109 protein-coding genes and 1 riboswitch (2 of these 110 only partly in view) are annotated in these 111,380 nt (G+C 65.0%); of the genes, 69 read left to right on the top strand and 40 right to left on the bottom strand.

What is annotated here, in order from left to right:
* The 4 genes from yidD to mnmE all read left to right on the top strand — a co-directional run.
* A protein-coding gene (yidD, locus tag LPW39_RS21680; protein ID WP_084635722.1) for a membrane protein insertion efficiency factor YidD crosses the window boundary here: on the top strand, window positions 1-230 show its 3' portion. It extends 55 nt beyond the left edge of the window; only the last 230 of its 285 coding nucleotides appear in the window; the start codon falls outside the window, past its left edge; the stop codon is at window positions 228-230.
* Window positions 227-1,930 carry a membrane protein insertase YidC gene (gene yidC / locus LPW39_RS21675; protein WP_230780230.1) on the top strand — a complete coding sequence of 568 codons (1,704 nt, stop codon included), beginning with the start codon at window positions 227-229 and terminating at the stop codon, window positions 1,928-1,930. The genes yidD and yidC overlap by 4 nt, the downstream gene beginning before the upstream one ends.
* Before the next feature lie 132 nt (window positions 1,931-2,062).
* Window positions 2,063-3,646 carry an ABC transporter substrate-binding protein gene (locus LPW39_RS21670; protein ID WP_230780227.1) on the top strand — a complete coding sequence of 528 codons (1,584 nt, stop codon included), beginning with the start codon at window positions 2,063-2,065 and terminating at the stop codon, window positions 3,644-3,646.
* 174 nt (window positions 3,647-3,820) lie between these two features.
* Window positions 3,821-5,290, top strand: a complete 1,470-nt coding sequence (gene mnmE, locus LPW39_RS21665; RefSeq protein WP_230780225.1) for a tRNA uridine-5-carboxymethylaminomethyl(34) synthesis GTPase MnmE — start codon at window positions 3,821-3,823, stop codon at window positions 5,288-5,290.
* A 150-nt stretch (window positions 5,291-5,440) separates the two neighbouring features.
* Here mnmE and LPW39_RS21660 read toward each other — a convergent pair whose 3' ends face one another.
* Both LPW39_RS21660 and LPW39_RS21655 read right to left on the bottom strand, forming a co-directional pair.
* Entirely contained in the window at window positions 5,441-6,835 is a 1,395-nt protein-coding gene (locus LPW39_RS21660) for an ATP-binding protein (protein WP_230780222.1), read from the bottom strand.
* Window positions 6,836-6,924: 89 nt separating this feature from the next.
* Complete coding sequence (locus LPW39_RS21655; RefSeq protein ID WP_230780219.1) at window positions 6,925-7,674, bottom strand: response regulator; 750 nt, start codon at window positions 7,672-7,674, stop codon at window positions 6,925-6,927.
* Window positions 7,675-7,924: 250 nt separating this feature from the next.
* Here LPW39_RS21655 and LPW39_RS21650 point away from each other — a divergent pair, with 250 nt between their 5' ends.
* From LPW39_RS21650 to azu, 4 genes are all read left to right on the top strand, one after another.
* Window positions 7,925-9,091, top strand: coding sequence for an ABC transporter substrate-binding protein (locus LPW39_RS21650; protein ID WP_407928896.1), 1,167 nt, complete (start codon window positions 7,925-7,927; stop codon window positions 9,089-9,091).
* Window positions 9,088-10,188 carry a FecCD family ABC transporter permease gene (locus LPW39_RS21645; protein ID WP_230780213.1) on the top strand — a complete coding sequence of 367 codons (1,101 nt, stop codon included), beginning with the start codon at window positions 9,088-9,090 and terminating at the stop codon, window positions 10,186-10,188. Before LPW39_RS21650 ends, LPW39_RS21645 begins: the two co-directional genes overlap by 4 nt.
* Window positions 10,185-10,982 (top strand): ABC transporter ATP-binding protein, encoded by a 798-nt coding sequence (locus tag LPW39_RS21640; RefSeq protein WP_230780210.1) that lies wholly within the window; start codon window positions 10,185-10,187, stop codon window positions 10,980-10,982. The genes LPW39_RS21645 and LPW39_RS21640 overlap by 4 nt, the downstream gene beginning before the upstream one ends.
* Before the next feature lie 63 nt (window positions 10,983-11,045).
* The gene (gene azu, locus LPW39_RS21635; protein WP_230780206.1) at window positions 11,046-11,534 is read left to right on the top strand and encodes an azurin; all 489 of its coding nucleotides are present in this window, start codon (window positions 11,046-11,048) and stop codon (window positions 11,532-11,534) included.
* Between the two features lie 23 nt (window positions 11,535-11,557).
* Here azu and LPW39_RS21630 read toward each other — a convergent pair whose 3' ends face one another.
* On the bottom strand, window positions 11,558-12,484 hold the full coding sequence (locus LPW39_RS21630; protein WP_230780203.1) for a class I SAM-dependent methyltransferase: 927 nt from the start codon (window positions 12,482-12,484) through the stop codon (window positions 11,558-11,560).
* 190 nt (window positions 12,485-12,674) lie between these two features.
* Here LPW39_RS21630 and LPW39_RS21625 point away from each other — a divergent pair, with 190 nt between their 5' ends.
* Together LPW39_RS21625 and LPW39_RS21620 are read left to right on the top strand one after the other, a co-directional pair.
* Entirely contained in the window at window positions 12,675-13,151 is a 477-nt protein-coding gene (locus LPW39_RS21625) for a Crp/Fnr family transcriptional regulator (RefSeq protein ID WP_230780200.1), read from the top strand.
* Between the two features lie 132 nt (window positions 13,152-13,283).
* Window positions 13,284-14,087, top strand: a complete 804-nt coding sequence (locus LPW39_RS21620) for a hypothetical protein (protein ID WP_230780197.1) — start codon at window positions 13,284-13,286, stop codon at window positions 14,085-14,087.
* Between the two features lie 19 nt (window positions 14,088-14,106).
* Here the strand turns inward: LPW39_RS21620 and LPW39_RS21615 are convergent, their stop codons facing one another.
* Window positions 14,107-14,661 carry an adenine phosphoribosyltransferase gene (locus LPW39_RS21615; protein WP_230780192.1) on the bottom strand — a complete coding sequence of 185 codons (555 nt, stop codon included), beginning with the start codon at window positions 14,659-14,661 and terminating at the stop codon, window positions 14,107-14,109.
* A 128-nt stretch (window positions 14,662-14,789) separates the two neighbouring features.
* On the opposite strand from LPW39_RS21615, the gene LPW39_RS21610 reads away from it, so the two are divergent.
* From LPW39_RS21610 to LPW39_RS21595, 4 genes are read left to right on the top strand one after another with little or no spacing between them, the layout of a single operon-like run.
* Window positions 14,790-15,788, top strand: coding sequence for a KpsF/GutQ family sugar-phosphate isomerase (locus tag LPW39_RS21610; RefSeq protein WP_230780189.1), 999 nt, complete (start codon window positions 14,790-14,792; stop codon window positions 15,786-15,788).
* Window positions 15,788-16,360: a KdsC family phosphatase gene (locus tag LPW39_RS21605; RefSeq protein ID WP_230780184.1), complete on the top strand. Its 573-nt coding sequence runs from the start codon at window positions 15,788-15,790 to the stop codon at window positions 16,358-16,360. The genes LPW39_RS21610 and LPW39_RS21605 overlap by 1 nt, the downstream gene beginning before the upstream one ends.
* The gene (gene lptC, locus LPW39_RS21600) at window positions 16,357-16,956 is read left to right on the top strand and encodes an LPS export ABC transporter periplasmic protein LptC (RefSeq protein ID WP_230780181.1); all 600 of its coding nucleotides are present in this window, start codon (window positions 16,357-16,359) and stop codon (window positions 16,954-16,956) included. The genes LPW39_RS21605 and lptC overlap by 4 nt, the downstream gene beginning before the upstream one ends.
* 7 nt (window positions 16,957-16,963) lie before the next feature.
* The gene (locus tag LPW39_RS21595; RefSeq protein WP_230780176.1) at window positions 16,964-17,785 is read left to right on the top strand and encodes an SDR family oxidoreductase; all 822 of its coding nucleotides are present in this window, start codon (window positions 16,964-16,966) and stop codon (window positions 17,783-17,785) included.
* 85 nt (window positions 17,786-17,870) lie between these two features.
* On the opposite strand, the gene LPW39_RS21590 is transcribed toward LPW39_RS21595, so the two are convergent.
* Together LPW39_RS21590 and LPW39_RS21585 are read right to left on the bottom strand one after the other, a co-directional pair.
* Entirely contained in the window at window positions 17,871-18,488 is a 618-nt protein-coding gene (locus LPW39_RS21590) for an RNA recognition motif domain-containing protein (protein ID WP_230780173.1), read from the bottom strand.
* A 255-nt stretch (window positions 18,489-18,743) separates the two neighbouring features.
* The gene (locus tag LPW39_RS21585) at window positions 18,744-19,157 is read right to left on the bottom strand and encodes an RNA recognition motif domain-containing protein (protein WP_230780170.1); all 414 of its coding nucleotides are present in this window, start codon (window positions 19,155-19,157) and stop codon (window positions 18,744-18,746) included.
* Window positions 19,158-19,388: 231 nt separating this feature from the next.
* A riboswitch (yybP-ykoY riboswitch) is annotated at window positions 19,389-19,502 on the top strand.
* A gap of 96 nt (window positions 19,503-19,598) precedes the next feature.
* On the opposite strand from LPW39_RS21585, the gene LPW39_RS21580 reads away from it, so the two are divergent.
* A complete protein-coding gene (locus LPW39_RS21580) occupies window positions 19,599-20,171 on the top strand; it encodes a TMEM165/GDT1 family protein (protein WP_021025439.1) in 573 nt (190 codons plus the stop codon).
* 263 nt (window positions 20,172-20,434) lie between these two features.
* A complete protein-coding gene (gene pobA, locus LPW39_RS21575; protein ID WP_230780167.1) occupies window positions 20,435-21,610 on the top strand; it encodes a 4-hydroxybenzoate 3-monooxygenase in 1,176 nt (391 codons plus the stop codon).
* Window positions 21,611-21,670: 60 nt separating this feature from the next.
* Here the strand turns inward: pobA and putA are convergent, their stop codons facing one another.
* Complete coding sequence (gene putA, locus LPW39_RS21570) at window positions 21,671-25,534, bottom strand: trifunctional transcriptional regulator/proline dehydrogenase/L-glutamate gamma-semialdehyde dehydrogenase (RefSeq protein WP_230780163.1); 3,864 nt, start codon at window positions 25,532-25,534, stop codon at window positions 21,671-21,673.
* 104 nt (window positions 25,535-25,638) lie between these two features.
* On the opposite strand from putA, the gene LPW39_RS21565 reads away from it, so the two are divergent.
* From LPW39_RS21565 to LPW39_RS21530, 8 genes are all read left to right on the top strand, one after another.
* Window positions 25,639-26,130 carry an Lrp/AsnC ligand binding domain-containing protein gene (locus LPW39_RS21565; RefSeq protein WP_230780145.1) on the top strand — a complete coding sequence of 164 codons (492 nt, stop codon included), beginning with the start codon at window positions 25,639-25,641 and terminating at the stop codon, window positions 26,128-26,130.
* Window positions 26,131-26,281: 151 nt separating this feature from the next.
* Window positions 26,282-27,439, top strand: coding sequence for a homoserine O-succinyltransferase MetX (gene metX, locus LPW39_RS21560; RefSeq protein ID WP_230780142.1), 1,158 nt, complete (start codon window positions 26,282-26,284; stop codon window positions 27,437-27,439).
* Entirely contained in the window at window positions 27,436-28,023 is a 588-nt protein-coding gene (gene metW / locus LPW39_RS21555; RefSeq protein WP_230780126.1) for a methionine biosynthesis protein MetW, read from the top strand. The genes metX and metW overlap by 4 nt, the downstream gene beginning before the upstream one ends.
* Before the next feature lie 145 nt (window positions 28,024-28,168).
* Window positions 28,169-29,647 carry a M20 family metallopeptidase gene (locus tag LPW39_RS21550; protein WP_230780123.1) on the top strand — a complete coding sequence of 493 codons (1,479 nt, stop codon included), beginning with the start codon at window positions 28,169-28,171 and terminating at the stop codon, window positions 29,645-29,647.
* 95 nt (window positions 29,648-29,742) lie between these two features.
* Entirely contained in the window at window positions 29,743-30,105 is a 363-nt protein-coding gene (locus tag LPW39_RS21545) for a Rieske (2Fe-2S) protein (protein ID WP_230780120.1), read from the top strand.
* A gap of 116 nt (window positions 30,106-30,221) precedes the next feature.
* The gene (locus LPW39_RS21540; RefSeq protein WP_116925485.1) at window positions 30,222-30,623 is read left to right on the top strand and encodes a YkgJ family cysteine cluster protein; all 402 of its coding nucleotides are present in this window, start codon (window positions 30,222-30,224) and stop codon (window positions 30,621-30,623) included.
* Window positions 30,624-30,792: 169 nt separating this feature from the next.
* Window positions 30,793-32,766: a tetratricopeptide repeat protein gene (locus LPW39_RS21535; RefSeq protein WP_230780103.1), complete on the top strand. Its 1,974-nt coding sequence runs from the start codon at window positions 30,793-30,795 to the stop codon at window positions 32,764-32,766.
* A gap of 1 nt (window position 32,767) precedes the next feature.
* A complete protein-coding gene (locus LPW39_RS21530; RefSeq protein ID WP_230780099.1) occupies window positions 32,768-34,462 on the top strand; it encodes a glycosyltransferase in 1,695 nt (564 codons plus the stop codon).
* Window positions 34,463-34,483: 21 nt separating this feature from the next.
* On the opposite strand, the gene LPW39_RS21525 is transcribed toward LPW39_RS21530, so the two are convergent.
* Together LPW39_RS21525 and LPW39_RS21520 are read right to left on the bottom strand one after the other, a co-directional pair.
* On the bottom strand, window positions 34,484-35,836 hold the full coding sequence (locus tag LPW39_RS21525) for a hypothetical protein (protein WP_230780097.1): 1,353 nt from the start codon (window positions 35,834-35,836) through the stop codon (window positions 34,484-34,486).
* Window positions 35,837-35,858: 22 nt separating this feature from the next.
* Window positions 35,859-36,758 carry a LysR family transcriptional regulator gene (locus tag LPW39_RS21520; protein ID WP_230780096.1) on the bottom strand — a complete coding sequence of 300 codons (900 nt, stop codon included), beginning with the start codon at window positions 36,756-36,758 and terminating at the stop codon, window positions 35,859-35,861.
* 80 nt (window positions 36,759-36,838) lie between these two features.
* On the opposite strand from LPW39_RS21520, the gene LPW39_RS21515 reads away from it, so the two are divergent.
* Genes LPW39_RS21515 through LPW39_RS21505 form a run of 3 tightly spaced genes read left to right on the top strand, consistent with a single transcriptional unit; the run spans window position 36,839 to window position 39,600 of the window.
* On the top strand, window positions 36,839-38,224 hold the full coding sequence (locus tag LPW39_RS21515) for an acyclic terpene utilization AtuA family protein (RefSeq protein WP_230780095.1): 1,386 nt from the start codon (window positions 36,839-36,841) through the stop codon (window positions 38,222-38,224).
* Window positions 38,221-38,607: an AtuA-related protein gene (locus tag LPW39_RS21510; protein ID WP_230780093.1), complete on the top strand. Its 387-nt coding sequence runs from the start codon at window positions 38,221-38,223 to the stop codon at window positions 38,605-38,607. The genes LPW39_RS21515 and LPW39_RS21510 overlap by 4 nt, the downstream gene beginning before the upstream one ends.
* Before the next feature lie 21 nt (window positions 38,608-38,628).
* Entirely contained in the window at window positions 38,629-39,600 is a 972-nt protein-coding gene (locus LPW39_RS21505; protein ID WP_230780091.1) for a Bug family tripartite tricarboxylate transporter substrate binding protein, read from the top strand.
* Window positions 39,601-39,610: 10 nt separating this feature from the next.
* Here LPW39_RS21505 and LPW39_RS21500 read toward each other — a convergent pair whose 3' ends face one another.
* The gene (locus tag LPW39_RS21500; protein WP_230780089.1) at window positions 39,611-40,531 is read right to left on the bottom strand and encodes a LysR substrate-binding domain-containing protein; all 921 of its coding nucleotides are present in this window, start codon (window positions 40,529-40,531) and stop codon (window positions 39,611-39,613) included.
* A 219-nt stretch (window positions 40,532-40,750) separates the two neighbouring features.
* Here LPW39_RS21500 and LPW39_RS21495 point away from each other — a divergent pair, with 219 nt between their 5' ends.
* From LPW39_RS21495 to LPW39_RS21455, 9 genes are all read left to right on the top strand, one after another.
* Window positions 40,751-41,785, top strand: coding sequence for an ABC transporter substrate-binding protein (locus LPW39_RS21495; protein ID WP_230780087.1), 1,035 nt, complete (start codon window positions 40,751-40,753; stop codon window positions 41,783-41,785).
* Between the two features lie 66 nt (window positions 41,786-41,851).
* Entirely contained in the window at window positions 41,852-42,904 is a 1,053-nt protein-coding gene (locus LPW39_RS21490; protein ID WP_230780085.1) for an ABC transporter ATP-binding protein, read from the top strand.
* A gap of 25 nt (window positions 42,905-42,929) precedes the next feature.
* Window positions 42,930-43,760, top strand: a complete 831-nt coding sequence (locus LPW39_RS21485) for an ABC transporter permease (protein ID WP_230780316.1) — start codon at window positions 42,930-42,932, stop codon at window positions 43,758-43,760.
* Window positions 43,761-43,763: 3 nt separating this feature from the next.
* Window positions 43,764-44,558: an ABC transporter permease gene (locus LPW39_RS21480; RefSeq protein ID WP_230780082.1), complete on the top strand. Its 795-nt coding sequence runs from the start codon at window positions 43,764-43,766 to the stop codon at window positions 44,556-44,558.
* Between the two features lie 9 nt (window positions 44,559-44,567).
* On the top strand, window positions 44,568-45,710 hold the full coding sequence (locus tag LPW39_RS21475) for an NAD(P)/FAD-dependent oxidoreductase (RefSeq protein WP_230780079.1): 1,143 nt from the start codon (window positions 44,568-44,570) through the stop codon (window positions 45,708-45,710).
* Entirely contained in the window at window positions 45,700-46,041 is a 342-nt protein-coding gene (locus LPW39_RS21470) for a (2Fe-2S)-binding protein (protein WP_230780076.1), read from the top strand. Before LPW39_RS21475 ends, LPW39_RS21470 begins: the two co-directional genes overlap by 11 nt.
* Window positions 46,034-47,431: an FAD/NAD(P)-dependent oxidoreductase gene (locus tag LPW39_RS21465; protein ID WP_230780074.1), complete on the top strand. Its 1,398-nt coding sequence runs from the start codon at window positions 46,034-46,036 to the stop codon at window positions 47,429-47,431. The genes LPW39_RS21470 and LPW39_RS21465 overlap by 8 nt, the downstream gene beginning before the upstream one ends.
* 1 nt (window position 47,432) lies before the next feature.
* Entirely contained in the window at window positions 47,433-48,572 is a 1,140-nt protein-coding gene (locus tag LPW39_RS21460) for an NAD(P)/FAD-dependent oxidoreductase (protein WP_230780071.1), read from the top strand.
* Between the two features lie 36 nt (window positions 48,573-48,608).
* The gene (locus LPW39_RS21455; protein ID WP_230780068.1) at window positions 48,609-48,965 is read left to right on the top strand and encodes a RidA family protein; all 357 of its coding nucleotides are present in this window, start codon (window positions 48,609-48,611) and stop codon (window positions 48,963-48,965) included.
* 64 nt (window positions 48,966-49,029) lie between these two features.
* Here LPW39_RS21455 and LPW39_RS21450 read toward each other — a convergent pair whose 3' ends face one another.
* Window positions 49,030-49,725 carry a glutathione S-transferase N-terminal domain-containing protein gene (locus tag LPW39_RS21450; protein WP_230780064.1) on the bottom strand — a complete coding sequence of 232 codons (696 nt, stop codon included), beginning with the start codon at window positions 49,723-49,725 and terminating at the stop codon, window positions 49,030-49,032.
* A gap of 86 nt (window positions 49,726-49,811) precedes the next feature.
* Complete coding sequence (locus LPW39_RS21445; RefSeq protein WP_230780062.1) at window positions 49,812-50,372, bottom strand: DUF1439 domain-containing protein; 561 nt, start codon at window positions 50,370-50,372, stop codon at window positions 49,812-49,814.
* Between the two features lie 349 nt (window positions 50,373-50,721).
* Here LPW39_RS21445 and LPW39_RS21440 point away from each other — a divergent pair, with 349 nt between their 5' ends.
* The 8 genes from LPW39_RS21440 (at window position 50,722) to LPW39_RS21405 (ending at window position 60,250) form a co-directional block, all read left to right on the top strand.
* Window positions 50,722-52,338, top strand: coding sequence for an ABC transporter substrate-binding protein (locus LPW39_RS21440; protein WP_230780059.1), 1,617 nt, complete (start codon window positions 50,722-50,724; stop codon window positions 52,336-52,338).
* A 141-nt stretch (window positions 52,339-52,479) separates the two neighbouring features.
* Window positions 52,480-54,096 carry an ABC transporter substrate-binding protein gene (locus tag LPW39_RS21435; protein ID WP_230780313.1) on the top strand — a complete coding sequence of 539 codons (1,617 nt, stop codon included), beginning with the start codon at window positions 52,480-52,482 and terminating at the stop codon, window positions 54,094-54,096.
* A gap of 179 nt (window positions 54,097-54,275) precedes the next feature.
* A complete protein-coding gene (locus LPW39_RS21430; protein ID WP_230780056.1) occupies window positions 54,276-55,250 on the top strand; it encodes an ABC transporter permease in 975 nt (324 codons plus the stop codon).
* Window positions 55,250-56,176, top strand: coding sequence for an ABC transporter permease (locus tag LPW39_RS21425; protein ID WP_021028175.1), 927 nt, complete (start codon window positions 55,250-55,252; stop codon window positions 56,174-56,176). The genes LPW39_RS21430 and LPW39_RS21425 overlap by 1 nt, the downstream gene beginning before the upstream one ends.
* The gene (locus tag LPW39_RS21420; protein WP_230780053.1) at window positions 56,176-57,153 is read left to right on the top strand and encodes an ABC transporter ATP-binding protein; all 978 of its coding nucleotides are present in this window, start codon (window positions 56,176-56,178) and stop codon (window positions 57,151-57,153) included. The genes LPW39_RS21425 and LPW39_RS21420 overlap by 1 nt, the downstream gene beginning before the upstream one ends.
* Window positions 57,150-58,154 carry an ABC transporter ATP-binding protein gene (locus LPW39_RS21415; RefSeq protein ID WP_230780050.1) on the top strand — a complete coding sequence of 335 codons (1,005 nt, stop codon included), beginning with the start codon at window positions 57,150-57,152 and terminating at the stop codon, window positions 58,152-58,154. The genes LPW39_RS21420 and LPW39_RS21415 overlap by 4 nt, the downstream gene beginning before the upstream one ends.
* A 31-nt stretch (window positions 58,155-58,185) precedes the next feature.
* Window positions 58,186-59,064, top strand: a complete 879-nt coding sequence (locus LPW39_RS21410) for an alpha/beta hydrolase (protein ID WP_230780038.1) — start codon at window positions 58,186-58,188, stop codon at window positions 59,062-59,064.
* Between the two features lie 40 nt (window positions 59,065-59,104).
* Window positions 59,105-60,250 carry a M20 family metallopeptidase gene (locus LPW39_RS21405; protein WP_230780035.1) on the top strand — a complete coding sequence of 382 codons (1,146 nt, stop codon included), beginning with the start codon at window positions 59,105-59,107 and terminating at the stop codon, window positions 60,248-60,250.
* Window positions 60,251-60,283: 33 nt separating this feature from the next.
* Here the strand turns inward: LPW39_RS21405 and LPW39_RS21400 are convergent, their stop codons facing one another.
* Window positions 60,284-60,757: an RDD family protein gene (locus LPW39_RS21400; protein ID WP_230780032.1), complete on the bottom strand. Its 474-nt coding sequence runs from the start codon at window positions 60,755-60,757 to the stop codon at window positions 60,284-60,286.
* 129 nt (window positions 60,758-60,886) lie between these two features.
* On the opposite strand from LPW39_RS21400, the gene LPW39_RS21395 reads away from it, so the two are divergent.
* Entirely contained in the window at window positions 60,887-61,723 is an 837-nt protein-coding gene (locus tag LPW39_RS21395; RefSeq protein ID WP_230780028.1) for a DUF4261 domain-containing protein, read from the top strand.
* A gap of 3 nt (window positions 61,724-61,726) precedes the next feature.
* Here the strand turns inward: LPW39_RS21395 and map are convergent, their stop codons facing one another.
* Window positions 61,727-62,521 carry a type I methionyl aminopeptidase gene (map, locus tag LPW39_RS21390; protein WP_230780025.1) on the bottom strand — a complete coding sequence of 265 codons (795 nt, stop codon included), beginning with the start codon at window positions 62,519-62,521 and terminating at the stop codon, window positions 61,727-61,729.
* Complete coding sequence (locus LPW39_RS21385; protein ID WP_230780023.1) at window positions 62,518-62,748, bottom strand: ParD-like family protein; 231 nt, start codon at window positions 62,746-62,748, stop codon at window positions 62,518-62,520. Before LPW39_RS21385 ends, map begins: the two co-directional genes overlap by 4 nt.
* Before the next feature lie 173 nt (window positions 62,749-62,921).
* Here LPW39_RS21385 and LPW39_RS21380 point away from each other — a divergent pair, with 173 nt between their 5' ends.
* A complete protein-coding gene (locus LPW39_RS21380; protein ID WP_230780022.1) occupies window positions 62,922-63,569 on the top strand; it encodes a PadR family transcriptional regulator in 648 nt (215 codons plus the stop codon).
* A 125-nt stretch (window positions 63,570-63,694) separates the two neighbouring features.
* The gene (gene bla / locus LPW39_RS21375; RefSeq protein ID WP_230780020.1) at window positions 63,695-64,603 is read left to right on the top strand and encodes a class A beta-lactamase; all 909 of its coding nucleotides are present in this window, start codon (window positions 63,695-63,697) and stop codon (window positions 64,601-64,603) included.
* 9 nt (window positions 64,604-64,612) lie between these two features.
* Here bla and LPW39_RS21370 read toward each other — a convergent pair whose 3' ends face one another.
* Both LPW39_RS21370 and LPW39_RS21365 read right to left on the bottom strand, forming a co-directional pair.
* Window positions 64,613-65,587: a hypothetical protein gene (locus LPW39_RS21370; RefSeq protein ID WP_230780017.1), complete on the bottom strand. Its 975-nt coding sequence runs from the start codon at window positions 65,585-65,587 to the stop codon at window positions 64,613-64,615.
* A gap of 45 nt (window positions 65,588-65,632) precedes the next feature.
* Window positions 65,633-66,430: a tyrosine-protein phosphatase gene (locus LPW39_RS21365; RefSeq protein ID WP_230780015.1), complete on the bottom strand. Its 798-nt coding sequence runs from the start codon at window positions 66,428-66,430 to the stop codon at window positions 65,633-65,635.
* A 156-nt stretch (window positions 66,431-66,586) separates the two neighbouring features.
* Between LPW39_RS21365 and LPW39_RS21360 the strand changes: the two genes are divergently transcribed.
* Both LPW39_RS21360 and LPW39_RS21355 read left to right on the top strand, forming a co-directional pair.
* Window positions 66,587-67,819, top strand: a complete 1,233-nt coding sequence (locus LPW39_RS21360) for an acyl-CoA dehydrogenase family protein (protein ID WP_230780012.1) — start codon at window positions 66,587-66,589, stop codon at window positions 67,817-67,819.
* A complete protein-coding gene (locus tag LPW39_RS21355) occupies window positions 67,816-68,853 on the top strand; it encodes a phosphotransferase family protein (protein ID WP_407928892.1) in 1,038 nt (345 codons plus the stop codon). The genes LPW39_RS21360 and LPW39_RS21355 overlap by 4 nt, the downstream gene beginning before the upstream one ends.
* Window positions 68,854-68,960: 107 nt before the next feature.
* Here LPW39_RS21355 and LPW39_RS21350 read toward each other — a convergent pair whose 3' ends face one another.
* The 4 genes from LPW39_RS21350 to LPW39_RS21335 form a co-directional block, all read right to left on the bottom strand.
* A complete protein-coding gene (locus tag LPW39_RS21350; protein WP_230780009.1) occupies window positions 68,961-70,604 on the bottom strand; it encodes an MFS transporter in 1,644 nt (547 codons plus the stop codon).
* 46 nt (window positions 70,605-70,650) lie between these two features.
* Entirely contained in the window at window positions 70,651-72,549 is a 1,899-nt protein-coding gene (locus LPW39_RS21345; RefSeq protein WP_230780006.1) for an amidohydrolase, read from the bottom strand.
* A gap of 63 nt (window positions 72,550-72,612) precedes the next feature.
* The gene (locus tag LPW39_RS21340; RefSeq protein ID WP_230780003.1) at window positions 72,613-73,308 is read right to left on the bottom strand and encodes a hydrolase; all 696 of its coding nucleotides are present in this window, start codon (window positions 73,306-73,308) and stop codon (window positions 72,613-72,615) included.
* A gap of 65 nt (window positions 73,309-73,373) precedes the next feature.
* Window positions 73,374-74,084, bottom strand: a complete 711-nt coding sequence (locus tag LPW39_RS21335) for a pirin family protein (protein ID WP_133856256.1) — start codon at window positions 74,082-74,084, stop codon at window positions 73,374-73,376.
* Between the two features lie 122 nt (window positions 74,085-74,206).
* Here LPW39_RS21335 and LPW39_RS21330 point away from each other — a divergent pair, with 122 nt between their 5' ends.
* Window positions 74,207-75,154, top strand: a complete 948-nt coding sequence (locus LPW39_RS21330) for a LysR family transcriptional regulator (protein WP_230780000.1) — start codon at window positions 74,207-74,209, stop codon at window positions 75,152-75,154.
* 14 nt (window positions 75,155-75,168) lie between these two features.
* On the opposite strand, the gene LPW39_RS21325 is transcribed toward LPW39_RS21330, so the two are convergent.
* Complete coding sequence (locus LPW39_RS21325) at window positions 75,169-76,125, bottom strand: DMT family transporter (protein WP_230779996.1); 957 nt, start codon at window positions 76,123-76,125, stop codon at window positions 75,169-75,171.
* Between the two features lie 294 nt (window positions 76,126-76,419).
* Between LPW39_RS21325 and LPW39_RS21320 the strand changes: the two genes are divergently transcribed.
* The gene (locus LPW39_RS21320) at window positions 76,420-76,803 is read left to right on the top strand and encodes a VOC family protein (RefSeq protein WP_230779993.1); all 384 of its coding nucleotides are present in this window, start codon (window positions 76,420-76,422) and stop codon (window positions 76,801-76,803) included.
* 53 nt (window positions 76,804-76,856) lie between these two features.
* Here LPW39_RS21320 and LPW39_RS21315 read toward each other — a convergent pair whose 3' ends face one another.
* Both LPW39_RS21315 and LPW39_RS21310 read right to left on the bottom strand, forming a co-directional pair.
* Entirely contained in the window at window positions 76,857-78,053 is a 1,197-nt protein-coding gene (locus LPW39_RS21315; protein WP_230779991.1) for a multidrug effflux MFS transporter, read from the bottom strand.
* A gap of 206 nt (window positions 78,054-78,259) precedes the next feature.
* Window positions 78,260-80,287: an acetoacetate--CoA ligase gene (locus tag LPW39_RS21310; RefSeq protein ID WP_230779988.1), complete on the bottom strand. Its 2,028-nt coding sequence runs from the start codon at window positions 80,285-80,287 to the stop codon at window positions 78,260-78,262.
* Window positions 80,288-81,031: 744 nt separating this feature from the next.
* On the opposite strand from LPW39_RS21310, the gene LPW39_RS21305 reads away from it, so the two are divergent.
* The 4 genes from LPW39_RS21305 (at window position 81,032) to LPW39_RS21290 (ending at window position 83,787) form a co-directional block, all read left to right on the top strand.
* The gene (locus LPW39_RS21305; protein WP_230779985.1) at window positions 81,032-82,087 is read left to right on the top strand and encodes an acyltransferase family protein; all 1,056 of its coding nucleotides are present in this window, start codon (window positions 81,032-81,034) and stop codon (window positions 82,085-82,087) included.
* A 102-nt stretch (window positions 82,088-82,189) separates the two neighbouring features.
* Window positions 82,190-82,828: a DUF924 family protein gene (locus LPW39_RS21300; protein ID WP_230779982.1), complete on the top strand. Its 639-nt coding sequence runs from the start codon at window positions 82,190-82,192 to the stop codon at window positions 82,826-82,828.
* Window positions 82,829-82,938: 110 nt separating this feature from the next.
* Window positions 82,939-83,481 (top strand): ferritin-like domain-containing protein, encoded by a 543-nt coding sequence (locus LPW39_RS21295; RefSeq protein ID WP_230779979.1) that lies wholly within the window; start codon window positions 82,939-82,941, stop codon window positions 83,479-83,481.
* Window positions 83,482-83,544: 63 nt separating this feature from the next.
* Entirely contained in the window at window positions 83,545-83,787 is a 243-nt protein-coding gene (locus LPW39_RS21290) for a hypothetical protein (RefSeq protein WP_230779978.1), read from the top strand.
* A gap of 67 nt (window positions 83,788-83,854) precedes the next feature.
* On the opposite strand, the gene LPW39_RS21285 is transcribed toward LPW39_RS21290, so the two are convergent.
* The 8 genes from LPW39_RS21285 to LPW39_RS21250 all read right to left on the bottom strand — a co-directional run bounded on the left by LPW39_RS21285 (window position 83,855) and on the right by LPW39_RS21250 (window position 92,027).
* Window positions 83,855-84,205, bottom strand: coding sequence for a DUF4148 domain-containing protein (locus LPW39_RS21285; RefSeq protein ID WP_230779975.1), 351 nt, complete (start codon window positions 84,203-84,205; stop codon window positions 83,855-83,857).
* A 1,179-nt stretch (window positions 84,206-85,384) separates the two neighbouring features.
* Entirely contained in the window at window positions 85,385-85,711 is a 327-nt protein-coding gene (locus tag LPW39_RS21280) for a DUF4148 domain-containing protein (protein ID WP_230779972.1), read from the bottom strand.
* 147 nt (window positions 85,712-85,858) lie between these two features.
* Window positions 85,859-86,176 carry a DUF4148 domain-containing protein gene (locus LPW39_RS21275; RefSeq protein WP_230779969.1) on the bottom strand — a complete coding sequence of 106 codons (318 nt, stop codon included), beginning with the start codon at window positions 86,174-86,176 and terminating at the stop codon, window positions 85,859-85,861.
* 371 nt (window positions 86,177-86,547) lie between these two features.
* Window positions 86,548-87,342 carry a tRNA-uridine aminocarboxypropyltransferase gene (locus LPW39_RS21270; RefSeq protein WP_230779966.1) on the bottom strand — a complete coding sequence of 265 codons (795 nt, stop codon included), beginning with the start codon at window positions 87,340-87,342 and terminating at the stop codon, window positions 86,548-86,550.
* A 67-nt stretch (window positions 87,343-87,409) separates the two neighbouring features.
* Window positions 87,410-88,021 carry a class I SAM-dependent methyltransferase gene (locus LPW39_RS21265; protein WP_230779963.1) on the bottom strand — a complete coding sequence of 204 codons (612 nt, stop codon included), beginning with the start codon at window positions 88,019-88,021 and terminating at the stop codon, window positions 87,410-87,412.
* A gap of 105 nt (window positions 88,022-88,126) precedes the next feature.
* Window positions 88,127-88,471, bottom strand: coding sequence for a hypothetical protein (locus LPW39_RS21260; protein WP_230779959.1), 345 nt, complete (start codon window positions 88,469-88,471; stop codon window positions 88,127-88,129).
* Window positions 88,472-88,510: 39 nt separating this feature from the next.
* Complete coding sequence (locus tag LPW39_RS21255) at window positions 88,511-89,044, bottom strand: hypothetical protein (RefSeq protein WP_230779955.1); 534 nt, start codon at window positions 89,042-89,044, stop codon at window positions 88,511-88,513.
* A gap of 46 nt (window positions 89,045-89,090) precedes the next feature.
* Window positions 89,091-92,027 carry a DNA topoisomerase III gene (locus tag LPW39_RS21250; RefSeq protein ID WP_230779952.1) on the bottom strand — a complete coding sequence of 979 codons (2,937 nt, stop codon included), beginning with the start codon at window positions 92,025-92,027 and terminating at the stop codon, window positions 89,091-89,093.
* 162 nt (window positions 92,028-92,189) lie between these two features.
* On the opposite strand from LPW39_RS21250, the gene LPW39_RS21245 reads away from it, so the two are divergent.
* From LPW39_RS21245 to LPW39_RS21235, 3 genes are read left to right on the top strand one after another with little or no spacing between them, the layout of a single operon-like run.
* Entirely contained in the window at window positions 92,190-92,906 is a 717-nt protein-coding gene (locus LPW39_RS21245) for an SET domain-containing protein (RefSeq protein ID WP_230779949.1), read from the top strand.
* Window positions 92,903-93,754, top strand: a complete 852-nt coding sequence (locus LPW39_RS21240) for a biotin--[acetyl-CoA-carboxylase] ligase (protein ID WP_230779929.1) — start codon at window positions 92,903-92,905, stop codon at window positions 93,752-93,754. The genes LPW39_RS21245 and LPW39_RS21240 overlap by 4 nt, the downstream gene beginning before the upstream one ends.
* A gap of 40 nt (window positions 93,755-93,794) precedes the next feature.
* The gene (locus LPW39_RS21235) at window positions 93,795-94,613 is read left to right on the top strand and encodes an SPOR domain-containing protein (protein ID WP_230779926.1); all 819 of its coding nucleotides are present in this window, start codon (window positions 93,795-93,797) and stop codon (window positions 94,611-94,613) included.
* Window positions 94,614-94,637: 24 nt separating this feature from the next.
* On the opposite strand, the gene LPW39_RS21230 is transcribed toward LPW39_RS21235, so the two are convergent.
* Together LPW39_RS21230 and LPW39_RS21225 are read right to left on the bottom strand one after the other, a co-directional pair.
* The gene (locus LPW39_RS21230) at window positions 94,638-96,092 is read right to left on the bottom strand and encodes a sensor histidine kinase (protein ID WP_230779911.1); all 1,455 of its coding nucleotides are present in this window, start codon (window positions 96,090-96,092) and stop codon (window positions 94,638-94,640) included.
* Between the two features lie 63 nt (window positions 96,093-96,155).
* Complete coding sequence (locus LPW39_RS21225; protein ID WP_133856277.1) at window positions 96,156-96,842, bottom strand: response regulator; 687 nt, start codon at window positions 96,840-96,842, stop codon at window positions 96,156-96,158.
* A 278-nt stretch (window positions 96,843-97,120) separates the two neighbouring features.
* Between LPW39_RS21225 and LPW39_RS21220 the strand changes: the two genes are divergently transcribed.
* On the top strand, window positions 97,121-98,062 hold the full coding sequence (locus LPW39_RS21220) for an SdiA-regulated domain-containing protein (RefSeq protein WP_230779908.1): 942 nt from the start codon (window positions 97,121-97,123) through the stop codon (window positions 98,060-98,062).
* A gap of 28 nt (window positions 98,063-98,090) precedes the next feature.
* Here LPW39_RS21220 and LPW39_RS21215 read toward each other — a convergent pair whose 3' ends face one another.
* Window positions 98,091-98,579, bottom strand: a complete 489-nt coding sequence (locus LPW39_RS21215) for a MarR family winged helix-turn-helix transcriptional regulator (protein ID WP_230779905.1) — start codon at window positions 98,577-98,579, stop codon at window positions 98,091-98,093.
* A gap of 190 nt (window positions 98,580-98,769) precedes the next feature.
* On the opposite strand from LPW39_RS21215, the gene recA reads away from it, so the two are divergent.
* The 5 genes from recA to LPW39_RS21190 all read left to right on the top strand — a co-directional run bounded on the left by recA (window position 98,770) and on the right by LPW39_RS21190 (window position 102,363).
* Window positions 98,770-99,846, top strand: coding sequence for a recombinase RecA (gene recA / locus LPW39_RS21210; protein ID WP_230779902.1), 1,077 nt, complete (start codon window positions 98,770-98,772; stop codon window positions 99,844-99,846).
* A gap of 87 nt (window positions 99,847-99,933) precedes the next feature.
* The gene (recX, locus tag LPW39_RS21205; RefSeq protein WP_230779899.1) at window positions 99,934-100,383 is read left to right on the top strand and encodes a recombination regulator RecX; all 450 of its coding nucleotides are present in this window, start codon (window positions 99,934-99,936) and stop codon (window positions 100,381-100,383) included.
* A 98-nt stretch (window positions 100,384-100,481) separates the two neighbouring features.
* Window positions 100,482-101,459: a Bug family tripartite tricarboxylate transporter substrate binding protein gene (locus LPW39_RS21200; protein ID WP_230779896.1), complete on the top strand. Its 978-nt coding sequence runs from the start codon at window positions 100,482-100,484 to the stop codon at window positions 101,457-101,459.
* A gap of 66 nt (window positions 101,460-101,525) precedes the next feature.
* Complete coding sequence (locus tag LPW39_RS21195) at window positions 101,526-101,768, top strand: VF530 family protein (RefSeq protein WP_407928891.1); 243 nt, start codon at window positions 101,526-101,528, stop codon at window positions 101,766-101,768.
* A gap of 115 nt (window positions 101,769-101,883) precedes the next feature.
* Entirely contained in the window at window positions 101,884-102,363 is a 480-nt protein-coding gene (locus LPW39_RS21190; protein ID WP_230779891.1) for a VOC family protein, read from the top strand.
* Between the two features lie 20 nt (window positions 102,364-102,383).
* Here the strand turns inward: LPW39_RS21190 and yddG (LPW39_RS21185) are convergent, their stop codons facing one another.
* The 5 genes from yddG (LPW39_RS21185) to LPW39_RS21165 all read right to left on the bottom strand — a co-directional run bounded on the left by yddG (LPW39_RS21185) (window position 102,384) and on the right by LPW39_RS21165 (window position 106,695).
* A complete protein-coding gene (yddG, locus tag LPW39_RS21185; RefSeq protein ID WP_230779887.1) occupies window positions 102,384-103,304 on the bottom strand; it encodes an aromatic amino acid DMT transporter YddG in 921 nt (306 codons plus the stop codon).
* Between the two features lie 155 nt (window positions 103,305-103,459).
* Window positions 103,460-103,609: a hypothetical protein gene (locus LPW39_RS21180; protein ID WP_230779879.1), complete on the bottom strand. Its 150-nt coding sequence runs from the start codon at window positions 103,607-103,609 to the stop codon at window positions 103,460-103,462.
* Window positions 103,610-103,737: 128 nt separating this feature from the next.
* On the bottom strand, window positions 103,738-104,676 hold the full coding sequence (yddG, locus tag LPW39_RS21175) for an aromatic amino acid DMT transporter YddG (protein ID WP_230779876.1): 939 nt from the start codon (window positions 104,674-104,676) through the stop codon (window positions 103,738-103,740).
* 166 nt (window positions 104,677-104,842) lie between these two features.
* Complete coding sequence (locus tag LPW39_RS21170; protein WP_230779858.1) at window positions 104,843-105,799, bottom strand: 2-hydroxyacid dehydrogenase; 957 nt, start codon at window positions 105,797-105,799, stop codon at window positions 104,843-104,845.
* 50 nt (window positions 105,800-105,849) lie between these two features.
* Window positions 105,850-106,695, bottom strand: a complete 846-nt coding sequence (locus LPW39_RS21165) for an IclR family transcriptional regulator (protein WP_230779855.1) — start codon at window positions 106,693-106,695, stop codon at window positions 105,850-105,852.
* Window positions 106,696-106,895: 200 nt separating this feature from the next.
* Here LPW39_RS21165 and LPW39_RS21160 point away from each other — a divergent pair, with 200 nt between their 5' ends.
* The 5 genes in view from LPW39_RS21160 to LPW39_RS21140 are tightly spaced (at most 17 nt apart) and all read left to right on the top strand, a layout consistent with a single transcriptional unit that may run on beyond the window.
* On the top strand, window positions 106,896-107,969 hold the full coding sequence (locus LPW39_RS21160) for an ABC transporter ATP-binding protein (RefSeq protein WP_230779852.1): 1,074 nt from the start codon (window positions 106,896-106,898) through the stop codon (window positions 107,967-107,969).
* Complete coding sequence (locus LPW39_RS21155) at window positions 107,966-108,823, top strand: ABC transporter permease (protein WP_230779848.1); 858 nt, start codon at window positions 107,966-107,968, stop codon at window positions 108,821-108,823. Before LPW39_RS21160 ends, LPW39_RS21155 begins: the two co-directional genes overlap by 4 nt.
* A 17-nt stretch (window positions 108,824-108,840) precedes the next feature.
* A complete protein-coding gene (locus tag LPW39_RS21150; RefSeq protein WP_021026624.1) occupies window positions 108,841-109,635 on the top strand; it encodes an ABC transporter permease in 795 nt (264 codons plus the stop codon).
* On the top strand, window positions 109,635-109,988 hold the full coding sequence (locus LPW39_RS21145) for a (2Fe-2S)-binding protein (protein ID WP_230779845.1): 354 nt from the start codon (window positions 109,635-109,637) through the stop codon (window positions 109,986-109,988). The genes LPW39_RS21150 and LPW39_RS21145 overlap by 1 nt, the downstream gene beginning before the upstream one ends.
* Window positions 109,985-111,380, top strand: the 5' portion of a protein-coding gene (locus tag LPW39_RS21140) for an FAD/NAD(P)-dependent oxidoreductase (protein ID WP_230779842.1). Its footprint extends 38 nt past the window's final position; the window shows 1,396 of its 1,434 coding nt (coding positions 1-1,396); it begins with the start codon at window positions 109,985-109,987; the stop codon falls past the right edge of the window. The genes LPW39_RS21145 and LPW39_RS21140 overlap by 4 nt, the downstream gene beginning before the upstream one ends.

The raw sequence follows: 111,380 nt of genomic DNA, 5'->3' as shown, positions 1-111,380 counted from the left end.
CTTGGCTAGGTTCTGCCTGCCGGTTCGAGCCCACGTGCTCTGCCTATTCATTGCAGGCGCTGGAACAGCACGGTGCTGCCATGGGCAGCTATTTGACGGTGCGCCGCCTGGTGCGCTGCCATCCCTGGTGCGAGGGCGGCCATGACCCGGTCCCCGCGCATCCGCGCTGGTTCAGTCGTCTGGTGACTCCCGCCGATTCATCCTCTTCCCCCTCTGAGAAGTCTTCATGAACGATATTCGCCGCACCATCTTGTGGGTGATATTTGGTTTCTCCCTGGTCCTGCTCTGGGACAAGTGGCAAATCCACAATGGTCGCAAACCCACATTCTTCCCCACACCTGAGGTGACGGCCCAGGCGCCTGCAGATGCAGTCAGCACCGACAACGGTCTGCCCACTGCCAGCGCCGCCAGCCCTGCGGCCCCTGCAAACGCCAGCAACGTGCCCGGCACGGCAGGCGCTGATGCTGCAGCCCCCGCTGCTGCACGCGAGAAGCTGACTGTGGCCTCCGACCTGCTGCGCCTGACCTTCGACAGCGAAGGCGCATCGCTGGTGGGTGCCGAGCTGCTCAAGTACGCCGACCAGGACGACAAGACCAAGCCCGTGAAGCTGCTTGACGAGAGCGCCAACCGCGTTTACGTGGCACAGACCGGTCTGATCGGTGGCAACTTCCCGACCCACAAGACGGCGATGACCCTCAAGCCCGGTCCGCGCGAGCTGGCCGAAGGCCAGAACGAGCTGAGCGTGGTGTTCGAGTCGCCGGATCTGGGCGGCGTCAAGCTGGTCAAGACCTGGACCCTCAAGCGCGGCGACTACGCGATTGGCCTGAAGCAAGAGGTGGTGAACACCGGCTCTGCCGCAGTCAACCCCCAGCTGTACCTGCAGCTGACGCGTGACGGCAACAAGCCGCCAGGCGAATCCTCGTTCTACTCCACTTTCACCGGCCCAGCCGTCTACACCGAAGCCAAGAAGTACCACAAGGTCGACTTCAAGGACATCGAAAACGGCAAGACCGACAGTGTGGACAAGGCAGCCGACAACGGCTACGTGGCCATGGTGCAGCACTACTTTGCCAGCGCCTGGCTGCTGCCCCAGGGCACGCAGCGCGACATCTATGTGCGCAAGGCCGGCACCAACCTGTACTCGGTGGGCGAGATCACCCACCTGGGCGAGATTGCTCCCGGCCAGAGCAAGTCCATCGATGCGCGCCTGTTCGTGGGCCCGCAGATCGAAAAGACCCTGGAAGCCATCGCTCCCGGTCTGGAACTGGTCAAGGACTACGGCTGGGTGACGATTCTGGCCAAGCCGCTGTACTGGCTGCTTGACAAGCTGCACGGCTTCATCGGCAACTGGGGCTGGTCGATTGTGGCGCTGGTGCTGCTGCTGAAGATTGCGTTCTACTGGCTCAATGCCAAGGCCTATTCGTCGATGGCCAAGATGAAGGCGATCAACCCCCGCATCATGGAGATGCGTGAGCGCCTCAAGGACAAGCCCCAGCAAATGCAGCAGGAGATGATGCGCATCTACCGCGAAGAGAAGGTCAACCCCATGGGCGGTTGCTTCCCGATCGTGATCCAGATCCCCGTGTTCATCGCGCTGTACTGGGTGCTGCTGTCGTCGGTGGAAATCCGCAATGCGCCTTGGATCGGCTGGATCCATGACCTGTCGGTGCCCGATCCGTTCTTCATCCTGCCGGTGCTGATGACCCTGTCGTCGCTGCTGCAGACGGCGCTGAACCCCGCACCACCCGATCCGATGCAAGCCAAGATGATGTGGATCATGCCGCTGATGTTCAGCGTGATGTTCTTCTTCTTCCCGGCCGGTCTGGTGCTGTACTGGCTGACCAACAACTTGCTGTCGATTGCCCAGCAGTGGATCATCAATACCCGCATGGGTGTGCCACCGCAGTTCAATCTGCCAAAGTTCAAGTAGCCGGCATTTGTCAATGCAGGGATTGCCTAGGCGGGCATTCCCGGATACTCCTCCCAAACGGTCGCATTAGCGACCGTTTTTTCGTTAGCATGACTTGTTTGAAAATGTGTTCAACAAACTAGGGGTTGAGGTATGGCGAAAGTATCGGTTTTTCGGCCTGGCGCGCTGGCGCTGGCAGTGTTGATCTGTGCAGGCGCAGCCCAGGCGGCTACTTTGCGCTGGGCAGGTGCCAACGACATCCTGACCCTGGATCCCCACGCACAGAACCACCAGACCACCCATGCTTTCCTGCAGCAGGTCTATGAGCCCCTGGTGCGCTATGGCAAGGACTTTCAGCTGGAACCAGCACTGGCCACCAAGTGGACCGAAGTGAGCCCCACCCAGTGGCGCTTCGAGCTGCGCAAAGGCGTCAAATTCCACGACGGCGCACCCTTCACCGCCGATGATGTGGTCTTCTCGCTGACCCGCATCATGACCCCGCCATCGAACATGATGAGCGCCACGCAGAGCATCAAGGAAGTCAAGAAGGTCGATGACTTCACCGTGGATCTGATCCTCAAAGGCCCCAACCCCATCCTGCTGCGCGAGCTGACCGAAGCACGCATCATGAACAAGGCCTGGGCCGAGAAGAACAATGCCGTCAAGACCCAGGACTATGCCGGCAAGGAAGAAAGCTACTCCAGCCGCAACACCAACGGCACGGGCTCCTTCATCGCCGTCAGCTGGCAGCCCGATGTGAAGCTGACCCTGAAGAAGAACGCTGCCTGGTGGGACAAGCCCACCGGCAATGTGGACGAGATCGTCTTCACCCCCATCAAGTCGGCCGCCACCCGCACCGCTGCGCTGATCTCCAACCAGGTCGACTTCATGGTCGACCCACCACCGCAAGACCAGGAGCGCATCAAAAAGACCGCCGAGCTGAAGCTGCTCGAAGGCACCGAGAACCGCACCATCTACCTGGGCTTGGACGTGTTCCGCGACGAGCTGCCAGGTGCTGGCACCCCGGGCAAGAACCCGATGAAGGATGTGCGCGTGCGCAAGGCCATGTACATGGCCATCGACACCGAAGGCCTGCACAAGCGCACGATGCGCGGTATGTCGATCACTGCGGGCACCATGGTCGCGCCGATGGTGCACGGCTGGAGCAAGGAGCTCGAAGAGCGTGCTGCCAAGTATGACGTCGAAGGCGCCAAGAAGCTGCTGGCCGAAGCGGGCTACCCCAGCGGCTTCAACCTCAAGCTCGAATGCCCGAACGACCGCTATGTGAATGACGAGGCCATCTGCCAGGCCGTCACCGCCATGTGGACCCGCATCGGCATCAAGACCAGCCTGCAGGCCACGCCAATGGCCCAGTTTGTGACCCGCGTGATGAACTCCGACCCGAACGCCTACCTGTTCGGCTGGGGCGTGGCGACCTTTGATGCGCTCTACTCGCTGGACGCGCTGATCCACAGCAAGGGCGCAGCGGGCGGCGGCGTCTACAACGGCGGCCGCATTGCCGACAAGGAGCTGGATGCCAAGATCGACGCGCTGAAGACCGAGACCGACACGGCCAAGCGCGATGCCTTGATGAATGACGCGTTGAAGATGGCCAAGGACAACTTCTACACGATCCCCGTGCACCACCAGATCTTCCCCTGGGCCATGCGCAAGGGCATCGAGACCGTCTACCGCGCCGATGCACGCCCCATCCCCGCCTGGACCACGGTCAAGTAAGCAGCCGCTGCTGGATCCCACTACCCCAAAGCCTGCGCCAGCAGGCTTTTTTCCATGGGCGTTTCAGGGGGCACCTGGGCGGGCACCGGGCCGTCCAATAGCCTGCGGTGCAGGCGGCTGGCGCAGCCGCCCGATAATGTGGGCCTTGCCCCCACTAGCGCCAGAGACCTGCCCATGCTTGCCCGCCACCACGATCCGATTGTTGCCATTGCCACTGCCCCCGGGCGCGGAGCGGTGGGCATTGTGCGCGTGTCGGGCAAGGCGATTGCGCCGCTGGTCGAACGCCTTTGCGGCAAGGCATTGAAGCCGCGCGAGGCCAGCTACCTGCCGTTCAAGGCGGCAGACGGCCAGGCCATCGACCAGGGGCTGGCCTTGTACTTCCCCGCGCCGCACAGCTACACCGGTGAGGACGTGCTCGAGCTGCAGGCCCACGGCGGCCCCGTGGTGCTGCAGCTGCTGCTGGCCCGCTGCCTGGAGGCCGCACAGGCAGAGGCCGACAGCGGCAAGCCGCTGCTGCCCGGCCTGCGCCTGGCCGAGCCGGGGGAGTTCACCGAGCGCGCTTTTCTGAACGACAAGATCGACCTGGCCCAGGCCGAGGCGATTGCCGACCTGATCGATGCCAGCACCGAGGCGGCGGCACGCAGCGCCAGCCGCTCGCTAACGGGCGCCTTCTCGCAAGAGGTGCACCGCCTGCGCGATGCGCTGGTGCACCTGCGCATGCTGGTCGAGGCCACGCTGGATTTCCCTGAAGAGGAAATCGACTTTCTGCAAAAGGCCGATGCCTATGGCCAGCTGGACCAGCTGCGCGCCACCGTGCAGGCCGTCATGCAGCGCACCCGCCAGGGCGCCTTGCTGCGCGAGGGCATCAAGGTGGTCATTGCCGGGCAGCCCAATGCCGGCAAAAGCTCGTTGCTCAACGCGCTGGCTGGCGCCGAGCTGGCCATCGTCACCCCCATTGCCGGCACCACACGCGACAAGGTCGCGCAGACCATCCAGATCGAAGGCGTGCCCCTGCATGTGATCGATACCGCCGGCCTGCGTGAGAGCAGCGACGAGGTCGAGCGCATCGGCATTGCCCGCGCCTGGGAAGAAATCGCCGCCGCCGATGCCGTGCTGTTTCTGCACGACCTGACCCGCATGGCCGAGCCCGACTATGCCGAGGCCGACTGCCAGATCGCCGCCACCTTGCAGCAGCAACTGCCTGCCACCGTGCCGGTGCTGCAGGTCTGGAACAAGGCCGATGCCCTGACCCCCGACGAGGCCCGCCGCCAAAGCGCTGAATCCGCCAAGCAGTTCAGTACCGCTGCGGCCGCTGGCCCGGCGGGCGAGCAGGCCCCGCTGGTGCTGTCGGCCAAAACGGGCGATGGCCTCGACACCCTGCGCCAACAACTGCTGGCCATGGCCGGCTGGCAGCCCGCCGCCGAAGGCACCTACATCGCCCGCGCCCGCCATGTGCAGGCGCTGCAACAGGTCGAAGAGCACCTGGACATCGCCCATGCCCAGCTGCATGTCGACAGCCCCGCGCTCGACCTGCTGGCTGAGGAGCTGCGCCTGGCCCAGCAGTCGTTGAATGCGATCACCGGTGAGTTCACATCGGATGATTTGCTGGGGGTGATTTTTTCGAGTTTTTGTATTGGGAAGTGATGCGAGACTCTGGCGCGTGCGCAGCGGCAGTGCGCATCTAGGTAATCTCTACGCCCGTTCGGAGTTATCCGGAAATTCCGGATAACTCGGCATGCGCGGCCATGCCCAACGTATTGGGTTCTGCTGAGCTTTCGGCAGACGGTCACCGGGCTACGTGTAAGAACGGCTGTCGTTCGTAGCGGCAGCCTCCCCCCGAGGCAACACCAGCACCGCCTCCAACCCACCCCCATCCGCCGCGCGCAACAGCAGCTCCCCACCATGGGCCTGTGCCACCGTCTGCGCAATCGACAGCCCCAGCCCGACCCCGCCGGAGTCGGCATTGCGGGAGTGTTCCATGCGGTAGAAGGGCTCCAGCACCCGTTCCATCTGCGCGGCGGGGATGCCCGGGCCGTGGTCGCGCACGTGGATGCGCAGTTGTTGGTCATCGTCGTCGATGTGCAGCTGCGCATCGCCGGCATAGCGCAGCGCGTTTTCCACCAGGTTCTGCAGGCCCCGGCGCAGGCTTTGGGCGTAGCCGGTGTAGGGTTGCAGCGCCTGCCCACTGACGGGGACCGGCAGGCCGCTGGATTCGTGCATGTCTTGTGCCACGCCATGCACCAGCGCATGGATGTCCATGGTCTGGCGCGGGCCGCTGGCGTGGGCACCGGTGAGCATGTCGAGGGTGGAGGCGACCATGTGCTCCATCTCTTCCAGGTCCTTGCGGAACTTGGCGCGCAGCGCATCGGGCTCCAGCATTTCAGCGCGCAGGCGCAGCCGGGTGATGGGGGAGCGCAGGTCATGCGATACGGCGGCCAGGAAGCGGGTGCGCTCGGCCAGACCTTCGTTGATTTTTTGCTGCATGGCGTTGAAGGCCTGAGCCGCCTGCTGCACTTCGCGCGGGCCCCGCGCATCCATCGGTGGGCTATGCAGGTTGCGGCCCAGTGCCTCGGCGGCGGCGGCCAGGCGCTGCAGGGGGCGCATGGCCAGGCGCACGGCCACCAGGGCCACGGCCACAATCACCAGGCTGCGCAGCAGGTAGACGCGCAGCACATAGTCGGCCAGCGCCTGCAAGGGCTGCACCGGCTGGCCGATTTCCCCTTCCTGCGCATCGATCTGGAGCCAGGGGCCGTCCTGCAGTTGCAGCAGCAGGCGTACATGGGCTTCGGGTTTGGCGGCCAGCAGCACGGGGCTGCGGGGGCCGTCGGTGCTGCGCTCGCCCAGCAGCGCCAACTGCTGCAATTGCAGCGGCACGGGCTGGCCCAGGCGCTCGCGCACCACCTCGGCCATCAAGGCCTGGGCTTCGGGATAGGGCGAGGTCTGCGTGGCATCGGGTGCATCGACCAACCGCAACTGGTAGCGGCTGCCTTGCCACTGCGCCAGCAGCGCGGCACGCTGCTCGGGCGGGCTGGCTTGCAGCAGGGCCAGCGTATCGGCGCTGCGTGCCGCCACCAGGCGCAAGGGCACATCCAGCAGCTGGCTGCGGCGCATTTCCCACCAGATGGTGCCGGTCATTGCCTGGGCGGCCAGCATGCCGATGACCAGGATGGCAGCGATGCGGCCAGACAATGTTTGTGGCCATAGCCGCGCCAACCACCACAACCAACTGGGAAGCCAGCGGCCGGTGCGATGCGTGGCGGGGGTGTCGGGGGCGGTGCTCACGCCAGCGTCTCGACCTCGCAGGCAAGTACATAGCCGGCATTGCGCACGGTGCGCAGCAGCTGGGCCTGGCGTGGCTGGGGCTCCAGGTGCTGGCGCAGGCGGCTGATGCAGACATCGACGGCGCGGTCCAGCGCCTGGCGCTCGCGGCCAAATGTGTATTCGGCCAGGTAGTCGCGGCTCAGGGTGCGCTGCGGGTTTTGCGCCAGCGCGCAGAGCACGCGGTAGTCCGATTGGGCCAGGCTGATCAGCAGGCCGTTGGGGTCATGCAGGCTGCGGCTTTGCATGTTCAAGGTCCAGCCGGCAAAGCGCAAGGTGGCCAGGTGCTCGGGCTCGTGCATCGATGCCGGCACCTGGCGCGTGCGCCGCAGCACGCCGGTGATGCGGGCCAGCAGTTCGCGCGGGTCAAAGGGCTTGGGCAGGTAGTCGTCGGCCCCCATCTCCAGCCCCAGGATGCGGTCCATCAGCGCGCCACGTGCCGTCAGCATCACCACGGCGATGGGGGTGCGCTCGCGCAGGCTGCGGCACAGCGCCAAGCCATCGACGCCGGGCAGCATCAGGTCCAGCACCACCAGGTCGGCACTGTGGCGGGCCAGCCAGTCCCACATGCCCTGGCCATCGGGCACGGCAGCCGCCTGCATGCCCTGGGCACGCAGGTAGTCGCAGAGCAGCTCGCGGATCTCGGGGTCGTCATCGACCACCAGGATGCGGGCCTTGCCGGGCAGGCTGGCGGGGGGCGGCGAGGTCACGGTTTTCTCCGGATAAGTAATGGATTGTGTTGGAGGGCGGGGCGAAAACATGGCATTGCAAATCAGGCGGGCGGTGGCGGCTGGGCCGCTGCGGCGCTGATTAGAGTGGCGGCTCACTGATCAATAAGAACGATTTTCATTCTAGTTTGTTGTGACCATGACCGCATTGAAGCTCTCCCCGGCACTGCAAGCTGCAGGCACATCCCTGGTCCGCATGCCGGCCCTTTTTCGCACTGCTGCACAAGCGGGCATGCGCTTGCGCGCGCTGGGTGTGGCGCTGGGGCTGGGCCTGGCCACGGGTCTGACCATGGCTGCTCCGGCGCAAGCTGCAGCGGAGGCCCCAGCCGCGCAGGGCAGCACGGTGGTGGATATCGTCGGCCGCACCGTGCAGATCCCCGCCCAGGTGGAGCATATTCTGCTGGGCGAAGGCCGCTTTTTGTATGCGCTGGCGCTGATGGAGGGCGCTGAGCCCTTGAAGCGCATCGTGGGCTGGCAAGGCGAGCTGGCGTTTGCCGATCCCAATGGCTGGGCGGCCTACCAGCAGCGCTTTCCGCAGATCACGCAGATTCCGCTGATTGGCCGTACCTCGGAAGACAGCGTCAGCTACGAGAAATCGGTGTCCACCCAGCCCGATATCGCCATCTTCGGCCTGGGCGGCCATGGCCCGGGCCGCCAAAGCAGCCTGGTGCAGGCGCTGGAGAAGTCCGGCGTGCCGGTGGTGTTCATCGACTTCCGCGCCCAACCGGTGCGCAACACTGCGAAGAGCATCCGCATCCTGGGCCAGGCGGTGCACCGCGAGGCGCAGGCCAATGCCTATGCCGATTTCTACGAGACGCATCTGCAGCGGGTGCAGTCCCGGGTCAAGGACATCCCTGCGCAGCAGCGCCCGCTGGTGTTTGCCGAGCTGCTGGCCGGTGTCTGGGATGGCTGCTGCCACACGGCCGGCAAGGGCAACGTCGGTGAGTTCATTGACGCCGCTGGCGGCATCAACATCGCGGCAGGCAAGATCCCCGGCGCGATCGGCGACCTGAACCAGGAGGCGCTGATCGCCCAGGACCCGGCCATCTACATCGCCACCGGCAGCCGGCCCCAGGGAAGCCGCCCCATGGTGCGGGCCGGCGAAGGAGTGAGCGCCGCGCAACTGGGCAGCAGCCTGCGCGAACTGGCCCAGCGCCCCGGTTTTGAGATGCTGAGCGCCGTGCGCTCGGGCCGCGCCCATGGCCTGTGGCACAACTTCTACGATGCGCCCACCAATATTTTGGCGATCGAGGCCATGGCCAAGTGGTTCTACCCCGAGCGCTTTGCCGATGTGGACCCGCAGGCGACGATGGCCGAGATCAACCAGCGCTTCCTGCAGGCGCTGCCGATGCAAGGCGCGTACTGGGGCGATATCGCCCCCTTGAAGGCCAAGCCATGAGCGTGTCCCTGCCGCCGCTGGCAGCCACTTCGGCTGCGCTGGGCGTAGATGCAGGGCAGGCTGGCCAGCACGCCAAGGCCTACCGTCGCTTGACGGGCTGGCGCCTGCTGGTGCTGGCGCTGCTGGGCGGCGCGATTGTCGCGGCCCTGCTGTTTGACTTCACCACCGGCCCATCGGGCCTGGCGCTGCCGCAACTGCTGCAGACCTTGTACACGCCCGATGCCGCGCCGCCGGCGCTGCATGTCATTGTCTGGGACATCCGCCTGCCCTATGCCTTGATGGCAGTGGCCGTCGGCCTGGCGCTGGGCCTGGCGGGCGCCGAGATGCAGACCGTGCTGGCCAACCCGCTGGCCAGCCCTTTTACCTTGGGGCTGTCGTCGGCCGCCGCCTTTGGCGCAGCGCTGGCGATTGTGCTGGACTGGAGCCTCCCGGGCATACCCTCCTCCTGGGCGGTGCCGGCCAATGCCTTTGTGTTTGCCATGGCCTCGGCCTTGCTGCTCGATCTGGTGGCCCGCTGGGGTGGCATGAGCGCCACCGGCGTGGTGCTGTTTGGCATTGCGCTGGTGTTCAGCTTCAATGCGCTGGTGTCCCTGCTGCAGTTTGTGGCCACGGCCGAGGCCTTGCAAGGCCTGGTGTTCTGGACCATGGGCAGCCTCTCACGGGCGACCTGGCCCAAGCTGGGTGCGCTGGCCTTGGCCTTGGCGGTGGTGCTGCCGCTGTCCATGCGCAATGCCTGGCGGCTGACCGCGCTGCGCCTGGGTGAGGACCGCGCGGCCAGCTTTGGTGTGGATGTGCGGCGCCTGCGCCTGGGTGCGCTGCTGCGTATCAGCCTGCTGGCGGCCCTGTCGGTGGCCTTTGTCGGCAGCATCGGCTTTATTGGCCTGGTCGCACCGCATATTGCGCGCCGGCTGGTGGGCGATGACCACCGCTTTTACCTGCCGGCCTCGGCCTTGACTGGCGCGCTGGTGCTGTCGCTGGCCTCGGTGGCATCCAAGGCGCTGGTGCCGGGCGTCATCGTGCCGGTGGGCATTGTCACCTCGCTGGTGGGCATTCCCTTCTTTCTGGCCATCGTGCTGCGCACCCGGGGGCGGGCATGAGCGGCGGCGGTTTGCAGATCAGCGGACTGCATGTGGCCTATGGCCGGCGCGTCGTCATTCCTTCGTTGTCGGTGGCCGATCTGCAGCCGGGCACGGTCACCGTGGTGCTGGGCCCCAATGGCAGTGGCAAATCGACCTTTTTGCGGGCGCTGGCGGGGCTGACCCGTGCCAGCGGCCAGGTGCGCTTGCAAGGGCAGCCGCTGGACCAGGCCAGCCTGGCTGAGCGCGCCCGGCGCGTGGTCTACCAGCCCCAGGCCTTGCCGGCGGCGGTGCATTTGCGCGTGATCGAATCGCTGATGGCGGCGCGCAAGGCCTCGCCCCACAGCCTGCATGCAGGCGCCGAGCCGGCCCAGGATGCGGTCATGCAATGCGCTGCTGTGCTGCAGCAACTGGGCATCGACCACCTGGCGATGCGCCACCTCGATGAGCTATCGGGCGGCCAGGCGCAGCTGGCCGGCCTGGCGCAGGCGCTGATCCGCCAGCCCCAGGTGCTGATGCTCGATGAGCCGCTGTCGGCGCTGGACCTGAACCACCAGTTCCATGTGATGGCGCTGGTGGGTGAGCAGACCCGGCGCAGCGGCATGGTCACCCTGGTGGTGCTGCATGACCTGGGCCTGGCGCTGCGCCATGCCGACCGCGTGCTGGTGCTGCAGAACGGCGAGCTGCAGGCCGATGGCCTGCCCAGCGATGCGATCAACCCCGCGCTGCTGGCCCGTGTCTATGGCGTGCAGGCCCGTGTCGAGCCCTGCTCGCGCGGCATTCCGCAGGTGATGGTGGATGGCCTGCTGGCCTGAAGGGCTAGGCATGCACCGCCCCAGCGCCGATTCCCTCTTTATCAACGACCCAAGCGACCAACCATGAAGATCTCTCTGCACCACCTCGCCCTTTGCGCCGCCACCCTGGGCGCCAGCAGCACCGCCTTCGCGCAGCCCGCTGCGCCCGAATCGGCGCCGGCACTGGTCTGTGAGGCCCATGTACAAGGCCAGCCCGGCAAAAAGTTTGACCTGACCGAGCTGCGTGTGAGCAAGCGCTGCGTGCAGTTCACCGTGCATCTGCTGCACACCGGCAAAAAGCCTTGGCAGGAAGCGGGCCACAACTGGGTGTTGACGCGCAGCCAGGACACCGAGGCGGTGATCCGCGAAGGCCAGCGCTCCGGCCCCGAGCGCGCCTGGCTCAGCCGGGGCGATGCCCGCGTGCTGGCTGCCACCCAGATGCTGTCGGGTGGCGAGCATGCCTCGGTGAGCTTCCCGGTCGAGCGCCTGAGCCAGGGCGAGGACTACACCTACTTCTGCTCCTTTCCCACCCATGCCGAGCCTATGCGCGGCAAGCTGGTCGTCATCGACTGAACCGCTGAAACAGCGGCCCAGCCTCAGCTGGGCATGCGGTAGGCCAGCACCTTGAGCGCCCGGTCGGGCGAGACATCGGCAAAGATCGCGGGGTTGGCCACCTGTTCGATGAACTCCAGCTCCGGCGCCAGCTCGGCCATCTGGTCTTGCAAGAAGGCCAGCGGGAGCTCAGGGGCGTTCAGGCAGAGCAGCGCAAAGCCGCCGGGCGCCAGCAGATCGGGCAAGCGCTTGATCAGGCGCGCGTAATCCTTGGTGGCGACAAAGCTGCCCTTTTGGTAGCTGGGCGGGTCCATGATCACCAGCTGGTAAGGCCCGGTGCGGGTGATCTTGCCCCAGCTGCTGAAAATGTCATGGCCCCAGAACTGGCCGCCCGCCAGCTGGTTAAGCCGGTGGTTTTGCTGGCCGCTGGCCAGCGCGGCCTTGCTCATATCAATATTGACCACCTGGCCGGCGCCCGCTTGCAATGCCGCCACCGAGAACGCGCAGGTGTAGGCAAACATATTGAGCACGGTGCAACGCTCCGGATCCGGCTGGCGCGCAATGAACTGGCGCACCCAGCGCCGGCCTTCGGCCATGTCCAGAAACAGGCCGTGGTTCTGCCCGCGCAGCACATGCACCTGGTAGCGGGCATCGTCTTCCTGCACGGTATGGGGCTCGGGCAGGCTCCCCTGGACCAGGCGGGTCTCGGCTGCACCCAGCGCCCGGCACTGGTAGACCCAGGTCAGCGGCTCGCCCGGGTACAACTGCTGCCAGCGCTGCTGCAGCGCATCCCCCACGCTTTGCAGCGCCTCATCGGCCAGCGGCGCAAAGCTGGTCAGCACCACTGCGGGTGGGTACAGGTCCAGCGACAGGTGTTCGCAGCCCGGAAACAGGCCGCCTCGGCCATGGAAGAGGCGTTGCGCCTGCTGGCTCGCGGGCATGGTGGCGATGGCCTCTAGTAATGCTTGCATGGAATCAAAATACGTCTGGGAGAGAAGGAGGGGCGGCTTGCTTGGTCAGGAATTGTGGGCTGGACGATACTGCTTACAAATTTTTGTCCTGCCGCTCAGCCATTGTGCAGCCGCTAGGGTAGATTTCTTGGATTACGAATTTCGAAAGATCACTGGTGGATCCACCGCCAGGATTGCGGAGGAGGATTTCATGTTCAGTAGCGCCAATGACATCAAGCCCCTGGTGACAGCCATCCACAATTGCCAGGATGAGGAAAGCATGATCAACCCGCTGACGGCAGCGCAGTGGGAGATCCTGGCCCCTTATCTGACGCAGACCCAGCTGGCGGCATCGCAGGTGCTGTTTCAGCAGGGCACGCAGGAGCGCACCCTGTTTTTCGTCGAAAGCGGCAGCCTCAGCGTGCATTTCGAGGACGAAAAGCAGCGCATTCGCCTGGCCATCGTCGGCGCGGGCTCCATTGTCGGCGAAGGCGCGTTCTTCTCGCACCAGCCGCGCAATGCCACCGTGCAGGCGGTGGCCGGTTGCCGCCTCTGGGGGCTGTCGAGTATCCGCTTTACCGAATTGTGTAACCGCCAGCCCACCGTGGCCGTGGCACTGGCGATGGCGGCCGGATCGGTGCTGGCCAAGCGCCTGGGCAACCGAAAACGCCGCGTTGCCACAACATAAAAGCTTGGTATGTGTCAAACGGCACGCGCTTTTCTGACAAGTGTATGCAATACTCCGTCCCTACAATTACAAATGCCTGTTGCATGGTGAAACGGGTGACCGTTTTGCATTCTGATCAGGGTAGGGAGTGGCATGTCTATATTTGCCAAATGGTTCAGTCGACCAGAAAAAAAATCGGCCTTTGCGCCCTTGGGGCCGCAGACCATGTTTGCCGAGCCGCTGGGCATGGGTCAGCACGATATGCTGTCCGCCCAGAGCCCCTTGGTGTCCGCCAGGCCCATGGCGGCCGCACCCCAGCACGACAGTGCCGCGCCGCGCCCCGGTGAGCGCTCGGCCCGCCGCGAGATGGTGTATTCGGCCGTGCGCGAATCCATGGTGCGCTCGGGCATTCTGTCGGCAGGTTATAAATTCAAGGTGCTGGCACTGGACAAGCGCGCCACGCAGTTCATTGTGATGGTGGATCTGGCCCAGGAGCACTGCGCCTCGCCCGACAAGCTCACCCAGATCGAGGCGCTGATCGCCTATTCGGCCAAGACCCGCTTCGAGATCGTCATCACCTCGGTGTACTGGCGCCTCAATGCCCAGCTGGGTGTGGTCAGCAGCAAAGCCGCCAGTGGCGTTGCCGCGCCCCAGCCGGCGGTGGTGCCCGTGCCGCTGGGCATGGACCCGGTCGATGAAGCCGAAATTGCCGCTTTCAAGAAAGCCTTGCTGCAAGCGGCGATGAACCCGGTACCAGCCTTGGATGGGGCATCGCCCGCCCGCCGCGCTGCCACCAGTGCAGCGCCTCGGCCCGCGCCCATTGTGCCGCCCGCCCGCAGCGCCGCGCACAATGCCCAGATCGCCCGTGAAGCCGCGCAACGCGGTGGTGCACCCGCACCCACGGCTGACACCAGCTTTGGCGGCCTGAGCAATACCCAGTACGGCGATCTGCACTGAGCAGCTGTTGGCCCTGGGCTTAGTGCCCCGCGAAATCCACCAAGGTAAACAGCGGCAGACCGGCGTCGGTCAGCCGCTTGGAGCCGCCCAGCTCGGGCAGGTCGACAATCGCGGCGCCTTCCATCACATGGGCGCCCAGCTTCTCCAGCAGGTTCTTGCCGGCCATCATCGTGCCGCCAGTGGCAATCAGGTCGTCAACCAGCAGCACCTTGTCGCCAGGCTTGACGGCGTCGGCATGCAGCTCCACGGTGGCGCTGCCGTATTCGAGCTCATAGGTCTCCTCTACCGTGGTGAAGGGCAGCTTGCCCTTTTTGCGGATCGGCACAAAGCCCACCTTGAGCTGGTAGGCGATGACGGCGCCGAGGATGAAGCCGCGCGCATCGAGCCCGGCCACCACATCGGGGCGCATGTCGCGCGACATGTAGCGGTGCACAAAGGCGTCGATCAGCACATGAAAGACCTGCGGGTTCTGCAGCAGCGGGGTGATGTCCCGGAACTGCACGCCCGGCGCTGGCCAGTCGGGAACGGTGCGGATGTGGTGACGCAAAAAGGCGTTGACGTCAGGAGCGTGCATGGTGGGGGTCGCAGAGGGGAAGACCCGCCATGGTAGTGCAAGTGGCCAGGCTGTGGCCGTAGGGGCTGGCCTTGTTAACAATGACCTGTAGCCGACCGGGCGCGGGCGCTCCGATAAAATCAGCCTCCATGAGCACCCTACAGCCCAAGCGCCCCGTTGAAGCGGCGCAGATTCTGCGCCTGGCGGCGTCTACCTTTGCGATTGAGGCCGAGGCCATTGCGGCACTGACGCAGCGGCTGGACGACAACTTTGTCCAGGTCGTGCAGCGCATGCTGGACATCCCCGGGCGCGTGGTGGTCACCGGCATGGGCAAGAGCGGGCATGTGGGGCGCAAGATTGCCGCCACCCTGGCATCGACCGGCACGCCGGCCTTTTTTGTGCATCCGGGCGAGGCCAGCCATGGCGATCTGGGCATGGTGACGGGCCAGGACCTGGTGCTGGCCATCTCCAACAGCGGTGAGAGTGGCGAGATTTCCGTGCTGCTGCCAGTGCTCAAGCGCCTGGGCGTGCCCGTGGTGGCGATGACGGGCAACCTGCAGTCCTCGATGGCCCGCCATGCCGACTGGGTGCTCAACACCCAGGTCGACAAGGAAGCCTGCCCGCTGAACCTGGCCCCCACGGCCAGCACCACCGCGCAAATGGCGATGGGCGATGCCCTGGCCGTGGCGCTGCTCGATGCGCGCGGCTTCAAGGCCGAGGATTTTGCCCGCTCCCACCCCGGTGGCGCGCTGGGCCGGCGCCTGCTCACACATGTGGCCGACGTGATGCGCAGCGGCGCTGAACTGCCGACGGTGTTGCCGAGCGCCAGCTTCAGCGACCTGATGCGTGAGATGAGCGCCAAGGGCATGGGGGCCGCTGCCATCGTCGATGCGAATGGCCTGCTGCAAGGCGTGTTCACCGATGGCGATCTGCGCCGCCGCATTGAGGCCGGTGCCGAACTGCGTGGCCTGACCGCTGCCGAGGTGATGCATGCCACGCCGCGCCAGATATCGCCCGACGCACTGGCTGCCGATGCCGCCGCGATGATGGAGGCCCACCGCATCACCAGCGTGCTGGTGACCGATGCCGACCAGCACCTGGTGGGCATCGTGCATGTGGGTGATCTGATGCGGGCCAAGGTGATCTGATGGCCAGCACCCTGACCTTGCCCCCCATCCGCCCCGCCCAGCAGTGGCCTGCCGAGCTGCTGCTGCGCGCCCAGGGCATCAAGATTGTGTTTTTCGATGTGGATGGCGTCCTCACCGATGGCGGCCTCTACATCAGCGAGCAGGGCGAGACGCTCAAGCGCTTCCACACGCTCGACGGCCATGGCCTCAAGATGCTGCGTGAGGCGGGCATTGTGCCGGCCGTCATCACCGGGCGCGATTCGGCACCGCTGCGCCACCGCCTGGCGGCGCTGGGCATCGCGCATGTGCGCTATGGCACCGAGGACAAGCTGCCCGCCGCCCAGGCCATGCTGCAGGCCCTGGGCCTGGACTGGCACCAGGCGGCGGCCATTGGCGATGACTGGCCGGATCTGCCAGTGCTGCGCCGCTGCCAGCTGGCCTGCGCCCCCGCCAACGCCCACCCCGAAGTGCTGGGCGTGGCACACTGGGTGACGAGCCGCCAAGGCGGTGCCGGTGCGGCGCGCGAACTGTGCGATGCCGTGCTGGCCGCCTGCGGCGCCTATGTGAACCTGCTAGATCGGTACGGACAATGAAATCTCGCGTGCGACGCTTTATGGACCTGTCGTCCATCTACCTGCCGGTGATCCTGATGGGCCTGCTGGCGCTGGGCACCTGGTGGCTGGTGCGCAATGCCCCCAAACCCCAGAGCGTGCGCGAGGCGGTGGTGCCCGGCCACGAGGTGGATTACTACATGAACGACTTTTCGGTGCGCAGCTTCGATGGCACCGGCGTGCTGACCAGCGAGATCCAGGGCAAGAAGATGCGCCACTTCATGGACACCGACACCCTGGAGATCGACGCCGCCACGATGCGCGCCATACGCCTGGATGGCTCGGTCACCGTGGCCACCGCCAACCGCGCGCTGTCCAATGCCGATGGCTCGGAAGTGCAACTGTTCGGCAATGCCAAGGTGGTGCGCACCAGCAACAAGCCCGACGCGCCGCAGATGGAGTTCCGGGGCGAGTTTCTGCATGCTTTCGTCAATGAAGAGCGGGTGAGCTCCAACAAGCCGGTCGAGATCATCCGGGGCCAGGACCGCTTCACGGCCGATTCCATGGTCTTCAACAACATCACCCAGGTGGCAGAGCTCAAGGGCCGGGTCAAGGGCGTGCTCCAGCCCGCACGCTGAGCGCCAGATGTCCAGCCCTCTGAGCAACGCACCGCTGGTGCTGATCACCGGCGCCTCCAGCGGTATCGGCCAGGCACTGGCCTGGCGCTATTACCAGGCCGGTTACCGCCTGGCCATGGTGGCGCGCCGCAGCACCGTGATGCATGCCTGGGCGCAGGCCCAAGGCATGGATGACAACCGCTACGCCATCTATGTCGCCGATGTGGCCGACCAGGACCAGATCATCGCCGCTTGCGCACAGTGCCTGCAGCAGCAGGGCCTGCCCGATGTGGTGGTGGCCAATGCCGGGGTGAGCTACGGCATCGACACGGCCGAGCGCGAGGACCTGGATGTCATGGCCCAGACCTATGCCACCAATGTGATCGGCATGGCTGCGACCTTCCATGCCTTTGTGCGGCCCATGCAGGCGCGCGGCAGCGGCAAGCTGGTCGGTATTGCCAGCGTGGCCGGCATACGCGGTCTGCCTGGCCACGGCGCCTATTGCGCCAGCAAGGCGGCGGTCATCAGCTACTGCGAGAGCCTGCGGGTGGAACTCCAGCGCAGCGGCGTGCAGGTGGTCACCATCTGCCCGGGCTTTGTGGCCACGCCGCTCACCAGCCACAACCGCTACGGCATGCCCTTCCTGATGCAGCCCGAGGCCTTTGCCGACAAGGCCTTTGGGGTGATTGCCAAGGCGCGCAGCTATGCCGTCATCCCCTGGCAGATGGGCTGGGTGGCCAGGCTGTTACGCTGCCTGCCCAATGCGCTGTATGACCGCGCGTTGGCCAACCGCCCGCGCAAGCACCGCCATCGCGAACAGGTGCATGAGCTGCCACCCGGCCAGGACTGAATTAAGTCTGGGCCAGGCATGAAAAAAGCCCCTGGCGGGGCTTTGTCGTTGCTAGAGGCACACCGCTGGTGTGCGCCTGCAGATATCAATAGTCGTCGTTGTTGTCGTAGCCTTGGTTGCCGCCACGGTTGCGCGAACCATTGCCGTAGGGGCTGCGGAAGCCGCCATCGCGGTCACCGCCACGATCACCACCACCAAAGCCACGGTCATTGCCGCCACGGCCGCCGCCGCCATCGCGACCGCCACGGTCGCCATAACCACCGCCGCCACCGCCGTAGCCGCCGCGATCTCCGCCGCCGCCACCGCCGTAACCACCACCGCCGCCGCCGTAGCCACCGCCACCACCGTAGCCTCCACCACCGCCGCCAAAGCCGCCACGGTTACCGCCGCCGCCGCCAAAGCCACCACCGCGTGGGCCGCCAAAACCACCACCGCCGCTGCGGGGAGGACGTGGCTCCATGGGGCGTGCTTCGTTCACGACCAGATTGCGACCACCCAGGGGCTGACCATTCAGACCGTTGACTGCAGCTTGGGCTTCTTCATCGCTGCCCATTTCCACAAAACCGAAACCCTTGGAGCGACCCGTGTCGCGTTCCATCATCACCTTGGCGCTGGTTACGCTGCCAAACTGACCAAAGGCCTGTTCCAGATCGTTGTCGCGAACCTGGTATGGCAAATTACCGACGTAAAGCTTGTTGCCCATTTGAGGGACTCCTGATAACTCTTAAATAATGCGATGGAGTCCCGAAAAACACCGGTCATTCATCGCAGTAGCCCAATGGAGGAAGACTCCATCCTTTATTTTCTGGCATAAAAACCGAAAATGGCACAGTTCTGCCCCTCAGTTGTGGCGCAGAAGCTGCAACCAGATGCAAAAAAGGCCTCAAAGAGGCCTTTTTTCCGGGAAAACCCGTCATCTAACCGTCAAAACCCTTTAGAGGTTTTGGCGCTGATGTGCTTAGTAGCTGCCGCCACCGTAGCCACCACGGCCACCGCCGCCGAAGCCACCGCGATCGCCGCCGCCGAAGCCGCCACGGTCACCGCCGCCAAAGCCACCGCGGTCACCGCCGCCGAAGCCGCCACGGTTGCCACCACCGAAACCACCGCTGCGTGGAGGACGGGCTTCCATGGGGCGTGCTTCGTTCACGACCAGGTTACGGCCGCCGAAACCTTGGCCGTTCACGCCTTCGATAGCTGCTTGTGCTTCAGCGTCCGAACCCATTTCCACAAAGCCGAAGCCCTTGGAACGGCCGGTGTCACGTTCCATCATGACCTTGGCGCTGGAGACGGTACCGAACTGGCTGAAAGTGCTTTCCAGATCGCTGTCACGGAAAGAGTAAGGCAGGTTGCCCACGTAAAGTTTGTTGCCCATTTGAGGACTCCGAAAAAAGTAAAAAAAGCGATGGAGCCTGATGCAATCAACAAACCTGTGACAACTTCCAAGACGGATCACCGCGCGCTGTAGTGTACCCGGGGGCACATTGAGCTTCACCATTATGGGTGAATCGCCTTACGCTGTGTTGACAGTTCCCGCAAGCGGGGCTTGGTATTTTCCCTGGCGGGCGTGGGTGTTGCGGCGCAGCATCGCTTTTGGGCGTATGATGCGCCAGTCTTTGGGGAGTAGCCTGCCGGGCGTGCAATGCGCCGCGGAGTGTGCGTCAACAAACTTGGGCCTTTGCGGCCTATGGCGTACACGGCACCTTGTGATGAGGATGCTGGGCGAGACCATTGACCACGTTGCGATCCAATGCCGGAGTCGCGATGCGGTCAATGCTGTCTTGCTATATCCGGCTGCAATAACGATCCCCACTCCATGGAAGCCTTTCTCCTTTCAACCGCTGTCGTTGCCCTTGCCGAAATGGGCGACAAGACCCAGCTGCTCTCGCTCGTCCTCGCTGCCAAATACCGCAAACCCTGGCCCATTGTGCTGGGCATCTTTGTCTCGACCCTCGTCAACCATGCGCTCGCCGGCGCCGTCGGGGCCTGGATCACCACGATGCTGGGCCCTGATGTGCTGCGCTGGATTCTGGGCGTGTCCTTCATCCTGATGGCCGGCTGGATGCTGATCCCCGACAAGATCGACGAAGACGAAGCGGGCAAGAGCAGCGGCCGCTGGGGCGTGTTCGGCACCACGGTGCTGCTGTTCTTCCTGGCCGAGATGGGCGACAAGACCCAACTGGCCACCGTGGGCTTGGCGGCCAAGTACCCCGCTTCCTATTACTGGGTGGTCGCAGGCACCACGATCGGCATGATGCTGGCCAATGCGCCCGTGGTCTGGTTTGGCGACAAGATCACCAAGAAGCTGCCGATCCGCTGGATCCACCGCGTCTGCGCAGTGATCTTTCTGGTGCTGGGGGTGGCTGCGCTGTTCACGACGATGGATTGATCACGGGGCCCTCTGGCGGCCGACCCATGCCCGATTGCTTTAGCAGCTATTCGGGCACCGCCATTGGCACGGGGTGCTGCGCTGACCACAATGTCTTCTATAAGAGAGACGAGGAGGCAAGCCGTATGCGCCGTAATGACACCCGGACCGTTCGCCAACGCGCGGCTCCGGCCACCTTCCAAACCTGGGGCCACAGAATGGCCAACCCCCGTGACTGCGAGGCTGCAGGCAAAGGCCGCAGCCGGCACTGTTAGGCCATGCGCATGCGTACCCATGTTGCCATCATCGGCGCAGGCCCGGCAGGCCTGCTGCTGGGCCAGTTGCTCTACCAGGCTGGCATCGACAACACCCTTATCGAACACCGCAGTGCAGACTATGTGCTCGGCCGCATCCGTGCCGGCGTGCTGGAGCAGACCACGGTGGAGCTATTGGAGCGGGCTGGCGCTGCGGGCCGGCTGCACAAGCAGGGCCTGCTGCACCAAGGCTTCGAGTTGCTGTTTGCAGGCCAGCGCCACCGTATCGATCTGCATGGTCTGACGGGCGGCAAAGGGGTCGTTGTCTATGGCCAGAGCGAGCTGACGCGCGACTTGATGGCGGCGCGTGCTGCCGCTGGCCTGCCTACCATTTACGAGGCTGCCCAGGTGCAGCCGCTGGATTTTGACAGCAGCAGACCGCGCGTGCGCTACCAGCAAGATGGCCAGATGCGAGAGATCGCTTGCGACTTCATCGCTGGCTGCGACGGCTTTCATGGTGTGTGCCGCGCCAGCGTGCCGGCGGCCAGCATGCGTTGTTTTGAGAAGGTCTACCCCTTTGGCTGGCTGGGCTTGCTGGCGGATACACCGCCCGTTGGTGAAGAGTTGGTTTACGCCCATACCGAGCGGGGCTTTGCGCTGTGCAGCCAGCGCAGCACCACGCGCAGCCGCTACTACCTGCAGGTACCCCTCAGTGACAAGGCCGAGGCCTGGAGCGATGCCGCCTTTTGGCAGGAGTTGCGCCTGCGCCTGGATCCCGAGACGCGAGAGCGCCTGGTCACCGGCCCTGCGCTGGAGAAAAGCATTGCCCCGCTGCGCAGCTTTGTCACCGAGCCTATGCGCTTTGGGCGGCTGTTCCTTGCCGGGGATGCCGCCCACATCGTGCCGCCAACCGGTGCCAAGGGGCTGAACCTGGCCGCCAGCGACGTAGGCTTTCTGGCCCAGGCGCTGGCACAGCACTATGCAGAAGGTTCCCAGCAGGGGCTGGATGGCTACTCGGCACGCAGCCTGGCGCGCACCTGGAAGGCACAGCGCTTTTCGTGGTGGCTGACCTCGCTGCTGCACAGCGCGCCCGATGCCAGCCTGTTCGACGCTCGCATGCAGCGGGCCGAGCTGGAGGCTATCGTCCACTCCCGCGCAGCGGCCAGGGTTCTGGCAGAGAACTACGTGGGCCTGCCGCTGCAGTAGGGCAGCGGGTGCAGGCCCGGCAGTGCTATGGCGCCGCAGTGCTGCAGCACGGCCTGAGGTTCAGTCCAAGGTCATCAGGCTGGCATTGCCGCCGGCTGCTGCCGTATTGATGCTGATGGCATGCTCGGCCAGCAGGCGGAACAGCGGCACGCTGCCATCGGCCGCCTGGGCGGTGATCGGCACGATAGCGCCGGGGCGGCCCGCCAGGCTGCTGCCGCTGGGCAGCCAGCCGCTGGCAGCATCGGCGATCAGCGCATCAAAGGCTTCGGACTGCAGGAAGGCCTGCTCGCTGTGCGCCGACAGTTGCACCGAGGCGCGCACCGATGCGGGCAGCTGGGCCAGCAGGCTGGCATGGTTGCTGTTGGCGGGCCACACGGCGGTGGAGCCAGCCGCCAGTACGGCGGCGAGCTGGGCCAACAGCAGGCTTGTGGTGCTGGCCACGCAGCCCACGCGCTCGCGGCCGCTCAGCACATACAGATTGCGCTCACCGGTGGGGCCGGGCAGCTCGGCCGCAAAGCCATTGCCGGTATGGGCGGCATAGCGCTGGCACAGCGCCGCCAGCTCGCCCTGGCCTTGCTGGCTGGCCCAGCTTTGCAGCGCATCCAGCGCAGCGGCCGGGGCGGCATCGGCCTGCTCCATGCCATGGGCATTGCCGCGCTGGCCCGTCGCGGGCGCTGGCGCCTCATTGCCCGCCATGCGAGGCAGGTGGGCCAGTGCATCAACCGTGGCCGTGGCCGGCATGCGGCTGAGCAGGCGCAGCATGTACAGCGGGCCGCCCGCCTTGGGGCCCGTGCCCGACAGGCCTTCGCCGCCAAAGGGCTGCACACCGACGACGGCGCCAACGATGTTGCGGTTCACATAGATATTGCCGGCATGCGCGGCATTGACCACCTGGCTGATGGTCTCGTCGATGCGGGTGTGCAGGCCCAGGGTGAGGGCGTAGCCGGTGGCATTGATGTCGGCCAGCAGCTGGGGCAGGTTCTCGCGGCGGTAGCGCAGCACATGCAGCACCGGGCCGAAGACCTCGCGCTTCAACTCGGACAGCTGGCGGATGGCGATCACCGTGGGCGGCACAAAGGTGCCTTGCGCGCTGGCGCCGCCGTTTTGCCAGACCTGGTGGCCGGCAGCCTGCATGCGGGCAATGTGCTGGTCGATGACGCCCTTGGCCTCGGCATCGATGACGGGGCCCACATCGGTCTTGAGCTGGCAGGGGTTGCCGACCTGGAGCTCCTGCATCGCGCCGCGCAGCATGTGCAGCAGGCGGTCGGCGGCTTCTTCCTGCACGCAGAGCACGCGCAGTGCCGAGCAGCGCTGGCCGGCCGAGTCAAAGGCCGAGGACAGCACATCGACCACCACCTGTTCGGCGAGCGCAGACGAGTCCACGATCATCGCGTTCTGGCCGCCGGTCTCGGCCACCAGGGTGACGGGCTGGCCTTGGGCATCGAGGCGCTGGGCCAGGGTCTTTTGCAGAATGCGGGCCACTTCGGTCGAGCCGGTGAACATGACGGCCTGCACGCGGCTGTCGCCCACCAGGCGGGCACCCACGGTCTCGCCGGTGCCGGGCAGCAGCTGCAGCACATCGCGCGGCACGCCGGCCTGCCACAGCGCCTGAACGGCGGCTGCGGCGATCAGCGGGGTTTGCTCAGCCGGTTTGGCCAGCACGGTGTTGCCAGCGGCCAGCGCGGCGGCAATCTGGCCGCTGAAGATGGCCAGCGGGAAGTTCCAGGGGCTGATGCAGACCACCGGGCCCAGGGCCTGGTAATCCGCCTGGCCCCAGCTGCGCACCTGGGCGGCGTAGAAGCGCAGAAAGTCCACCGCCTCGCGCACTTCGGCAATCGCGTTGGAGCAGGTCTTGCCCGCCTCGCGCACCAGCACGCCCATCAGGGTCGGCATATGGGCTTCAAGCAGGTCACCTGCCTTGGCCAGGCAGTCGGCGCGCTGGGCAGCCGGGGTGGCCTGCCAGCGGGCGGCGGCGGCCTGGGCAGCAGCCAGCGCAAACTCCACCTGATCGGTCGATGCCTGTGTGACGGTGCCGACCTGGTCGCTGTGGTCGGCCGGGTTCAGTACGGGCTCGCTCGGCTGGGTGGATGCGGGGGCGCCATCGGCCAGCAGGGGCTGGGCATGCCAGGCCATCTCTGCGCTGGCCTGCAGGTCTTGCTGCAGCGCGCGCAGGCGGTTGTCGTTGGACAGGTCCAGACCGGCCGAGTTGCTGCGGCTTGCGCCATACAGCGCGCGTGGCTGGGCGATGTGCGGGTTGGGCAGGCCCAGCTGGCCTTCGCTCTGCGCCCATTGCTGGGCGGTGGTCACGGGGTTCTCTACCAGCTTGGCCAGGGGGATGTCCTGGTCGGCGATGCGGTTCACAAAGCTGGTGTTGGCGCCGTTTTCTAGCAGGCGGCGCACCAGGTAGGCCAGCAGGGTTTCATGCGTGCCCACGGGGGCATAGATGCGGCAGGGGCGGCCCAGGTTCTCGCTGGCATTGCGGCCCACGACTTGCTCGTACAGCGGCTCGCCCATGCCGTGCAGGCACTGGAACTCGTACTGGCCGGGCTGGTAGCGGGCCGGGTCGGCCAGGTGGTAGATGGTGGCCAGCGTGTGGGCGTTGTGCGTGGCGAACTGGGGGTAGACCGCATCGGGCGCGGCCAGCAGCTGGCGCGCGCAGGCCAGGTAGGACACATCGGTATAGGCCTTGCGGGTGTAGACCGGGTAGCCTTCCAGGCCGTCGATCTGGGCGCGCTTGATCTCGCTGTCCCAGTAGGCGCCCTTGACCAGGCGCACCATCAGGCGGTGCTGGCTGCGGCGTGCCAGGTCGATGATGAAGTCCAGCACATAGGGGCAGCGCTTTTGGTAGGCCTGCACGACAAAGCCGATGCCGGCAAAGCCGGCCAGCTCGGGCGCGAAGCAGAGCTTTTCCAGCAGGTCCAGCGACAGCTCCAGGCGGTCGGCCTCTTCGGCGTCGATATTGAGGCCGATGTTGTAGCTTTTGGCGAGCACGGCCAGCTGCAGCACCACCGGGTAGAGCTCGGCCATCACGCGGTCGTACTGGGCGCGGCTGTAGCGCGGGTGCAGGGCCGACAGCTTGATCGAGATGCCCGGGCCTTCGTAGACGCCCCGGCCATTGCTGGCCTTGCCAATCGCATGGATCGCGTTTTCGTAATCACGCAGGTAGCGCTTGGCGTCATCGCTGGTCATCGCCGCTTCGCCCAGCATGTCGTAGGAGTAGCGGAAGCCCTTGGCCTCCAGGCGCTCGGCGTTCTTCAGCGCTTCGCCAATCGTCTCGCCGGTGACGAACTGCTCGCCCATCATGCGCATGGCCATGTCCACGCCCTTGCGGATCAGCGGCTCGCCGCCCCGGCCGATCAGGCGGGTGAGCGACTGGCCCAATGAGCCCTCGCTGTGCGTGGCCACCAGCTTGCCGGTCAGCACCAGGCCCCAGGCAGCGGCATTGACGAACATCGACGGGCTCTTGCCCACGTGGGCCTTCCACTGGCCGTGGGCGATCTTGTCGCGGATCAGCACATCGCGCGTGGCCGTATCGGGGATGCGCAGCAGCGCCTCGGCCAGGCACATCAGCGCAATGCCTTCTTGCGACGACAGTGCAAACTCCTGCAGCAGGCCTTGCACCAGGCCGGAGCGGCCGCTGTCGGCCTTGCGTTCGCGCAGGGTGCGGGCCAGCTGCAGCGCCAGCGCATCGCCCGCCTTGGCGATGGCGGCAGGCGGCGTGGCCTGGGGCAGCAGTGCCTCCAGCGCTTCGGTCTCGGGCTTGCGGTAGGCGGCAGTGATGGCCGCGCGCAGCGCCGAGGCGGGCTGCAAGGCCGATACCAGCTCATTAAAAACAGGAGCGCTTGCGCCAGATGGGCTGCTGCTTGCAGCCGTAAATGGCGAGGTGGTGGAAGGCTGGTTGTCAACAACGGCGTTGGCAGTCATGGCGGGCTCGTGTTCAGAGTAGATAGTGAATGCCGCCAGTGTGATCGTTTGTGGTTTGAATTTCTCTCCATAATGTGGCCCATTCTTAGTGAAAAATTCTGCCCATGACCGCCATCATCGACCCGCCGGACGACCTCGACCGCATCGATCTGCGCATTCTGGCCGTGCTGCAGCGGGACGGCCGCATCTCCAACCTGAAGCTGGCCGAGGCGGTGTCGCTGTCGGCCACGGCCGTGCTGGCCCGCGTGCAGCGCCTCACCAAGGAGGGCTACATCACCGGTTACGAGGCGCGGCTGAACCCGCAGAAGCTGGGCGCGGCGATGCTGGTCTTCATCGAGGTGCTGCTGGACCGCACCACGCCCAATGTGTTTGACGAGTTCAAGGCCGCGGTGCAGGTGCGGCCCGAGATCATGGAGTGCCATATGGTGGCCGGTGGCTTTGACTACCTGGTCAAGATCCGCGTGGCCGACATGAACCACTACCGCCACTTTGCCGGTGAGGTCTTGTGGCAGCTGCCCGGCGTGCGCGAGACCCGCACCTACGCGGTGATGGAAGAGGTCAAAAGCTCCAACCGGCTCTACCTGGGCGGCAGCTGATGCAGCACATCTGCGGCCGATTTGCAGTACACTCAAATCTCACGGCGCCGATTTGCTTCAGCTTGCGGGCGCTTTATAAATCCAGCTAAAGACTCGGTAGGCGACTGCATTCCATCGACCCGGCCTCGTTTTTAGCGTTGCCGGGTTTTTTATGTCATTCGTTGCGACACCCCAATCAATGCATTTCCCGGAGGCGCTCCCTCTCCAAAGTGGCGCTTCCATCCGCGACTACCATCTGGCCTACGAGACCTACGGCCAGCTCAATGCCGACCGCTCCAACGCCATCCTGGTCTGCCATGCGCTCAATGCCTCGCACCATGTAGCCGGCCACTACGAGGGCCAGGCCAAGAGCGAGGGCTGGTGGGACAACATGATCGGCCCGGGCAAGCCAGTCGATACCAACCATTTCTTTGTCATCGGGGTCAACAACCTGGGCTCCTGCTTTGGCTCGACCGGGCCCATGCACCTGAATCCGGATACGGGCGCGGTCTACGGCGCCGATTTCCCGGTCGTGACGGTGGAAGACTGGGTCAACGCCCAGGCGCTGCTGCTGGACCGGCTGGGCATCACGCAACTGGCGGCCGTGCTGGGCGGCAGCCTGGGTGGCATGCAGGCGCTATCTTGGACCTTGCAGTACCCCGACCGCATGCGCCATGCGGTGGTGGTGGCCAGCGCGCCCTGTCTGTCGGCTGAGAACATTGCGTTCAACGAGGTGGCGCGCCGCGCCATCGTGACCGACCCGGACTTCCATGGCGGCCACTTCTACAGAGAAGGCGTGGTTCCCAAGCGCGGCCTGCGCATTGCGCGCATGATCGGCCACATCACCTACCTGAGCGATGACGTGATGAACCAGAAGTTCGGCCGCCAGCTGCGCGAAGGCCTGGACCTGAAATACAGCACCCAGGATGTGGAGTTCCAGATCGAGAGCTATCTGCGCTACCAGGGCGACAAGTTCAGCGACTACTTCGATGCCAATACCTATTTGCTGATCACCCGCGCGCTCGATTACTTCGACCCGGCCAAGCCGTTTGGCGGCGACCTGACCCAGGCGCTGGCCGGCGCCAAGGCGCGCTTCATGCTGGTGAGCTTCAGCACCGACTGGCGCTTTTCGCCAGCGCGCAGCCGCGAGATCGTCAAGGCCTTGCTCGACAACCGCCGCACCGTCAGCTACGCCGAGATCGATGCGCCCCATGGTCACGATGCCTTCTTGCTCGACGATGCCCGCTACATGGGCGTGATGCGCTCCTATTTTGAAAACATGGCCCGCGAACTGAGCGCCGGCCAGCCCCGCACCCAGGAGGCAGCATGACCGAGTCTTCTTCCACCTTCCAGGCCATTGCCAACCTGGTACCCAGGGGCGCCCGCGTGCTGGACCTGGGCTGCGGCGACGGCAGCCTGCTGGCCTACCTGCAGCGCGAGCGCGAATGCAGCGGCTATGGCATCGAGTTTGACGACGCCAATGTGCTGGCCTGCGTGCGCCGGGGCGTGAACGTGCTGCAGCTGAACCTGGAAGACGGCCTGGCCATCTTCGAGGACAACAGCTTTGATGTAGTGCTGCAGATCGACACCTTGCAGCATTTGCGCAATGCCGAGGTGATGCTGCGCGAGACCGCGCGCATCGGCAAACAGGGCGTGGTGGCCTTCCCCAACTTTGCCCACTGGCCCAACCGCCTGTCGATCCTGCAAGGCCGCATGCCGGTGACCAAGCGCCTGCCCTACCAGTGGTACGACACGCCCAACATCCGCGTCGGCACCTTCAAGGATTTCGAGGTGCTGGCGCTCAAGAACAAGCTGCACATTCTGGACAGCTTTGGCCTGCAGAACGGCGAGGTGCGGCGCTGGCTGCCCAATGCCCGCGCCGGTACGGCGGTGTTCCACTTCGAGCACCTCTGATCCCCGCAGCCGCCTTGCCCGGCGGCCCCTGCGCTGTACAACGGCAGCAGGGCTTTGCCGCAGGCGATAGCCGAGGGGCGCCTGCGCTGGTACGCTTATGCCTGCGGCTGCCCCTTTTGTGGCAGCACCACCAGGAGATTCGCCCATGAACGCCCGCCTCGACGCCGCCCAGCTGCAAGCCGATGCTGCCCTCAGCCATATCAGCCAGCAGTGGGACCGCGATATTCTTCGCCAGCTGACCGACTACATCGCCATCCCCGCCAAGTCGCCGGGCTTTGACGGCAACTGGGAGCAGCATGGTTTCATCGACACGGTGGTGCGCAATGCCGCTAGCTGGATCGAGGCGCAGAAGGTCGAAGGGCTGACCCTGGAAGTGGTGCGTGTGCCGGGCCGCACGCCGGTGCTGGTCTTTGAAGTGCCTGCCACCCAGGCGCAGAGCACGCAGACCGTGCTGATGTACGGCCACCTGGACAAGCAACCCGAGTTCTCCGGCTGGCGCAATGACCTGGGCCCCTGGACCCCCAAATACGAAGACGGCAAGCTCTATGGCCGGGGCGGCGCCGATGACGGCTATGCCACCTACGCCAGCGTGGCCGCCATCCAGGAACTCAAGCGCCAGAATGTGCCGCACCCGCGCATCGTCGGCCTGATCGAGACCTGCGAAGAAAGCGGCTCGGGCGATTTGCCGGTCTATATCGACATGCTCAAGCCCCGCCTGGGCGATGTGGGCCTGGTCATCTGCCTGGACAGCGGTGCCGGCAACTACGACCAGCTGTGGCTGACCACCAGCCTGCGCGGCATGGTCGCAGGGACCTTGAAGGTCGAGATCCTCACCGAGGGCGTGCACTCGGGCGATGCCTCGGGCGTCGTGCCTTCGTCCTTCCGCATCATGCGCCAGGTGCTGGACCGCCTGGAAGACAGCAAGACCGGCCGCCTGTTGCCCGAGAGCTTTCACTGCGCGGTGCCGGCGGAGCGCCTGGCCCAGGCGCAGGCCACGGCCGGCATTCTGGGCGACGAGCTGTACAAGCGCTTCCCCTGGGCGCATTTTGATTGCAATGGCTCCAGCCTTTTTGCGCTGCCCACCACCACCGATCCCACGCAGGCGCTGCTCAAGCGCACCTGGGAGCCGACCCTGTCCGTCACCGGTGCCGAAGGCCTGCCCGCGCTGCAGGATGCCGGCAATGTGCTGCGCCCCTACACCGCCTTCAAGCTGAGCCTGCGCCTGCCCCCGCTGGTCGATGCCACGCAGTGCATGCAAGAGCTCAAGACCTTGCTGGAAGACAACGCGCCCTACCAGGCCAAGGTCACCTGGGAAGGCGCCAGCGGCGCCAACGGCTGGAATGCCCCCAACACCAGCGACTGGTTCCTGAACGCGCTCAACCAATCGAGCCGCGCGCACTTTGGTGCGGACTGCGGCTTTATCGGCCAGGGTGGCTCGATCCCGCTGATGGGCATGCTCAGCGCCGGTTTCCCCAAGGCGCAGATGATGGTCTGCGGCGTGCTGGGCCCCAAGAGCAATGCGCACGGACCCAATGAGTTCCTGCATGTGCCTTATGCCAAGAAGCTGACCGCCGCTGTGGCGCAGGTGATTGCCAGCATGCCGACCACGGCAGCCAGCGTATAAGTACAGCCAGCCCACCGGGCAGCCGCCGCGTGCAATGCGCATGAGGCGGCTGCCTTTTCTTTTTGACGACAACCACAACGACAGCGCGCGCCCCCATGACCGAGCCCAGCACCCCCACGATCTTGTTTGACGGCACCGAACCCCTGGGTGCCAGCGCCGACCTGCAGGACAACGGCAAGCCCTTTTTCTTTCAACTGCCCAATGGCCAGAAGGCCTTTGTGATCCGCTGGCAGGGCCAGCTGCACGGCTGGATCAACGAATGCCAGCACGCCAGCGTGCCCATGGATTTTGATGGCGACATTCTGGAAGGTGGCCGGCAGTTCATCCTCTGCCCCTACCACGGTGCCATCTACCAGCCCGATACCGGCAAATGCGTGGGCGGCCCCTGCCGGGGCTCCAGCCTGGATGCGGTGGCAGTCGAAGAGCGCGATGGCGCGGTGTGGCTGAAGCAGGGCTGAGCGCCTGCCGGTTCAGCATGCCCAAGCGCCGGCCCAAGAATTCGCTTTGGCGCGATACTGGCGGGCTTGAAAAATAAGCGGCCACTTCTGCCAGGCCGCTTGCGCAGTGCCCCGCCATGAAATCCCCGATCCGAATTGTTGATGTTGACCGCCTGGAGACCTGGACCAAGTACAAGGCCGGGCTCTGCGACAGCTGCGCGGCCAATTGCTGCACGATGCCGCTGGAGGTGCAACTGCCTGACCTGGTGCGGCTGGGCCTGGTCGATGCCTTCGAGGTCGACAATATTGCGCACAAGCTGATCGCCAAGCGCCTGCTCAAGGCCCGGCTGATCGACCATTACAACCCCAAGCACAATATCTTCACGATGGCGCGCCGCGCCAGCGGTGATTGCCAGTTTCTCGATCCGGTCGCGCGGCGCTGCACCGTGTATGACAAACGGCCCGAAACCTGCCGTCTGCATCCCAAAAAAGGGCCCAAACCGGGGTTTTGTGCCTATGGGCACAAAGATTTGCAATAAATCCCGCTTCCTAGATTATCTAGCGGTGTTCTCAACGAACTGTTGGCTCAGCGCTCAGCCAGGCTTATACGGGGTGTAAATACTCCTCTAGAATGGCTCGCGCACCTGCCGCAGGTGTTGCCCGGGCCCTGCAAACGCATGGCAAAGGCATTTCTCAGCCAACTAGCCGATGCAAAAATCAAAAATTTACTGGTCTTTGGGCGTGCTGGCGCTCCTGGCCGCCGTCCTCACGATTTATGGCTTGGGCCTGCACAACGGCCTGGTATTCGACGATGGCCGCCTGTCGGACGGCACCATCTTTGGCCACTATGGCAGCCTGATCGAGCCCAAGGTGCGCATGCTGTCCTATGGCAGCTTTGTCTGGATTCAGTCGCTGTTCGGTGAAAGTACCGCCGTGCAGCGGGGCTTCAATATCGCGCTGCACCTGGCCACCTGCTATGCCATTTGGCTCCTGGTGACGGCGCTGTTCAAGCACACCGAGTTTTCTGACGAAGCGCGGGCAGAGCCGGGTTTTGATACCCATATCCGCATGGCCATTTTTGCAGCCGTCGCGCTGTTTGCGGTGCATCCGGTCGGGGTGTACGCGGTGGGTTATCTGATCCAGCGCAGCATGGTGATGATGACCTTGTTTTCCGCGCTGGCCTGCTGGGCATATATCCGCGCTTTGTCGGGTGCGGGGCTGCAGTGGGCGGCGCTGTCCGTGGTCTTCCTGCTGTGCGCATTGATGAGCAAAGAGCATGCAGTGGTACTGCCGGCGCTGGCCTTGCCTCTGTATGTGTTTGTCAAACGGCCTTCCTGGAAAAAACTGCTGGCAATTGCTGCAGCGATTGTGCTGCTCATCGGCGTGTTCACCGCGCTGCTGTGGACGCAGCTGGGCGCCTTTGTCGGCGCTGTTGCCACTGATGACACCTCCTGGGCCTATGTGCGCCAGCTCGAGCAGCTCTACCCTGGCATCACTGCTTCGATCTATCCGCTGAGCCTGCTCAACCAGGGCAAGCTGTTCTTCGAATACGGCCTGCTGTGGTTCCTGCCCAATGTGCAATGGATGGCGCTGGATCTGCGCCCGGTCTTCCCGCTGGGCTTTGGCAGCCTGCCCCATCTGCTGGGTGGCTTGGGCTACGTGGCGCTGGTGATTGGCAGCGCGGTGCTGCTGCTGCGCAAGCGCGATGGCTGGGGCCTGGTCGGCCTGGTGCTGCTGTGCACGGCGCTGCTGTTCAGCACCGAGTTTGTCACCAGCTGGCTGCAAGACCCCTTTGTGCTCTACCGCAGCTATATCTGGGCCATGCTGCTGCCCGCCTTGCTGGCGCTGGTGCTGCTGCTCTTCCCCCGCAAGCTGATGGTGGCCATCGCCTGCGCGGCCGGCCTGGTGCTGACGGCGCTGGCGGCTGAGCGCAGCCTGAGCCTCAAGACCGAATACAGTGCCTGGAGCGATGCCGCCCAGAAGGTGGACGAGCAAGCTCCGTTCAATGCCTTTGGCCGCTGGCGCCCGTTCATCAACCGTGGTGCATCGCTGCTGGAAAACCTGAGCTACGAACAAGCACTGCAAGACTTCGAAAAAGCCGTTGCGCTGCAGGAGCCGCTGGGCTCGGCCCAGTTCAACCGGGGCATGGCGCTGGAGCTGCTCAAGCGCTACCCAGAGGCCATCACTGCATTCGACAGCGCCCAGAAGCAGGGCTTTGACAATGCAGCGCTGGCCTACCACCAAGCGACAGCCTACAAGATGACGCAGCAGATGGAGCCCGCGTTCCAGGCTTACGCCAAGGCGCTGAGCATGCAGCCCGAAGCGGTGTTGCTGCCCAAGATCCTGCTGGAGCAGGCCGAGGTGGCCATCCCCTCGGGCCACTACGACGTGGCCATTGCCAACTACCAGCGCCTGCTGCAGATGTCGCCGGGCAACACCCGCCTGGAAGTGGGTCTGGGCATTGCACTCATCGGCAAGCGCGACTTTGCGCAGGCCTTGCAGATCTTTGATGCATCGCTGGCACGCCAGCCCAACCCACCGGCTTACTACGGCAAGGCCCTGGTCTACCGCGAGCAGGGCGACCGGGCGCAGGCCATTGCCAATCTGCAGCGCGCCAGCGCCATGGACCCGGCCAACCCGGTCTACCAGCGTCTGCTGCAGCAATTGCAGCGCGGCCAATAACATGTTGCGCAATTGGTGGGGCCAGCCCAGCGCCGAGCCCTTGGATGGACCGTCCAGCCAGAGACCGCAGCGGGTGCTGCACGTGGGCAAGTTCTACCCGCCTTACCGGGGCGGCATGGAATCGTTTCTGGCCGATCTGATCGAGCAGCAGCGCGCCAACGGCATCGATGCCCGCGCGGTGGTGCATGGCGATCCACTGCCCGATGACCCGCCCTGGCTCATCCGCGTGCCGGTGCAGATCACCTTGGTGTTCGCGCCGATTGCGCTGGGTTTTCCGCTGGCGCTGCACCGGGCCATACGCGCCTTCAAGCCCGATGTTCTGCATCTGCACATGCCCAACAATGCGGCATTCTGGGCGCTCATCATGCCCGCCGCCCGCCGCATTGCCTGGGTCACGCACTGGCACTCGGATGTGCTGATCTCCCAATGGGACCGCGTGCTGCAGCTGTGCTACCAGATCTACCGGCCGTTCGAGACCAAGCTGCTGCGGCAAAGTGCGGCCATCCTGGCCACCTCTCCCCCCTACATGGCGGCCAGCGTGCCGCTGCAGCGCTGGTTGTTCAAGACCTTGGCGATCCCGCTGGGTTTGAAGCCTTTGGACCAAGAGGTGCTGGAGCAGGCCCAGGCCGAGTCGCCGCAACTGCAGCTCTGGGGCAATGCCCGGCTGCGCGTGTTATCGGTGGGCCGTTTGACCTACTACAAGGGCTTTGACACCTTGATCTCGGCGGTGGCCGGCTTTGCCGATGTGCAGCTGATCATTGCCGGTGAAGGCGAGCAGCGCAAGGAGCTCGAAGCGCTGATTGCGCGCGAGCGCGACCAGCAGGGCTGCGCCAACGTCCTGCTGCTCGGCCAGGTGAGCGAGGCGCAAAAGCATGCGCTGTTCAACAGCTGCGATATCTTCGCGCTCGCGTCGCGCGAGCGCACCGAGGCCTTTGGCCTGGTGCTGATCGAAGCCATGCAGCATGGCAAGCCCTGCATTGCCTCTGATCTGGATGGCTCGGGCATGTCCTGGGTGGTGGGGCAGTCGGGCAGCGGGCAGTGCTATGCCCCCGACCAGGTGCAGGCCTGGAAGGAGGCGATACGCCAGGCGCTCGCCGCCAAGGCACAGCTGGCCGAGCGGGGCATCGCTGCCCAGCAGGCGGCCGATGCCTATTTCACCATCGGCCAGTGCGAGCGTCGCATTGCCGAGGTCTATGACAGCATCCTGCCCGCCCCCGAGCGGCTACCTGCCCAGCCACAGGCTGCCGCACAGGGCAGGCCCCTGCAGATCGCCGTAGTGCAGCAGGCAGCGCAATGGCCGTTGCTGCGGCAGTGGCAGGCCAGCCACCCCGAGAGCCTGCTGCTCTGCGTTGATGCCAGCGGCCCACGCAGCCCTGATCCGCAGGTGCTGGCGGGTCTGGCACATGTATCGCTGGCGGAGCTGGGCTGGTCCGATGTGGTCGCACTGGTCCAGCGGCTGGCCGGCGAGCAGGCGCTCAGTGCGCTGTCCATCCGGGCGGCTGCCGATCTGCTGGGCGAGACGGGCAGTGAGCCGCCCCAGGCAGCACCAGCGGGCATCTGGCAGCGCTGGCTGGCGCGGCGCGGTATCCGCCACCTGCAGTTGGGGCGCACGGCCTTGCAGTTGCGCGGTGAGGAAGTGGCTGCCTGGGCCAGCGCACGCCATGCCTTGGTAGGCCGGCATTTGTTTGTGCGATAGCTTGGCGCTGTGGCTGCTGGCTCAGCAGCCCAGCAGCATCGGAGGGCGCACTACGGCCAGCACGCTGGCGGCCATGCCCGCACCCAGCAGCAGGCCCCGCCGCCAGCGCGGCCAGTGGCGGGTGAATTCCTCCATGCCCAGCGCCGCCGGCACAGCGGCAAAGAAGATGCCGTAGTTCAGCACGCGCAGCATCCAGTTGGTATCGAGCAGCCACCACGAGGCGGCAACGGCCAGCAGGCCCAGCAGCGCAATGCCGACCAGCACACAGACCAGAAAGCGGGCCATGCCTGGATCGATGCGGTGGTGGTGAAAGCCGCCCAGCCAGCGTCCTGCGCCAACCACCAGAAAGCCGGCGAACAGCAGATTGCCGGCCTGGAACAGAACAAAGCGTAGCCAGGAGCCTTCATAAGGGGCCCAGGCCGCTGGCGGCAGCAGATAGGCCTGCATGCTTACCATCACAAGGGCTGCCAGGCACAAGGCCCACCCGGCCGCGCGCTGGTGGCGCAGCAGCCGGGCTGCAGCTGCAGCGGGCCACTGGGGGCGCCACTGCCAACAGTGGTGAATAGCCCACAACAGCAAGGCCGCCAGAGACAGTATTCCCACAGAGGTGGGCAGGCCAAAAGGCCAATGGCGAAAGTGCGCCTGGCGCAAATCGCGCAGCATGTCTGTATAGGGCCCGCCGGGCCAGGCATAGACAACAAAACTGGCAACGCCCAGCAAGGCCACCATGAGATGCCGGCGGCTCCACTGGCGATGCACCGTGCCGTGTGCTACCACCAGCACCAGACAGAGAAACACCAGCACTGCATGGCTCAGGATATGGGTGAAGGCGACGCCCGGCAGTGCCAGGAAGAAGGCCAGGCCACCCCGGTGCTGCAGCCAGCGCCAGGCCGAGATGGTGCCCAGAAACACCGCCAGCTGCCCCCATTGCTGCGGGCGTGCCTCCATCAGGGGCGCCCAGAAATAGCTCGACAGCGCCAACGTGGCAAACACCGGCACCAGGCTCTTGAGTCCCAGGCGGTAGTAGCCCCAGCTCAGGCCGCCGACAACGATAAATACGCCGCAGACCCCCATCCAGGGCATCACTTGCGCATGGCTGGAGTTGGTTACCCAAGCCGCTTGGCGCAGCGTATTCACAAACGCGGGCCCGGAGACCGGCCAGGCAACGCCCTGGTCGAGCTGCTGGGCGATGCCAATCCAGTTGCGCTCGTCGTTGACGCACATGGGATAGTTCAGCAGCATGCGCATGGCGCAGGCGAGCAGCGCAAACAGCGCCGCCCAGGCCAGCAGCGACCAGACCCGGGTGCGCAGCGCCAGATAGGGCAGTGGGGGGGCGCCGGCAGGCGGTGTGAGGGGCGGGCTGATCCAGGGCATCAGCGCTGCAGTGTAGAGCGCGTCAGGCAATATGGGAGAAATCTGGGCGTTTTTGTTGCATTAATTGGTACAGCGCGTGGGCCACCAGCGACAGGCTGGGCTCGCGCCTGCGCACCATGTAGATCTGGCGCTCCATGCCGGGCAGATCCAACGGGCGGGTGACCAGGCCGGGCTGCGCAAAATGAAACAAGCTCAGGGCCGGTACCACACTGATGCCCAGCCCGGCCTTGACCAGGCCCATCACGGTGGCCAGCTGCTCCACCTCCACCAGGGTCTGCATGGTCTGGGGAAAGAAGGCGGCATCGAGGTACTGGCGCACGCTGCTGTGCCGGGCCAGGTGCACAAAGGGCCAGGCGGCCAGGTCGGCCAGCTGCACCTCGTCCAGCGCAGCCAACGGGTGGTCCACCGGGCAGACCAGGTGAAAGCGGTCGCTGCAAAACGGCTCGGCGCGCAGATCGGGCGTGTCGGCACGGATGGCGGCCAGCGCAAAGTCGGCATCGCCATTGGCCACCGCCGCAATGCAGGGCTCGGACAGCACATCAAAGACCTGCAGCTGCACTCCTGGGTGCTGGCCGGCAAAGCTGCGCAGCACCCCGGGCAGCCAGCCGGCCGCCAGCGACGGCAGCAAGGCCACGGCGACCTTGCCCTGGCTGAGCTGGGCCGTATCGCGCATGGCTTTTTCGCAGGCGGCAAATTCCGCCGCAATGCGCTGGGCCGACAGCAGAAACTGCTCGCCTTCGGGCGTCAGCAGCACATGCCGGGTGCTGCGCTCGAACAGGCGCAGGCCCACCGTGGCCTCCAGCGTGCGGATCAGCGCGCTGAAAGCCGGTTGGGACAGATGGCACAGGCTGGCCGCCCGGGTGAAGTTTTTCTGGCTGGCCAGCGCCAGAAAGGCCTGGATGTCGCGGTGGGAGAGATTCATTTGCATTGCAGATTAATCAATCTCAATTATCGATTTCACAACATAGAGCCTATTTTCTATAGTGGCCTGCAGGAGATGCTATGCAGACAGACAAGACAGCGCCCGCCCCCATGCTGATAGGCTGCGCGGCTGGTTTTTCAGGCGATCGGGTGGATGCGGCAGCGCCGGTGGTGCAGGCGCTGATCGCGCTGCAGCAGCCCGCGTTTCTGATTTTTGAAACCCTGGCCGAGCGCACCTTGGCGCTGGCCCAGCTCGCCCGGCGCGACGACCCCGATGCCGGCTACGAGCCCCTGCTGCTGGAGCTGCTGCGCCCGGTGCTGGCCGACTGTCTGGCGCACCGTATCCGCATCGTCAGCAATTTTGGCGCTGCCAACCCGCAAGGCGCCGCCCGCGCCATTGCCGCCCTGGCCCGCAGCCTGGGCCTGCGCGCCCCCCGTATTGCCGTGGTGCAGGGCGATGACCTGAGCGGCCCGGCTCAGCGGCCCATGCTGGCCCAGGCCCTGGGTGCGCAGATGCCCGAGCAGCCACTGGTCAGCGCCAATGCCTATATTGGTGCGCGGCCGATTGCCGAGGCCTTGCAGGCAGGCGCCGATATCGTGGTCTGCGGCCGCGTCGCTGATCCTTCGCTGGTGCTGGGCCCGGCGATGGCGCATTTTGGCTGGGCCTGGGACGACTGGGACCGCCTGGCCCGCGCGACGATGGCCGGCCACCTGCTGGAATGCGGCACCCAGGTCAGCGGCGGCTATTTTGCCGACCCCGGCTACAAGGACGTCCCCGGCATGGACCAGCTGGGCTACCCGATCGCCGAAATCGACGACAGCGGCCACTGCAGCATCTTCAAGCCCGAGGGCACCGGCGGCTGCATCACCACCGCCACCGTCAAGGAGCAGCTGCTCTACGAGATCCACGACCCCCGTTGCTACCTGACCCCCGATGTGGTGGCCGACATCAGCCAGGCCCAGGTGCGGGCCGAGGGTGAGAACCGCGTGCGGCTGGAGGGCGTCGTCGGCCATCCGCGCCCGGAGGCGCTCAAGGTCAACGCCTGCTATGCCTCGGGCTGGTTTGCCGAGGCCGAGATTTCCTACGCCGGGCCGCGTGCGGCCGAGCGTGCGCGGCTGGCGGCGCAGACTGTCGCCCAGCGCCTGCGGGGCATTGCGCCGCTGCGCAGCGACCTGATCGGTGTCACCAGCGTCTGGGGCAATGATGCCAGCGACTGGCTGGCCGGCGCTGATCTGTCGGCCGCATCGCCCGATGTGCGCCTGCGCATGGCCTGGCAGCATGCCGACAAGGCCACCGCTGCCCGCCTGCCGCGCGAGATCAATGCGCTGTACTGCTGCGGGCCCGCCGGTGGCGGCGGCGTGCGCAGCCATATGCGCCAGCGCCTGGGCATGGTCTCCTGCTTGGTGCCCCAGGCACTGATTGCCACGGGCTTTGTCTGGGCTGCGCAAGAGGAGGCCGCCCCATGAACGACCACATCACCGTCCCGCTCTACCGCCTGGCCCATGGGCGCACCGGCGACAAGGGCAACCGCTCCAACATCAGCGTGATCGCCTGGCATCCCGCGCTCTGGGATGCCATCTGCGCACAAGTCACCGAAGCGGCGGTTGCCGCGCTGTTTGCCGACCGGCAGCCCCGCCAGGTGCAGCGCTATCTGCTGCCCCAGCTGCAGGCGATGAACCTGGTGCTCGACGAGGTGCTGGACGGCGGCGTCAACGACGCGCTGAACCTCGACAGCCATGGCAAGGCTCTGTGCTTTCGCGTGCTGCAAATGCCCATCGTGCTGCCGCTGCATTTGCAGGCCCATCTGGTAGGGCCCGCCGATGCGGCCCTGCCAGCCACCACGGGATAAGAAACCAACCGGAGACAAAAGATGAAATTTTCCACCCGCCGCCACCTGCTGGCCTGTGCCACGGCCCTGGCCCTCAGCCCGCTGGCCTTTGCGCAAGCGAGCTTCCCGTCCAAACCCATCACCTTTGTCGTGCCCTTTGCGGCCGGCAGCGCCACCGACCAACTGGCGCGGGCGCTGGGCCAGGCGGTGACCGAGCAGACCCACCAGCCGGTGATCGTCGAGAACAAGGCCGGTGCCAGCGGCATGATTGCCGCGCAGGCGGTGGCCAAGGCCCCGGCCGATGGCTACACGGTGCTGATCACCACCAACACCACGCATGCGGCCAATATCCATCTCTACCGCAAGCTGTCCTATGACCCGGTCAAGGACTTCACGCCGATCACCGGCCTGGGCAAGGGCGGCCAGGTGCTCGTGGTGCCGGCCAATGCGCCTTACCAGTCGGTGGGCGAGCTGCTGGCCTATGCCAAGGCCAACCCGGGCAAGCTCAGCTTTGGCAGCGGCAGCTCGTCCAGCCGGGTCGCTGGCGAGATGCTCAAGCAGCTGGCCGATGTGGACATCCTGCATGTGCCCTACAAGAGCAACCCGCTGGCCATCACCGACCTGCTGGGCGGCCAGATCAACCTGATGATCACCGACGTATCCACCGGCGTGCCGCAGATCAAGGCCGGCAAGCTGCGCGCGCTGGGCTACTCGACGCAAAAGCGCAGCGCCCAGCTGCCCGATGTGCCGACGATTGCCGAGGCCGGTGTGAAGGGCTATGACATGGGCTACTGGTTTGCCGCCTATGCGCCTGCCAACGTGCCCGCTGCCGTCAGCGCCAGGCTCAACCAGCTGCTGGGCCAAGCGGTTGGCAGTGCCGCTGCCAAGTCCTTCTTCGAGATGTCGGGCTCCGACCCCTGGACCACCAGCCAGACCGAGCTGGCGCAGTTCCAGGCCACCGAGACCACCAAATGGGGGCAGGTGATCAAGGCGGCGGGTATCACGCCGGAATAAACCGCGCTTCTCAAAGAATCCAGCGTTTGGGCAGCATGCGCTTGATCTCCGCCTTGGCCAGGTCGATAAAGGGCTTGAGCACCAGGGTGGAGGCATGGCGGTTGGAGACCACCATTGAGTACTCGCAGGGGACGGCGGGCTCGAACAGCACAAACTTCACATCGGGCCCGTGGTAGCTGCAGGCGGTCAGCGGGTCGATGATGGCCAGGCCGGCGCCGGCCTCGACCAGCTTGATGGCGGCATACGAGATCTGGGTCTCGATGTTCACACGGCGCTGCACGCGGTTGACCAGGAACAGGCTGTCGAGCTTGGTGCGCGTCTCCATCATCGTCGGCAGCGACACCAGGGGCTCGTCGACAAAGTCGACCGGTGACAGGCTGTTTCTGCGCGCCAGCTTGTGGCCGGCGGGCACGGCCACCACCAGCTTGCCGATCACCAGGGTCTCCAGTCCCTTGAAGCGGGTGTGGTCGGGCGAGAGCATCACAAAGCCGATGTCGCAGCGCTCGGCCTGCACCATGTCCAGCGCGGCCGGCGAGGCCTGCATGTGCAAGGTGACCAGGGTCTCGGGGAACTGGGCGCTGAACTTGGCAATGGCGCTGGGCAGGAACGAGGTCGCCATGGCGGGGGCGGCCGTCACCTCCAACCGCTGCAGACGCCGAAAGCGCACGTTCTCGGAGATGTTGCGGATGCGCTCGATGCCCATCAAGGCCTGGTGCACGTCTTCCAGCAATAAGGTCGCGGCCGAGGTCGGCTGCAGCCGGCTCTTGACCCGCTCGAACAGCGGCATGCCGATGCGCGCCTCGAATTCGGCAATCAGCCGTGTCACCACCGGCTGGGTCACCTCCAGCGACTGCGCTGCTGCCGTGACCGAGCGGCGCAGCATCAGCGCGCGAAACGCCTCCAGATGGCGCAGTGTGATCTTCTTATCCATGTTGTAAAGACATGAGTTAATGGCCTAATGCAATCGAATAGTCTACAAAATTACTAATTTTGTCGTTATTTCAATGGCTTATCGATTGAGAAATTTCCATCCCATTAAGGCATTGAAGCAGGAATCCACCGATTCAATTTTGCCTGCAGATGCCTATCATTGGCTACCAGACAGATTGAATTCCACTTGGTTCCTATCCACTTTCCGGAGGTAATTTCGATGACCGCATCCCGTCTGGCTCTCTCCCTGGCCGCAGCCTTTGCTGCCACCGCTGGCATTGCCCATGCTGAAGACATTTATGTCGGTGGCTATGGCGGCTCGACCGAGACCGCCTTCAAGCAAAAGATCATTCCGGCCTATGAGAAGCTGACCGGCAACAAGGTCATCTATGTGCCCGGCAACTCCACCGACACCTTGGCCAAGCTCCAGGCCGAAAAGAACAACCCCCAGTACGACGTGGCGCTGATGGACGACGGCCCAATGGAGCAGGCGGTGCAGTTCGGCTTCTGCGGCGACATCGAGGCTGCACCGGTCTACAACGACCTCTACCCGATGGCCAAGACGGCGGGCAACAAGTCGCTGAACCTGGGCGTCATCGCCACCGGCCTGTTCTACAACGAAGAAGCCTTCAAGAAGGCCGGCTGGGCCGCTCCCAGCTCGTGGAACGACCTCAAGGACAAGAAGTTCAAGAGCAAGACGGTGATCCCGCCGATCAACAACGGCTACGGTTTGCAGACCCTGCTGATGTTTGCCGAAATGAACGGTGGCGGCGCCAACAACATCGACCCCGGCTTCCAGGCGCTGATCAAGGAGGTGGGCCCGAATGTGCTGGCCTGGGAACCGTCGCCGGGCAAGATGACCGAGCTGTTCCAGAACGGCGATGCCGTCATCGGCGTCTGGGGCAGCGGCCGTGTCAAGGCGCTGGCCGATACCGGCTTTCCGGTGAAGTTCGTCTACCCCAAGGAAGGCGCATTTGCGCTGTTCACCTCCGTCTGCCCTGTGGCCAAGAAGCAGCCCAAGGCGGGCGCGCAGAAGTTCGTGCAGTTCCTCTACACCCCGGAGGCGCAAACCGCGCTGGCCGAGACCCAGGCCTGGGGCCCCATGAACAGCAAGGTCAAGCTCGACGAGAAGGTCGCCAAGCAAGTGCCTTATGGCCCGGAACAGATCGCCCAGTTGAAGACCGTGGACTACAAGATCGTCAACGTCAAGCGCTCCGAGTGGACTAACCGCTGGAACCGCACGGTAGAACGTTAACCCGCCAGCAGCCCTACACAGGCCTGCCGCGCCGCCCCACGCGGGCCGCAGGCCCCGGAGTTTCACATGAGTTTTCTACGTATCGAGGGCCTCGCCAAGAGGTTCGGGGATTTTGTTGCCGTCAAGGACTTCCACCTGGACGTCCATCGTGGTGAGTTCGTATCGCTGCTCGGCCCTTCGGGCTGCGGCAAGACAACCACCTTGCAGATGATTGCCGGCTTTCTGGATCCCAGCCAGGGCCGCATCGTGCTCGACTGCAAGGACATCACCCAGCTGCGTCCCGAGCAGCGCGGTATGGGCGTGGTGTTCCAGAGCTATGCGCTCTTCCCCCACATGACGGTGGAGCAGAACATCTCCTTCGGTCTGGAGATGCGCAAGCTCAGCCGCGACGTGATGCAAAAGCGCATCCAGGACGCGCTGGCGCTGGTGCGCCTGTATGGCCTCGGTGCCCGGTACCCGCGTGAACTCTCCGGCGGCCAGCGCCAGCGTGTGGCCATTGCCCGCGCCCTGGCGATCCAGCCCGAAGTGCTGCTGCTGGACGAACCCATGTCCAACCTGGACGCCAAGCTGCGCCAGGAAATGCACGTCGAGATGCGCGCCATTCAGCGCCAGCTGGGCATCACCACCATCCTGGTGACGCACGACCAGGTCGAGGCGATGACCATGAGCGACCGCATTGCGGTGATGCACAACGGCCAGATCGCCCAGGTCGATTCGCCCCAGCAGATCTACGACAAGCCGACCTGCGACTTTGCCTCGGTGTTCCTGGGCAAGACCAACCGCTTCGAAGGCCAGGCCCAAAGCCGCGAGACCGTGAAGATCGGCGACATGGTGCTGGGCGCGCCCAGCCCGGTGGACAGCGGCCCGGTCGTGGTCTACCTGCGGCCCGAGCGCATCGAGGTGGCCCCGGCCGGCCAGGGCGGCCTGCCCGGCACGATCAAGACCTTGCTGTTCCTGGGCAGCCAGTGGGTGGTCAATGTCAGCACCGGCTTGGGCGACATCCACATCAGCCTGCCCAATGCACGCCGCGCCGCGCTGCATGAGGGCGATGAGGTGAGCCTGAACTGGTCGCTCGAGGATGTGCGCGTGCTGACCCAGCAGGAGGCCAGCCGTGGATAGCAAGAACCGCTGGAAACCCTGGGCCATGTCCGGGCCCGGCCTGCTGGTCTTTGTGACCATGCTGCTGGCGCCGCTGGCATTGACGGCCATTCTGTCGCTGAATGTCTTCAATGGCATGGAAGGCATCCAGAACGTCTATTCGCTGAAGAACTACCTGGAGATCTTCAGCGACAGCTACTACCTGGAGATCTTTGGCCGCACGGCGCTGATGTCGGCCATCGTCACCGTGCTCTGCGTGGTGCTGGGCGTGCCCGAGACCATCATCATCTCCCGCATGCGCGGCCGCTGGCGCGGTGTGTTTCTGCTGATCATCCTGGCGCCGCTGCTGATCTCGGTGGTGGTGCGTACCCTGGGCTGGTCCATCCTGATGGGCAACAACGGCCTCATCAACAAGGGGCTGATGCTGTTCCACATCATCGATGAGCCGCTGCGCCTGGCCTTTACGATGACTGGCGTGACCATCGCCATGGTGCATGTGATGGTGCCCTTCATGGTGATCTCCGTCTGGGCCTCGCTGCAAAAGCTCGACCCCCAGGTCGAGAACGCCGGCCTGTCGCTGGGTGCCAGCCAGCGCACCGTGTTCCGCCGTGTGGTGCTGCCCCAGCTGCTGCCGGGCATCCTCTCGGGCAGCATCATCGTCTTCGCGCTGTCGGCATCGGCCTTTGCCACGCCGGCACTGCTGGGCGGGCGCCGCCTGAAGGTGGTGGCCACGGCCGCCTACGACGAGTTCCTCAACACCTTGAACTGGCCGCTGGGCGCTGCCATTGCCGTGGTGCTGCTGGTCGCCAATATCGTCATCATCGTGGGCTGCAATCGCTGGATCGAGCGCCGCTTCAAAGCTGTTTTCGAGGGTTGAGCCATGCAAAAAAACAGTCCTCTGGCGCTGGTCTACCACGCGCTGTTCATCACCTTCATTCTGGCGCCGCTGGCTGTCGTGGTGGCGGTGGCCTTTACCGACAAGGGCTTCATCTCTTTCCCCACCGATGGCCTGTCCTTGCGCTGGTTCCGCGCCATCCTCGACGCGACCGAGATCAAGTCGGCCTTCTGGTTCTCGGCCAAGCTGGGCCTGGCATCGGCATCGATCGCCATCGCGCTGGCGGTGCCCGCTGCGCTGGCCATCACCCGCTACCGCTTTGCCGGCCGCGAGGTGCTGATGGCCTTCTTCATGTCGCCGCTGATGATCCCCCACGTCGTGCTGGGCGCGGCCTTTCTGCGCTTTTTCAACATCGCCGGGCTGTCGGGTTCGTTCTTCTGGCTCATGTTCACCCATGTGATCTGCATCATGCCCTATGCCTTGCGCATGGTGCTGGCTGCGGCCACGGGCATGAACCGCGAGATCGAGCATGCCGGCCTGTCGCTGGGTGCATCGCGCAGCACCGTCTTCATGCGCATCACCGTGCCCATGCTGATGGCCGGTATCGCCGGCGGCTGGATGCTCTCCTTCATCCAGAGCTTTGACGAGCTGACGATGACGGTGTTTGTGGCCACCCCCGGCACGATGACCTTGCCGGTCGCCATGTACAACCACATCGCCCAGACCATCGACCCGCTGGTGACTTCGGTCTCCACCGTGCTGATCGTCGGCACCCTGGTGCTGATGGTCATCCTGGACAAGCTGGTCGGCCTGGAGAAGGTCCTGATTGGCAAAGGTTGAGAGACAACAATGAACAACAACACACATAGCAGCGATGTCATTGTGATCGGCGGTGGCCTGGTGGGCAGTTCCGTGGCTTACGGGCTGCTGCGCCAGGGTCTGTCGGTCACGATCATCGACGGCGCGGACGACACGATTCGCCCTTCACGAGGAAACTTTGGCCTGGTCTGGGTGCAGGGCAAGGGCCACGGCATGGCGGACTACGCCCGCTGGAGCTTTGGCTCGGCCCGCCAGTGGCCGGCGCTGCGCGATGAGCTGCAGGCACAGACCGGCATCGACGTCGAGCTGATGCAGCCCGGCGGCCTGCACATTTGCCTGAGCGAGGAAGAAATGGCCCAGCGCGTGGCCAAGCTCCAGTGGCTGGAGTCCGAGGTGGGCGACCCCGCCTACCGCACCACGGTGCTGAGCCGTGACGAAGCCGCCCAGCAGCTGCCGGGCCTGGGTCCCGAGGTCGCGGGCGCCACCTACTCGGCGATGGACGGCCACTGCAATCCCTTGAAGCTGCTGCGGGCGCTCTACAGCGCCAACATCGCCAAGGGCGCGCGCATCCACAACCGCATGCAGGTCGATGCGATCCGCAAGGAAGGCGGCATCTTCCACGTCAGCGCAGGCGCGCATGCCTGGCAGGCGCCGCGCATCGTGATTGCCGCCGGCCATGCGACGCAACAGCTGTCGGCGATGGTGGGCATGTTTGTGCCGGTGCGGCCCAACAAGGGCCAGGTCTTCATCACCGAGCGGGTGCAGCCCTTTTTGCCACACCCCACCAACTATGTGCGCCAGACCGATGAGGGCACGGTGCAGATCGGTGACTCGATGGAGGAGCTGGGCTTTGACGACATGGTGCGCGTGCCGGTGAACGCCAGGATTGCGGCGCGCGCGGTCAAGTGCTTCCCGGCGCTGGCCAACGCCCGCGTGGTGCGTACCTGGGCCGCGCTGCGGGTGATGTCGCCCGATGGCTTCCCCATGTACCAGGAGTCCGAGAGCCACCCGGGCGCGTTTGCCGTGACCTGCCACAGCGGCGTCACCCTGGCGGCCCAACACGTCTTTTGCATCGCCCCCTGGGTGGCCACGGGCCTGCGGCCGGCCGCCATCGAGGCATTCTCGGCAACCCGATTTACGCCGGAAACGGAAGTGAAACCCTATGGCATCTAAAGCCCTTTTCAAATACCTCCCTGGCCACCAGGCCGGGGCCGCTGGCACGGTGTCGGTGCTGGTCAACGGCACCGTGGTGCGCATGTCGCCGGCCGCCAGCCTGGCCGCTGGCCTGTTGGCGGCTGGCGTTACCGCGGTGCGCGTCTCGCCGGTGGGCCAGGGCGCCCGCGCACCCTACTGCATGATGGGTGTGTGCTTTGAGTGCATGGTCGACGTCAATGGCCGGCCCAACCAGCAGGCCTGCCTGATCACCCCGGCAGACGGCATGGAAGTGACCACCATGCAAGCAGCGCCCAGCCTGCTGGACGCGCAGGAGGCCAAGCATGTCTAACCCCGTTATCCCTTTGAACAACGCGCCCAGCCAGGTGCGCGACCTGGTCGTGATCGGCGCCGGCCCGGCCGGCATGGCAGCGGCCCTGGCGGCCAAGCGGCGCGGCCTGGATGTGCTGCTGCTGGACGAGCAACCCCAGGTGGGCGGCCAGATCTACCGCAGCATCACCGAGACCGATGCCCAGCGCGAGCGCATCCTCGGCTCCGACTATGTCTACGGCAAATCGCTGGCCGAGCAGATCCGAGCCAGCGGCCTGACCCACTGGGCGGGCGCCTCGGTCTGGCAGATCGACCCCGACAAGACCGTGCATGTGCTGCGCAATGACCGCACCACCCGCATCGAGACCAAGTCGCTGGTGATTGCTACCGGCGCGATGGAGCGGCCTTTCCCCGTGCCGGGCTGGACCCTGCCCGGTGTGATGACCGCCGGCGCCGGCCAGATCCTGCTGAAGAACGCCGCCGTGGTGCCCCAGGTGCCGGTGGTGCTGGCGGGCTGCGGCCCCTTGCTCTATTTGTTGGCAGCGCAGTACCTGCGCGCCGGTGTGGAAATCCGCGCGGTGCTCGACACCTCGGCGGGCACCGACTGGCGCTTGGCGATCAGCCATGCCTCGTCGCTGCTGGCCGGCTGGGGCTATGTGCGCAAGGGCCTGGGCCTGCTGCGCGAGATCAAGTCGGCCGGCATCCCCTTCTTCAAGGATGTGGGCGGCCTGCGCATCGAGGGGGATGACGCGGTGCGGCAGGTGAGCTTCAGCAGCGCGGGCCGTGCCCAGCAGATCGATTGCGAGCTGGTGCTGCTGCACCAGGGCGTCGTGCCCAACACCCAGGTGTCCTGGTCCTTGCGGGCCGAGCACCATTGGGACGATGAACAGCTGTGCTGGGTGCCCGTGCTCGATAGCTGGGGCCAGACCAGCCTGCCCGGCATCTATATCGCCGGTGACGGCGCCGGCATTGGCGGCGCGCTGGTGGCCGAGATGCAGGGTGCCTTGGCCGGCATCGCCGTGGCCAACAGCCTGGGCTTTGGCACGAGCGAGGACGGTGCGCAGCAGCGCGCCCAGATCGCGCAGCATCTGCGCATCCGCCCCTTCCTGAACCAGCAGTACCGGCCCAAGGACGAGTTCCGCATTCCGGCCGACGAGGTCGTGGTCTGCCGCTGCGAAGAGGTGACTGCCGGCTCGATCCGCGAGCAGGTGCAGCTGGGCTGTGTGGGCCCGAACCAGACCAAGTCCTTCAGCCGCTGCGGCATGGGCCCCTGCCAGGGCCGCCAATGCGGTTTGACGGTGACCGAGATCATCGCCAAGGAGGCCAAGCTGTCGCCGCAGGACGTGGGCTACTACCGCATCCGTCCGCCGCTCAAGTCGCTGTCGCTGGCCCAGCTGGCCGCAGGCCTGTGACATGGCCGGCATAGCCAGCCCGGCATCGGGCAGCAGCGATGTGCTGGTGATCGGGGGCGGCCTGCAAGGCCTCTCCAGCGCCTTCCAGCTGGCCAAGGCAGGCCTCCGCGTGCGCCTGCTGGAGGCCGAGTACTGCGGTCGCCATGCCTCCGGCGTCAATGCCGGTGGCGTGCGCACCCTGGGCCGCCATGTGGCCGAGATTCCGCTGGCCTTGGCCGCGCGTGAGCAGCTCTGGCATGGCCTGGCCGACATCATCGGCAGCGATGGTGGCTTTGTGCCCTCGGGCCAGCTGCAGGTGGCCGAGAACGAGGCCGATGCTATCAAGGCCAAGGCACGCGTGGCCATGCTCAACGGCCTGGGCTTTTTCCACGAGCAATGGGTGGACCAGCAGCAGGTGCGCGAGCTGGTGCCCACCATCTCGCCCCATGTGGTGGGCGGCATCTGGGCCGACCGCGATGGCTATGCGCTGCCTTACAAGGTGGCCACGGCCTACCGCCTGGCGGCAGAAAAGCTGGGCGTGCAGATCGTCGAGCAGGCGCCTGTGCTGCGCGTGGACCAGCAAAGCGGCATGTGGCAGGCCAGCACCGCGCAGGGCGCGTTCCATGCGCCCTGGCTGGTCAACACGGCAGGCGCCTGGGCGGCCGATTTTGCCGCGCAGGTGGGCGACCCGGTGCCGATGGTGGCCGGCGGCCTGATGCTGATGGTGACCCAGCGCGTGGCGCCGTTTGTCAAACCCGTGCTGGGCGCGATGGGCCGGCCGCTGTCGTTCAAGCAGTTCGACAATGGCACGGTGGTGATTGGGGGCGGCCTGCGCTGCGAGGCCGATGCCAGCCAGCGCCATGCGATGGTCGACCTCAACCGCATGCCCAAGAGCGCGCAGACCGTCATCGACCTGTTCCCGCATCTGCGCGATGTGAGCATTGCACGGGCCTGGACCGGTATCGAGGGCTTCATGCCCGATGAGATTCCTGTCATCGGCCCGAGTGCCGGGGCTGATAACCTCGTGCATGCCTTTGGCTTCTCTGCCCATGGCTTTGAGCTCAGTCCGATTACCGGCTGCATTGTGGCCGAGCTGGTGACCCAGGGCACCAGTACCTTGCCGATTTCGGCGTTTCGTGTAGACCGCTTTGCTAGTGCCTAGCTGCAGCGGTCGTATTTTTATCTCAGGGAGTAAATGATGAGCAACGACATCCAACGTATCGACAGCAATGAACGCCTTAGCCGCATCGTTGTGCACGGCGGCGTGGTCTATGTGGCGGGCGTAACCGCTGGCGATATCTCGGGCGACATTGGCGCCCAGACCCGCGACGTGCTGGCCAAGATCGACGGCTACCTGCAGCAAGCCGGCACCAGCAAGTCGCGCCTGCTGACCGTGCAGATCTGGCTCAAGGACATCGACAAGGACTTCGCCGGCATGAACCAGGTCTGGGGCGAATGGGCCGACAAGGCCAATATGCCGACCCGCGCGACCTGCGAAGCCAAGCTGGCCCGCCCAGAGTTGCTGGTCGAAATTATCGTGAGCGCAGCCGTCTAAGCAACTGCCTGCAAAGCAAAATGCCAGCCCTCGGGCTGGCATTTTTTGCTAAGAGCAAAGCAGATCAGGGGATCAGCAAACCGCGCTGCACGGCTGGCCGCTGGAGCCAGTGGCTGAGCACGCGGCTGACTTCGGGGTACTGGCCCCAGCCGATCAGAGCCTCGGCGTTGTAGCGCACGATCATGTTGCGGATCCAGGGGAAGATGGCCATATCGGCAATCGTGTAGGTATCGCCGGCCACCCATTCCTTGCCCGCCAGGTGCTTGTTCAGCACGGTCAGCAGGCGCTTGGATTCGTCCACATAGCGGGTCAGCGGGCGCTTGTCCTCAAAATCCTTGCCGGCAAAGATGTTGAAGAAACCGACCTGGCCAAACATCGGGCCGATGCCGCCCATCTGGAACATCAGCCACTGCAGGGTCTCGTAGCGCTTGACGGGATCCTGCGGCAGGAACATGCCGGTCTTCTCGGCCAGGTAGACCATGATGGCGCCGGACTCGAACAGTGCAATCGCCTGGCCGCCCGGGCCATTGGGGTCGATGATGGCCGGTATCTTGTTGTTCGGGAAGGTGCCGACAAACTCGGGCGAGGTCTGGTCATTGCTCTCGAAGCTGATCTTGTGCACTTCATAGGGCATGCCCAGCTCTTCGAGCAGGATGGAGACCTTGACGCCATTGGGCGTGGGCAGCGAATACAGCTGCAGCAGATCAGGCCGGGTGGCCGGCCATTTGCGGGTGATACTGAAATCGGCAAGGGTGCGCATGAGGGATCTCTCCAAACAATAGGCAGGCGGCTTGCAGTGTGCGCCTTGCCAGCAGCATAAAGCAGATTGGGCGCAGGCCTGTCGGCCTACTTCTCGTCCTTGGGCTTCACAAATTCGATGCGCAGGCCCTCGGCGGTGACCTTGAAGGTGGCCGGTAGCTCGGCGGCCTTGTCCAGGCGGTCCAGGTCCTCCTGGCGCAGGGTGTGCACAACCACATCCTCCATCGCATGCTCGGCCGCGCGCGGCGCATAGGCATGCAGCATCACCTCCATCGCCTCGGGCAGGCCGTTCATCTGCAGCGACTTCACCTGCACCTGGGTGGCGCGCAGGCTGTGGTCGGCGGGCGAGTAGCGCAGTGCAAAGTCCAGCACCATGGTGCCGTCCAGGCGGTGGGGCAGCACCTTGCCGGACATGTCGGCGCGCATCGTCGCCTGGATGCGGTTGCTCTCGGGCAGCAGTTGCAGGCTGGGGGCCTGCACATCAAGCTGGAGCAGACCCAGCAAGGGATAGGAGCGGGGGAAGGACTTGGCCACAATGGCCTGCATATCGGCAGCAGACAAGGTGTAGCTGGGAGGGGAGAGCAAGGAGCAGGCGGCCAGCATGCTGGCGGCGATCAGGCTGGAGGCCAATAAAAGGCGGCGGCGCATAGGGATTGGATGGCGTAAAAGCGGAAGGCAGATGGAGGCAAATCGTAGCCATCGGTGGTGGGTACGAGCGCTGAATTTTCCCACGTGCAGGGACCGCATTGTTGCGCAGCTTGCATAACATTGTGTGCTGCGCGAACAATAAGCTCTGAATAATTCCCATCTCCTTGTTTTATTGGGGTAAATGCCCACTTTTCGCGGGCCGCGTGAGCGTGAGCCGATGTAATTTTCGTGTGAGAATTCGCAGGCTTTCCGGCTGCGGACGATGGCGCGCGCTGGTGCACCAACGTCCTGCCTTCCGGTTCGAAAGCGCTGCATTCGTGCAGTGCCAGCCAAGATCCCAAGGACAGACATGAATTTCGCATTGAACAAGCGCGCCCTGGCGCTGGTGGGTGCCTCGCTCATTGGCGCCGCCCACGCCCAACACCTGACCATTGCCCTGGCCTCCGAGCCGACAGCGGCCGATCCCCACTACCACAAGATGACGACGAACGACTCGTTCTCGGCGCATGTCTATGACTCGCTGGTGGGCCGTACCGCCAACATGGATCTGGTGCCCTCGCTGGCCACCTCGTGGAAGAACCTGGACGACCTGACCTGGGAGTTCAAGCTGCGCAAGGATGTGAAGTTCTCCAACGGCGCGCCCTTCACCTCGCAGGACGTGCTGTTCACCATCTGCCGCACGTTGAACAACGAGACCAATGTCTCGCAGTCGTACATGGATACGACCAAGCTGATCACCGATGTGCAGACCCCCGATGACTTGACGGTGATCGTCAAGACCGCCGAGCCCGTGCCGCTGATCCCGGCCGAGTTTGCGCGCAACCTGCCCATCATCTCCAGCAGCATCATCAAGCACGACAAGCTCAAGTTCGCACCCAAGGAAGGCTGCGGCTACAAGGGCCCCTGGCCCACGGTGGCCGACTTCAACAGCGGCAAGATGGCCATCGGCACCGGCCCGTTCAAGCTCAAGTCCTATGTGAAGGGCAATGCCATCACCCTGGAACGCAATGACGGCTACTGGGGCGCCAAGCCTGCCTGGCAGACCGTCAAGATGGTGGCCGTGCCCAATGCCGGCCCACGCCTGACCGGCCTGATGTCCGGTGACTACGACCTGATCGAGAACCCAGCCGCCCGTGACCTGGCCCGCATCAAGGAAGACAAGAAGCTGGCCTTTGTTGCCACGCCTTCCACCCGCCTGGTGTTCTTCCAGCCCGATATTGGCCGCGACAAGTCGCCCTTTGTGACCGCCCCCGATGGCAAGAACCCGCTGCAGGACCTGCGCGTGCGCAAGGCCATCAACATGGCCATCGACCGCAAGGCCATCGTGCAGCGCCTGATGGACGGCATGGCCACCCCCGCCTACCAGTACATGCCCGATGGCATGTTTGGCGGCCTGGCCAAGGCCCCCGAGATCAAGTTCGACCCCGAAGGCGCCAAGAAGCTGCTGGCCGAAGCCGGCTATCCCAATGGCTTCGAGATGACCCTGTCGTCGACGAACGACCGCTACATGAACGATGCGCAGATTGCGCAAGCGGTCGCGCAGTACCTGACCCGCATCGGCATCAAGACCAAGGTCGATGCGATGACCGCGTCGATCTACTTCCCCAAGCGCGCCAAGCGTGAGTTCAGCTTCCCCATCGGCGGCTGGCCTTCGGAGAACGGCGAGGCCTCGGGCCTGTTCCAGCTGTGGGTGGCCAGCACCGATTCGCCCAAGGGCCTGGGCACCAGCAACTACGGTGCGTTCAGCAATGCCGAGTTCGACAAGGTCTACATTCCGGCTGCCAAGACGGTGGACCCGGTCAAGCGCAAGGCCATGCTGGAGCAGGCCACGCAGATCGCGCTGGACAACGTGCCGCTGATCCCGCTGCACTTTGAAAGCAGCATCTGGGCCTTCAAGAAAGAGCTGAGCTACGAAGGCCGCCGCGACCAGTACACGCTGGCAACGTCGGTCAAGCCCGCCAAGTAAGCAAGGCGCTTGCGGCAGCCGGGGTTTTAGAACAGGTTCTTGCACCCCGGCGTGGGCAATGAGGAATACGTAGTGGCACGGCACTTGCATTGCCCTACGAGGCTTTTAACCAAGGAGGAACGACCTGTGTCTACCAAGAAGATCTCGCGCCGCACACCCTTGTCGCTGGCCAGCCTGGCTGCGTTGGCCCTGCCTGCGGGCATGGCTGCCGCCCAGTCGCTGACCATCGGCCTCGCCTCCGAGCCCACCGCCGCTGACCCGCATTACCACAAGGTCACCACCAACGACGCGTTCTCGGCCCATGTCTTCGAGTCGCTGATCAACCGCAATGCGCAGATGGAGCTGATCCCGGGGCTGGCCCAGTCCTGGCGCGCCGTCGATGACAACACCTGGGAGCTGAAACTGCGCCAGGGTGTGAAGTTCTCCAATGGCGAGCCCTTCACCTCCAAGGATGTGCTGTTTACGCTGTGCCGCGTGCTGAACAACGAGACCAATGTTTCGCGCTCCTACATGGAGCCGGCCCAGAGCTTCAGCGATGTGCAGACGCCCGATGACTACACCGTCATCATCAAGAGCGAGCGGCCCATTCCGACGATGCCCAATGAGCTGGCGCGTTCACTGCCCATCATCTGGAGCGGCATCGCCAAGTTCGACAAGCTGCGCTTTGCGCCCAAGGAGGGCTGCGGCGTCACCTCGCCCTGGCCCACGGTGGCCGATTTCAACACCGGCAAGCTGTCCATCGGCACGGGCCCTTACAAGCTCAAGTCCTATGTCAAGGGCACCGGCATCGAGATGGAGCGCAACGAAGGTTACTGGGGAACCAAGCCGCACTGGAAGACCGTCAAGATGGTGCCCGTGCCCAATGCCGGCCCGCGCCTGACGGGCCTGATGTCCGGGGACTACGACATCATCGAAAGCCCCGCTGCGCGCGACCTGCCGCGCATCAAGGACAACAGCAAGCTCGACTTTGTCGCCACGCCATCCACCCGGCTGATCTTCTTCCAGCCGGATGCCGGCCGCGCACAAAGCCCGTTTGCCAAGGCCGCCGATGGCAAGAACCCGCTGCAGGATTTGCGCGTGCGCCAGGCCATCAACATGGCCATTGACCGCAAGGCGATCGTGCAGCGGCTGATGGATGGCATGGCCACCGTCGCCAACCAGTACATGCCCACCGGCATGTTTGGCAGCCTCGACAAGCCCACCGAGATCAAGTTCGATCCCGAAGGGGCCAAGAAACTGCTGGCCGAGGCCGGCTACCCGCAAGGCTTTGAGCTGACCCTGACCACCACCAATGACCGCTACATCAACGACGGCCAGATCGCGCAGGCGGTGGCCCAGTACCTGACGCGGATCGGCATCAAGACCACGGTGGATGCGCAGGCGGCAGCCATCTATTTCCCCAAGCGCGCCAAACGCGAGTTCAGCTTTGCGATGGGCGGCTGGCCATCGGAGAACGGTGAGGCCTCGGGCCTGTTCCAGTACTGGGTGGCCACCACCGACAAGGACAAGGGCCTGGGCACCAGCAACTACGGCGGCTTTAGCCTGCCCGCGTTTGACCAGGTGTTTGTGCCGGCGATGTCGCAAATGGACGCGAACGCGCGCAAGGCCGCCTACCAGCAGGCCACGCAGATTGCGCTGGCCAACGTTCCGCTGATTCCGCTGCATTTCGAGAGCAGCATCTGGGCATTCAAGAAAGGGTTGAGCTACGAAGGCCGACGCGACCAGTACACGCTGGCCATGTCGGTCAAACCGAAATAGCAAGCTGATGCCACACTGGGCGCAACGCAAGGCCCGGTCCCTGGCATGGCCCGCATCCAGCTCCAGTGGTGGGGCCATGCGGGCTTTGTGATTTTGTACGCCCCACGATGAAAAGACTCCACAGAGGGCGACAACCATGCAGGTGACAGCGCATGGCATTCTAATTTTGAGGACGTAATGTGATCGTCTATATCCTGCGCCGCATGGTGCAAAGTTTTCTGGTGCTGCTGGCGGTCTCGCTGGTGGTGTTCATGGCGGTCTACGCGGTGGGCGACCCCATCGAGCTGCTGGTGAGCGCCGAGGCCAGCGATGCAGACCGCCTGGCGATGATCAAGCGCCTGGGGCTGGACCTGCCGGTCTGGCTGCAGTACTGGAGTTTTCTGACCCGCGCCTTCCAGGGTGATCTGGGCACCTCCTTTGTGCATGGCATCCCCGCGATCGAGCTGATCGTGCAGCGCTTTCCCGCGACCTTCGAGCTGGTCGTGGTCGCCATTGGGCTGACCTGCCTGATCGGCATTCCGCTGGGCCTGGTGGCCGGCCTCTTCAACGACAAGCCACTGGGCCGCAGCCTGATGGGCGGCTCGGTGCTGGGCTTTTCGCTGCCCAACTTCTGGCAGGGCATGATGCTGATATTGATGTTCGCCGTCTGGCTGCAATGGCTGCCGTCGTCGGGCCGGGGTGACACGGTGAATGTGCTGGGCGTGCCGCTGTCGCTGTTCACCGCCGATGGCTGGAGCCATGTGATGCTGCCGGCCATCAACTTGGCGCTGGGCAATATCGCGCTGGTGCTGCGGCTTACCGCCACCGGCGTGATGGAGGCCAAGACCCAGGAGTATGTGAAGTTCGCGCGCGCCAAGGGCATCAGCGAGCGCCGCATCCTGACCCGCCACATCCTGCGCAACATCCTCATCCCCGTGGTCACCGTGATTGGCATGGAGTTCGGCACCCTGATCGCCTACTCGACCATCACCGAGACCGTGTTCGCCTGGCCCGGCATGGGCAAGCTTTTGATTGACAGCATCTACAAGCTCGACCGCCCGGTCGTGGTGGCCTATGTGATGCTGGTCACCTTCATCTTCGTGATGATCAACCTCTTGGTGGACCTGGCCTATGCCGTGCTGGATCCGCGCGTACAGCTGCAGGAGGCCCAATGATGCAGCCCGATAAATCCCTGATGACCATCGATCCCAGCAAGCGGGCCCAGCCCCTGCAAGACACGCCCCAGCGGCGTGCCATCCTGAAGAAACTGCGCAGCAAGCCCTCCGTCAAGGGTGCGGTGATCGCCCTCGTGCTGCTGCTGGCCGTGGTGCTGCTGGCGCCGTTTCTGTCGCCGCAAAACCCCTATGACCTGGGCGCGCTCGACCTGATGGACGGCCGCCTCAAGCCCATGTCCGAAGCCGCTTCGGGCATGACCTACTGGCTGGGCACCGACGACCAGGGCCGCGACATGCTCTCGGCCATTCTGCATGGCCTGCGCATCAGCCTGATGGTGGGCCTGAGCGCCGTGGTGCTCGCCACCATCATCGGCAGCCTGGTGGGCCTGGTTGCGGCCTATTTTGGCGGCTGGGTCGATACCGTGCTGATGCGCATCGTCGACTTCATCCTTGGCTTTCCGACCATCCTGGTGGCGCTGGTGCTGCTGGCCATTCTGGGCCGGGGCGTGGACAAGGTGGTGATCGCCATCGTGCTGGTGCAGTGGGCGCATTACGCGCGCATCATGCGCGGCCGAGCCTTGCAGGAGCGCAAGAAGGAATACATTGAGGCGGCCAAGAACCTGGGCTTCCCCGGCTGGCGCATCATGACGCGCCACCTGCTGCCCAACTGCATGGGCCCGGTGATGGTGTTTGCCACCATCCAGATTGCCAATGCCATCGTGCTCGAAGCCACCCTGTCCTTCCTGGGCGTGGGGGTGCCGATCACCGAGCCCTCGCTGGGTCTGCTGATTGCCAACGGCTTTCAGTACCTGATGTCGGGTGACTACTGGATCAGCATGTTCCCCGGCCTGGCGCTGCTGGCCCTGATCCTGTCGATCAACCTGATCGGCGACCGCCTGCGTGAAGCTCTGGACCCGAGGAAGTAATGACTATCCCTTTGCTTGAAGTACAAGATCTGCAGACGGTGTTCCACACCGAAGAGGGCGCATGGCCCGCCGTCAGCGACATCGATATCCGCCTGGAGGCGGGTGAAATCCTGGGCCTGGTCGGTGAATCCGGCTCGGGCAAATCGGTCACCGGCTTCTCCATCTTCGGCATGATCGATGCTCCCGGTGAAGTCACCCAGGGCAAGGTGCTGTTCAAGGGCCAGGATCTGCGCAAGCTGTCGGCCGAGTCCATGCGCAAGCTGCGTGGCGACCGCATCGCGATGATCTTCCAGGATCCGCTGATGACGCTCAACCCGGTGCTGCGCATCGAAGAGCAGATGCTCGAAGCCATCGACGCGCACCAGAAGCTGCCCAAGGCGCAGGCGCTGCAGCGCTGCGTGGAGGCGCTGGCCATGGTCGGCATTCCCGCACCGGAGAAGCGCCTGCGCAGCTACCCGCATGAGTTCTCAGGCGGCATGCGCCAGCGCGTGGCGATTGCGATTGCGATGCTCAACCGCCCCGACCTGATCATCTGCGATGAGCCCACGACGGCGCTGGATGTCACCATCCAGGGCCAGATCCTCTACCGCATGCAGCAGATCTGCCAGGCCCAGGGCACGGCACTGATCTGGATCACCCACGACCTGGGCGTGATTGCCGAGCTGGCCGACCGGGTGGCGGTGATGTATGGCGGCCGCATTGTCGAGACCGGCACCGTCGCCGAGGTGCTGGATGCCCCGCGCCACCCCTACACCCAGGGCCTGCTCAACTCGCTGCCCGCCCAGGCCACGCCGGGCGAGCGGCTCACGCAGATCAATGGCATGGCGCCCAGCCTGTCGGGCCGCGTGCCCGGCTGCGCCTTTGCGCCGCGCTGCGGCCGCGCCACCCCGCGTTGCGTTGATGAGCAGCCCCCCGTCACTACCATTCCCGGCCGCGCATTCCGCTGCTTTGTACCGCTGGAGGCACCTGCCGCATGACCGCGATGACTACCCCTGTGATTGAACTGCGCGATGTGCACAAGCGCTTTGTCAGCGCTCCCGATCTGCTGCAGAAAATCGTCGGCGCCGTCGCCCGGCAGCCCGCGCAGACGCGCACCGTGCATGCCGTCAACGGCGTCAACCTGCAGATCGCCAAGGGCGAGGTGCTGGGCCTGGTGGGCGAATCCGGTTGCGGCAAGTCCACCCTGGGCCGCGTTGTGGCCGGCCTGCACCCTGCGACCGAAGGCCAGCTGCTTTACCAGGGCCAGGATGTGAGCCAGCTGGGCGGCCAGGACAAGCTGGCCTACACCCTGGGCGTGCAAATGGTGTTCCAGGACCCGCAGGCTTCGCTCAACCCGCGCCAGAAGCTGCACCAGATCCTGGGCGAGGCACTGCATGTGCACAAGCTGGCACCTGCGACCGAGGTGCCTGGCAAGGTCGATGCGGCGCTGGCCGAAGTGGGCCTGGCCAGCGAGTACCGCACCCGCCTGCCGCACCAGATATCCGGTGGCCAGCGCCAGCGCATCGGCATTGCCCGCGCGCTGATGGTGACGCCGGAGTTCCTGGTCTGCGACGAGCCGGTGGCGGCACTCGATGTGTCCATCCAGGCGCAGGTGATCAACCTGTTCATGGACCTGCGCGCCCAGCGCGGCCTGACCTACCTGTTCATCAGCCATGACCTGGGCGTGGTGCGCCACATCTCCGACAAGGTGGCCATCATGTACCTGGGCAAGATCGTCGAGATGGCGCCCACCGCCGAGATCTTTGGCCAGGCCCAGCACCCCTACACCCAGGCGCTGCTGGCCGAGGTGCCCGATGTGGGCCGGCGCAAGCGCGTGTTCACTCCTATCAAGGGCGAGATCTCCTCGCCGCTGAACCCACCTTCGGGCTGCACCTTCCACCCGCGCTGCCCGCATGCGATGGAGCGCTGCAAGCAGGAGGTGCCACGCCTGCGCGAGACGGCAGCCGGCCATGTGACCGCCTGCCATTTGTTGGACTGATCGCCTGGACGGCTACAAGGAACACCACCGCATGGACTGGCAACGTTTTACCCGGCAGCACGGCCGTTTTGCCATCGACTGGCAAGCCGGTGACGGCGCGCTCTACCTGCCGATCACCCTGAACTGCTACCGCCCCGAAGGCGTGGCCGCCGATGCGCCGGTGGTGCTGGTGCAGCACGGCGTGCTGCGCAATGGCGACGACTACCGCGACTTCTGGATGCCCGCTGCGGACCGCTATGGCCTGCAGATCATCGCGCCGACCTTTGGCAACGCGCACTGGCCGGGGGTGGAGAGCTACAACAACGGCAGCGTCTGGAGCGAAGAGGGCGACCTGCAGCCGCGTGACTACTGGGCCTACCAGGCGGTGATGAACCTGGCCCGGCAGCTGCGCGATGCCGGGGTGGTGCAGCAGCAGCCGCTCTACCTGTTTGGCCATTCGGCCGGCGGCCAGTTTGTGCACCGCCTGGTCAGCACCCTGGGCGCCGACGGTTTTGCCGGCGTGGCGGCGGGCAACCCGGGCTGGTACACCTTGCCCGATGCCCAGCAGGACTTTCCGCAAGGCCTGGCCGGCATTGGCTTGGCCGATGGGGCGCTGTCCCGGCTGCTGCGCACCCCGCTGGTTATTTTGGCGGGCGACCGCGACACCGATACCCAGGACCCCAACCTGCCGGCCGAGCCCGCCGCGCTGCGCCAGGGCCCGCACCGCTTTGCCCGTGCCCGCCACTACTACGCAGCCGGCCTGCAGGCAGCGGCCCGGCTGGGCATGCCGCTGGCCTGGCAGCTGCATGAGGTCGCAGGCATCGGCCACGATGGCGAGGCCATGAGCCATGTCTGCGCCCACCTATGGTTTGAGGGGCGCATGCCCGATGCCGATTGGCTGGCCCCCTGGGCCGGCCGCGTCACCGCCTGACCAAGCTCTATCACTTTTCGACAAGACCCAAGGAACAAGCATGCAAGCAACAACGCAACAACTGGTGGACGGCATCTCGGAATGGATGCGCTGCGAATCGCCATCGAACAACCCCGCGTCGATCGCCCGCATGGTCGAGATGATGCGCGCCCAGGCCGCAGCCGCTGGCCTGCGCGCCACGGTGATCGAGACCCAGGCCGAAGGCAAGCATGCGCCCGGCCCGGTGCTGCCGGTGCTGCACATCACGAACCGCGCCGAGGGTGATACCCGCGAAGGCCTGCTGATCCTGGGCCACGCGGATACCGTGCACCCCATCGGCATGCTGGCCGACAACCCGATCCGCATCGAAGGCGACCGCCTCTACGGACCCGGCGGCTACGACATGAAGGCCGGCATCTACCTGGCGCTGACCGCCATGAGCGCCGTGGCCACGCCAGGCAGCACCCCGCTGCCGGTGGACCTGCTGATCGTGCCCGACGAGGAAACCGGCAGCCACGCATCGCGCAAGCACATCGAGGCCTTTGCCCGCAATGCCCGCTACTGCCTGGTGGCCGAGCCTGCCCGCGCCAATGGCGGCCGCTGCGTGACCGCACGCAAGGGCACCGGCATGCTGCGCTTGGGCGTCAAGGGCCTGGCATCGCATGCCGGCGTCGCCCATGACAAGGGCCGCAGCGCGATCCGCGAAATGGCGCACCAGATCCTGGCGCTGGAAGCGATGACCGACTACCAGCGTGGCGTGACCGTGAGCGTGGGCACCATCGAAGGCGGCACTACCACCAACACCGTGCCGGCCTTCTGCAAATGCGTGGTCGATTTCCGCCTGCCCGATCTGCAGGCCGCCGATGAGCTGGTGGGCAAGATGCGCGCACTGCGCCCTGTGGGTGAAGGCATGGCGCTGGATATCGATGTGGAAGTGAACCGTCCACCGATGGTCAAGGACGCACGCGCCGAAGCGCTGCTGGCCAAGGCCCAGCAATCGGCCCGCGAAGCCGGCTTTGCACTGGAAGAAGCGCCCCCCACCGGCGGCGGCAGCGATGCCAACTTCACCTCGGCCATGGGCGTGCCATCGCTGGACGGCCTGGGCGCCGACGGCGACGGCGCCCACACGGTGTACGAGCACATCCTCGTGTCGACCCTGGAGATGCGGGCGCGCTTCTGGCTGCACCTGCTGACCCACCTGGACTAAGGCGCCCAGGCTGGCACTGAGGAGGTGCCAGTCTTATTCGGGCTGCTGCCCTTTGAAGGCTACCTGTGCGGTGCGTCCGCCCTTGCGGCGCACCACCACCGTGCCGGCAATTTTGTCGTGCCAGCCCTGCTTGCGCGGGTCAAAGGCCACCCAGAAGATACCCAGGCACAGTGGAATGGTTGACACGAAGTAGCCCAAGTAACGGATGATCGCTTGCTTGAGGCTTATGGTTTCGCCAGTAGTAGCGTCCACCACCTCGGCACCCACCAGCATCTTGCCTGGCGTGGCCCGCAGCTTGACCCACAGCCAGATGCAGGCCACCGCTGGCAGCACCCAGCTGATCAGTACATCGGCCGGGCCCTTTATCAGCGCCTCATCCAGAAAATACTCCCAGCCGTACACGAGGTAGATCGCCGGTATCAAGAGCACCAGAAGCACTAACGAGTCGATCAGCGCTGCCCCTACGCGCGGCCAAAAGCCGACATACTCCAAATCGTTGCTATCCATTTTGATTCCTCCTAGTTTGGTTTCTCTCATTGTGAATGCCTATCATAGGCTTGGAGGCAAAAGCCCAGGTGCTATAGGCGTCGTGTTGGCATGGCAAAATGCGACCCTTTTCACTGCCCAGGCACGCCAATGGAACAACCCCATCCCGAGCCCCGCATGGCCCCCGATATGTGGGCCTTTGAAGCGTTGTACGCCCAGCCCGCAATGCTGGATGGCGAAACCCTGTGCGCCGCACTGGCCGAGCGCCTGGGCGCGGTGGATCTGGTCGCAGATGGTGACACCATCTTGCTGGCGCTGCGCGACTACTGCGTGGACTACAGCGACAAAAAAGGGGTGCCCAGCGAGATCGCAATCATCCGCGCAGGCGAGCCGATGGACCCCTCGGACTACGCCAGCGCGCTGGAGCAGACCTGGGACTGGCCCGAGAAGGAGAGTGCGCTGGCCCAGTGCCAGCACTGCGTGCTGGTGAGCGAGTTCATGGGCCGGGGCCTGCCGGTGCCTGAGCGGCTGGAGATTCTGCAGGCCGTCATGCATGTGCTGATCGAGAACGGGGGCGTCACGGCGATCAGCCAGACCAATGCCGGCTGCCTGCTGAACCCGCAGCGCTACCTGCAGGCCCATGCCGACGGCTTTATCTACTACGGCGTCGTGAATGTGCGCTTTTTCAACATCAGCAACCGCCCCGGCGAGATGCTGATGGACAGCCTGGGCGGCGCCACCTTTGGCGTGCCCGATGTGCAGCTGCTGTTCTCCGAGCTGGACCCTGCTGAAGTCTCGCGCTTTGTGTTCAATACCAGCGCCTACCTGGTCGAGCACGGCGATGTGATCGCCGACGGCCACACGGTGGCCGGCATCGATGGCCACAGCAAATGGGCCTGCAAGCACCTGGATGCGCTGGTGGAGCCGGAGCGGCTGGTGGTGGATATTGATCCACGGCCCACTGCTGAGGCCGACCAAGCGAACTGAGGCTTAGACCGGCGCGTAGCTGCCGGTGCCATTCGGCCAGGTGGTCAGCACCTCATGGCCATCGGGCGTCACCGCCACCATGTGCTCCCACTGCGCCGACAGCGAATGGTCCTGGGTCACGACGGTCCAGCCATCGGCCAAGGTCTTGACCTGGCGCTTGCCGGCATTGAGCATGGGCTCGATCGTGAACAGCATGCCGGCCTCCAGCACCAGGCCCTCGCCCGGGTTGCCGTAGTGCAGCACATTCGGGGCATCGTGGTAGGTCTGGCCAATGCCATGGCCGCAGAACTCGCGCACCACACCAAAGCCCGCGCGCTTGGCCACCGTCTCGATGGCATGGCCGATATCGCCTAAGGTGGCGCCCGGCCGCACCTGGGCAATCCCCGCGCGCAGCGCCTCATAGGTGGTCTCGACCAGGCGCTTGGCCAGAATGCTGGGCGTGCCGACAAAGTACATGCGGCTGGTGTCACCAAACCAGCCATCCTTGATGACGGCCACATCGATGTTGACGATGTCGCCCTTTTTCAGAATCTGGTCCTCGGACGGAATGCCGTGGCAGACGACATGGTTCACCGAGGTGAGGATGGTCTTGGGGTAGTCCTGGTAACCCAGATTGGCCGGCACCGCCTTTTGCACATTCACGATGTAGTCGTGGCAAATGGCATCCAGCGCCGCGGTGCTGACCCCCGGCACCACATGGGGCGCAATCATCTCCAGCACCTCGGCCGCCAGCTGTGCGGCCTGGCGCGCACTGGCCAGCTCGCTAGCGGTATGCACAGGCGTGATGTGCTGCTTCATGCCGCCATCCTTGCATTGGCCACCAGCGAATGGATATCCAGGCCGCCGTCCAGCTCCGCCTGCACCAGCACCTGGCAGATCGCCCGGTGGTCCAGATCGGGGTACATCTCGGCAAGCATGCCCACCCGCATCCAGTGCTCGGCCTGTGCATTGATAGAGCGGCTCAGCGCCGCGCCCGCGACCCGCAGGTTCTCATGCATCGGGTCGGAAATTTTGACGATACCCATGGCTATCCTCTATAAAACATATGCGAATTGTATATGTCTTATATATTCTTCGTTGATGCACGGTCTGTGTGGCGCTGTCGGTAACGGCGACAAAGATATATCTTTACAAAAAACCGGCTTGAAATCTTCGATTGAAAGATATATCTTAGATGCATCTTAGTAAAGGAACACAGATGCCACATCCCCATCACCACTTTCAGCAGCACCATCACCTGCACAGCCCCCGTGGACGCCATATGGGCGAAGAGGGCGGGCCCGGCCGGGGCCCACGCCACCATGGCGATGGCCCGGGCCACGGCCCGCACGGCCATGGCCACGGGCCGGACGCTGCGCGCCACCTGGCGCACAAGCGTGAGCGCATGTTCGAGGCTGGCGGCCTCAAGCTGCTGGCGCTGCATTTGATTGGCCAGCAACCCAGCCATGGCTACGACGTGATCCGCGCCGTGGGCGAGCTGGTCGGCGGCGACTACCAGCCCAGCCCCGGCACCATCTACCCGACCTTGAGCTACCTGGTGGACATGGGCCATGCAACGGCCAGCGAATCCGAAGGCGGCCGCAAGCGCTACACCATCACCGCCGAAGGCGAGCAGGCCCTGGCCGAGCAAGCCGATGCACTGCAGCTGCTGCTGACGCGCCTGGCCCGAGGCAAGGACCGCGATGCCCGCCAGCGCCCGCCGCAGCTGGTGCGCGCGATCGAGAACTTCAAGATGGCCCTGCGCCTGAAGATGGCCGGCGACGGCGAGACGGCACTGTCGGCCGAGCAGATCGACAAAATTGCCGCTTTGCTCGACGAGGTCGCTCTGAAGATCGAAAAGGCCTGAGCGCGCTCCGGGCCTGTTGCCCGGGCGCCGCAAAGCTTGCGCCATATCGTGTCGCCAGGCGCTGGGCCGGGGTATGCTCGGTAGCTATCCATCCTCCGGGATGACAACTTCTACCGAGCAAGACCATGCAACGACGCCACTTTGTAGCCGCCACCCTGGTAATGGGCAGCGGCTCCGTTTTTGGCCTGGCCGGATGCGCATCCCGCCAGTCTGCCCATCCCCGTGCCGACCGTGCGCTGCACAAGGCGCTGACCCTGATTGAAGCCCAGAGCGGTGGCCGCCTGGGCGTTTATGCGTTTGATGCCGAGACCGGCGGCGAGGCCGGCTACCGCAGCGATGAGCGCTTTCCGATGTGCAGCACCTTCAAGACCTTGCTGGCTGCCCATGTGCTGTACCTGGGGCAAACCGGTGCGCTGGACCTGGGCCAGCAGGTGCTGGTGACCTCGGCCGACATGGTGCCCTATGCGCCGGTGACGGAAAAGTACAAGGACCAGCCCGGTGGCATCAGCCTGCTGGAGCTGAGCGAGGCGATTGTGGTGCTGAGCGACAACGTCGCCGCCAACCTGCTGCTGCGCGCCAGCGGCGGGCCCGCAGCCTTGACGGCCTGGCTGCGCACCCTGGGCGACAAGGCCACGCGCCTGGACCGCATCGAGCCGCTGCTCAACACGGCAGAGCCCGGCGACCCGCGCGACACCACCACGCCGCGTGCGATGCAGGCCACCCTGCAGGCACTGCTGCTGGGCGATGTGCTCAAGGGCTATGGCCGCGCGATGCTGCAGCAATGGCTGAGCGACAGCCGCACCGGCGACAAGCGTGTGCGCGCGGGCCTGCCATCGGAGTGGCGCGTGGGCGGCAAGACCGGTGCTGGTGCCCACAGTACTGCCAACGATTGCCTGATCGCCTGGCCCAATGCGGCGTCGGAAGGCCTGATCATCACCGCCTACCTGACCGGTGGCGAGCGCACGACCGCGCAAAGCGACGAGGTGATGGCCAAGGTGGGCGCAGCGATTGCGCAATGGCACGCTGCGCTGTAAACAACGCGGCTATTTGGTAGCTGGCTGGCGTGGCCCGGCCAGCAAGCCCTTGCACAGCTGCAGCAGCGCCCAGACCAGCACCAGCGGTATCACCAGGGTCTGCAGCGCAAACACCACCATCAAGGTCACGAGCCGTTCCACCTGCTGATCGAGCTGCTGCTGCAGCTCGCTGAGCTTGTCGCGCAGCGCATCACCCGGGTTGCGCACAAGATCCTGCACCCCCGATGCCGCCTGGCTGGCCGATTGCTGGGCCTGCTGCCCCCATTGCTTGAAGCGCTCCCACAGGCTGGATGACGGCGCCACGGCGGGGCTGGTTGGCGGTGTCGGCGTTGCCGCGTCCGCAGTGGGCGCCTTGGCCGGGGCGCGCACATCAAACTGCTGCAGCTGGCCCACCGCGCCTTCGGTGGCGATCTGGTTTTCCTGGTAGGTCTGTGCGATGAAGTGCTGGAACAGCGCCTCGCTGCCGATGATGGTGACGGGCATCACCAGCCGGGTGAACAGCAGCACCACCAGCAAGCGGCTGAGCCAGGTCGGCACCGCCTGCTGGCGCCAGCGCAGCAGCAGCCAGGCCAGCGCGATGAGGCTGAGCAGCCCCGTCACACCATAGCTGCCACCCATGGACAGCAGCAGCTTTTGCAGGCCAAAGGCGATGCTGGCCCAGAGCATCCAGTCGGCAAACTGCGCCACCAGATCGCTGATGGGGGCCAGCACCTGGCCCAGGGTCAAGGTCAGGCCCACGCCCATGGGCTGCACGGCCAGTTCGGTGCCCTGCAGCACCGAGACGACGCTGTGCAGCGCACGGGCGGTGGCAAAACTGAGCAGGGAGCGTTGCAGGCCGTCATCCACATAGCGGTCGGCCATGGTCTGAAAAGCCGGCAGCCAGCACAGCAGCACCGCCAGCACCAGCAGGCTGGCCAAGGCGATCTGGCGGGGTGTCCAAGGGATGGCGCCCGGCGGGCGCGGGGAGGAGGGAAGATTGTTCATCGGCGGGCGGCCAGCGGGATGGCCGTGGGTCGAAGGAACAACCGATTATTCCAGATACATCTGCGCGAGCTTTTGCTGTGCCTTTGCATCCACGCCCAGCACCTTTTCCATATAGTTGGGGATACTGCCGTAGTCCTGCAGCACGGGCTGGATCGCGGCGGTCAGGAAGGGCTCCTGCACGCGCCACAGCACCTGCAGCACTTCCTCGGGGATGTGGGCGGCAGCGGCCACGGCTTCGGCCGGGCGGTGGTAGTAGTCGTTGGTCAGCAGGTAGTCCTGCAGCACGACATCCTGGGGCACGCCCAGGGTGGTCAGCAGCAAGGTGGCGGCCCAGCCGGTGCGGTCCTTGCCGGCGGTACAGTGGAAGACGATGGGCGCATCGCTGTCCAGCAGCATCTCGAAGAACTGCGCAAACGGCGCGGCATGGTCGTGGATGAAGCTGCGGTAGGTGTCCTGCATCAGCTCCACCGTGTGGGCGGGGGTCAGACGCTGGCCTTGCTGCATCAGGCTGAAGGCGCGCTGCACCAGGGTCGGCTCGATGGCCAGCGAGTGGTGCTGCAGGCCGTCGATCGCATAGTGGTCCACCGTCTGCTCGCGCTGGCCGCGAAAATCGGCCGAGCGGGCCACGCCCAGCTCGCGCAGCAGCTGCAGTTGGGATGCGGGGCTGAGCAAGGCCAGGTGGTCGGAGCGGAACAGCTTGCGCCAGCGCACCGTGCGGCCGTCCAGGCCCTGGTAGCCGCCCAGATCGCGGAAATTGGTGGTGCCCGCCAGTGGCAGGTGGCGGGTATAGGCCTCAGCGGTGGCCTCGGGGGTAAGCGCTGCAGATTCGGCTTGGATGGGCATCCTTTGTTTATAGCCCATCTGCAAGACCGGGGTACGACACCAGGGTGTCATCGGCAGGCCCGGCGCTACGGCAGCGGACCGCTCTGTCTCAACTGTGACCGCCTGGCACGCGGCGCATGGCACCATTTGCAGGCCCCCTTACCCGAAGACCGCACCATGGATTTTTCCCTGTCCCCCGAGCTGCTGGCGCTGCGCGACAAGACCCGCGCCTTTATCGCCGAGCAGGTGATCCCGCTGGAGAACGATGCCCGGCAAAGCCGCCATGGCCCCGATGAGGCCCTGCGCCGCGAGCTGGTGGAGCGCGCCCGCGCGGCCGGCCTGCTTACGCCCCATGCCTCGCGCGAACTGGGTGGGCTGGGGCTGACGCACGTCGAGAAGGCGGTGGTGTTTGAAGAGGCCGGCTACTCCTGGCTGGGCCCGACGGCGCTCAACATCCATGCGCCCGATGAAGGCAATATCCACCTGATGGAGGCGGTAGCCACCCCGGCCCAGCAGGCGCGCTGGCTGCGTCCGCAGGTCGCGGGCCAGCTGCGTTCCTGCTTTGCGATGACCGAGCCCGCGCCGGGTGCCGGCTCCGACCCGGCGGCGCTGGCTACGGTGGCGGTGCGCGATGGCGATGACTACCTGATCAGCGGGCAGAAATGGTTCATCACCGGTGCCGAAGGGGCGGACTACGCCATCATCATGGCCCGCACCGAAGACGGCGGCGCCACGATGTTCCTGAGCGATATGGACCAGCCCGGCATCACGCTGGAGCGCTCGATGGATGCGATGGATGCGTGCTTTACCGGCGGCCACGGCGTGCTGCGTTTTGACCAGCTGCGCGTGCCGGCCAGCGACATCCTCGGCGAGGTCGGCAAGGGCTTTCGCTATGCCCAGGTGCGCCTGGCGCCCGCGCGGCTGACGCATTGCATGCGCTGGCTGGGCCAGGCCCGGCGTGCGCAGGATGTGGCGCTGGCCTATGCCCGCCGCCGCACGGCCTTTGGCAAGCCGCTGTCCTCGCATGAGGGCGTGGGCTTCATGCTGGCCGACAACGACATGGACTTGCACACCGCGCGCCTGCATATCTGGCACACCGCCTGGCTGCTGGACCAGGGCGAGCAGGGCAGCTATGAATCGAGCCGGGCCAAGGTGGTCTGCTCCGAGGCCGAGTGGCGCGTGGTGGACCGCTGCGTGCAGATCCTGGGCGGCCAGGGCGTGACCATGGAGACCCCGGTGATGCGCATCTTCATGGACATGCGCGCCTTCCGCATCTACGACGGCCCCAGCGAAGTGCACCGCTTCAGCATGGCGCGCAAGCTGGTGCAGGCGGCCGAGAAGGATGCACAGGCCGAGCGCGGCGTGCCCGCGATCATCCAGGCGGTGCCCGCAGCACCGCGCCCGCTGTGAACGCCGCCAGCCACAGCCCGCAGGCGTTGGCGCAGCGGCTGCAGCCCTATCTGCACGGCCTGGGCCTGTCGAAGGGTGAGCCGGTTGCCGTCAGCGTGCTGGCGGGCGGCCAGTCCAACCCCACCTACAAGCTGCAGCTGGGCGGGCGGCAGATGGTGCTGCGCAAGCAGCCCGCGGGCAGCCTGGTGGCCGGTGCCCACGCGATTGACCGCGAGCACCAGGTGATGCAGGCCCTGGCCGGCACGGCGGTGCCTGTGCCGCGCATGCTGGCCTATTGCGACGATGCCGAGCTGCTGGGTACGCCGTTTTACCTGATGGATTTTCTGGACGGCCGGGTGCTGGTGGACCCGGCCTTGCCCGGCATGGAACCTGCCGAGCGCGCCGCGTTGTATGGCGAGATGAACCGCGTGATTGCCGCGCTGCACCAGCTGGACCCGGCCGCGCTGGGCCTGGGCAGCTATGGCCGCCCGGGCGGCTATGTGGCGCGCCAGACCAGGCGCTGGAGCCAGCAGACCCAGCAGTTGCGCGTGCCCATCCACCCTGCGATGCAGCAGCTGATGGACTGGCTGCCCCAGCACCTGCCTAAGGCTGAAGAGACCACCCTGGTGCATGGTGACTACCGGCTGGACAACCTCGTCTGGCACCGCAGCGAGCCGCAGATCATTGGCGTGCTGGACTGGGAGCTGTCCACCCTGGGCGATCCGCTGGCCGACCTGGCCTACCACGGCATGGCCTGGCGCGTGCCGCCTGCGCTGTGGCGCGGCATGGGCGGCTGCGACCTGGCGGCGCTGGGCATCCCTGACGAGCGCGCCTACCTGGCGTTGTATGCCGAGCGCACGGGCCGCGACCCGGGCCCGTTGTGGGAGTACTACCTGGCCTTCAACCTGTTCCGCATGGCCGCCATCCTCTACGGCATTGCGCAGCGCGCTGCCGATGGCACGGCCGCGGCCGCCGATGCGGTGGCCACCGGCGCCAAGGCCGGCCCGCTGGCAGCGCTGGGCTGGCAATGTGCACAGGCTTTTGAGCGCGGCTGATCGGCTTTGAGGCGGCTGCACGCCCGGCGGCAGCGGCGGCGTGCAGGCCCGTTTCAACCGCATCACCCAGGCGGCCGGTGGGCCGCCTGGGTGGCTGGATTCAATGCTCAGGCATGGCCTTGGGCGGGGTCGTTCACCGACAGGAAATGCTGGACCACCGGGGGTTCGCTGCCTTGGTGGTACTGCGCCACTTCGCTTTGCACATCGGCATCGCTATGGGTGACCCGCTTGTGCTGGCGCAGGTGCTCGGCCCAGGATTCCACCTGGAACCACTCCATGAAGTGGTCCTCGGAGGCGGTGTCCTGCACGATGCCCCAGGCATAGGCGCCATCGCGGCGGCGGGCGGCTGACAGGCGGGCGAGGGCCTTGAGGAAGGGTGCGTGGTTCTCCTTGGCCACCTGGTAGCGGATCTGGATCATCACCGGGCCCCGGTCCTTGTCGACCGGGTGGGCGGTCAGCGGCTCGGGCCAGTGGTTGGATGGCACCAGGTCGGCCTCGCCTTCGGGCAGTTTGATGCGGTGGGCAATCAGGCCCATCACAACCAGGCCGGCAGCACCCGCCAGCAAGGTGCTGGGCACCCCCAGGGCCTTGGCGGTAAAGCCCCAGCTCAGGCTGCCGAAGGTCATCGCGCCGTTGAACACGGTCAGGTAGACGGCCAGCGCACGGCCCCGCACCCAGTTGGGCAGAATGGCCTGGGCCACACCGTTGAGCGTGGTGAGCGCGGTGATCCAGGACTGGCCCAGCAGCAGCAGTGCCAGCACGGCAGCCCATTGGGGTGGCGACACCGCCAGGAAGGCCATCACGGCCGCCGACACCAGGGCCGACATCAGCAGCAGGCCATCGGACGACAGACGGGCACGCAGCTTGGGCAGCAGGAAGGCACCGCCAATGGCACCGACACCGACGGCGCCCAGCAGCACACCGTAGAAGCCGGCACCACCGCCCAGCAGCTGGCGGGCCACCAGGGGCAGCAGCGCCCAGACCGAGCTGGCCAGTGCAAAGAACAGGAAGGCACGCAGCAGCACCACATGCAGCTCACGGCTGGAGCGGGCATAGCGCAGGCCGGCACGGAAGGCGCCTGCAAAGCGTTCGCTCAGGTCGTCCTGCTCGGCCTTGGGCCGGGGCCACCACAGCAGTGCGGCAATCACAAAGGCGTAGCTGATCACATCCACCCCGTAGGTGACCGAGGCACCCAGGCCGGCCAGCACCACACCACCCAAAGCCGGGCCAATGGCGCGGGCAATATTGATGCCCAGCGAGTTGAGCGCCACCGCTGATTTGAGGTCACGCTTGGCGACCAGCTCGGGCACGATGGCCTGCCAGGTCGGGCCCATCAGCGCGGCGCCAATGCCACCCAGAAAGGTCAGTGCCACCAGCGAGCCCACCGTCTGCATGCCCATCGCCGACAGGGTCATCAAGGTAATGCTGACGCAGGCCAGCAGCACCTGGATGGCGATCAGGAACTTGCGGCGGTCCAGGATGTCGGACAGCACGCCTGCCGGTATCGCCAGCAAAAAGGCCGGGGCCGAGGCTGCCGCCTGCACTAGCGCGACTGCCGTTGGCGAGGGCGAGAGGTCGGTCATCAGCCAGGCGCTGGCCACATCGCGCACAAAGCTGCCGGTGTTGCCGACGACGGTGGCAATCCACAGCACGGCAAACAGCTTTTGCTGCAAGGGGGCAAAGCCGCCGCCGGAAGGCTGGGCCGGGGCAGCGGGCTGCGCCGGGGGATGGTCGGGATGGGGGTGGTTCATGGCAGGTCTCGGATCAGCAGAATTTAAAAACGGGTGGGCAGACCGCTCAGGACATCCAGCAGGAGCAGCCCAGCGCGCCAAAGAAGCCTTGCATGTCAGAGGCCGGCACCTTGGAGGCCCAGGCATCGGCATGCTGGTGGCCGTGCATGCCGCAGTGGCTGCCGCAACCGCAGCCAGCAGCCAGGCTGCGGTAGCGGGCGGGGTTCAGCGAGTGTTTGCCGGCACCTTCGGGCTCGCCCCAGGCGCCATAGCCACCAAAGCGGCGCACGGGCGACCAGTCGGGCATCGCGGGGGGCAGGGGGTTGTCGTCATGGCGGGCAAAGCTGCCTGCGCCATACACCACCCGGCCACCGACCACGGTCAGGTCCGAGGTAAGGAAGGAGATTTCATCCTCGGGCACCTGGAAATAGTCCTTGCTCGGCACGATCAGGTCGGCAAACTGGCCCACCTGGATGCGGCCACGCGCACCTTCCTCGTTGGAGAACCAGGCCACGTTCTCGGTCCACATGCGCAGCGCGGTTTCGCGGTCGAGCAGGTTGCGCTCGGGGTACATCTGCATGCCGCCGACGGTCTTGCCGGTCACCATCCAGGACAGCGACACCCAGGGGTTGTACGAGGCCACGCGGGTGGCATCGGTACCTGCGGAGACCTTGACGCCTTTTTCCAGAATCTTCTTCACGGGCGGCGTGGCTTCCATCGCCTTGTGGCCATAGCGCTCGGCAAAGTACTCGCCCTGGTAGGCCATGCGGTGCTGCACGGCAATGCCGCCGCCGAGCGCGGCGATGCGGTCGATCGAGCGGTCGGAGATGGTTTCGGCATGGTCAAAGAACCAGTTCAGGCCGTCGATGGGGGTTTCCTGGTGCACCTTTTCGAAGACATCGAGCGCGCGGCTGATGGTCTCGTCATAGGTGGCATGCAGGCGCCAGGGCCATTGGTTTTGGACCAGCACGCGCACCACATCTTCCAGCTCGGTCTCCATCTGCGGGGGCATGTCGGGGCGGGGCTGGCGAAAGTCTTCAAAGTCGGCCGCCGAGTACACCAGCATCTCGCCGGCGCCGTTGTGGCGGAAGTAGTCGTTGCCCTGCTTGTACTTGACCGACTGCGTCCACTGCAGAAAGTCGTCCTTCTCTTCCTTGGGCTTTTGCGTGAACAGGTTGTAGGCCAGGCGCACGGTGATCTGGCCTTGCTGGTTGAGCTCTTCGATGACCTGGTAGTCATCGGGATAGTTCTGCGAGCCACCACCGGCGTCGATGACACCGGTCACGCCCAGGCGGTTGAGCTCGCGCATGAAGTGGCGCGTGGAGTTGACTTGGTACTCGAAGGGCAGCTTGGGGCCCTTGGCCAGGGTGGAATAGAGGATGGTGGCATTGGGCTTGGCCAGCAGCAGGCCCTGCGGGTTGCCCTGGCTGTCGCGCACAATCTCGCCGCCCGGTGGCTGGGGCGTGTCGCGGTGGTAGCCCACGGCGCGCAGCGCAGCGGCGTTGAGCAGCGCGCGGTCATACAGGTGCAGCAGGAACACGGGGGTGTCCAGCGCAATCGCATTGATCTCGGCCAGGGTCGGCAGGCGCTTTTCGACAAACTGGTGCTCGGTAAAACCGCCCACCACGCGCACCCACTGCGGCGCTGGCGTGATTGCCACCTGCTGGCGCAGCATCTCCAGCGCATCGGCGAGCGACCGCACCCCATCCCAGCGCAGCTCCATGTTGAAGTTCAGGCCGCCGCGAATCACATGGGTATGGTTGTCGAACAGACCCGGCAGCGCGCTGCGGCCTTGCAGGTCAACCTTGCGGGTGCCGCTGCCGGCCAGCGCCAGCACCTCGGCATCACTGCCCACCGCGACAAACTTGCCATCGCGGATGGCCACGGCACTGGCCGTGGGTTGGGCCTTGTTCAAGGTGGTGAAGCGGCCGTTGTGAAAAATGGTGTCGGGGCTGGAGGTGGTCATGGCGGTGGCGTGCGTGGTGGATGGTGAGGGGCGGCAGGCGGGGGCGCTGCCCCCTAAAAGCAATTAAACAGCGGGCTTGGGGCCGATGGTGTTGCCGTGCTGTGCACGCTCTGGCGCCTTGTGCACCATCGTGTAGGCATAGTCCACGCCCATGCCGTAGGCACCGGAGTGTTCGCGCACGATGTCCATCACCGCGTCATAGGTCTCGCGCTTGGCCCAGTCACGCTGCCATTCCAGCAGCACCTGTTGCCAGGTGACGGGCACCACACCGGCCTGCACCATGCGCTGCATGGCCTGGTTGTGCGCTTCGAGCGAGGTGCCGCCCGAGGCATCGGCCACCATGTAGATCTCGTAGCCGGCTTCATGCATGGCGCTCAGGGCAAAGGTGGTGTTGCAGACCTCGGTCCACAGGCCGGAGACGATGATCTTCTTGTGGCCCTTGGCGACGTTGGCGGCCAGCGCATCACGCACATTCTGGTCGTCCCAGGAGTTCATCGAAGTGCGCTCCAGGATGGGGTTGCCGGGGAACACATTCAGCAGCTCTGGGTAGGTGTGGCCCGAGAAGCTGTGGGTCTCCACCGTGGTGAGGGTGGTCGGCACGCCAAACACCTTGGCCGCCTTGGCCAGGCCCACCACGTTGTTCTTCAGGGTCTGGCGGTCGATGGACTGCACGCCAAAAGCCATCTGTGGCTGCTGGTCGATGAAGATCATCTGGCTGTTGGCGGGGGTCAGGACTTCGAGGAATGGCTTGTTGGTCATGGTGCGTGCTCTTGGAAAAGTGAAAAAACGGGGAAGGCGTGTGTTTAAAAGGAATCTGGGCTGACTTAGTTCAGGGCCGGTGCATCCACCAGCACGATTTCGGTGTCTTCCGTGGCAGTGATGCGGATCGTGGTTTCGCCATGGATGGCGGCACCATCGCGGTTGGACAGCGCCACACCGTTGACCGAGGCACTGCCCTTGGCAAGGACCAGGTAGCCATAGCGGTCGGCATGTTCGAAACCGTAGTCCAGGCTCTCACCCGCCTTGATCGTGGCACCCAGCACCCGGGCATTGGCACGGATCGGCAGCGCATCGCCATCACCGTCCATGCCGCTGGCCAGGGTCACAAACTTGCCGCTGCGGTCGCCCTTGGGGAAGGGCTTGGCACCCCAGCTGGGCTTGTCGCCTTGGCGGTCGGGGAGGATCCAGATCTGGAAGATGCGGGTCGTCGTGGACTCCAGGTTGTATTCCGAGTGGCGCACGCCGCTGCCGGCGCTCATCACTTGCACATCACCGGCTTCGGTGCGGCCCCGGTTGCCCAGGCTGTCTTCGTGGGTGATGGCACCTTCACGGACATAGGTGATGATTTCCATGTCGGCATGGCCGTGTGGTGGGAAGCCGGTTTGGGGGGCGATGGTGTCATCGTTCCAGACCCGCAGAGCGCCCCAGTTCACGCGCTGGGCGTCACGGTAGTCTGCAAAAGAGAAGTGGTGCTTGGCATCGAGCCATCCGTGGTTGGCACCGCCCAGGCTGTCAAAGCTGCGTCGTTCAATCATGTCTTTCTCCAGGTGTTTTGTCGTCGATGAAGAAAGTGTAGGTCGCCTTGAATATGATTAAAATAGAAAATATAGAAAAGCATTCATTCCATATTTGATGTGATAGAGAAAGCGATGAAGCGATGAGCAAGCTGCCTGACCTGGAGGCCTGGGCGATTTTTGCGAAGGTGGCCGAGACCGGATCGTTCGCGCGCACCGCTGCCGAGCTGGCGCTGTCGCAGGCAACGGTGTCCAAGGCCATCACGCGGCTGGAGGGCCGCATGAAGACCAGCCTGTTCCACCGCACCTCGCGCCGCATGGCACTGACGGACGCCGGCAGCAGCGCGCTGGAGCGGGCCACGCGCATCCTGCAGGAGGGCGAGGCGGTGGAGGCCGACATCACCGACCGATCCACCAGCCTGCGCGGCCAGATCCGCATTGCCGCGCCGATGTCGTTCGGCATTGCGCGGCTGTCGCCGATCCTGCCCCGGTTCATGGCGATGCACCCGGATGTGGAGCTGAACCTGCACTTTGCCGACGAGCAGGTGGACCTGATCCGCGACCGTTTCGACCTGGCGCTGCGCATTGCCAACCTGAGCGATTCGAGCCTGATTGCGCGCACCCTGTGCAAGGTGCGCATCTTGCTGGTGGGGTCGCCGGCCTACTTCGAGCGCTATGGCCGCCCGGTGCACCCGCGCGATCTGGCCAAGCACAAGGGCCTGCAGTACAGCCTGGCGCGCTATGGCACCAGCTGGCGCTTTCGCCATGCGCGGCATGGCGAGTACACGCAGGTAATGCCGATACAGATGCAGGTGAACAATGCTGAGGCGCTGCAACCGGCGCTGCTGGCTGGCATGGGCCTGGCCTTGCAGCCCTCGTTTCTGGTGTGGCAGGAGCTACGCGATGGCAGCCTGCAGACCGCCATGCCGGGCTGGGAGGCCGATGTGCTGTCGCTGAACATCGTCACCCCGCCGGGCCGCAGCCGGCCCGCGCGCGTGCAGGCCTTCATGGACTACGCGGCCCAGCAGTTCATCCACGAGCCCTGGGCGGAGCTGCCGCCGCAGCTGAACGAGGACCCACTGGCGGTCTGAGGAGAGATAGGCCTTTAGCGCGCTGCCGCTGCAGCCGCCACCGCACGCGGTGTGCGCCGGCCCCAGTTCATCACCACGGTGCCAGCGATGGCCATCGCACCGCCGGCCAGCATCGATGCATCGATCTGCTCGCCCAGCCACAGGGCCGAGCAGGCCACGCCAATCACCGGCACCAGGGTGATGTAGCCGGATGCGGCACCGGCGCCCAGCGCCTTGACGCCATCAAAGTACCAGGCGTAAGCCAGCGCCGTGGAACCCCAGGCCAGGAACAGCAGCGCGCCCCAGGCGGGCAGGCCGGCATTGAAGGCCTGGGCCATGCCCTGCGGCCCTTCGGCGACCAGGCTTGCGGCCAGCAGCATGACCGCGCCGATGGTTGCGGTGACCGCAGTGGTGGACAGCGCATCGACCCCGGCCAAAATCGCCCGGCCCAGCAAGGTGTAGCTGACCCAGCAGGCCACGCAGCCCAGGATCAGCAGCTCGCCTTGGCCCAGGCCGCCGGCCAGCAGCTGGGCCGGATCGCCGTGCGAGATGACCAGCACGGCCCCCAGCGCTGCCAGCGCCATGCCCAGCGCGATGGTGCGGTTGATGCGCTCACGAAAGATCCAGGCGGCCAGCAGCAAGGTGAGCACCGGGTTGAGCGTGATGACGAGCGCCGCCTTGCTGGCGGGCAGGTACTGCAGGCCGCTCAAAAAGCAGGCGGCGTAGCCAAACACGCCGGTGGCTGCAGCGGCCACCATGCCGAGCCAGCGCTTGGGCGGCCATTGCCTGAGCCCGCCCATGCCGCCTGCGGCATAGAGCCAGACCAGCAGCACCACGGCGGCCAGCACAAAACGCAGGCCTGACGCTGCCAGTGGCGGCATGTGCTGGGCGACGATGCGGCCACTGGGCCAGGAGGCGCCCCAGAGCAAGGCCATGCCGATCAAACGCAGGTGCGAGGCGGCCTGCGGGCCGAAGGTATTTTGTAAATTCATGTGTGGATTGCCCGGCCGAACCGGGCACGCGCAACGCACCCCAGCAGGCCCGGGGGCGACTATAGCGACTGTGCGTGCTTTGTGGTTGGCAGGCGGGCGACACATGACCAGGGCCAGGGGCTAAACAGCAGCCGCTGCGCAGCCAGGCACTGTTGTGTGCTGGCTGCAAACCGGCAGCGATGATGGTGGATACTGCGCGACAAGCGTGCGTTTTCAGCCGCCTGGCAGCGCCGCTATAGTGGCGGCTGCCCGATCTTTCCCCACCGTTTTTTCCCACCCTGCAAGGAGACACCCATGTTCAGCCACATCATGCTCGGCACCAGCGATCTGGAGAAATCACGCCAGTTCTACGACGCCTTCCTCGCCGAGCTGGGCGTGCCCCCGGGTGCCGCCAACAAGAACCGCTATTTCTGGCGCGCCAATGGCGGCACCTTCAGCGTCAGCACCCCCATCAATGGCGAGGCAGCCAGCATCGGCAATGGCAGCACCACCGGCTTTGCCGCCAGCAGCACCGAGCAGGTCGACAAGGCCCATGCCGTGGGTGTGGCCCATGGCGGCGTGGCCTGTGAAGACCCACCCGGCTGGCGCGGCGAAGGCCCTGCGGCCCTGTACCTGGCCTACCTGCGCGACCCGGACGGCAACAAGCTCTGCCTGGCCTACCGCCAGCCCAAGGTCTAATCCGCCCCCGTAAAAACGCCCCGCAGCTGCGGGGCGTTTTTCGTTGGCGGGTGTCAGACCTTTGCGCCGCGTTGGCCGCCCAAGGTGATCCAGGTCAGCAGCACGCCGCACAGTGCGCCGGTGGCCATGCCCACCACCATCGGCAGCGGCTTGCCGCTGGAGAACACGCCCACAATCTGCATGGCGATCGCACCGGTCAGCATCTGCAGGGTGCCCAGCAAGGCCGATGCGGTGCCGGCGATCTGGCCATGCGCCTCCAGCGCCAGCACCGAGGTCGTCGGGATCACCAGGCCCATCAAGCCGCTGGCAACAAAGTACAGGCCAATCAACACGGCGAGCTGGTCGCCGCCCATCAAGTAATAGGCCAGCAGGCAGCACATCACCACGCCGCTGGCGCTGGCGGCCAGTTTAACAACGGGCACCAGGCCAAAGCGTTTGCCCAGCATGCCGGTGAACTGCGCCGCACCAATGAACGCAATCGCATTGAACGCAAAGGCCATGCTGTACTGCGTGGTGCTGAGGCCATAGTGGTTGATCAGCACAAAGGGCGAACCCGCCAGGTAGACGAAGAAGCCGGCCATCGCGCAGGCGCCGATGAACACCAGCCCCAGGTAGTGCCAGTCACGCAGCAGCAGGCCATAGGCCTTGAGCACGCCGCCCAGGCTGCTGTCCACCCCATGGCTTGCCGCGCGGGTCTCGGGCAGGCCACGCGCCATCGCGGCCATGCCGATGAGGGCGGCAGCGGCCACCACCCAGAACACCATGCGCCAGCCGCCGACCGCAATCACCCCGCTGCCGGCCAGCGGCGCGAGGATGGGCGAGACACTGAAGACCAGCATCAGCAGCGACATCATGCGCGCGGCCTCGTGGCCGGTGTGCAGATCGCGCACCACCGCACGCGGAATCGCCATGCCCGCAGCCGCACCCAGGCCCTGGATAAAGCGCAGCACCACCAGGGTGTGAATATCTTGCGCCAGCGCGCAGCCGACACTGGCCAGCACAAAAATGGCCAGGCCCAGGTAGAGCGGCTTCTTGCGGCCCCACATATCCGCCAGGGTGCCAAACAGCGGTTGGCCCACGCCCAGCGCCAGGAAGAAGGCCGTTAGGCTGGCTTGCACGGCACCGACGGGCGCTTGCAGGCTGGCGCCAATCTGCGGCAGCGCCGGCAGGTACATGTCGATGGCAAAAGGGCCAATGGCCGATAGCAGGCCCAGGATGAAAACCAGGCGCAGGGAGATGGCTGAAGACATACGCGTTACAGACACGCAGGCCATGGGCCTGCGGTCGTTCATAGGGTTCGGTGTCGGAAAAGGCCTGTGGGTGCGGAACGCGAGGGTTCAGGCACCCAGGCCGGATGCAGCGTGTGCATCGAGATGGATTGGCATTATTGCACCAGGCCGCCGCCATCGTCCGTTGCAAGGCTGCTTGGCAGCACCTGCCTCTGCCCCCGTGCCGGCTAGGGGGTGGCGGTCTGCGCGCTGTGCTGTGCCAGATGCCGGGCGGCATAGGCCTCGTACCAGGGCAGGCAGCCGGGGTTGGCCATGGTCTGGGGGTTCAGCACCTTGCCAGCAGGCTGGCCCAGGAGCAACTTCTTGATCGGCAGCTCCAGCTTTTTGCCGGTGAGGGTGCGCGGCACTTCGGCCACCTGCACGATGGTGTCGGGGACAAAGCGGGGCGACAGCGCGGTGCGTATCGCCTGCGCGATGCGGTCCTGAAGGGCGGCATCCAGCACCAGTCCCCCGCGCAGCACCACAAACAGCGGCATATAGCTGTCGCGGCCCAGGTACTCCAGGTCGATGACCATCGAATCCTGCACCTCGGGCAGCGCCTCGATCGCGTTGTAGATTTCGCTGGTGCCCATGCGCAGGCCCTGGCGGTTGATGGTGGCATCGCTGCGGCCATAGATCACGCAGCTGCCGTCGCTGTTGATCTGAATCCAGTCGCCGTGGCGCCAGATGCCGGGCCAGTGGTCGAAATAGCTGTCCAGGTAGCGCTGCTTGCCCGGGTCGTTCCAAAAGTACAGCGGCATCGACGGAATGGGCTTGGTGCAGACCAGCTCGCCGACCTCGTCGCGCACGGGCTGGCCCTGCTCGTTCCAGGCCTCGACCGCATGGCCCAGCCAGCGGCACTGCATGCGGCCGGGTGCCTGGGGCAGGCTGCGGTTGCCGCCGATGAAGGCGCCGCAGAAATCGGTACCGCCCGAGATATTGCACCAGAACACCTCACCGGCCCCTGCAGCCTGCAGCTGGGCACTGCCCCAGCGTTGCACCTCGGGTGCCAGCGGCGATCCGGTGCTGCCCAAGGTGCGCACCTGCTGCAGGCCCGGGATGGCGCCTACGTCGAGGCCGGCTTTCATGCAGTTGCTGTAATAGGCGGCCCCTGCGCCAAAGATGGTGGTGCGGTGCCGGGCCGCAAAACGCCACAGCACCCCCCAGTCGGGCTGGCTGCTGCTGCCTGCCGGATGCCCGTCGAAGATGGTGATCGTGGTGCCAAACAGCAGGCCGCTGACCTGGATGTTCCACATCACCCAGCCGGTGGAGCTGTACCAGAGAAAGCGCTCGCCGGCATGGCTGTCGCTGTAGCTGGCGCCCAGGTCGTTGTGCAACCCCGCCACATGCAAGGCCAGCAGGATGCCGCCGGTGCCGTGCACGATGGGTTTGGGCAGGCCGGTGGTGCCGCTGGAGTAGACGATCCAGATTGGGTGGTCAAACGGCAGCCATTCGGGCTCGAAGAGGGCCACGGCCTGCGCATCCTGGCCGGTGGTGGCCCAGTCCCAGTGGCGGCTGCCCAGCGGGGCGGCGGCATAAGGGGTCTGCACGGTCAGGCAGTACTGCACCGTGGGCAGCTCGGCCAGCAAGGACTGCACCACAGCACTGCGGTCCAGCGGCTTGCCGCCGTAGTACACGCCATCAACGGCGATCAAGGCCTTGGGCTCGATCTGCTTGAAGCGGTCCACCACGGCAGCCACGCCCATGTCGGGGGCGCAGACGCTCCAGACCGCGCCGAGGCTGACGCAGGCCAGCATGGCGACCACCGTCTCGGGAATATTGGGCATATAGGCGGCCACGCGGTCGCCCCGGCCAATGCCCAGGCTGCGCAGCGCCACTGCCACTGAAGCCACCTGGCGCTGCAGCTCGGGCCAGGCCATCTCGCGCACTTGGCCCAGCTCGTTGTCGCTGACGATGGCCGGCACGCCGGCTTGCTCGGCCGCTGCCGTGTGGCGCAGCAGCTGGCGCGGCAGGCTGACCTGGGCGCCGCTGAACCAGCGCGCATCGGGCATCGGATCGGCGCTCAGCACCTCGGTGATGGGCGTAGGCGATTCAAGCTGGTAGTAGTCCCAGATGCTGTGCCAGAAATCGGCCAGATGCGCCACCGACCAGGCGTGCAGGGCCTCGTAGTCATCAAAGCGCAGGCCGTGCTGCTGGGCGAGCCATTGCTCGTAGTGCTGGATCTGGGGCAGGGGGGAGGCGGCAGAGGTGGTCATGGCAGATGAGAGAGCTTTTGCCGAGCGTACGCAAAGCAGGGCCCGCTTGCACGAGGGGAAGCACGCAAGCTGTCACCCTGGCAGCAGGGAATGCTTTTCACAGGGATGGCCCCGCCGCTGCTGCTATGCAATGTTATTTTTTGTCAGCCTGCTCAAGCCCTTTGCCGGCGCAGCGATTGGCTTGCTGGCACAATTCGCGCCCTGGTACTGACGGGCGCCTTTCGTCTATTCCTACACAGCGCTGACCTGCCTGCAAGCGATCATCACCACGCAGGTGCTGCATGTCGTGCAGCGCAGGCAGAGGCCCCGGGCGCAGACCCAGGAGCCAGGCAAGGCAGAGGGGATGGACGGCGAGGAGCCCGCGTGCTGCGTCCAAAGGACGCAGCGCTGCAAGGTGACTACAAGATGCATGCAATTGCACTGCATTGGTCACAAAATAAAGCATCCACGCCGGAACTTAGTCGATAGGCTCGGGTTCCCAATCGTCGCTCCCTGGCGCTCGGTTGTCATCCCCTTTTTTGCCCTGTAGAACAGCGGCAATGCGGGGGCCGCAAAGCCCGATGGGTCAGCTTTCGTGCCGCCTGGCGCGTTAAGCACTGATGTTAATTCCCAGCAAGCGCTGGTTTGGCAGCCTCCGGGCCCGCACCAAAGCAGCGCAATAAATGACACCAAGTCTGGGAGCGCAGCAAGGTCTTAGGCCCCGCTGCGGTTAGATGGAGATCATTGGTTTTGTCTGGATTCCGTATGAAATACAACCCTGCGCTGGACGGTATGCGCGCGGTGGCAATCGTCCTGGTGTTCCTGTCCCACGCCCATGCGCCGATGTTTGATGGCGCGTTCTTTGGCGTGGACCTGTTCTTTGTGCTCAGCGGGTTTTTGATTACCTCGCTGCTGCTGAAAGAACACCAGCAATCGGGCCGCTTGGACTTCTGGCGCTTTTACAAGCGCCGCTTTTTGCGCCTGGGCCCGGCCTTGCTGCTGTTTCTGGCCGCCTATTGGCTGTTTGCACCGCTGATCTGGCCCGGCCTGGATGATGTGAACCAGGACGTGGTGGTCTCTGCGCTGTATCTGGCCGACTACGGTATTGCCTTCTTTGACAGCCCGGACACCTTGCTGCACATGTGGTCGCTGTCGGTCGAAGAGCACTTCTACCTGATCTGGCCACCGCTGCTGGTGCTGCTGCTGGCGCATACCGCGCGCAAGCAGCTGTGGCGCCCGGTGCTGCTGCTGGTGGTGCTGATGTTTGTCTGGCGCGCCTACTGGGTGGCCCAGGGCCAGCACTTCTATGAAATCTTCTTCCGCTTCGACACCCGTGCCACCGGCATGCTGCTGGGCAGTGCGCTGGCCGCTGTCGCCGTGCACCGCCCCGAGTGGATGGACGCGCTGCATGCCCGCCAGAAATACCTGCTGTGGCTGTTGCCGGTGCTGCCCTTTGCCGTGATTGGCTATGGGTGGGACGACGCCGGTGCGCTGCTCTGGGGCTTTGCGCTGGTGGAGCTGGTCGCCGCTGCCATCATCGTTGCGGTGAGCAAGCAAAAGGGTGTCCTGTTCGATATGCTCAGTCTGCCGGCGCTGGTCTGGGTGGGCAAGATGTCCTACGGCATCTACCTCTGGCACTATCCTGTTGTGCGCCTGCTGCGCGCCCATACCGACTGGCAGTGGGTGGTGATCCTGGGCCTGCCGATCTCGGCCGCGTTTGCCGCGCTGTCCTTCTACACCATCGAGCGCTGGGCGCTGGGCCTGCGCGATCGCTCCAGCAGCAAGCCAGTGCAGCAACCTGCGGGTTCGCGCACCGCATAAGCGGCGGTCACCCACAACAAAGCCGGGCCTTGCCCGGCTTTGTTGTTTCTGCTGCTGCGGCAGCATGGTAAAAAACGGGCTTTGATTGATACAGGCCTTGCCATGACCTCCGCTTCCGCTTCCGCACCCGTGCCCATCGCCTCTGCCGACGAGGTACTGCAATTCTGGTTGGGTAGCGCTCGCCCCAGCAACAGCGAGGCCTTGCAGCACAAGCAGCAATGGTTCAGCAAGTCCGATGCTTTCGATGCGCGCATTCGTGCGCAATTTGGCGCGACGGTGCAGGCGGCGCTCAACGCCGACTTGCCTGGCTGGACGGACAGTGTTTGGGACACGCTGGCCCGCATCATCGTGCTTGACCAGTTCACGCGCAATATCTACCGGGGCACGCCGGAGTCCTTTGCCGGCGACCCACACGCTCTGCAACTGGCGCTGGGCTTGTGCGACAGCGGCCGGGACCAGGAGCTGCCCGCAGCTGTGCGGGTGTTTGTCTATCTGCCACTGGAGCATGCCGAAGATGCGGCCCTGCAGCAGCGCAGCGTCGATCTGTTCACCCAACTGCGCGACAGCCATCCAGCGCCTGCCGAGCTGCAGACCTACCTGCAGGGCACCTGGGATTACGCGCTGCGCCACCAGGCCGTCATCACCCGCTTTGGGCGTTTTCCGCACCGCAATGCGATCTTGGGCCGCCGCAGCACCGCCGAAGAGCTGGACTACCTGGCCCAGCCCGGCTCCGGTTTCTGAACTTTCTGCGCAAGCACAGTAGCCCTTGTCTCACAGACGCGGGGCTGCGGCGGGTTTACCTTGGAGGGGTACTGTTAACAAAACAACCTCCCACAAAAAAGGAAGCCACGATGCCAGATAAATCCCGCACCCCGCTGGCGCTTGATACCAAGCGTCTCGACGCCGCCAAGAAAAGCCTGGAAGAAGGCGCTGTGCTGCCCGATGACTCTCCATACCGTGAGGACATCATCCGCCTGCTCAACGACTCTCTGGCCACCGAGCTGGTGTGCATCCTGCGCTACAAGCGCCACCACTTCACGGCTACCGGCTTGGAGTCGCCTGCGATTGCAGAAGAATTTTTGGTGCATGCACAAGAAGAGCAGGCCCATGCCGACCGTATTGCGACCCGCATCGTCCAGCTGGGCGGCGAGCCCGACTTCAATCCCGACAGTCTCACGGGCCGCAGCCATGCCGACTACAACGACGACATGGACCTGCACTCTATGATCCGCTCCAACCTGGTGGCCGAGCGCGTCGCCATCGAGGCCTACACCCAGATGGTCGATCTGATCGGCGACAAGGACCACACGACACGCCGCCTGATCGAGCAGATCCTGGAGCAGGAGCAAGAGCATGCCGATGAGCTGTCCGATTGGATGAAAAAGGCCCAATAAGGGCCGTGCTACCTGAACCGCAACCGAGTTGCGGTTTTTTTATGCCGCTGGAGAACGATACAGATGACCGATACCGAAGCAACACGCAAGAATGCCAAGCACCTGCTCTACCTGATGGTGAATGAGGAGTTGCTGCGCGCGGGCGATGGTCTGGATGCCGAGGCGCTTGGCAATGTACTGGAGCGCCATGGCGTCAGCACCACAGAGCAGCAAGCTGCACTGAACTATGCCTGTGAGCAAGGCTGGTTGCAGAAGGGCGAGAATGGCCAGCTGCAGATGACCGAAACCGGTTTTGCGTTGGATTGAGACGGAAAATGAACACTGCCGGCAGACCGGCAGTGGCTATTAAACGCGGAACAAGGGCGTGGTACCTCTACCCACCGAGAGACTCGCCTTGAGGCAGGGTGCCTGCCATCATGGCCTCATGGGCCTGCTGCTGAACTTTGGTGCGCGTCAGGCGGGAGGGCCGGCTTTCTTCGCCATGGGTATTGACGTGGTTGCCGATCACGGCCATCGCGCCGTTGCGTCTGGCTTCAACCATCTCGGCGTGCACTTCAGAGCGGGTCCGTGTGCTATCCCATTTTGGATAGGCAGGGTAAGACGAGCCATCACCGACGGGTTCGGTGGTCGAGTCCCCGACCGAGGCAGCCAGCGCCAGTTCAGCAGAGCCAGCAAACACCAATCCTGCGGCGATCGTCAAGGTAGACATACTGCGAGCAAACATGGTTTTCTCCTTAGACGCTCCGCGTTGATCGCCATGCATTGATGAGCAAACGGCGTGCGGTGGCATCTAGCAAACAGGTGGAAAGAAGGGAACGTGGCTGAGAGTTGTCAGGGGCGCACTCTCGGCGCTTTGCCCGGGAAATTCGCCGAAGCGGTTGCCTTTGGGCAATGGGGCCAACGGTGCTGGCGATAGGGCTGGCTGCTACCCCCTCGGGGGTGGTAGGTGGCTGGTCACTTATCAAATGCTTTGCATTGCAGCGGATCGCTGGTAACAGGCGTGGCACTTTTGCGCTGGTGGCCCACAGCGGGGCGGTGCCCTGAGCGCAGCTAAATCGGTGATTGTGAGAAACATCGGTTCATTTCAAACTCCTTTAGAACTTCAGCAACCCGACATAAGTTGCTGGTATCGCTCAACGGCTGGTGTTGGTCACTCTTCATAGACGGTTGCTGATCGATGAATTCATTCTATTGAAATTCATAAAATAATTAATGTATTAAATCAGGATAGATTGTTCTGAAAAATAATCTAATCTTTTAAAGATCTTGGGATCGTGCTTTTATCGGCAGATATACCAGCTATGCTGCATAAAGCTTGGCTTATAAGAGAAATTAGTCCAATAAATGCGACGGAGTTTTGCTGCTGAGCCTTGGTTAACCCTGTCCGGGTTTGCCGGTAAATCGCGCACAGTCTGCGCCGAATTAGGCTTGTTTACATGACAGTAACAGTACCGCTACAGGGCGTTTACACGTGCTGGTGGTCTGGGGTCGCAAGCGGTTGTCAGTGTCTGGGCTGCGCGCAGGTTGCCCGCGGGGTCCGGACTAGGGTGGCGACCTGAACCATGAAAATGGCGTCATCGCGGAGCGAGCGCTGCAGCCGGTAGGGCCAGGTCTGCCCGGGCCGCGACTGAGCACCAGCAAGCAAACAGGCAGCAGTAATGCACCCAGAGCGGGTTTGCATTGGATGGGGATGTAAAAAGACCACTGCCGGCGAACCGGCAGTGGCTACCAAGAGCACGGCCCAGACGCAATGGGACAAGGTCTGGCCGGGCTACGCACTAGATGCGTTTTAGTTATGTGGCGGGCAATGCCCGCTTTCATGCTGTCTCAGACCCTGCCCAATGGCGGAGGCCTGAAAATCTCACCGCTCTGCCAGCATCTGCCTGGCAGAGCGTTTTTTTACTTATTCGCCGAAGGATTCGCCTTCAGGCAAGGTGCCGGCAACCAGGGCGTCATGGGCTTGCTGTTGCACTTGGGCGCGGCTCAGGGTCGAGGGGGCGCTTTCCGCACGGAAAGTGTTCATGCGGTCACCGATCACGGCCATCGAGCCATTGCGCTGGGCTTCGGTCACCTTGGCCTGCACTTCGGCGCGGGTCAAGGTGCTGTGGGCGGCAGGGTAGGCGGGGTAGTCGGAGCCATTGCCGACCGGGGCCGTCGTGGCGGCGCTGGCAGCACCGGCAAACACCAGACCGGCGGACATCATCAAAGCGGACATATTGCGTGCAAACATGGTTACTCTCCAAGGACCCGCGCTGCTGGCAAATCATTGATTTGCGCTGTGGGAGCGGCGGCGTCCAAAAAATAGGTTGTTGATTCGGAATCGGGGGGGTGGATGCGAGAGCGGCCTGCGGCCCACTCTCAGCGCGGTTGCCTGGGCTTATTCGCCGAAGCTTTCGCCTTCGGGCAAGGTGCCGGCAACGCGGGCGTCGTGGGCGGCTTTCACTACTTCGGCGCGGGACAGGGTGCTGCCGCCCTTTTCAAAGGCATTGGCTTGCAACTGGTCGCCCTTGAACAGCAGGGTGCCGTTCTTTTGGGCTTCGACGAATTGCGCTTGCACATCGGCGCGGCTCACGGCGCTGGTGGTGGCAACGGGGGGAGCAATCGAGCGGTCGCCTTCAAAGGGGTTGGCCTGGGCAACACCGGCACCCAACATCAGAGCAGCTACACCGGCGATCGAGAAAATACGTGCGTTCATTTTTAACTCCTGGAGAACTCCAGCGACTCACCATGAGGGGCTGGTTCGCTCAACGGGTGGTGCGGTGCACCTTGTGTGGTTCTCGTTGATCGATGTAGTTAGTGTATGCACTGGCCCGTCTCCGATAAATAGCCTAAATCGGAATAGATTGTTCTGAAAAACAATCTAATTTTTTTGACGGTATGCAATCGTCCAGAGGTGCTCAGAGGCATGCACTTCTCTCCAGAGAGGCGCATGCGTAGGAGAATTCCGGCAAACAGGGGATGTAGCTGGGCCGGAGGACCCGCCGGCTAACCCTGTCAGGGTTGACCCGAGATGGTGGCTGCTATGGCAACCAGATTAGCTTGCTTTATACGACAGTGACAGTGCTGTCACGGGGCGTTCTGCAGGCGCTGGAGCTGCTGGTGGTCAGCGCTGCGCCAGTCGGGCGGCAGCTGGTGCTTGGCCTGCAGGTAGTGGTGGGTGTAGATGTCCAGGTAGGTTTCCAGGGTCTGGGCTGCGCGCTGGGCGCCGGCAAGATCCAGGCACAGCGCAGCGACCTCGGCGGTGCAGAAATGGTCGTCACGGCGCGAGCGCCGCAGCTGGTAGCGCGAGATCTGCTCCGGGTGCAGGCTGAGCACCGGAAAGCGGTCCAGGTAGGGACTCTTGCGGAACATCTTGCGTGCCTCGGGCCAGGTGGCATCGAGCAGGATGAACAGCGGCCTGCGCGCTCCTTCCTGCTGCGCTGGCGGTGGCAGCTGCTGCACGGCGCGGCCGGGCTCGTGCACAAACTCCTGGGGGAAGACCACATAGGGCTGCCATTGCGCATCGGCCAGCAGTGCCTCCAAGCCCGCATCCATCTCCGTTCGCGACCAGCCAAAGGCAAAGGTCTCCGCCACCACATCGGCAATCAGCCAGCCGGTGTTGCTGGGCTTGAGCGGCTCGGCATCGTGCATCAGCAGGCACATGCCTGCCCTTGTGGCCTGCGTGGGCCGCAGCGCGCAGAGGCAGTGGCTGGGGCGCAGGCGGCAGCCCTCGCAGCGCTCCCCCTTGGGGCCGCCCCGGGCCAGAAAAGGGCGGGTGCTGCGCTGCAGCCGCTCGGCGCGCAGGCGCGAGACGGCATGGGGGACAAGGGCGCCAACAGTGCTGGGAGCGCTGGCAGTGGGAGAGGATGGGTGAGAAGACACGGGCGCTATTGTCGTCGCCCAGTCCAACCCAGCAGCGCAGCGGGTTTAGCGCCGCGCGATGTGCTGTTCAGTTCTGCACCGCTTCCAGCGCAAACAGTGGCACATCGGCGCGCCGGCTCAGCCACACCCCACCGCCCAGCTCGGTAAAGCCCTGGGCCAGGCCGCGGCGGTAGAGCTCGGCGCGGTGGCGGTACAGGCGCGGGTCGGTCAGCGCATCGTCGATGATGTCGCGCTCATAGTCTTCGCGCGCGACGGCTTCCACATAGAGCGCGCCCCGGCTCAGCCGCGCCAGGTTGGCCAGCGCCAGCTTCAGGTCGGCGGGGCTCAGATACGGCAGCACGCCTTGGCAGATCACCAGGTCAAAGGGCTGGCCATCGGCCGGCGCATAGTCCACGACCGAGCCTCGCTCCCAGCCGTAGCGCTGGCACAGGTACTCGCTGTATTCCACCCCGAGGTAGCTGGCCTGCGGAAAATGCTGCGCAATCGCATCGCGCCACAGGCCGATGCCGCAGCCGACATCCAGCACCCGCTGCACCGGCACACGCACATACTGCAGATAGCTGCAGACAAAGGCACCCAGGCGCGCGGCATGGGCGGGGTCGACCACGCTGGTTTTCTTGTCGAAATAAAAGCGCTGGTAGTACGCCTCGTCAAACCATTGCCTGTCCGCTGATTGCACGCATATCCTTTGTCAATGCAATGCAGCACCGCTGTGCATTGCGCAGGCAGTATCGCGCAGATGGCGCATGCGGGTGGGGCGCTGCGGTATTGCGGCGGGGCGGTTTCAGCGCGGGATGACGGACAGGTTCTCGGGCACGATCTGCTCCTGGCTGCCTGCCGGGCAGGGGCCGTCGGTATAGATGGTCTGGCCGTTCAGCTGGCATTTGCGCGGCACGGCTGCGGGCCGTGCCTGGCCGCTGCCGCCGTCTGGCGCCGCGCGCCGCGCCTGGCTGCGTTGCACTTCTTCGGCACTGGGTGGGGGAGGGGACGAGGCCTTGCGCCACAACCCGCTGGCGGCCTGTTCGGCATCGCCCATGAGCGCTGGGCCACGCCAGGCGAACAGGACGGCAGCGCAGGCTGCCACCAGGGCCAGCCAGATCAGCCGGCGGTAGGCAGGGCGCAGGTACATGGCAGTGGCAATGGGGGTTGGGGCATGGCAGGCACTGTATCAGCCCCCTTGGTAGAAGCGCACATCCAGGTACAGCAGCAGAAAGGCCAGCAGGCTGATGCCCCAGTTCAAGCGCCGGGCCAGGGGCAGGTAGGCTGCGCTGAAATACCACTGCCGGTGCGACGGCAGGTGGCGCAGGATGTAGAGCAGCCCCATCTCCTGCATATTGCTGAAGTGCGGATGGCTGTCCTTCTTGAGCTTCTGGATGATGGAGGCATCGCAGAGCATCACCACCGACAGCACGGTGGCGATGATGGCAGCGCCCAGCAGCCACTGCTGCCAGTCTGGCCCATGCACGCCCAGGCTGAACCAGTGGCTCAGCATCAGCACGGCCAGCACGGCAAACAAGCGGTAGAAGATGGCACGCCAGTGTGCAGGGCTGGGCTCGGTGATTTGGCCTTGGCGGCGCGCCGCGCGGTCAATGATGCGGGCGAGCAGCCAGGCCATGCCATGAAAGCTGGCCTCCAGCAGCAGGTAGATGCCCAAGGCCAGCGCCAGCAACTGCAGCGGCTCGCCCTTGGCCATGCTCAGCACGTCTGGCAGGCCCAGCGGGCGGTGCGGTGGTGCTGCATCCCGGCGCTCAGCTCACATGCTTGCCAACAATGCCGGCAATCTCGAACATGCTGATCTGGTCCTTGCCAAACAGCGGCTGCAGCTTGGCGTCGGCGTTGATCGCGCGCTTGTCCTTGGCATCCTGCAGGCCGTTGGCCTTGATGTAGTCCCACAGCTTTTTGATGACCTCGGGGCGCGAGGTGGCCTCGCTGCCGATCACGGCCGCCAGTGCGGGGCTGGGGGTCAGCGTCGCGGCAACCTTGCGGGGCGTTTTGGCGGCGGTCTTGGTGGCCGACTTGGTAGCGGTTTTGGCCGCCGTCTTCGTGGCCTTGGCAGCGGTCTTGCTTGCGGTCTTCGTGGCGGTCTTGGCCGCCGTCTTGGCGGCCGCGCCCTTGCGGGGCGGGAACTTGCTGTCGCGCGGCTCGAACTCGAAGTTCACCTTGCCGGCCTCCTTGTCCCAGGCCAGGAAGGCCTTGAAGCTGCGGCGCGTGCGGTTGGAGACGAACTTGTCGAGCAGGTCGGTCTTGCCGGTTGCCAGCAGCTTGGCCATCTGGTCGCGCTCGATCGGCTGCTGCAGGATGATCTGGCCGCTCTTGAAGTCGCAGCTGGGCGTGGGCTGCTGGGCCGTGGGCACGGCCTTGCTGCAGACATAGTTGGCGCCATGCTCGAACACTGGCGCGCCGCATTTGGGGCAGGCGCCCAAGGCGTTCTGGCTGCCAAAATCCACCAGCTCGCCCGATTCTTCATCGGACTTGTTGTCTTCGAACAGGAACTCGAACTTGAAGTTGTTGTTGTCCTCGTCGCGCACGATGGCCACTTCGGCAGCAAAGGGCCAGCCGGCCTTGGAGCGGAAGCCGTCGAGCGGGCCCAGCTTGCGGTCGCGCAGCAGCTGGTCGGCCTCGGCGGTCTCGAAGGTGCGGCCTGCAGGCGATTTGGTGAACGAGAAGCCGCAGCCCTCGCCATTGCCGCCCACGCCGGTGCAGGCATAGCGGCGGTAGTTTTCCTTGACCACGCCGCCGCAGTTGGGGCAGGGCGCAGACAGCGTGGCGTAGTCACCGGGGATGGTGTCGCGGTCGTATTCCTTGGCCTTTTTCACCAGGCGCTCGGTCATGGACTGGATCTCTGCCATGAAGGCTTCACGCGAGAGCTGGCCCTTTTCCATTTGCGCGAGCTTGTATTCCCACTCGCCGGTCAGGTCGGCGCGCGAGAGCTCTTCCACCTGCAGGCCGCGCAGCAAGGTCATCAGCTGGAAGGCCTTGGCCGTGGGGATCAGCTCGCGGCCTTCGCGCAGCATGTATTTCTCGGTCAGCAGGCCTTCAATGATGGCTGCGCGCGTCGCAGGCGTGCCCAGGCCTTTTTCCTGCATGGCTTCGCGCAGTTCGTCGTCGTCGATCTGCTTGCCGGCGCTCTCCATCGCGCCCAGCAGGGTCGCTTCCGAGTAGCGGGCGGGCGGCTTGGTCTTGAGGCCCTTGGGGTCGACCGGGTCGGCCACCGGCTTCTCGCCAGGCTGCACCGGCACCAGGTTCTGGCCCTTGTCGCCTTCCTTGGCGTCTTCCACTTCGTGGGCCGCTTCCTTGCCGTAGATGGCCAGCCAACCGGGCTTGACCAGCACCTTGCCTTCGGTCTTGAAGTGGTGCTCTTCCACCTGGCTGATACGGGTGGTGACCTGGTACTCGGCGCTGGGGAAGAACACTGCCATGAAGCGCCGCACCACCAAGGTGTAGAGCTTGTGCTCGGCCTCGCTCAGCGCGCCAGGCGCCTGCGTGGTCGGGATGATGGCAAAGTGATCCGACACCTTGCTGTTGTCAAAGATGCGCTTGTTGGCGCGGATGTAGTTGGCGCCAATGGCCTGCTGCGCAAACGGCGCGAGCTGCTGCATATTGCTGTGGGCCAGCATCTCAAAGGTCTGGCGGGCGACCGGCAGGTAGTCTTCGGGCAGCGCGCGCGAATCGGTACGCGGGTAGGTCAGCGCCTTGTGGCGCTCGTACAGCGCCTGGGCCAGTGCCAAGGTGGTCTTGGCCGAGAAGCCGAACTTGCTGTTGGCCTCACGCTGCAGGCTGGTCAGGTCAAACAGCAGCGGCGATGCCTGCGTGGTGGGCTTGGACTCTTCAGTCACCGTGGCGGGCTTGCGGCGCACGGCATCGGCAATGGCTTGGGCCTCTTGCTGGGTCCAGACGCGGTCGGCCTTGGCCTCCGCGTCGTCGCTTTTCTTCCAGCCCGGGTTGAACCACTTGGCCGGGTAGGCGCCCGCCTGGGCGTTGAACTCGGCGTGGATTTCCCAGTAGTTGCGGCTGACGAACTTGCGGATTTTTTCTTCGCGCTCGACCACCAGCGACAACGTGGGCGTCTGCACGCGGCCCACGGTGGTCAGGAAGAAGCCGCCGTCGCGCGAGTTGAACGCGGTCATCGCCCGCGTGCCGTTGATGCCCACCAGCCAGTCGGCTTCGGAGCGGCTGCGGGCGGCATCGGCCAGGCCCAGCATCTGGTTGTCCGAACGCAGCTTGTTGAAGCCGTCGCGGATGGCTTGCGGCGTCATCGACTGCAGCCACAGGCGCTGGATCGGCTTGCCCAGGCCGCCCTTGGCGCCACCGGCATATTGCTCGATCAGGCGGAAGATCAGCTCACCCTCGCGGCCCGCGTCACAGGCGTTGATCAGCGCGGTGACATCCTTGCGCTTGGCCAGCTTGACGACGGCGTTCAGGCGCGTCTTGGTCTTGTCGACGGGCTTGAGTTCAAAGTAAGGCGGGATGACCGGCAGATGGGCAAAGCTCCATTTGCCGCGTTTGACATCAAATTCTTCGGGGGCCTGGATCTCCACAAGGTGACCCACCGCGCTCGTCACGATGAAGTTCTCGGCTTCAAAGTAGTCGTCGTGTTTGGCAAATTGGCCTGCCACCGGCGTCAGTGCACGAACAATGTCCTGTGCAACGGACGGCTTTTCTGCAATGACCAGGGTCTTGGACATGGGTTCACTCTCATCAAACTGGGGTCTGCCAACACTGTGGGTTGCTGGCGCTTTGAGCACGCTCTTACAATGCACGCTTTACGCGCATGTGCGCGGGCGCCTGCATGTGTACGTGTGCGCACATGCGCATGTGCTTATTTTTAAAGTAGCAGAAAAAATCCCATGCCGAACCATGTTCCCCATTTTTCAACAGGTCGTCGTATCCAGGTACGGCGTTCGGGCGTGCACGGCAGGGGCGTTTTTGCGTTGCAGGATATCGCAGAAGGCGAAGTCATTGTCGAATATGCGGGCAAGGTCATCAGCTACGAAGAAAGCCAGCGCCGCCACCCGCACGACCCGGACCACCCCAACCACACCTTCTTTTTCCAGATCGATGGCGACCGCGTCATCGACGGCGGTGACGGCGGCAACTCGGCCCGCTGGATCAACCACAGCTGCGACCCGAACTGCTTTGCCGAAGAGGTGGATGACCGCATCTTCATCAGCGCGCTGCGCAACATCAGCGCTGGCGAGGAGCTGGGCTATGACTACGGCCTGATCATCGAAGAGCGCTACACCGCCAAGCTCAAGGCCGACTACGCCTGCCACTGCGGTGCGGCCGAATGCCGGGGCACGATGCTGGCACCCAAGCGCGGCTGGAAGCCCAAGGTACCCGCCTCGGACTTGCCCGAGCCGGTGCTGCCCAAAAAGCGCAAGGCCAAGGCGGCCGCTGCCGATGGCGCAAAGCCCGCTAAACCTGCCAAGGCGGAAAAGAACAAGGCCAAGGCCGCAGACAAGGCACTGGGCAACAAAAAAGCCAAGGACAAGAAAAAGAGCGACCAGAAAGCCAAGGCCGACAAGAAGACCAAGGGCCAGAAGATGGCCAAGGCGGGCGCATGAGCGACACACAGAACACGCCCATCCGCTGGCCGGCAGAAGCGATCTGGGAAGCGGTGGAGCCGCAGTTGCCGGGCTTCACGATCGAGGTGCTGCCCAGCATCGACTCGACCAATACCGAGCTGATGCGCCGCGCCCGGGCCGGCCGGCAAGAACCCATCTTGCTGGTGGCTGAGCAACAGACCGCAGGGCGGGGCCGCATGGGCAAGCCCTGGCGCAGCGAGGCCGGTGACTCGCTGCTGATGTCGCTGGGCCTGCCGCTGGCGCCGGCCGACTGGTCGGGCCTGTCGCTGGCCGTTGGGGTGTCGGTGGCGCAAAGCCTGCAGCCGCAGCTGCCTGAGGCTGGCTCCAGCACCCCGACGATTGGCCTCAAATGGCCCAATGACCTCTGGCTGACCGGCGACCACAAGCTGGCCGGCATCCTGGTCGAGACCGCCAGCTTTGTCTCGGCCCGCACGCATGCGGGCGATGGCCAGCAGCAGGCCGAGCGCTATGTGGTGATTGGCATCGGCATCAATGTTCGGGCCCCGCAGGCCGAAGGCCTGTCGACCATTCCCGGCAGCCTGCAGATGCTTGACAGCCGCTGGGACGCGCCACAGGCGCTGCAGGCCGTGGTGCCGCCGCTGGTGGCCGCCATCCAAGCCTTTGCGCAGCAGGGCTTTGCGCCGCTGCAAGCGGCCTATGCGCAGCGCGATGCGCTGGCTTGCCGCGAGGTAGGCCTGAGTGACGGTACGGCCGGCCTGGCCATGGGTGTAGGCGCCGATGGCGCGTTGCGCGTGCAGACCGCTGCGGGTGTGGTGGATGTGACCAGCTCGGAAGTCAGCGTGCGGCCCAAGGCCGGCGCGGCTTGAGCGCGCTGCAGGACCAGAGAATGAAGAGACAGGAGCGGAGATGATTCGTTTTGCCATCGTGCTGCTGCTGGCCAACGCCGGCTACTACGCGTTCTCGCAAGGCATGCTGCGCAGCCTGGGCTGGGGCCCGGAAGACCCCTCCGAGCCCGAGCGGGTGCAGCAGCAGGTCAAGCCCGATGCGCTGCGCATTCTGACCCCGCAAGAGGCCAGGCAGGCCCAGGAGCAGGCGCGCACGGTGACGGCCGAGCCTGCACTGGCGCCAGTGGCCGCACCCGTATCCGAACCTGTTGCCGCAGTGGAGCCAGCTGCCGACAGCGCAGACAAAACGGCAGCTGCCGAGGCCGACAAACTGGCGGCCAAGGCGGCGGACAAGCCCGCTGACAAGCCGGCAGACAAGCCTGAAAAGCCCGAGAAAAAAGAATGCCTGGTCGCTGGCAGCTTTGATGCCAAGCAGATCGAAGCGCTGCGCTTGCAACTGGCCAAGTTGCCAGAGGGCAGCTGGCGCCTGGACAGCAGCACCAGCGCCGGCCGCTGGATGGTCTATGTCGGCAAGTTCAGCAGCCAGGAAGCGCTGGACACGCGCCGTGACGAGCTGCGTGCGCTCGACATCAGCACCGACCGTGCCCGCATCGCGAGCCTGGAGCCGGGCATCTCGCTGGGGCGCTTTTCCAGCGAGGAGGCCGCCGAGCGCCATTTGGCCACTATCGGCAGGAAAGGCGTGAGCGGCGCCAAGGTGGTGGTCGAGCGTCCCGAGACCGTCAGCTACACCGTGCGACTGCCCAAGCTGGATGCAGCCACCAAGAAGCGTGTGCAGAGCTGGCATGTGATGGACGGCAAGGACCTGCGCAGCTGCTCCTGAGCCGGGCTGTTTGGATCAGACGGCTCAGATCTGCGGCTGGGGAGCCAAGGTGGTCGGAAAGCAGACGCTGAACACCACGCCGCGCTGGGCCTGGCGCGGGTGGGCATCTTCCAGGCCCACCGTCGCGCCATGCTGGCGCGCGATTTCCTGCACGATGGGCAGGCCCAGGCCTGAGCCATCGACCTCGCTGCCCAGCACCCGGTAGAAGGGTTGAAAAATACGTTCGCGCTCTTCTTCGGGGATGCCGGGGCCGGAGTTCTCCACCTGCAGCACGATCACATGGCCAAAGGGGTCGGCCATCAGGCGCACATTGATGATGCCCGGCGCGCTGGCGCTGGAGGGCGTGTAGTTGATCGCGTTGTCCAGCAGGTTGCGCACCAGCTCGCCCAGCAAGGTGGCATTGCCGTTGACCCAGACCTCGCGCTCATCGGCCTGCATGCCGTCGTATCCCATGTCGATGTGCTTGGCGAGCGCCCGGTCAATGCCGTCATGCATGGCGTCGAGCACAATCTCGGCCAGGTTGCAGGGCGTGCGCTGCAGCAGCGCACTGGGCCCTTCGGCGCGGGCCAGGGACAGCAGCTGGTTGACGGTGTGGGTGGCGCGCATGCTCGAGCGGCCAATCTGCTGCAGGGACAGCTTGAGGTCGTCCTCCTTGGCATCGGCGCGCTGGGCCATCTCGGCCTGCATGCGCAGGCCCGCCAGCGGGGTTTTGAGCTGGTGCGCCGCATCGGCGAGAAAGCGCTTCTGCGTGGCCAGCGAATCGTTGAGGCGTTCCAGCAAGCCATTGACCGAGTCGACCAGGGGCACCACCTCCAATGGCACATCCTTGTGGTGGATGGGCGAGAGGTCTTCGGACTTGCGTGCGCGGATGCGCTCTTCCAGAAGATGCAGCGGCTTGATGCCGCGTGCCAGCGCCAGCCAGACCAGCAGCACCGCCAGCGGCAGGATGACGAACTGCGGCAGCATGACACCCTTGATGATTTCTGTCGCCAGCACGCTGCGCTTCTCGCGCGTCTCCGCGACCTGGATCAGCGCCAGATTGGGCTCGGGCAGCGACAGCTGCACCCAGATCCAGGCGATGCGCACATCCATGCCGCGCAGCTCGCCATCGCGCAGCTGGACTGTGCCGATGCTGCGCTCCAGATCCTTGGAGGGCATGGGCAGCGCCGATTCGCCCGAGAGAAACATGCCCGCTGGCGTGGTGACCTGGTAATACACCGTGTCGGCATCGTCGGCACGCAGGATCTCGCTGGCCGGCTGGGGCAGGTTGAAATAGGTTTTGCCGCCCTGCACGCCCACCAGCTGCGCCAGCGCATGGGCGTTGTACTCCAGCGCGCGGTCGAAAGGCTTGTTGGCCAGGTCCTGGGCCACCAGCCAGGTCAGTGCCAGCGATACCGGCCACAAAAGCAGCAGCGGCGTGAGCATCCAGTCAAGGATCTCTCCGAACAAAGATCGCTGCTCGCTGCGAAACAGGGCCAAGGCTGTCCTTGTGTGAATGGGCCGGGGGCGGCCATCGCCCCGCTGTCGCCGGATGGGTGGTGATCAGTGGGCTGCAGGCGGGTGGATCTTCTCCAGGCAATAACCCAGGCCGCGCACCGTGGCTATGCGGATGGGGCCCTTTTCGATCTTCTTGCGCAGGCGGTGGATATAGACCTCGATCGCATTGGTGCTGACCTCTTCGCCCCATTCGCAGAGGCGCTCGACCAGCTGGTCCTTGCTGACCAGGCGCCCCGAGCGCTGCAGCAGCACTTCCAGCAGGCCCAGCTCGCGGGCCGACAGCTCCAGCATGCGGCCGTCGAAGGTGGCCACGCGGCCGGCCTGGTCGTAGGCCAGCGGACCGTGCTGGATCAGGCTGGTGCTCATGCCCACGCCCCGGCGCGTGAGGGCCCGCACGCGGGCTTCGAGCTCGGACAGCGCAAAGGGCTTGGCCATGTAATCGTCGGCACCCAGATCGAGGCCCTGCACCCGGTCATCCACGCTCTCGGCGGCGGTGAGGATCAGCACCGGAATAGCCGAGCCCCGGGCGCGCAGCTTTTTCAGCACTTCCAGCCCATGCATGCGAGGCAGGCCCAGGTCCAGGATCAGCAGGTCAAACGCGTTGTTGGCCATCAACGCGGCATCGGCTTCGGTGCCGCTGGAGACATGATCGACCACGGCGCCGGAGTTGCGGAGACTGCGCAGCAGGCCATCGGCCAGCACTTGGTCGTCTTCGGCAATCAATATACGCATGGGGTCTCCTATCGATGTTGTATTGGTGATACGTGCGCTGTTGCTGATTCTAGGTCAGGCTGTGGCGCCTGATGGTGTCAATAGCATAGACCAAAGAAGCGCGTTGTGAGGCCCGTGATGCGCGACAATCGCTGCCTGCTTTTTTGTTGCAGAGACGTAAAACCGGCCAAACCGTCATCCATCCGAAGCATGCCTCACGTAGGATAACGCCTCGTCGTGCCCAGAGCGCGCGGGCACCGGGTCCGTGGCTGGAGGCGACTTTTCAACAGCAGGTGGTGATGAAAGCAGGGTCCAAGGTACGGGTGAGGTGGCAGGCGTCGCAGCGGCAGCGCCGCTTTGTCATGGTGACGGCCATGGTGGTATTGACGGCCCTGTACCTGCAGTGGCACCACATCGTCGCCATGCCCGGGCATGCCGACGCATTGCAGTCTGCACCGCGCTCGGCGCCAGCTGCGAATCTGCCGCACTACCAGGCCAGCATTGATGCCAAGGTGGTCAGCGGCATTGCCGACAACCTCTCGGGCCTGGCCTACAACCCGGAGACCAAGACCTTGTTTGCGGTGACCAACCGGCCGCCCCAGATTGCCGAGCTGACGACCGATGGCGCGCTGCTGCGCGTGGCCTCGCTGCAAGGCGCACGAGACACCGAAGGCATTGCCCATATCCAGGGCGACTGGTTTGCGATTGCCGATGAGCGCAACAACCGCATCCACTGGGTGCAGTTTGGCAAGGATGTGACCGAGGTGTCGCTGGAGCACAGCCCCTATGTGCAGCTGAACGACATCGCCATCAAGAACTTCGCGCTCGAAGGCCTGGGCTGGGATGCCAAGCGCCAGCAACTGCTGGCCGTGACCGAGAAATGGCCGATGCAGGTGCTGGTGATGGATGCGCCGCTGTCCCAACTCAAGCCCGGCCTGGTCGATATGCCAGTATCGACTTGGGAGGTGCCGGCGGTGGAGGGCATGCCCAGCACGGATCTGGCCGCCATCGAGGTCGACCCGCGCAGCGGCAACCTGCTGCTGCTGGGCGAGGAGGCATCGGTGCTGTACGAATACAGCCGTGCCGGTGACCTGCTCAGTGTGATGCCACTGTGGGCGGACATGGCCGGGCTGGCTGATCGCATTCCGCAGCCAGAAGGCCTTGCCGTGGACAACAGCGGCAATATCTTCATCGTCTCCGAGCCCAACCTGTTCTACAAGTTCGAGCGCAAGCGCGGTTGAGCACGCCCGAGCGCTGCCGTTTGAGCGCTCAGCTGTCGGCCCCGTAGACCTCCAGCCCAAGCTTGACCACGGTGGCGACCTGCTCGCCCACTTCGGCGCGGAACTCCTCCTCCGCCTGGGTAACGGCCCGCTCAAAGGCCTGCAGCCACAGCAGACCGGTCTCGGTAAAGCGCACCGTGCGGGCGCGGGCATCGCGTGGGTCGCGCTCACGGGTCACCAGGTTCCAGGCCTCGCACTGGTCCACCAGCTGAGCCATCGCCTGCTTGCTCATACCGGCGCGCGCGGCCAGGTCCACCAAGCGGTCGCCGGCCAGCGACAGGTGGCGCGTGATGTGGATATGGGCGGCACTGATCTGGTCGCGCTCGGCCAGGTGTGACAGCGCCAGCGGCACGGCCTCGTCCTGGGCCATCAGCTGCAGCACCCGGGCATCAAAACGGCGCATTGCGTGGCCCAGCAGGCGGCCCATATGGGTCAAGCGCCAGCTGTCATCGGGCAAGTGGGGCAGAAGAATGGGCATGGCAAACGGGCCTGCAAGGGCTGAAAAAGGGCGAAGTCGCTATTGTGCATATAGTCAATCAAACTGACTAAAAAAATGCTTCTATAAAATATACCCATCCCATAAACTACTGTTCAAGCATCCAGCCTGTATATGCAAACAGCTGGATCCCCAGATCGAAGACATGACCATCAAACGCAAGGAGAAATCCATGAACGCCACCGCAACCAAGCCCGAAGCCAACAGCGAAAAAGCCAAGGCGCTGGCCGCCGCACTGGCCCAGATCGAAAAGCAGTTCGGCAAGGGCACCATCATGAAGCTCGGCGAAGGCGAGGCCGTCTCGGACATCCAGGTGGTGTCGACCGGCTCGCTGGGCCTGGACATTGCGCTGGGCGTCGGTGGCCTGCCACGCGGCCGCGTCGTTGAAATCTACGGCCCTGAATCCTCGGGCAAGACCACCTTGACCCTGCAGGTGATTGCCGAAATGCAAAAGCTGGGCGGCACCTGCGCCTTTATCGATGCCGAGCACGCGCTGGACACCAGCTATGCCCAAAAACTGGGCGTGAATCTGGGCGATATCCTGATCAGCCAGCCCGACACCGGTGAGCAGGCGCTCGAAATCGTTGATAGCCTAGTGCGCTCCGGCGCAGTGGACCTGATCGTTGTTGACTCGGTCGCGGCCCTGACCCCCAAGGCTGAAATCGAAGGCGAAATGGGTGACCAGCTGCCCGGTCTGCAAGCCCGTCTGATGAGCCAGGCACTGCGCAAGCTCACCAGCACGATCAAGAAGACCAACTGCATGGTCATCTTCATCAACCAGATCCGCATGAAGATCGGCGTGATGTTCGGCAGCCCCGAAACCACCACCGGCGGCAATGCGCTGAAGTTCTACGCCTCGGTGCGCCTCGATATCCGCCGTACCGGCACCATCAAGCGCGGTGACGAGGCCATCGGCAACGAAACCAAGGTCAAGGTGGTCAAGAACAAGGTCTCGCCTCCGTTCAAGACGGCCGAGTTCGACATTCTGTTTGGCGAAGGCATCTCGCGCGAAGGCGAAATCCTGGACATGGGCGTCAATGCCCGCATCATCGAGAAAAGCGGTGCCTGGTACGCCTACAACGGCGAGAAGATCGGCCAGGGCCGTGACAACTCGCGTGAGTTCCTGCGTGAGAACCCCGACCTCGCCATCGAGATCGAGAACAAGGTGCGCGAGAGCCTGAACATCAGCCTGCGCCCTGCGGAAGACGGCGTGGTGGACGGCCCGGCCGCCACCGGAACCGAAGGCTGATCGCTGCTGAAGCCTGAACGCTGAGATAGCTGCTTGTGCACAGATGCTGTGCGCAAGCAGCTATTTGTTTTATAGCAATGAGGACGCATGTCTTTTAGCAAACTCTCCCTCAAAGGCCGTGCGCTGCGCTACCTGGCGCAGCGCGAGCATTCGCGCGTCGAGCTGCAGGGCAAGCTCGCGCCCCATGTGGAAGAGGGCGAGGACCTGGCGGCCATCCTCGACGAACTCGAAGCCAAGGGCTTTCTGAGCGCCGAGCGCTTTGTCGACAGCGTCATCCACACCAAGGCTGCCCGCTATGGCGCCAGCCGGGTGCTGCAGGAGCTGCGCCACAAGGGCGTGGATGCCGAGCTGATCGCAGATGCCCGCGAGCGCCTGCGCAGCACCGAGCTGCAGCGCGCCCGCGAGGTCTGGCAACGCCGTTTTGGCAGCCCGCCCGAGAGTCCGCAAGAGCGGGCCAGGCAGATGCGCTTTCTGGCCAGCCGGGGTTTTGGCGGTGATGTGGTGCGCAAGGTGCTGCGGGGCGGGGACGAGGCTTAGCGCAAAGCCATGCCTTTTAGCTATATCTGATAGTTGCAGCCTGGCGTAGCACGCACGGCGACGGTGAATGAAAGTCGGTCTCCACAGGAGATCGAACCATGAAAAGACGACAGTGCGCCAGCACTCTGCTGGCGCTGGGCACCATGCCATGGGCGACGTTTGCCCAACCCAGGCTCAGCACCCGCCATATTCGCGTGGTGGTGCCTTTTGGCCCCGGTGGTGTCGCCGATCTGACCGTGCGGATTGTTGTCCAGCGCATGGGTGAGTTGCTGGGGGGCCAGCCTATCGTGGTGGACAACCGACCCGGTGCGGGTGGGGTGGTGGCAGCAGAGCAGGTTGCTCGCACCGCGCCCGATGGGCATGTGCTACTACTGATGTCCAATGCCAATGCGGTGGCTGAGACGCTGTTCGCATCGCTGCCCTATAGTGCCGTGCGGGACTTTGCCCCGATCTCCTTGCTGGGTTCTTTCGATCTGGCGGTGTTGGTTGCGCATACCAGCGCTATCGATTCCCTGCAGACACTGGCGGAACAGGCCTTGGCCCGTCCTGGGCAGCTCAACATTGGCACGTCGTACCCAGGTAGCACACAGCACCTGGCTGCCGAGCTGCTCAAAACCACGCTGGGTCTGGATGTGCAGATTGTTCCTTTCAATAGCTCAGCACCTCTGGCTAATGCACTGCGCGGCCAGCAGATCGATGCGGCTGTGGACACCTTGGCTCCGTCGTTGCCGCATATTCAAGGCAAACTACTCAGGGCTGCGGCAGTAATGGGGGCGCAGCGCTCCCCGTTGTTACCACAGGTGCCTACCGTGGCGGAGAGCATGCCCGCCGCCAAGGGTTTTGAGGTGGCCTCGTGGAATGCGCTTGCGGCACCAGCAGGAACACCGGTTGCTACCATCACAAGGCTGAGTGATGTGACCAATGCGGCCTTGGCCTCACCCAGTGTGCAGCATCAACTGCAGCGCTTGGGTATCGGCGCACGCGGCAGTACGCCCGCACAGCAGGCAGCCTTGCTGCAGAGCGAAATACAGCGCTGGGCGACAGTGATCGAGCGTGCTGGTATCGCCAAGCACTAACTGAGGTACCGCTTGCAAAGGCCTGAGCAATCTGCTGCGAAGGCTGGCTCGGCGACAATGTCGGCCATGAGTACCGCAGAACAGCCCAACAACCCACTCCATGGCCTGACCCTGGAGAGCATTTTGAACGAGCTGGTCGCGTACTTTGGCTGGGAAGAGCTGGGCGAGCGCATACCGATACGTTGCTTTTGCCTGGACCCGAGCATCAGCTCCAGCCTGCGGTTTTTGCGCAAAACGCCCTGGGCGCGTGAGAAGGTCGAGGGCCTGTACCTGTTCATGCTGCGCGAGAAAAGGCGCAACGGCGGCTGAGCCGCATGCGCCCGCTGCGGCGCCATTGTCACGGCTGTGCAGCGCTGTCCTACCCGCAGGCCGGCTGTCAGACGCTAGGCTAGACGTCTGTTCCGCTTGACGCAGGAGACCGACGATGACCGCGAAAAATACCGTATGCCTCTGGTACCGGGGCGATGCGCTGGATGCCGCGCAGTTCTACGCCCAGACTTTTCCTGATAGCTCGGTAGGCGCCGTGCACCGCGCGCCGGGCGACTACCCCGATGGCAAGCAGGGCGATGCGCTGGTGGTGGAGTTCAATGTGGCCGGTGTGCCGTGCATAGGGCTCAACGGCGGCCCGCATTTCCAGCACAACGAATCCTTTTCGTTCCAGATCGCCACCGACGACCAGGCCGAGACCGACCGCCTGTGGAACGCCATCGTCGGCCATGGTGGGCAGGAAAGTGCCTGTGGCTGGTGCAAGGACCGCTGGGGCATCTCCTGGCAAATCACGCCGCGCATGCTGACCGCTGCACTGTCGGACCCCGACCGCGCAGCGGCTAAGCGCGTCTTTGAGGCGATGATGGGCATGACCAAGATCGATATCGCTGCGCTGGAGGCGGCGCGCAAGGGCTGAGCCATCAGCCCTGTTTCGTTCTACTTGCTGCGGGTACACCACCAGCAGATCAGCGAGCCGGCTGTTACCAGCACCACCCCTTGCCAAAAGCTCCAGGACGGTTGCACCTGCAGCCATACGGTGCCGACCAGCGCCGACAGCACGGGGGTAAAGTACGAACCCACGGCCATCACCGTGAGGTTGCCGGCGCGCAGACCATGGTCCCAGCAGCTGTAGCCCAGGGCGGTGAGGCCGCTGAGCATGCACAGCTGCACGATGGCAGGCAGGGACAGGTGCAGTGCCGGCTCTGCGCTGAGGGCATATTTAACCCAGAGCACCGCGCCGACGGCCCAGAGAAACGCAGGCAGCGCATTGGCGCCATGGGCATAGCGCTTGGCCATGACCGAGTAGCAGGGCCACAGCCAGGCGGCCGAGAACGCCAGGCCATAGGCGAGCGGGTTGCTTTGCACATTGGCCCAGAGACTGGCGATGGACAGCGCGCTGTCTCCCTTGAGCACCAGCACGATGCCGGCCATGGCCAGCAAGACGCCCGGCACCAGGCCGGCGCGAAAGCGCTGCAGCCCAAAGGCCGTCGCCAGCACAATCGTCAAGCTGGGCCAGAGGTAGTTGATCATCCCCAGCTCCAGGGTCTGGCTGCGGTTGCTGGCAAAACCCAGCGACAGCGACAGCGCGATCTCATAGAGCACAAACAGCAGGCCGCAGCCCCAGAGGTAGGCCGGGTGCATGGCGCGCAGCTGGGCCAGGCGCGGCATGCCAAAGCGCAGCGTAACCAGCAAGGCCCCCAACGTAAACACCGCCGCAGCCCCGCCAATGGGGCCCAGGTGCTCAGCCACGCTGCGGAACAGGCCCACCGACGTGGACCAGCACAGCACGGCCGACAGGCCAATCAGGGTGGCGCGTTGCGAAGGGGCCTGGGGAGTTGGGATGGGGGAGGAAGACATGGACGCGGACAGGTGCAGAGACAGGAGCGGAAGGCGCCTTGCATCCTAGCCGGAAAAGCGCAGCCCTGCAGGCAGACGGCCCACGCGCCGCAGCCCTACCTGGCGGCCAGGCTGGCTGGCGCGGTGTGGCTGGCGAGAAATGACGGGATCAGCGCTTAGGCAATATGGCTGCCAAAGACCAGGGCGGCAGCGATGGTCGCCACCACGGTCAGCACGGCAAATGCGATCAGGCCGCGCAGCTCCAGGCGCTTTTCGGCCTCTTGCTCGGCGGTGGTGGGGATATGGTTGGGGCGGGAGTAGTCCATGGGCAGCTCGGAAAAAACGCGGGCAACCCGCCCACTATAGTGCGGCGCGCGCTTTTGGCCATGGCGCGCCGCCTAGGTGTTTGCATGTGTATACAAGGGCTGGCGATGCCACCCTCTGTTAGCAGCTCTTAGCCTGCCAGCTTTTTGCCATCGGCCGGCCCCGGGCTGCGGGTGGTCCACCAGCAGACCAGCGAGCCCAGCGTGACCAGCAGCACCCCTTGCCAAAAACTCCAGGACGGCTGCACCTGCAGCCAGAGCGTACCAACCAGCGCCGACAGCACGGGGGTGAAGTAGGATCCCACCGCCATCACCGTGAGGTTGCCGGCACGCAGGCCATGGTCCCAGCAGCTGTAACCCAGGGCCGTGAGGCCGCTGAGCAGGCCCAGCTGCAGCAACGCGGGCAGGGTAAAGCGCAGCGGTGGCTCGGGGCTGAGCGCGTACTTGATCCACAGCACGGCGGCCACCGCCCAGAGAAAGGCCGGCAGCGCATTGGCGCCCTGGGTGTAGCGCTTGGACACCACCGAATAGCAGGGCCAGAGGCAGGCCGCGCACAGCGCCAGCGCATAGGCCAGCGGGTTGCTTTGCACATTGGCCCAGAGGCCGGCCAGGGACAGCGCATTGTCGCCCTTGACCACCAGCACAATGCCGGCCATCGACAGCAGCACCCCCGGCACCAGGCCGGCGCGAAAGCGCTGCAGGCCCAGCACCGTGGCCATCACCAGGGTCAGGCTGGGCCAGAGGTAGTTGATCATGCCCAGCTCCAGGGTCTGGCCCCGGTGGCTGGCCCAGCCCATCGACAGCGAAAAAGCGATCTCGTTGAGCACAAACAGCAGGCCGCAGCCCAGCAGATAGGCCGGGTGCATGGCCTTGAGCTGTGCGGCGCGGGGCAGGCCAAAGCGCCAGGTGACGAGAAAGGCGCTGAGCGAGAACACGCAGGCGGCCCCGCCTATGGCCCCCAGGTGCTCCGCAACGCTGCGGAACAGGCTCACCAGTGCAGACCAGCAGAGCACGGCAGAAAGCCCAATCAGCGTCGCGCGCTGGCTGGGCACAAGAGGAGGGGTGGACATGGGAGGAGGGGGGATGCAGACGAGGGCGGCTCGCATCCTAGCGGCTATTGGGCAGCCTTGATCGGCCTAAGGGCTTGGCACTGCAAAACACTCGGATATGGCGCCAGTAGCGGCCTGGCAGCGGCCAGGCTTTCGGCTGCCTGGCCGGCCCCATTACCCGGGTCGATCAGTAACCGCGCACCCGGTCAAAGCAGTTGTCCAGCGCCTGGCCGGCCTGCCACTGCGCCATCGACAAGGCCACCTGGCGCGCCTTGGCGCGGCGGCTGGCGCTGGCGGCGATGTGGGGCGTGAGGATGACGCGTGGATGCGTCCACAGCGGGGAGTCGGCCGGCAACGGTTCGGGCTCGGTGACATCCAGCAGCGCACCGGCCAGCTGGCCGCTGTCCAGTGCCGCCACTAGGTCGGCGCTGTTGAGCTGGGTGCCCCGGCCCGCATTGACCAGCTGGGCGCCGGCCGGCAGCTGGGCAAACAGCGCGGCATTGAGGATGCCCCGGGTTGCAGGCGTATCGGGCAGCAGGCAGATGAGCACCTGGCTGCTGCGCAAGAACTCGGCCAGCTCGTCCTGGCCGCAGTAGCTGGTGACGCCATCGATCTGCTTGCGCGTTTGCGACCAGCCCTGCACCGGGTAGCCCACGGCGCGCAGCATCTGCGCGGCTGCAGCGCCCAGGGTGCCCAGGCCCAGAATGCCCACGCGCAGCTCGCTGGCCACATGGGGCGGGTTGAACTCGATCCACTGCTGCTGGCGGTGCTGGGCCAGTGCCCGGGGCATGTTCTTCTGCAGCATCAGGGTGGCCATCAGGCAGAACTCGGCCATGCGCTGCTGCGATTCGCCCGTCACCATGCGCACGATGGGCAAGTTGGCTGGCAGGTCGCGGTCGGCCAGGATGTGGTCCACGCCGGCGGCCGAGCTGAAGATGGCCTTGAGCTGCGGAAAACGGGCCAGCGCACCGGTATCGGGCTCCCAGACCATCGCAAAATCCACTAGGCTGCGGTCGGCGGGTGGCGTGTTCCAGTCATGCACGACCACATGGGGCGCAAATTCGGCAAACAGTGCCGTCCATTCCGGAATGGCGGCGCTGCCGCCGCTTTTGATGATGAGGTGCAGGGGAGTGCTGGAAGCCATGGCGTGGGAGGCGTTGAAGTGCAGAAAGGCGGAAGCGGACAGGGCCGGGCTTACATCGAGCGGGTGCGGTCCCCGGTGGAGATCGCATGCATCGGGTGGCGCAAGGTCGGGTCAAAGGGGTTGATCTGCGCGCTCAAGGTCTTGGCTTCGCGCAGCAGCATGTCGCGCACGATGGGCAGGCGCTCGTCGCTCAGGCGCGCGGTGTGGGTGCCGATCGACAACGCCGCCACCACCTGGCCATTGCGGTCGAACACCGGCACGGCCAGGCCGGCCATGCCTTCGAGCAGGCCGGAGTTCTTGGCGGTATAGCCCTGGCGGTGCGCCTTGTCGATCTCGGTGCGCATGTAGACCTCGTCATAGACGTTGTAGTGCTGCATGCGCGGCAGGTTGAAGCGCAGCACCTCCTCGCGCTCGGCCTCGGGCAGGTTGGCCAGGATGACCAGCGAGCCCTGGCCCACGCCCAGCGCCACGCGACCGCCGATATCGCCGGTAAAGGTGCGGATGGGGAACTGGCCTTCGATGCGGTCCAGGCAGACCGCGTCAAAGCCCGAGCGCACCATCAGGATCACCGTGTCACTGAGGCTGGCGCAGAGGCGCAGCAGCACCGGGCGCGCGAGGCTGCGCAGGTCGCTCACCGCGCCGGCCTGGGCAGCCAGCGAGAACAGATCCAGGCTCAGCCGGTAGAGCTTGTGCACCTGGTCCTGCTCCACCATGCCCTCCTGGATCAGGCCCTGCAGCAGGCGGTGGGTGGTGGCCTGGGTCAGGCCGATTGCCTTGGCCAGATGGGTCACGCGCACGCCTTCGGTCTGGTGCGCGGCCAGCGCGCGCATCACCAAAAAGCTGCGGTGCAGGGTGCCGCGCTGGTGGCTGTTGTCCTCAGAGGTGTCTGTGCTCATGGTTTTCCGGAATAAATTTTCAGCGTCTCTGATTTTTATTCCATTTATCGGAATAAATCAAATTTATCTTCCATTATCAGTGTTTACACCGTGTATGGATTCAAACCACATTCCGAAAATAGATAAATAGTTGCAAATGTCGTTCATCCCTGCGATATGGCTGACGGGCCCCGCAACCACGTGCCACCGAGGTGATTTCCATGAGTTTTCTGCGTCTCCACAACGTCTCCAAACAGTACGGCCCCAACCGGGTGGTCAGCCAGTTCAACCTGGATGTGCAAAAGGGCGAGTTCGTCTCCTTGCTTGGCCCCTCGGGCTGCGGCAAGACCACAAGCTTGCAGATGATTGCCGGCTTTGTGGATGTGACCGAAGGCCGTATCGAGCTGGACGGCAAGGACATCACCCGCGCCAAGGCCAATGAGCGCGGCCTGGGCATCGTGTTCCAGACCTATGCGCTGTTCCCGCACATGACCGTGCGCGAGAATGTCGAGTTCGGCCTGGAGATGCGCAAGGTGGCGCAGCCCGAGCGCAGCGAGCGTGCCAGCGAAGCGCTGGCCCTGGTGCACCTAGGCTCCTATGCCGACCGCTACCCGCGTGAACTGTCCGGCGGCCAGCGCCAGCGCGTGGCGCTGGCCCGGGCGCTGGTCATCAAGCCGCCGGTGCTGCTGCTCGATGAGCCCCTGTCCAACCTGGATGCCAAGCTGCGCGAGGAGATGCAGTTCGAGCTGCGCGAGATCCAGCGCAAGGTGGGCACGACCACGATCATGGTGACCCATGACCAGAGCGAAGCCATGTCGATCAGCGACCGCGTGGTAGTGATGGAGGCTGGCCGCATCACCCAGGTGGACACGCCGCACACGGTGTACGAGCACCCGCACAACGCCTTTATCTCCACCTTTGTCGGCAAGGCCAACCTGCTGCAGGCCACCGTGCATGCCCAGGGCGGCCAGTGGCTGGCCCATGTGGGCGATGTGCAGATGGCGGTGCAGGATGTGCCGGCCGCAGCGGCCAGCCACGGCACGCGTTTGCTGCTGGGCCTGCGGCCCGAGAAAATCCAGTTGTCGGCCACGTCGGCCGGCCGCACCCAGGGCACTGTGCGCGAGCGCTTCTTCCTGGGCAACCTCTGGCTCTACACGGTGGAATGCCCGCTGGGCAGCATCACCGTGACGGCGGCCAACGATGGCGAGGCGCCCCACCAGGTGGGCAGCCAGGTGGGTATCGACTGGTCCGACCGCAATGTGCGCCTGATCGCCGGTGACGGGGTGGCCGCATGAGCGAGCGCCGCACCTGGGCTCCCTGGGCCATGAGCGCTCCGGCGCTGCTGCTGTTTGCGGTGATGCTGGCGGTGCCGCTGCTGCTGACCACCATCCTGTCCTTCAATGCCTACAACGTGGACACCGGTCCGGTCGCGGGCAGCTTCACGATCGAGCACTATGTGCACATCGTCACCGACAGCTACTACTACGAGATCTTCTGGCGCACCCTGTGGATCTCGGGCCTGGTCACCCTGATCTGCATCGCCATCGGCGCGCCCGAGGCCTACATCCTCAGCAAGATGCGCGCGCCCTGGCGCTCCATCTTCTTGCTGATCATCCTGGCGCCGCTGCTGATCTCGGTGGTGGTGCGGGCCTTCGGCTGGAGCATGCTGCTCGGCCCCGAGGGCCTGATCAACGACATCTTCCGCCTCGTGGGCATCGGCCCGGTCAAGCTGCTCTACAACGAGACGGCCATTGTCATTGCGCTGGTGCATGTGATGCTGCCCTTCATGGTGATCCCCGTCTGGACCTCGCTGCAAAAGCTCGATCCTTCGGTCGAGAGCGCCTCGCTGTCGCTGGGTGCCTCGCACTTCACCACCTTGCGCCGCGTGGTGTTTGCGCAGGTGCTGCCCGGCATTCTGTCGGGCAGCCTGATCGTGTTCGGCCTGGCCGCCAGCTCGTTTGCGATTCCCGGGCTGCTGGGCGGGCGCCGGGTCAAGATGGTTGCCACCCTGATCTATGACGAGTACCTGCACGAGCTGAACTGGCCGCTGGGCGCCGCCATCGCCTTTGTGCTGCTGGCCGCCAACCTGGTGATCATGCTGGGCTGGAACCGCATGGTTGAAGGCCGCTACAAGAAGACCCTGGGCTGAGAGGCGAGGTAACTGACATGCAAAAAAACGGACCCATTGCCCTCATCTTCAACGCGCTGGTCATCATCTTCATGCTGGCGCCGCTGGTCATCGTCTGCCTGGTGGCCTTTACCCCGGCCGAGACCCTGACCTTGCCGACCACCAGCTTCTCGCTGCGCTGGTTCGAGCAGGTGCTGCACCATGCCGATTTTGTCCAGTCGTTCTGGAACAGCCTGGGCCTGGCGGTGGCGGCTGCCTCCATCTCGACCGCGCTGGCCGTGCCCGCCGCCATTGCGCTGGTGCGCTATGAGATCCCCGGCCGTGGCGCGCTGCAGGCGCTGTTCCTGTCGCCGCTGATCATTCCCCACCTGGTGCTGGGTGTGGCCATGCTGCGCATGTTCTCGCTGGTGGGTGGCCAGGGCAGCTTTGGCTGGCTGATCTTTGCCCATGCGCTGGTGGTGATGCCCTACACCATGCGTCTGGTGATGGCCGCGCTGATCGGCTTTGACCGCAGCGCCGAGCAGGCCGCCTACTCGCTGGGCGCCAGCAACGCCAAAGTGTTCAAGCGCATCACCTTGCCGATGATCCTGCCCGGCATCACCGGCGGCTGGCTGCTGGCCTTTATCAACAGCTTTGACGAGCTGACCATGTCGATCTTTGTGGTGTCGCCCAGCACGGTGACCTTGCCGGTGCGCATGTACATGTATGCCACCGAGTCGCTGGACCCGATGATGGCCGCGGTATCGGCGCTGATCGTGTTTATCACGCTGGGGTTGATGCTCTTGCTCGACAAGGTCTATGGCCTGGACCGCATCCTGATCGGCAAGCACTGATGGCACACGCAATCCCTCTTTTGCCGGCCGGCCAGCTACAGCGCCTCAAGGAGCAGGGCCGCCAGCCGCTGCAGTTTGTGCTGAACGGCCAGCCGGCCCAGGCGCTGCAGGGGGACACGGTGCTGACCGCTGTGCTGACCCAGTCGGCCCAGCTGCGCAGCCATGAGTTTGCCCATAGCCCGCGCGCCGGCTTTTGCATGATGGGCGCCTGCCAGGACTGCTGGGTCACCCTCGGCGGCGAGCAGGCCGGCCGCAAGCTGCGCGCCTGCTCCACCTTGCTGCAGCCGGGCATGCAGATCTGCACCACGGCAGAGGCCGTGGCCCAAGCTACCGCCACTCAGGTGCAACCATGATTGCCAGCGATTTCTACCTGGACGACCCCCGGCCCGCAGACGGCCCGCCTGTCATCGTGGGTGCCGGGCCTGCCGGCATCCGCGCCGCGCAAACCCTGCTGGCCCATGGCCTGCGCCCGGTCGTCATTGACGAGGCGCCCAAGGCCGGAGGCCAGATCTACCGCCGCCAGCCCGATGGCTTCAGCCGCACGCCCAAGGACCTGTATGGCTTTGAGGCCGGCCGCGCCAGCGACCTGCACCAGACCTTCGACCGCCTGCGCCCGCAGCTGGACTACCGGCCAGACACCCTGGTCTGGAATGCCCAGGGCCACAGCCTGGACCTGCTGCACACGGCGCAGCGCACGGCAGACAGCCTGCGCTGGCGCGATCTGATCGTGGCCACCGGCGCCACCGACCGGGTGCTGCCCTTGCCCGGCTGGACCCTGCCCGGCGTCTACACTTTGGGCGGCGCCCAGGTGGCCCTCAAGTACCAGGGCTGTGCGATTGGCGATGCGGTGGTGTTTGCCGGCACCGGCCCCTTGCTCTACCTGGTGGCCTACCAATATGCCAAGGCCGGCGGCCGGGTGCTGGCGGTGCTGGACACCACACCGGCCGCGCAGCGCTACAAGGCCGCGCCGGCCATGCTGGCGCAGCCGGCGGTGACTGCCAAGGGGGTGTACTTTTTGAGCTGGCTGATGTTCCACGATGTGCCAGTGCACCATGGCGTGCAGCTGCTGCGCGCCGAAGGCGCCGACCGCGTGCAGGCCCTGGTGTGGAAGGATGCGCAGGGCGCCGAGCAGCGCACTGCCTGCAGCGCCATCGGCCTGGGCTATGCGCTGCGGCCTGAGACGCAGCTGGCCGACCTGCTGGGCTGCGCGTTCGCCTTTGCCCCCTTGCACCGCTGCTATGTGCCGCAGATCGATGCCGACCGGCGCAGCAGTGTGCCCGGTGTCTATTTGGCCGGCGATGGCGCCGGCATCATGGGCGCCGATGCGGCCGAGATGTCGGGCGAGCTGGCGGCACTGGCTTTGCTGCAGGACCGGGGCATCCAGACCGATGCCGCGCGCCAGGCCAAGCTGCGCCAGCAGCTGGACAAGACGCAGCAGTTCCGCCAGGCGCTGGAGGTGGCGTTTCCCTTTCCTGACGACTGGGCGGCGCGTGCACCGGACGAGCTGGTGGTCTGCCGCTGCGAAAACATCACGGCCGGCGAGCTGCGTGCCACTGCCGCGAGCCAGCCCCAGGGCGATATCAACCGCATCAAGGCGCTGTGCCGGGTGGGCATGGGCCGCTGCCAGGGCCGCATGTGCGGCGTGGCGGCGACCGAGATCCTGGCCGATACCTTGCAGGTGCCGGTGGCGCAGATTGGCCGCATCCGGGGCCAGGCGCCCATCAAGCCCCTGCCGCTGGACATGA

It is taken from the genome of Comamonas koreensis, from assembly GCF_021026195.1.
Classification (GTDB): domain Bacteria; phylum Pseudomonadota; class Gammaproteobacteria; order Burkholderiales; family Burkholderiaceae_C; genus Comamonas; species Comamonas koreensis.
Note: the sequence above shows the minus strand (reverse complement) of the source record. Positions and strands in the feature narration are given on the sequence as shown.

Bases quoted from the DNA above. Each gene is read 5' to 3' on its own strand.
- yidC (WP_230780230.1), top strand. From the start codon at position 227: ATGAACGATATTCGCCGCACCATCTTGTGGGTGATATTTGGTTTCTCC.
- LPW39_RS21670 (WP_230780227.1), top strand. From the start codon at position 2,063: ATGGCGAAAGTATCGGTTTTTCGGCCTGGCGCGCTGGCGCTGGCAGTG.
- mnmE (WP_230780225.1), top strand. From the start codon at position 3,821: ATGCTTGCCCGCCACCACGATCCGATTGTTGCCATTGCCACTGCCCCC.
- LPW39_RS21650 (WP_407928896.1), top strand. From the start codon at position 7,925: ATGCGCTTGCGCGCGCTGGGTGTGGCGCTGGGGCTGGGCCTGGCCACG.
- LPW39_RS21645 (WP_230780213.1), top strand. From the start codon at position 9,088: ATGAGCGTGTCCCTGCCGCCGCTGGCAGCCACTTCGGCTGCGCTGGGC.
- LPW39_RS21640 (WP_230780210.1), top strand. From the start codon at position 10,185: ATGAGCGGCGGCGGTTTGCAGATCAGCGGACTGCATGTGGCCTATGGC.
- azu (WP_230780206.1), top strand. From the start codon at position 11,046: ATGAAGATCTCTCTGCACCACCTCGCCCTTTGCGCCGCCACCCTGGGC.
- LPW39_RS21630 (WP_230780203.1), bottom strand. From the start codon at position 12,484: ATGCAAGCATTACTAGAGGCCATCGCCACCATGCCCGCGAGCCAGCAG.
- LPW39_RS21625 (WP_230780200.1), top strand. From the start codon at position 12,675: ATGTTCAGTAGCGCCAATGACATCAAGCCCCTGGTGACAGCCATCCAC.
- LPW39_RS21620 (WP_230780197.1), top strand. From the start codon at position 13,284: ATGTCTATATTTGCCAAATGGTTCAGTCGACCAGAAAAAAAATCGGCC.
- LPW39_RS21615 (WP_230780192.1), bottom strand. From the start codon at position 14,661: ATGCACGCTCCTGACGTCAACGCCTTTTTGCGTCACCACATCCGCACC.
- LPW39_RS21610 (WP_230780189.1), top strand. From the start codon at position 14,790: ATGAGCACCCTACAGCCCAAGCGCCCCGTTGAAGCGGCGCAGATTCTG.
- LPW39_RS21605 (WP_230780184.1), top strand. From the start codon at position 15,788: ATGGCCAGCACCCTGACCTTGCCCCCCATCCGCCCCGCCCAGCAGTGG.
- lptC (WP_230780181.1), top strand. From the start codon at position 16,357: ATGAAATCTCGCGTGCGACGCTTTATGGACCTGTCGTCCATCTACCTG.
- LPW39_RS21595 (WP_230780176.1), top strand. From the start codon at position 16,964: ATGTCCAGCCCTCTGAGCAACGCACCGCTGGTGCTGATCACCGGCGCC.
- LPW39_RS21590 (WP_230780173.1), bottom strand. From the start codon at position 18,488: ATGGGCAACAAGCTTTACGTCGGTAATTTGCCATACCAGGTTCGCGAC.
- LPW39_RS21585 (WP_230780170.1), bottom strand. From the start codon at position 19,157: ATGGGCAACAAACTTTACGTGGGCAACCTGCCTTACTCTTTCCGTGAC.
- LPW39_RS21580 (WP_021025439.1), top strand. From the start codon at position 19,599: ATGGAAGCCTTTCTCCTTTCAACCGCTGTCGTTGCCCTTGCCGAAATG.
- pobA (WP_230780167.1), top strand. From the start codon at position 20,435: ATGCGTACCCATGTTGCCATCATCGGCGCAGGCCCGGCAGGCCTGCTG.
- putA (WP_230780163.1), bottom strand. From the start codon at position 25,534: ATGACTGCCAACGCCGTTGTTGACAACCAGCCTTCCACCACCTCGCCA.
- LPW39_RS21565 (WP_230780145.1), top strand. From the start codon at position 25,639: ATGACCGCCATCATCGACCCGCCGGACGACCTCGACCGCATCGATCTG.
- metX (WP_230780142.1), top strand. From the start codon at position 26,282: ATGTCATTCGTTGCGACACCCCAATCAATGCATTTCCCGGAGGCGCTC.
- metW (WP_230780126.1), top strand. From the start codon at position 27,436: ATGACCGAGTCTTCTTCCACCTTCCAGGCCATTGCCAACCTGGTACCC.
- LPW39_RS21550 (WP_230780123.1), top strand. From the start codon at position 28,169: ATGAACGCCCGCCTCGACGCCGCCCAGCTGCAAGCCGATGCTGCCCTC.
- LPW39_RS21545 (WP_230780120.1), top strand. From the start codon at position 29,743: ATGACCGAGCCCAGCACCCCCACGATCTTGTTTGACGGCACCGAACCC.
- LPW39_RS21540 (WP_116925485.1), top strand. From the start codon at position 30,222: ATGAAATCCCCGATCCGAATTGTTGATGTTGACCGCCTGGAGACCTGG.
- LPW39_RS21535 (WP_230780103.1), top strand. From the start codon at position 30,793: ATGCAAAAATCAAAAATTTACTGGTCTTTGGGCGTGCTGGCGCTCCTG.
- LPW39_RS21530 (WP_230780099.1), top strand. From the start codon at position 32,768: ATGTTGCGCAATTGGTGGGGCCAGCCCAGCGCCGAGCCCTTGGATGGA.
- LPW39_RS21525 (WP_230780097.1), bottom strand. From the start codon at position 35,836: ATGCCCTGGATCAGCCCGCCCCTCACACCGCCTGCCGGCGCCCCCCCA.
- LPW39_RS21520 (WP_230780096.1), bottom strand. From the start codon at position 36,758: ATGAATCTCTCCCACCGCGACATCCAGGCCTTTCTGGCGCTGGCCAGC.
- LPW39_RS21515 (WP_230780095.1), top strand. From the start codon at position 36,839: ATGCAGACAGACAAGACAGCGCCCGCCCCCATGCTGATAGGCTGCGCG.
- LPW39_RS21510 (WP_230780093.1), top strand. From the start codon at position 38,221: ATGAACGACCACATCACCGTCCCGCTCTACCGCCTGGCCCATGGGCGC.
- LPW39_RS21505 (WP_230780091.1), top strand. From the start codon at position 38,629: ATGAAATTTTCCACCCGCCGCCACCTGCTGGCCTGTGCCACGGCCCTG.
- LPW39_RS21500 (WP_230780089.1), bottom strand. From the start codon at position 40,531: ATGGATAAGAAGATCACACTGCGCCATCTGGAGGCGTTTCGCGCGCTG.
- LPW39_RS21495 (WP_230780087.1), top strand. From the start codon at position 40,751: ATGACCGCATCCCGTCTGGCTCTCTCCCTGGCCGCAGCCTTTGCTGCC.
- LPW39_RS21490 (WP_230780085.1), top strand. From the start codon at position 41,852: ATGAGTTTTCTACGTATCGAGGGCCTCGCCAAGAGGTTCGGGGATTTT.
- LPW39_RS21485 (WP_230780316.1), top strand. From the start codon at position 42,930: ATGTCCGGGCCCGGCCTGCTGGTCTTTGTGACCATGCTGCTGGCGCCG.
- LPW39_RS21480 (WP_230780082.1), top strand. From the start codon at position 43,764: ATGCAAAAAAACAGTCCTCTGGCGCTGGTCTACCACGCGCTGTTCATC.
- LPW39_RS21475 (WP_230780079.1), top strand. From the start codon at position 44,568: ATGAACAACAACACACATAGCAGCGATGTCATTGTGATCGGCGGTGGC.
- LPW39_RS21470 (WP_230780076.1), top strand. From the start codon at position 45,700: ATGGCATCTAAAGCCCTTTTCAAATACCTCCCTGGCCACCAGGCCGGG.
- LPW39_RS21465 (WP_230780074.1), top strand. From the start codon at position 46,034: ATGTCTAACCCCGTTATCCCTTTGAACAACGCGCCCAGCCAGGTGCGC.
- LPW39_RS21460 (WP_230780071.1), top strand. From the start codon at position 47,433: ATGGCCGGCATAGCCAGCCCGGCATCGGGCAGCAGCGATGTGCTGGTG.
- LPW39_RS21455 (WP_230780068.1), top strand. From the start codon at position 48,609: ATGAGCAACGACATCCAACGTATCGACAGCAATGAACGCCTTAGCCGC.
- LPW39_RS21450 (WP_230780064.1), bottom strand. From the start codon at position 49,725: ATGCGCACCCTTGCCGATTTCAGTATCACCCGCAAATGGCCGGCCACC.
- LPW39_RS21445 (WP_230780062.1), bottom strand. From the start codon at position 50,372: ATGCGCCGCCGCCTTTTATTGGCCTCCAGCCTGATCGCCGCCAGCATG.
- LPW39_RS21440 (WP_230780059.1), top strand. From the start codon at position 50,722: ATGAATTTCGCATTGAACAAGCGCGCCCTGGCGCTGGTGGGTGCCTCG.
- LPW39_RS21425 (WP_021028175.1), top strand. From the start codon at position 55,250: ATGCAGCCCGATAAATCCCTGATGACCATCGATCCCAGCAAGCGGGCC.
- LPW39_RS21420 (WP_230780053.1), top strand. From the start codon at position 56,176: ATGACTATCCCTTTGCTTGAAGTACAAGATCTGCAGACGGTGTTCCAC.
- LPW39_RS21415 (WP_230780050.1), top strand. From the start codon at position 57,150: ATGACCGCGATGACTACCCCTGTGATTGAACTGCGCGATGTGCACAAG.
- LPW39_RS21410 (WP_230780038.1), top strand. From the start codon at position 58,186: ATGGACTGGCAACGTTTTACCCGGCAGCACGGCCGTTTTGCCATCGAC.
- LPW39_RS21405 (WP_230780035.1), top strand. From the start codon at position 59,105: ATGCAAGCAACAACGCAACAACTGGTGGACGGCATCTCGGAATGGATG.
- LPW39_RS21400 (WP_230780032.1), bottom strand. From the start codon at position 60,757: ATGGATAGCAACGATTTGGAGTATGTCGGCTTTTGGCCGCGCGTAGGG.
- LPW39_RS21395 (WP_230780028.1), top strand. From the start codon at position 60,887: ATGGAACAACCCCATCCCGAGCCCCGCATGGCCCCCGATATGTGGGCC.
- map (WP_230780025.1), bottom strand. From the start codon at position 62,521: ATGAAGCAGCACATCACGCCTGTGCATACCGCTAGCGAGCTGGCCAGT.
- LPW39_RS21385 (WP_230780023.1), bottom strand. From the start codon at position 62,748: ATGGGTATCGTCAAAATTTCCGACCCGATGCATGAGAACCTGCGGGTC.
- LPW39_RS21380 (WP_230780022.1), top strand. From the start codon at position 62,922: ATGCCACATCCCCATCACCACTTTCAGCAGCACCATCACCTGCACAGC.
- bla (WP_230780020.1), top strand. From the start codon at position 63,695: ATGCAACGACGCCACTTTGTAGCCGCCACCCTGGTAATGGGCAGCGGC.
- LPW39_RS21370 (WP_230780017.1), bottom strand. From the start codon at position 65,587: ATGAACAATCTTCCCTCCTCCCCGCGCCCGCCGGGCGCCATCCCTTGG.
- LPW39_RS21365 (WP_230780015.1), bottom strand. From the start codon at position 66,430: ATGCCCATCCAAGCCGAATCTGCAGCGCTTACCCCCGAGGCCACCGCT.
- LPW39_RS21360 (WP_230780012.1), top strand. From the start codon at position 66,587: ATGGATTTTTCCCTGTCCCCCGAGCTGCTGGCGCTGCGCGACAAGACC.
- LPW39_RS21350 (WP_230780009.1), bottom strand. From the start codon at position 70,604: ATGAACCACCCCCATCCCGACCATCCCCCGGCGCAGCCCGCTGCCCCG.
- LPW39_RS21345 (WP_230780006.1), bottom strand. From the start codon at position 72,549: ATGACCACCTCCAGCCCCGACACCATTTTTCACAACGGCCGCTTCACC.
- LPW39_RS21340 (WP_230780003.1), bottom strand. From the start codon at position 73,308: ATGACCAACAAGCCATTCCTCGAAGTCCTGACCCCCGCCAACAGCCAG.
- LPW39_RS21335 (WP_133856256.1), bottom strand. From the start codon at position 74,084: ATGATTGAACGACGCAGCTTTGACAGCCTGGGCGGTGCCAACCACGGA.
- LPW39_RS21330 (WP_230780000.1), top strand. From the start codon at position 74,207: ATGAGCAAGCTGCCTGACCTGGAGGCCTGGGCGATTTTTGCGAAGGTG.
- LPW39_RS21325 (WP_230779996.1), bottom strand. From the start codon at position 76,125: ATGAATTTACAAAATACCTTCGGCCCGCAGGCCGCCTCGCACCTGCGT.
- LPW39_RS21320 (WP_230779993.1), top strand. From the start codon at position 76,420: ATGTTCAGCCACATCATGCTCGGCACCAGCGATCTGGAGAAATCACGC.
- LPW39_RS21315 (WP_230779991.1), bottom strand. From the start codon at position 78,053: ATGTCTTCAGCCATCTCCCTGCGCCTGGTTTTCATCCTGGGCCTGCTA.
- LPW39_RS21310 (WP_230779988.1), bottom strand. From the start codon at position 80,287: ATGACCACCTCTGCCGCCTCCCCCCTGCCCCAGATCCAGCACTACGAG.
- LPW39_RS21305 (WP_230779985.1), top strand. From the start codon at position 81,032: ATGAAATACAACCCTGCGCTGGACGGTATGCGCGCGGTGGCAATCGTC.
- LPW39_RS21300 (WP_230779982.1), top strand. From the start codon at position 82,190: ATGACCTCCGCTTCCGCTTCCGCACCCGTGCCCATCGCCTCTGCCGAC.
- LPW39_RS21295 (WP_230779979.1), top strand. From the start codon at position 82,939: ATGCCAGATAAATCCCGCACCCCGCTGGCGCTTGATACCAAGCGTCTC.
- LPW39_RS21290 (WP_230779978.1), top strand. From the start codon at position 83,545: ATGACCGATACCGAAGCAACACGCAAGAATGCCAAGCACCTGCTCTAC.
- LPW39_RS21285 (WP_230779975.1), bottom strand. From the start codon at position 84,205: ATGTTTGCTCGCAGTATGTCTACCTTGACGATCGCCGCAGGATTGGTG.
- LPW39_RS21280 (WP_230779972.1), bottom strand. From the start codon at position 85,711: ATGTTTGCACGCAATATGTCCGCTTTGATGATGTCCGCCGGTCTGGTG.
- LPW39_RS21275 (WP_230779969.1), bottom strand. From the start codon at position 86,176: ATGAACGCACGTATTTTCTCGATCGCCGGTGTAGCTGCTCTGATGTTG.
- LPW39_RS21260 (WP_230779959.1), bottom strand. From the start codon at position 88,471: ATGTACCTGCGCCCTGCCTACCGCCGGCTGATCTGGCTGGCCCTGGTG.
- LPW39_RS21250 (WP_230779952.1), bottom strand. From the start codon at position 92,027: ATGTCCAAGACCCTGGTCATTGCAGAAAAGCCGTCCGTTGCACAGGAC.
- LPW39_RS21245 (WP_230779949.1), top strand. From the start codon at position 92,190: ATGCCGAACCATGTTCCCCATTTTTCAACAGGTCGTCGTATCCAGGTA.
- LPW39_RS21240 (WP_230779929.1), top strand. From the start codon at position 92,903: ATGAGCGACACACAGAACACGCCCATCCGCTGGCCGGCAGAAGCGATC.
- LPW39_RS21235 (WP_230779926.1), top strand. From the start codon at position 93,795: ATGATTCGTTTTGCCATCGTGCTGCTGCTGGCCAACGCCGGCTACTAC.
- LPW39_RS21225 (WP_133856277.1), bottom strand. From the start codon at position 96,842: ATGCGTATATTGATTGCCGAAGACGACCAAGTGCTGGCCGATGGCCTG.
- LPW39_RS21220 (WP_230779908.1), top strand. From the start codon at position 97,121: ATGAAAGCAGGGTCCAAGGTACGGGTGAGGTGGCAGGCGTCGCAGCGG.
- LPW39_RS21215 (WP_230779905.1), bottom strand. From the start codon at position 98,579: ATGCCCATTCTTCTGCCCCACTTGCCCGATGACAGCTGGCGCTTGACC.
- recA (WP_230779902.1), top strand. From the start codon at position 98,770: ATGAACGCCACCGCAACCAAGCCCGAAGCCAACAGCGAAAAAGCCAAG.
- recX (WP_230779899.1), top strand. From the start codon at position 99,934: ATGTCTTTTAGCAAACTCTCCCTCAAAGGCCGTGCGCTGCGCTACCTG.
- LPW39_RS21200 (WP_230779896.1), top strand. From the start codon at position 100,482: ATGAAAAGACGACAGTGCGCCAGCACTCTGCTGGCGCTGGGCACCATG.
- LPW39_RS21195 (WP_407928891.1), top strand. From the start codon at position 101,526: ATGAGTACCGCAGAACAGCCCAACAACCCACTCCATGGCCTGACCCTG.
- LPW39_RS21190 (WP_230779891.1), top strand. From the start codon at position 101,884: ATGACCGCGAAAAATACCGTATGCCTCTGGTACCGGGGCGATGCGCTG.
- yddG (WP_230779887.1), bottom strand. From the start codon at position 103,304: ATGTCTTCCTCCCCCATCCCAACTCCCCAGGCCCCTTCGCAACGCGCC.
- LPW39_RS21180 (WP_230779879.1), bottom strand. From the start codon at position 103,609: ATGGACTACTCCCGCCCCAACCATATCCCCACCACCGCCGAGCAAGAG.
- yddG (WP_230779876.1), bottom strand. From the start codon at position 104,676: ATGTCCACCCCTCCTCTTGTGCCCAGCCAGCGCGCGACGCTGATTGGG.
- LPW39_RS21170 (WP_230779858.1), bottom strand. From the start codon at position 105,799: ATGGCTTCCAGCACTCCCCTGCACCTCATCATCAAAAGCGGCGGCAGC.
- LPW39_RS21165 (WP_230779855.1), bottom strand. From the start codon at position 106,695: ATGAGCACAGACACCTCTGAGGACAACAGCCACCAGCGCGGCACCCTG.
- LPW39_RS21160 (WP_230779852.1), top strand. From the start codon at position 106,896: ATGAGTTTTCTGCGTCTCCACAACGTCTCCAAACAGTACGGCCCCAAC.
- LPW39_RS21155 (WP_230779848.1), top strand. From the start codon at position 107,966: ATGAGCGAGCGCCGCACCTGGGCTCCCTGGGCCATGAGCGCTCCGGCG.
- LPW39_RS21150 (WP_021026624.1), top strand. From the start codon at position 108,841: ATGCAAAAAAACGGACCCATTGCCCTCATCTTCAACGCGCTGGTCATC.
- LPW39_RS21145 (WP_230779845.1), top strand. From the start codon at position 109,635: ATGGCACACGCAATCCCTCTTTTGCCGGCCGGCCAGCTACAGCGCCTC.